At 44.8% G+C, this 115,343-nt stretch carries 107 protein-coding genes and 1 pseudogene (1 of these 108 running past the window's edge); 65 read left to right on the top strand and 43 right to left on the bottom strand.

Annotation, left to right across the window (positions count from 1 at the left end):
* Positions 1–8 precede the first annotated feature (8 nt).
* Together AB4Z50_RS09575 and AB4Z50_RS09580 are read left to right on the top strand one after the other, a co-directional pair.
* The gene (locus tag AB4Z50_RS09575) at positions 9–1,229 is read left to right on the top strand and encodes an amino acid deaminase/aldolase (protein WP_441878289.1); all 1,221 of its coding nucleotides are present in this window, start codon (positions 9–11) and stop codon (positions 1,227–1,229) included.
* Positions 1,217–2,539, top strand: coding sequence for a D-arabinono-1,4-lactone oxidase (locus tag AB4Z50_RS09580; protein ID WP_441878291.1), 1,323 nt, complete (start codon positions 1,217–1,219; stop codon positions 2,537–2,539). The genes AB4Z50_RS09575 and AB4Z50_RS09580 overlap by 13 nt, the downstream gene beginning before the upstream one ends.
* Here AB4Z50_RS09580 and AB4Z50_RS09585 read toward each other — a convergent pair.
* Positions 2,523–3,443: a LysR family transcriptional regulator gene (locus AB4Z50_RS09585; protein ID WP_441878293.1), complete on the bottom strand. Its 921-nt coding sequence runs from the start codon at positions 3,441–3,443 to the stop codon at positions 2,523–2,525. The two genes, AB4Z50_RS09580 and AB4Z50_RS09585, sit on opposite strands and share 17 nt — an antisense overlap.
* A 197-nt stretch (positions 3,444–3,640) precedes the next feature.
* On the opposite strand from AB4Z50_RS09585, the gene AB4Z50_RS09590 reads away from it, so the two are divergent.
* Complete coding sequence (locus AB4Z50_RS09590) at positions 3,641–4,384, top strand: SDR family NAD(P)-dependent oxidoreductase (protein WP_441878295.1); 744 nt, start codon at positions 3,641–3,643, stop codon at positions 4,382–4,384.
* Positions 4,385–4,411: 27 nt separating this feature from the next.
* Positions 4,412–4,525 (top strand): annotated as a pseudogene (locus AB4Z50_RS09595) (SDR family NAD(P)-dependent oxidoreductase); the annotation flags it as partial.
* A gap of 157 nt (positions 4,526–4,682) precedes the next feature.
* Here the strand turns inward: AB4Z50_RS09595 and AB4Z50_RS09600 are convergent.
* Complete coding sequence (locus AB4Z50_RS09600) at positions 4,683–5,336, bottom strand: TetR/AcrR family transcriptional regulator (protein ID WP_441878297.1); 654 nt, start codon at positions 5,334–5,336, stop codon at positions 4,683–4,685.
* 221 nt (positions 5,337–5,557) lie between these two features.
* Between AB4Z50_RS09600 and AB4Z50_RS09605 the strand changes: the two genes are divergently transcribed.
* Positions 5,558–6,352, top strand: coding sequence for an SDR family NAD(P)-dependent oxidoreductase (locus tag AB4Z50_RS09605; protein WP_441878299.1), 795 nt, complete (start codon positions 5,558–5,560; stop codon positions 6,350–6,352).
* Between the two features lie 175 nt (positions 6,353–6,527).
* Here AB4Z50_RS09605 and AB4Z50_RS09610 read toward each other — a convergent pair whose 3' ends face one another.
* The gene (locus tag AB4Z50_RS09610) at positions 6,528–7,256 is read right to left on the bottom strand and encodes a LysM peptidoglycan-binding domain-containing protein (protein WP_441878301.1); all 729 of its coding nucleotides are present in this window, start codon (positions 7,254–7,256) and stop codon (positions 6,528–6,530) included.
* A gap of 407 nt (positions 7,257–7,663) precedes the next feature.
* Here AB4Z50_RS09610 and AB4Z50_RS09615 point away from each other — a divergent pair, with 407 nt between their 5' ends.
* Together AB4Z50_RS09615 and AB4Z50_RS09620 are read left to right on the top strand one after the other, a co-directional pair.
* Positions 7,664–9,616 (top strand): ABC transporter ATP-binding protein/permease, encoded by a 1,953-nt coding sequence (locus AB4Z50_RS09615; protein ID WP_441878303.1) that lies wholly within the window; start codon positions 7,664–7,666, stop codon positions 9,614–9,616.
* A complete protein-coding gene (locus tag AB4Z50_RS09620) occupies positions 9,613–11,427 on the top strand; it encodes an ATP-binding cassette domain-containing protein (RefSeq protein ID WP_441878305.1) in 1,815 nt (604 codons plus the stop codon). The genes AB4Z50_RS09615 and AB4Z50_RS09620 overlap by 4 nt, the downstream gene beginning before the upstream one ends.
* A gap of 124 nt (positions 11,428–11,551) precedes the next feature.
* Here AB4Z50_RS09620 and AB4Z50_RS09625 read toward each other — a convergent pair whose 3' ends face one another.
* Positions 11,552–13,213, bottom strand: a complete 1,662-nt coding sequence (locus AB4Z50_RS09625; RefSeq protein WP_441878307.1) for a sensor histidine kinase — start codon at positions 13,211–13,213, stop codon at positions 11,552–11,554.
* Positions 13,214–13,220: 7 nt separating this feature from the next.
* Complete coding sequence (locus AB4Z50_RS09630; RefSeq protein ID WP_441878309.1) at positions 13,221–13,904, bottom strand: response regulator transcription factor; 684 nt, start codon at positions 13,902–13,904, stop codon at positions 13,221–13,223.
* Positions 13,905–14,132: 228 nt separating this feature from the next.
* On the opposite strand from AB4Z50_RS09630, the gene AB4Z50_RS09635 reads away from it, so the two are divergent.
* From AB4Z50_RS09635 to AB4Z50_RS09660, 6 genes are all read left to right on the top strand, one after another.
* On the top strand, positions 14,133–14,489 hold the full coding sequence (locus AB4Z50_RS09635) for a nucleotide excision repair endonuclease (protein ID WP_076266468.1): 357 nt from the start codon (positions 14,133–14,135) through the stop codon (positions 14,487–14,489).
* A 210-nt stretch (positions 14,490–14,699) separates the two neighbouring features.
* Positions 14,700–15,677, top strand: coding sequence for a ring-cleaving dioxygenase (locus AB4Z50_RS09640; protein WP_339205665.1), 978 nt, complete (start codon positions 14,700–14,702; stop codon positions 15,675–15,677).
* A 111-nt stretch (positions 15,678–15,788) separates the two neighbouring features.
* Positions 15,789–16,130, top strand: coding sequence for a zinc ribbon domain-containing protein YjdM (locus AB4Z50_RS09645; protein ID WP_054025674.1), 342 nt, complete (start codon positions 15,789–15,791; stop codon positions 16,128–16,130).
* Positions 16,131–16,339: 209 nt separating this feature from the next.
* A complete protein-coding gene (locus AB4Z50_RS09650) occupies positions 16,340–17,029 on the top strand; it encodes an N-acetylmannosamine-6-phosphate 2-epimerase (protein WP_441878312.1) in 690 nt (229 codons plus the stop codon).
* Positions 17,030–17,032: 3 nt separating this feature from the next.
* Positions 17,033–17,932 carry an ROK family protein gene (locus AB4Z50_RS09655; RefSeq protein WP_441878314.1) on the top strand — a complete coding sequence of 300 codons (900 nt, stop codon included), beginning with the start codon at positions 17,033–17,035 and terminating at the stop codon, positions 17,930–17,932.
* A 12-nt stretch (positions 17,933–17,944) separates the two neighbouring features.
* Positions 17,945–18,799, top strand: a complete 855-nt coding sequence (locus AB4Z50_RS09660; RefSeq protein ID WP_441878316.1) for a MurR/RpiR family transcriptional regulator — start codon at positions 17,945–17,947, stop codon at positions 18,797–18,799.
* 139 nt (positions 18,800–18,938) lie between these two features.
* Here AB4Z50_RS09660 and AB4Z50_RS09665 read toward each other — a convergent pair whose 3' ends face one another.
* Positions 18,939–19,562, bottom strand: coding sequence for an acetate uptake transporter (locus AB4Z50_RS09665; protein WP_430056472.1), 624 nt, complete (start codon positions 19,560–19,562; stop codon positions 18,939–18,941).
* A gap of 187 nt (positions 19,563–19,749) precedes the next feature.
* Complete coding sequence (locus AB4Z50_RS09670) at positions 19,750–20,892, bottom strand: acyltransferase (protein WP_441878318.1); 1,143 nt, start codon at positions 20,890–20,892, stop codon at positions 19,750–19,752.
* Positions 20,893–21,106: 214 nt separating this feature from the next.
* Between AB4Z50_RS09670 and AB4Z50_RS09675 the strand changes: the two genes are divergently transcribed.
* On the top strand, positions 21,107–21,466 hold the full coding sequence (locus tag AB4Z50_RS09675; protein ID WP_441878320.1) for a VOC family protein: 360 nt from the start codon (positions 21,107–21,109) through the stop codon (positions 21,464–21,466).
* A 175-nt stretch (positions 21,467–21,641) separates the two neighbouring features.
* Positions 21,642–22,235 carry a DUF1349 domain-containing protein gene (locus AB4Z50_RS09680; RefSeq protein ID WP_441878322.1) on the top strand — a complete coding sequence of 198 codons (594 nt, stop codon included), beginning with the start codon at positions 21,642–21,644 and terminating at the stop codon, positions 22,233–22,235.
* 33 nt (positions 22,236–22,268) lie between these two features.
* Here AB4Z50_RS09680 and AB4Z50_RS09685 read toward each other — a convergent pair whose 3' ends face one another.
* From AB4Z50_RS09685 to AB4Z50_RS09695, 3 genes are all read right to left on the bottom strand, one after another.
* Positions 22,269–23,198, bottom strand: a complete 930-nt coding sequence (locus tag AB4Z50_RS09685) for a metallophosphoesterase family protein (protein ID WP_441878324.1) — start codon at positions 23,196–23,198, stop codon at positions 22,269–22,271.
* A 194-nt stretch (positions 23,199–23,392) separates the two neighbouring features.
* A complete protein-coding gene (locus AB4Z50_RS09690; protein WP_441878488.1) occupies positions 23,393–24,187 on the bottom strand; it encodes an aldo/keto reductase in 795 nt (264 codons plus the stop codon).
* 47 nt (positions 24,188–24,234) lie between these two features.
* On the bottom strand, positions 24,235–25,440 hold the full coding sequence (locus tag AB4Z50_RS09695; protein ID WP_441878326.1) for an MFS transporter: 1,206 nt from the start codon (positions 25,438–25,440) through the stop codon (positions 24,235–24,237).
* A 156-nt stretch (positions 25,441–25,596) separates the two neighbouring features.
* Between AB4Z50_RS09695 and AB4Z50_RS09700 the strand changes: the two genes are divergently transcribed.
* A complete protein-coding gene (locus AB4Z50_RS09700) occupies positions 25,597–26,001 on the top strand; it encodes a winged helix-turn-helix transcriptional regulator (protein WP_339205642.1) in 405 nt (134 codons plus the stop codon).
* A 62-nt stretch (positions 26,002–26,063) separates the two neighbouring features.
* Here AB4Z50_RS09700 and pepT read toward each other — a convergent pair whose 3' ends face one another.
* Both pepT and AB4Z50_RS09710 read right to left on the bottom strand, forming a co-directional pair.
* Positions 26,064–27,296 carry a peptidase T gene (pepT, locus tag AB4Z50_RS09705; RefSeq protein WP_441878328.1) on the bottom strand — a complete coding sequence of 411 codons (1,233 nt, stop codon included), beginning with the start codon at positions 27,294–27,296 and terminating at the stop codon, positions 26,064–26,066.
* 5 nt (positions 27,297–27,301) lie between these two features.
* Positions 27,302–27,427, bottom strand: coding sequence for a hypothetical protein (locus AB4Z50_RS09710; protein ID WP_441878330.1), 126 nt, complete (start codon positions 27,425–27,427; stop codon positions 27,302–27,304).
* A gap of 40 nt (positions 27,428–27,467) precedes the next feature.
* On the opposite strand from AB4Z50_RS09710, the gene AB4Z50_RS09715 reads away from it, so the two are divergent.
* Positions 27,468–28,175, top strand: coding sequence for a DUF421 domain-containing protein (locus AB4Z50_RS09715; protein ID WP_441878332.1), 708 nt, complete (start codon positions 27,468–27,470; stop codon positions 28,173–28,175).
* Positions 28,176–28,230: 55 nt separating this feature from the next.
* On the opposite strand, the gene AB4Z50_RS09720 is transcribed toward AB4Z50_RS09715, so the two are convergent.
* Together AB4Z50_RS09720 and AB4Z50_RS09725 are read right to left on the bottom strand one after the other, a co-directional pair.
* Positions 28,231–29,754, bottom strand: a complete 1,524-nt coding sequence (locus AB4Z50_RS09720; protein ID WP_441878334.1) for a DHA2 family efflux MFS transporter permease subunit — start codon at positions 29,752–29,754, stop codon at positions 28,231–28,233.
* 1 nt (position 29,755) lies between these two features.
* Complete coding sequence (locus AB4Z50_RS09725) at positions 29,756–30,292, bottom strand: PadR family transcriptional regulator (protein ID WP_441878336.1); 537 nt, start codon at positions 30,290–30,292, stop codon at positions 29,756–29,758.
* 252 nt (positions 30,293–30,544) lie between these two features.
* Between AB4Z50_RS09725 and AB4Z50_RS09730 the strand changes: the two genes are divergently transcribed.
* Both AB4Z50_RS09730 and AB4Z50_RS09735 read left to right on the top strand, forming a co-directional pair.
* Complete coding sequence (locus AB4Z50_RS09730; RefSeq protein ID WP_441878338.1) at positions 30,545–31,144, top strand: TetR/AcrR family transcriptional regulator; 600 nt, start codon at positions 30,545–30,547, stop codon at positions 31,142–31,144.
* Positions 31,131–32,216, top strand: coding sequence for a DUF418 domain-containing protein (locus tag AB4Z50_RS09735; RefSeq protein WP_441878340.1), 1,086 nt, complete (start codon positions 31,131–31,133; stop codon positions 32,214–32,216). The genes AB4Z50_RS09730 and AB4Z50_RS09735 overlap by 14 nt, the downstream gene beginning before the upstream one ends.
* Before the next feature lie 104 nt (positions 32,217–32,320).
* On the opposite strand, the gene AB4Z50_RS09740 is transcribed toward AB4Z50_RS09735, so the two are convergent.
* The gene (locus AB4Z50_RS09740; protein ID WP_441878490.1) at positions 32,321–33,259 is read right to left on the bottom strand and encodes a DMT family transporter; all 939 of its coding nucleotides are present in this window, start codon (positions 33,257–33,259) and stop codon (positions 32,321–32,323) included.
* A gap of 216 nt (positions 33,260–33,475) precedes the next feature.
* Between AB4Z50_RS09740 and AB4Z50_RS09745 the strand changes: the two genes are divergently transcribed.
* Positions 33,476–34,351, top strand: coding sequence for a LysR family transcriptional regulator (locus AB4Z50_RS09745; RefSeq protein ID WP_441878342.1), 876 nt, complete (start codon positions 33,476–33,478; stop codon positions 34,349–34,351).
* 53 nt (positions 34,352–34,404) lie between these two features.
* On the opposite strand, the gene AB4Z50_RS09750 is transcribed toward AB4Z50_RS09745, so the two are convergent.
* Positions 34,405–34,836: an NUDIX hydrolase gene (locus AB4Z50_RS09750; RefSeq protein ID WP_441878344.1), complete on the bottom strand. Its 432-nt coding sequence runs from the start codon at positions 34,834–34,836 to the stop codon at positions 34,405–34,407.
* 182 nt (positions 34,837–35,018) lie between these two features.
* On the opposite strand from AB4Z50_RS09750, the gene AB4Z50_RS09755 reads away from it, so the two are divergent.
* On the top strand, positions 35,019–38,996 hold the full coding sequence (locus AB4Z50_RS09755; RefSeq protein ID WP_441878346.1) for an S-layer homology domain-containing protein: 3,978 nt from the start codon (positions 35,019–35,021) through the stop codon (positions 38,994–38,996).
* Between the two features lie 84 nt (positions 38,997–39,080).
* Here AB4Z50_RS09755 and AB4Z50_RS09760 read toward each other — a convergent pair whose 3' ends face one another.
* The 7 genes from AB4Z50_RS09760 to AB4Z50_RS09790 form a co-directional block, all read right to left on the bottom strand.
* Positions 39,081–40,181 carry a PRK06851 family protein gene (locus AB4Z50_RS09760; protein ID WP_441878348.1) on the bottom strand — a complete coding sequence of 367 codons (1,101 nt, stop codon included), beginning with the start codon at positions 40,179–40,181 and terminating at the stop codon, positions 39,081–39,083.
* A gap of 87 nt (positions 40,182–40,268) precedes the next feature.
* On the bottom strand, positions 40,269–41,120 hold the full coding sequence (locus AB4Z50_RS09765; protein ID WP_441878350.1) for a metallophosphoesterase: 852 nt from the start codon (positions 41,118–41,120) through the stop codon (positions 40,269–40,271).
* Between the two features lie 144 nt (positions 41,121–41,264).
* A complete protein-coding gene (locus AB4Z50_RS09770) occupies positions 41,265–42,656 on the bottom strand; it encodes a histidine kinase dimerization/phospho-acceptor domain-containing protein (protein WP_441878352.1) in 1,392 nt (463 codons plus the stop codon).
* Positions 42,649–43,296 (bottom strand): response regulator transcription factor, encoded by a 648-nt coding sequence (locus AB4Z50_RS09775; protein ID WP_339205626.1) that lies wholly within the window; start codon positions 43,294–43,296, stop codon positions 42,649–42,651. Before AB4Z50_RS09775 ends, AB4Z50_RS09770 begins: the two co-directional genes overlap by 8 nt.
* Positions 43,297–43,495: 199 nt before the next feature.
* Complete coding sequence (locus AB4Z50_RS09780) at positions 43,496–44,593, bottom strand: undecaprenyldiphospho-muramoylpentapeptide beta-N-acetylglucosaminyltransferase (RefSeq protein WP_441878354.1); 1,098 nt, start codon at positions 44,591–44,593, stop codon at positions 43,496–43,498.
* Positions 44,590–45,576 (bottom strand): SDR family NAD(P)-dependent oxidoreductase, encoded by a 987-nt coding sequence (locus AB4Z50_RS09785; RefSeq protein WP_441878356.1) that lies wholly within the window; start codon positions 45,574–45,576, stop codon positions 44,590–44,592. Before AB4Z50_RS09785 ends, AB4Z50_RS09780 begins: the two co-directional genes overlap by 4 nt.
* Positions 45,577–45,743: 167 nt before the next feature.
* The gene (locus AB4Z50_RS09790) at positions 45,744–46,487 is read right to left on the bottom strand and encodes a DUF4184 family protein (protein ID WP_441878358.1); all 744 of its coding nucleotides are present in this window, start codon (positions 46,485–46,487) and stop codon (positions 45,744–45,746) included.
* A 218-nt stretch (positions 46,488–46,705) separates the two neighbouring features.
* Between AB4Z50_RS09790 and rlmN the strand changes: the two genes are divergently transcribed.
* The 7 genes from rlmN (at position 46,706) to AB4Z50_RS09825 (ending at position 55,315) form a co-directional block, all read left to right on the top strand.
* Positions 46,706–47,809 carry a 23S rRNA (adenine(2503)-C(2))-methyltransferase RlmN gene (rlmN, locus tag AB4Z50_RS09795; RefSeq protein WP_441878360.1) on the top strand — a complete coding sequence of 368 codons (1,104 nt, stop codon included), beginning with the start codon at positions 46,706–46,708 and terminating at the stop codon, positions 47,807–47,809.
* Positions 47,810–47,992: 183 nt separating this feature from the next.
* Complete coding sequence (locus AB4Z50_RS09800; protein ID WP_441878362.1) at positions 47,993–48,829, top strand: YitT family protein; 837 nt, start codon at positions 47,993–47,995, stop codon at positions 48,827–48,829.
* A 97-nt stretch (positions 48,830–48,926) separates the two neighbouring features.
* Complete coding sequence (gene greA, locus AB4Z50_RS09805) at positions 48,927–49,403, top strand: transcription elongation factor GreA (protein ID WP_076266440.1); 477 nt, start codon at positions 48,927–48,929, stop codon at positions 49,401–49,403.
* 281 nt (positions 49,404–49,684) lie between these two features.
* Positions 49,685–50,881 carry a ParM/StbA family protein gene (locus AB4Z50_RS09810; protein WP_441878364.1) on the top strand — a complete coding sequence of 399 codons (1,197 nt, stop codon included), beginning with the start codon at positions 49,685–49,687 and terminating at the stop codon, positions 50,879–50,881.
* 52 nt (positions 50,882–50,933) lie between these two features.
* Entirely contained in the window at positions 50,934–51,305 is a 372-nt protein-coding gene (locus AB4Z50_RS09815) for a hypothetical protein (protein ID WP_441878366.1), read from the top strand.
* Between the two features lie 233 nt (positions 51,306–51,538).
* Positions 51,539–54,343, top strand: coding sequence for a hypothetical protein (locus AB4Z50_RS09820; protein WP_441878368.1), 2,805 nt, complete (start codon positions 51,539–51,541; stop codon positions 54,341–54,343).
* 24 nt (positions 54,344–54,367) lie between these two features.
* A complete protein-coding gene (locus AB4Z50_RS09825; protein WP_441878370.1) occupies positions 54,368–55,315 on the top strand; it encodes a YbjN domain-containing protein in 948 nt (315 codons plus the stop codon).
* A gap of 70 nt (positions 55,316–55,385) precedes the next feature.
* Here the strand turns inward: AB4Z50_RS09825 and AB4Z50_RS09830 are convergent, their stop codons facing one another.
* Positions 55,386–57,686 (bottom strand): helix-turn-helix domain-containing protein, encoded by a 2,301-nt coding sequence (locus AB4Z50_RS09830; protein ID WP_441878372.1) that lies wholly within the window; start codon positions 57,684–57,686, stop codon positions 55,386–55,388.
* Between the two features lie 236 nt (positions 57,687–57,922).
* Between AB4Z50_RS09830 and AB4Z50_RS09835 the strand changes: the two genes are divergently transcribed.
* Genes AB4Z50_RS09835 through AB4Z50_RS09845 form a run of 3 tightly spaced genes read left to right on the top strand, consistent with a single transcriptional unit; the run spans position 57,923 to position 61,369 of the window.
* Positions 57,923–58,885 (top strand): ABC transporter permease, encoded by a 963-nt coding sequence (locus AB4Z50_RS09835; RefSeq protein ID WP_441878374.1) that lies wholly within the window; start codon positions 57,923–57,925, stop codon positions 58,883–58,885.
* Between the two features lie 18 nt (positions 58,886–58,903).
* Positions 58,904–59,773: a carbohydrate ABC transporter permease gene (locus tag AB4Z50_RS09840; RefSeq protein WP_441878376.1), complete on the top strand. Its 870-nt coding sequence runs from the start codon at positions 58,904–58,906 to the stop codon at positions 59,771–59,773.
* Between the two features lie 54 nt (positions 59,774–59,827).
* A complete protein-coding gene (locus AB4Z50_RS09845; protein WP_441878378.1) occupies positions 59,828–61,369 on the top strand; it encodes an extracellular solute-binding protein in 1,542 nt (513 codons plus the stop codon).
* Positions 61,370–61,432: 63 nt separating this feature from the next.
* On the opposite strand, the gene AB4Z50_RS09850 is transcribed toward AB4Z50_RS09845, so the two are convergent.
* Positions 61,433–62,614, bottom strand: a complete 1,182-nt coding sequence (locus AB4Z50_RS09850) for an NAD(P)/FAD-dependent oxidoreductase (RefSeq protein ID WP_441878380.1) — start codon at positions 62,612–62,614, stop codon at positions 61,433–61,435.
* Positions 62,615–62,650: 36 nt separating this feature from the next.
* On the bottom strand, positions 62,651–63,091 hold the full coding sequence (locus AB4Z50_RS09855; RefSeq protein ID WP_054025638.1) for a DUF1641 domain-containing protein: 441 nt from the start codon (positions 63,089–63,091) through the stop codon (positions 62,651–62,653).
* 350 nt (positions 63,092–63,441) lie between these two features.
* On the opposite strand from AB4Z50_RS09855, the gene AB4Z50_RS09860 reads away from it, so the two are divergent.
* Both AB4Z50_RS09860 and AB4Z50_RS09865 read left to right on the top strand, forming a co-directional pair.
* Positions 63,442–63,765, top strand: coding sequence for an MGMT family protein (locus AB4Z50_RS09860; protein ID WP_441878383.1), 324 nt, complete (start codon positions 63,442–63,444; stop codon positions 63,763–63,765).
* Between the two features lie 133 nt (positions 63,766–63,898).
* Positions 63,899–64,360: a hypothetical protein gene (locus AB4Z50_RS09865; protein ID WP_441878385.1), complete on the top strand. Its 462-nt coding sequence runs from the start codon at positions 63,899–63,901 to the stop codon at positions 64,358–64,360.
* 187 nt (positions 64,361–64,547) lie between these two features.
* Here the strand turns inward: AB4Z50_RS09865 and AB4Z50_RS09870 are convergent, their stop codons facing one another.
* The gene (locus AB4Z50_RS09870) at positions 64,548–66,788 is read right to left on the bottom strand and encodes a GDYXXLXY domain-containing protein (protein WP_441878387.1); all 2,241 of its coding nucleotides are present in this window, start codon (positions 66,786–66,788) and stop codon (positions 64,548–64,550) included.
* A gap of 260 nt (positions 66,789–67,048) precedes the next feature.
* Between AB4Z50_RS09870 and AB4Z50_RS09875 the strand changes: the two genes are divergently transcribed.
* From AB4Z50_RS09875 to AB4Z50_RS09885, 3 genes are read left to right on the top strand one after another with little or no spacing between them, the layout of a single operon-like run.
* The gene (locus AB4Z50_RS09875; RefSeq protein WP_441878389.1) at positions 67,049–68,497 is read left to right on the top strand and encodes a DEAD/DEAH box helicase; all 1,449 of its coding nucleotides are present in this window, start codon (positions 67,049–67,051) and stop codon (positions 68,495–68,497) included.
* Between the two features lie 10 nt (positions 68,498–68,507).
* Entirely contained in the window at positions 68,508–69,083 is a 576-nt protein-coding gene (locus AB4Z50_RS09880; RefSeq protein ID WP_441878391.1) for a class I SAM-dependent methyltransferase, read from the top strand.
* Positions 69,084–69,107: 24 nt separating this feature from the next.
* A complete protein-coding gene (locus AB4Z50_RS09885) occupies positions 69,108–69,722 on the top strand; it encodes a class I SAM-dependent methyltransferase (RefSeq protein ID WP_441878393.1) in 615 nt (204 codons plus the stop codon).
* Between the two features lie 9 nt (positions 69,723–69,731).
* On the opposite strand, the gene AB4Z50_RS09890 is transcribed toward AB4Z50_RS09885, so the two are convergent.
* Both AB4Z50_RS09890 and AB4Z50_RS09895 read right to left on the bottom strand, forming a co-directional pair.
* Positions 69,732–70,418, bottom strand: coding sequence for a class I SAM-dependent methyltransferase (locus tag AB4Z50_RS09890; protein WP_441878395.1), 687 nt, complete (start codon positions 70,416–70,418; stop codon positions 69,732–69,734).
* A 108-nt stretch (positions 70,419–70,526) separates the two neighbouring features.
* Positions 70,527–71,516 (bottom strand): N-acetylglucosamine kinase, encoded by a 990-nt coding sequence (locus AB4Z50_RS09895; RefSeq protein ID WP_441878397.1) that lies wholly within the window; start codon positions 71,514–71,516, stop codon positions 70,527–70,529.
* A gap of 229 nt (positions 71,517–71,745) precedes the next feature.
* Between AB4Z50_RS09895 and AB4Z50_RS09900 the strand changes: the two genes are divergently transcribed.
* From AB4Z50_RS09900 to AB4Z50_RS09920, 5 genes are all read left to right on the top strand, one after another.
* A complete protein-coding gene (locus AB4Z50_RS09900) occupies positions 71,746–73,491 on the top strand; it encodes an ABC transporter ATP-binding protein (protein WP_339205594.1) in 1,746 nt (581 codons plus the stop codon).
* Positions 73,492–73,515: 24 nt separating this feature from the next.
* Entirely contained in the window at positions 73,516–74,190 is a 675-nt protein-coding gene (locus AB4Z50_RS09905; RefSeq protein ID WP_339205592.1) for a response regulator transcription factor, read from the top strand.
* Positions 74,187–75,248, top strand: coding sequence for a sensor histidine kinase (locus AB4Z50_RS09910; protein ID WP_441878400.1), 1,062 nt, complete (start codon positions 74,187–74,189; stop codon positions 75,246–75,248). Before AB4Z50_RS09905 ends, AB4Z50_RS09910 begins: the two co-directional genes overlap by 4 nt.
* Positions 75,249–75,387: 139 nt before the next feature.
* Positions 75,388–75,639 carry a GlsB/YeaQ/YmgE family stress response membrane protein gene (locus tag AB4Z50_RS09915; protein ID WP_076266420.1) on the top strand — a complete coding sequence of 84 codons (252 nt, stop codon included), beginning with the start codon at positions 75,388–75,390 and terminating at the stop codon, positions 75,637–75,639.
* Positions 75,640–75,915: 276 nt separating this feature from the next.
* The gene (locus AB4Z50_RS09920) at positions 75,916–76,845 is read left to right on the top strand and encodes an MBL fold metallo-hydrolase (protein WP_441878492.1); all 930 of its coding nucleotides are present in this window, start codon (positions 75,916–75,918) and stop codon (positions 76,843–76,845) included.
* 91 nt (positions 76,846–76,936) lie between these two features.
* Here AB4Z50_RS09920 and AB4Z50_RS09925 read toward each other — a convergent pair whose 3' ends face one another.
* From AB4Z50_RS09925 to AB4Z50_RS09935, 3 genes are all read right to left on the bottom strand, one after another.
* A complete protein-coding gene (locus AB4Z50_RS09925; protein WP_076266419.1) occupies positions 76,937–77,785 on the bottom strand; it encodes a carbohydrate ABC transporter permease in 849 nt (282 codons plus the stop codon).
* Positions 77,786–77,805: 20 nt separating this feature from the next.
* Positions 77,806–78,693, bottom strand: coding sequence for a carbohydrate ABC transporter permease (locus tag AB4Z50_RS09930; RefSeq protein WP_076266418.1), 888 nt, complete (start codon positions 78,691–78,693; stop codon positions 77,806–77,808).
* A gap of 97 nt (positions 78,694–78,790) precedes the next feature.
* Positions 78,791–80,038, bottom strand: a complete 1,248-nt coding sequence (locus AB4Z50_RS09935) for a sugar ABC transporter substrate-binding protein (RefSeq protein WP_441878403.1) — start codon at positions 80,036–80,038, stop codon at positions 78,791–78,793.
* Positions 80,039–80,581: 543 nt separating this feature from the next.
* Between AB4Z50_RS09935 and bglX the strand changes: the two genes are divergently transcribed.
* From bglX to AB4Z50_RS09980, 9 genes are all read left to right on the top strand, one after another.
* Positions 80,582–82,738: a beta-glucosidase BglX gene (gene bglX / locus AB4Z50_RS09940; protein WP_441878405.1), complete on the top strand. Its 2,157-nt coding sequence runs from the start codon at positions 80,582–80,584 to the stop codon at positions 82,736–82,738.
* A gap of 18 nt (positions 82,739–82,756) precedes the next feature.
* Complete coding sequence (locus AB4Z50_RS09945) at positions 82,757–86,146, top strand: GH36-type glycosyl hydrolase domain-containing protein (RefSeq protein ID WP_441878407.1); 3,390 nt, start codon at positions 82,757–82,759, stop codon at positions 86,144–86,146.
* A gap of 78 nt (positions 86,147–86,224) precedes the next feature.
* Entirely contained in the window at positions 86,225–87,208 is a 984-nt protein-coding gene (locus AB4Z50_RS09950) for a LacI family DNA-binding transcriptional regulator (RefSeq protein ID WP_441878409.1), read from the top strand.
* A 188-nt stretch (positions 87,209–87,396) separates the two neighbouring features.
* On the top strand, positions 87,397–87,843 hold the full coding sequence (locus tag AB4Z50_RS09955) for a MarR family winged helix-turn-helix transcriptional regulator (protein ID WP_441878411.1): 447 nt from the start codon (positions 87,397–87,399) through the stop codon (positions 87,841–87,843).
* A 195-nt stretch (positions 87,844–88,038) separates the two neighbouring features.
* Entirely contained in the window at positions 88,039–88,440 is a 402-nt protein-coding gene (locus AB4Z50_RS09960) for a DoxX family protein (protein WP_441878413.1), read from the top strand.
* 61 nt (positions 88,441–88,501) lie between these two features.
* Positions 88,502–89,449, top strand: a complete 948-nt coding sequence (locus tag AB4Z50_RS09965; protein ID WP_441878415.1) for a ring-cleaving dioxygenase — start codon at positions 88,502–88,504, stop codon at positions 89,447–89,449.
* A complete protein-coding gene (locus tag AB4Z50_RS09970; protein WP_441878417.1) occupies positions 89,449–90,060 on the top strand; it encodes an alpha/beta hydrolase in 612 nt (203 codons plus the stop codon). The genes AB4Z50_RS09965 and AB4Z50_RS09970 overlap by 1 nt, the downstream gene beginning before the upstream one ends.
* Positions 90,061–90,098: 38 nt before the next feature.
* Positions 90,099–90,713 (top strand): flavin reductase family protein, encoded by a 615-nt coding sequence (locus AB4Z50_RS09975; protein ID WP_441878419.1) that lies wholly within the window; start codon positions 90,099–90,101, stop codon positions 90,711–90,713.
* A gap of 5 nt (positions 90,714–90,718) precedes the next feature.
* Positions 90,719–90,844: a hypothetical protein gene (locus AB4Z50_RS09980; protein WP_441878421.1), complete on the top strand. Its 126-nt coding sequence runs from the start codon at positions 90,719–90,721 to the stop codon at positions 90,842–90,844.
* A 29-nt stretch (positions 90,845–90,873) separates the two neighbouring features.
* Here AB4Z50_RS09980 and AB4Z50_RS09985 read toward each other — a convergent pair whose 3' ends face one another.
* The 3 genes from AB4Z50_RS09985 to AB4Z50_RS09995 all read right to left on the bottom strand — a co-directional run bounded on the left by AB4Z50_RS09985 (position 90,874) and on the right by AB4Z50_RS09995 (position 93,569).
* Complete coding sequence (locus AB4Z50_RS09985; RefSeq protein ID WP_441878423.1) at positions 90,874–91,635, bottom strand: alpha/beta fold hydrolase; 762 nt, start codon at positions 91,633–91,635, stop codon at positions 90,874–90,876.
* A gap of 372 nt (positions 91,636–92,007) precedes the next feature.
* The gene (locus AB4Z50_RS09990; RefSeq protein ID WP_441878425.1) at positions 92,008–93,018 is read right to left on the bottom strand and encodes a DUF4179 domain-containing protein; all 1,011 of its coding nucleotides are present in this window, start codon (positions 93,016–93,018) and stop codon (positions 92,008–92,010) included.
* A gap of 11 nt (positions 93,019–93,029) precedes the next feature.
* On the bottom strand, positions 93,030–93,569 hold the full coding sequence (locus AB4Z50_RS09995; RefSeq protein WP_441878427.1) for a sigma-70 family RNA polymerase sigma factor: 540 nt from the start codon (positions 93,567–93,569) through the stop codon (positions 93,030–93,032).
* A 186-nt stretch (positions 93,570–93,755) separates the two neighbouring features.
* Between AB4Z50_RS09995 and AB4Z50_RS10000 the strand changes: the two genes are divergently transcribed.
* The 4 genes from AB4Z50_RS10000 (at position 93,756) to AB4Z50_RS10015 (ending at position 98,186) form a co-directional block, all read left to right on the top strand.
* Positions 93,756–94,463: a response regulator transcription factor gene (locus AB4Z50_RS10000; protein WP_441878429.1), complete on the top strand. Its 708-nt coding sequence runs from the start codon at positions 93,756–93,758 to the stop codon at positions 94,461–94,463.
* Positions 94,460–95,470, top strand: coding sequence for a sensor histidine kinase (locus AB4Z50_RS10005; RefSeq protein ID WP_441878431.1), 1,011 nt, complete (start codon positions 94,460–94,462; stop codon positions 95,468–95,470). Before AB4Z50_RS10000 ends, AB4Z50_RS10005 begins: the two co-directional genes overlap by 4 nt.
* A 93-nt stretch (positions 95,471–95,563) precedes the next feature.
* Positions 95,564–96,331 (top strand): ABC transporter ATP-binding protein, encoded by a 768-nt coding sequence (locus tag AB4Z50_RS10010; RefSeq protein WP_441878433.1) that lies wholly within the window; start codon positions 95,564–95,566, stop codon positions 96,329–96,331.
* A complete protein-coding gene (locus AB4Z50_RS10015; protein WP_441878435.1) occupies positions 96,303–98,186 on the top strand; it encodes an FtsX-like permease family protein in 1,884 nt (627 codons plus the stop codon). Before AB4Z50_RS10010 ends, AB4Z50_RS10015 begins: the two co-directional genes overlap by 29 nt.
* 58 nt (positions 98,187–98,244) lie before the next feature.
* Here AB4Z50_RS10015 and AB4Z50_RS10020 read toward each other — a convergent pair whose 3' ends face one another.
* On the bottom strand, positions 98,245–100,323 hold the full coding sequence (locus AB4Z50_RS10020) for an acyltransferase family protein (protein WP_441878437.1): 2,079 nt from the start codon (positions 100,321–100,323) through the stop codon (positions 98,245–98,247).
* Here AB4Z50_RS10020 and AB4Z50_RS10025 point away from each other — a divergent pair.
* From AB4Z50_RS10025 to AB4Z50_RS10035, 3 genes are all read left to right on the top strand, one after another.
* Entirely contained in the window at positions 100,304–100,492 is a 189-nt protein-coding gene (locus AB4Z50_RS10025; protein WP_441878439.1) for a hypothetical protein, read from the top strand. The two genes, AB4Z50_RS10020 and AB4Z50_RS10025, sit on opposite strands and share 20 nt — an antisense overlap.
* Positions 100,493–100,625: 133 nt before the next feature.
* Positions 100,626–101,867, top strand: coding sequence for a hypothetical protein (locus AB4Z50_RS10030; RefSeq protein WP_441878441.1), 1,242 nt, complete (start codon positions 100,626–100,628; stop codon positions 101,865–101,867).
* A gap of 150 nt (positions 101,868–102,017) precedes the next feature.
* Positions 102,018–102,398 (top strand): VOC family protein, encoded by a 381-nt coding sequence (locus AB4Z50_RS10035; protein ID WP_441878494.1) that lies wholly within the window; start codon positions 102,018–102,020, stop codon positions 102,396–102,398.
* A gap of 91 nt (positions 102,399–102,489) precedes the next feature.
* Here AB4Z50_RS10035 and AB4Z50_RS10040 read toward each other — a convergent pair whose 3' ends face one another.
* Entirely contained in the window at positions 102,490–103,005 is a 516-nt protein-coding gene (locus AB4Z50_RS10040) for a DUF4309 domain-containing protein (protein ID WP_441878443.1), read from the bottom strand.
* Between the two features lie 55 nt (positions 103,006–103,060).
* Here AB4Z50_RS10040 and AB4Z50_RS10045 point away from each other — a divergent pair, with 55 nt between their 5' ends.
* Positions 103,061–103,186, top strand: coding sequence for a hypothetical protein (locus AB4Z50_RS10045; protein WP_441878445.1), 126 nt, complete (start codon positions 103,061–103,063; stop codon positions 103,184–103,186).
* A 228-nt stretch (positions 103,187–103,414) separates the two neighbouring features.
* On the opposite strand, the gene AB4Z50_RS10050 is transcribed toward AB4Z50_RS10045, so the two are convergent.
* Positions 103,415–104,383 carry an MraY family glycosyltransferase gene (locus AB4Z50_RS10050; RefSeq protein ID WP_441878447.1) on the bottom strand — a complete coding sequence of 323 codons (969 nt, stop codon included), beginning with the start codon at positions 104,381–104,383 and terminating at the stop codon, positions 103,415–103,417.
* Between the two features lie 226 nt (positions 104,384–104,609).
* Between AB4Z50_RS10050 and AB4Z50_RS10055 the strand changes: the two genes are divergently transcribed.
* The 4 genes from AB4Z50_RS10055 (at position 104,610) to AB4Z50_RS10070 (ending at position 108,034) form a co-directional block, all read left to right on the top strand.
* Positions 104,610–105,515: an NAD(P)/FAD-dependent oxidoreductase gene (locus AB4Z50_RS10055; protein WP_441878449.1), complete on the top strand. Its 906-nt coding sequence runs from the start codon at positions 104,610–104,612 to the stop codon at positions 105,513–105,515.
* 193 nt (positions 105,516–105,708) lie between these two features.
* Positions 105,709–106,518: a GNAT family N-acetyltransferase gene (locus AB4Z50_RS10060; RefSeq protein WP_441878451.1), complete on the top strand. Its 810-nt coding sequence runs from the start codon at positions 105,709–105,711 to the stop codon at positions 106,516–106,518.
* Positions 106,519–106,547: 29 nt separating this feature from the next.
* Positions 106,548–107,486 carry a helix-turn-helix transcriptional regulator gene (locus AB4Z50_RS10065; protein WP_441878453.1) on the top strand — a complete coding sequence of 313 codons (939 nt, stop codon included), beginning with the start codon at positions 106,548–106,550 and terminating at the stop codon, positions 107,484–107,486.
* A gap of 65 nt (positions 107,487–107,551) precedes the next feature.
* Positions 107,552–108,034 carry a GyrI-like domain-containing protein gene (locus AB4Z50_RS10070; protein WP_441878455.1) on the top strand — a complete coding sequence of 161 codons (483 nt, stop codon included), beginning with the start codon at positions 107,552–107,554 and terminating at the stop codon, positions 108,032–108,034.
* A gap of 71 nt (positions 108,035–108,105) precedes the next feature.
* Here the strand turns inward: AB4Z50_RS10070 and AB4Z50_RS10075 are convergent, their stop codons facing one another.
* The 4 genes from AB4Z50_RS10075 to AB4Z50_RS10090 form a co-directional block, all read right to left on the bottom strand.
* Positions 108,106–108,672 (bottom strand): beta-class carbonic anhydrase, encoded by a 567-nt coding sequence (locus AB4Z50_RS10075; RefSeq protein WP_339205551.1) that lies wholly within the window; start codon positions 108,670–108,672, stop codon positions 108,106–108,108.
* Positions 108,673–108,753: 81 nt separating this feature from the next.
* On the bottom strand, positions 108,754–110,907 hold the full coding sequence (locus AB4Z50_RS10080; RefSeq protein ID WP_441878457.1) for a YhgE/Pip domain-containing protein: 2,154 nt from the start codon (positions 110,905–110,907) through the stop codon (positions 108,754–108,756).
* Positions 110,908–111,058: 151 nt separating this feature from the next.
* The gene (locus tag AB4Z50_RS10085) at positions 111,059–112,078 is read right to left on the bottom strand and encodes an LLM class flavin-dependent oxidoreductase (protein WP_441878459.1); all 1,020 of its coding nucleotides are present in this window, start codon (positions 112,076–112,078) and stop codon (positions 111,059–111,061) included.
* A 101-nt stretch (positions 112,079–112,179) separates the two neighbouring features.
* A complete protein-coding gene (locus AB4Z50_RS10090) occupies positions 112,180–112,899 on the bottom strand; it encodes a 3-ketoacyl-ACP reductase (protein ID WP_441878461.1) in 720 nt (239 codons plus the stop codon).
* Positions 112,900–113,176: 277 nt separating this feature from the next.
* On the opposite strand from AB4Z50_RS10090, the gene AB4Z50_RS10095 reads away from it, so the two are divergent.
* From AB4Z50_RS10095 to hxlB, 3 genes are all read left to right on the top strand, one after another.
* Positions 113,177–113,512, top strand: coding sequence for a winged helix-turn-helix transcriptional regulator (locus AB4Z50_RS10095; RefSeq protein WP_076266388.1), 336 nt, complete (start codon positions 113,177–113,179; stop codon positions 113,510–113,512).
* 131 nt (positions 113,513–113,643) lie between these two features.
* On the top strand, positions 113,644–114,276 hold the full coding sequence (hxlA, locus tag AB4Z50_RS10100; RefSeq protein ID WP_076266387.1) for a 3-hexulose-6-phosphate synthase: 633 nt from the start codon (positions 113,644–113,646) through the stop codon (positions 114,274–114,276).
* 8 nt (positions 114,277–114,284) lie between these two features.
* On the top strand, positions 114,285–114,842 hold the full coding sequence (gene hxlB, locus AB4Z50_RS10105; protein WP_441878464.1) for a 6-phospho-3-hexuloisomerase: 558 nt from the start codon (positions 114,285–114,287) through the stop codon (positions 114,840–114,842).
* Positions 114,843–114,906: 64 nt separating this feature from the next.
* Here hxlB and AB4Z50_RS10110 read toward each other — a convergent pair whose 3' ends face one another.
* Positions 114,907–115,343: the 3' portion of a PucR family transcriptional regulator gene (locus AB4Z50_RS10110; RefSeq protein ID WP_441878466.1), read on the bottom strand. It continues 1,234 nt past the right edge of the window; 437 of the gene's 1,671 nt are visible here — the last part of the coding sequence; its start codon lies off the right edge, out of view — the gene reads right to left on this strand; it ends in the stop codon at positions 114,907–114,909.

A 115,343-nucleotide genomic window follows, 5' to 3' on the forward strand; every position in this document is an offset into this window, starting at 1 on the left:
AAATAAACATGCATAAACAGAATGGAGAATGGCCTATCGAGCTCCCTCACTATGAGCAATATAAAAGGATTTTTGCGCAGACAGCGAAGCCTTTTGCTTATGTAAATCTTGATTTATTGGATGCGAATAGCAGAGCCATAGCGGCTGCGGCGGGTGACAAGAAAATTCGTGTCGCAAGTAAATCAATAAGGTCTGTGGAGGTTCTTCGACGTATTCTTCATTCAGACAAAGTGTATCAAGGTATCATGTGTTATACGGCAAGAGAGGCGGCTTTTCTGCTGAGGCATGGCTTTGATGATTTGCTGCTTGGTTATCCCGCTTGGGAGCCGCGCGAAATTTCAATTCTGTTAGAAGCTGCAGCTAGTGGCCGAACGGTTGTATTTATGGTTGATTCCATTCAGCATGTGGAGCATATCGAGCGGCTTGCAGCAGCCACTGGCGTACAGGCAGCGCTTTGTCTGGATATTGATATGTCTGCAAACTATCCAGGACTGCATTTTGGCATATGGAGATCACCGGTAACCACATGGGCACTGGCTAAACCGATTGTCGAACGGATTATGCAATCCAAATGGGTAAGGCTGGACGGTGTAATGGGCTACGAGGCGCAAATTGCTGGGGTAGGGGATCAAGTCTCGGGACAGTGGTTAAAAAATTCATTTATCCGCCATCTGAAGCGGCGTTCAATTCGAGAAGTAGCTGAAAGGCGTGAGGAAGTGCTGCAAGGTATTCACGCGTTAGGCGGGGAACTGCGCTTTGTAAACGCTGGAGGCACTGGGAGTATAGGCAGCTCCAAATTGGAGCGGGGAGTAACGGAAATTACCGTGGGCTCCGGTTTTTATTGTCCTACGCTGTTCGATCATTATGCTGGTTTTCAGTATTTGCCTGCTGCTGGATATGCGGTGGAAGTCGTGCGGAAGCCTAGATTAGATATGGTAACCTGCTTGGGCGGGGGTTACACCGCTTCAGGTGCTGTTAGCGCGGAAAAAGCGCCGCAGCCGCATTTGCCTGAAGGCCTATCGTTGATTTCGTTAGAAGGCGCGGGTGAGGTGCAGACGCCGCTTCGTTGTCCGAGCGGTTTGGCTCTCGAGCTGGGAGATCCAATCTTTTTCCGGCATGCGAAGGCTGGGGAATTATGTGAACGGTTTCCGAAGCTGTATGCGATAACTGGGGAAGGCATTGTTGATGAGTACTTAACCTACCGCGGAGAAGGGGAATGCTTCCTATGAAAGCGAATCGGAAAAGCTGGACAAATTGGTCGGGGTCAGTCACTGCCGCTCCTGAGCTTATTCGGCATCCGAAGACGATAGATGAAGTAGTGGCAATCGTTCGTCATGAGTGTTTGAAGAAAGGCAACTATTTGCGCGTTGTAGGGTCAGCGCACTCTTTTACGGCGGTTGCGGCTTCTGATCAGGTGCTTGTATCGCTTGACGAGCTGCAAGGAGTGGTGAGTGTAGATGCTGACGAGCAGACGGCTGTCGTCTGGGCAGGAACGAAGCTGAAGCGGTTAGGCGAGCTGTTGCATGAAGAAGGACTAGCGCAGGAAAATCTAGGCGATATAGATGTTCAGTCGATTGCAGGTGCGATTAGTACAGGAACTCACGGATCAGGGCTGCGCTTAGGAAGTATAGCTACACAGGTGATTGGCATAACGGTCGTAAACGGCTTAGGAGAAGTGCTGGAATATACGCTGCAGTCACATCCGGCTGTATTTCGAGCATTACAGGTTTCATTAGGCACATTAGGCATTATTGTTCAGGTAAAGCTCCGTTTAAGGAGCTCTTATGTACTTTCCTATGAGAGCAAACGTATGGCTTTGACGGACTGCTTGACGCAATTGCCGAATCTTGTAGAGGATAACCGGCATTTTGAGTTTTTTTGGTTTCCATATGCGGAGACTTGTCAGGTCAAACTGATGAATGAGACGGATGCGCCCATACCTACGAACAAATGGATTGAATATGTAAACGAAAAGCTAATTGAAAACACATTGTTTGGCTTACTATCAGGGCTTTGTAAGATGATCCCCACAGCAAGTGCTGCCATAAGCAGGTTAAGTGCATCAAGTGTACCCGTTGCGACGAAAGCGAATTATAGCCACCGCATATTTGCGACAGAAAGAACCGTCCGTTTTTATGAAATGGAATACAGCTTGCCGAAAGAAGCCATGACGTCGGTCATACGTGAAATGCGAGAGGCAATGGAACGTGAGCGATTCCATGTTCATTTCCCTATTGAGTGCCGGTATGTGGCGGCTGATGAAATCTGGCTTAGTCCCGCGTATGGCCGCGATTCTGCTTATATAGCAGTCCATATGTATAAAGGCATGCCGTACAAACGTTATTTTGAAGTGATGGAGCAAATCTTTCTTCGTTATGAAGGCAGACCCCACTGGGGTAAAATGCATACGCTCAAGGCTGCCAATTTAATTAAGCGTTATCCGATGTGGCAGGAATTTGCCGAAATAAGAAAGCAAATGGACCCTCATGATTTGTTCATGAGCCCTTATTTGCGAGAGTTGTTTACGACTCAAAATTAGCTTTTACATCCGCTAGATCATGTTTAAGCCGGGTAATAAAGCTCTTTGAGATCGGGGTAGAGTGATGTCCTTCAGGCTGAATAAGACCTAAATAAACAGCGCCTTGGCCTGTTAAATCAAGCTCCAAAATGACCGATTGATCCCGAATAATGGACAAATCACTCACAAAAGAGTAATCAAGGCCGATGGTTACGGCATGATGATTTAGGAGTGCCCTGCCAATCGAATTCGGGTTGTTTGTCGTAAACAAAATATCCACCGCGCCATATTTGGCTTGAAAGTCATCCATAAACCATTTCACATAATCATCATTATACAAGACGATCGTTTGCTGCATAATTTCCTCTGGCGTAATCGTTTTGTTAAGCGCCAATGGAGACTGTGTGCTTACTGCAGCAACCATCTTTACACTCATCAAGCGTTCAATGGACAGTCCGATATTTTCAACAAGGCGATTCTCAAACAAAATAATAAAACCCAAGTCGGCTCGATTATGCAGAATGTCGTCGATAATTTCCTGAGAGCCCTTCTCGAAAATCTCCATTCGTATTTGCGGATAATCCTTTTTAAAATCCATGACGGCATTCTCAATCAGAAAAGCATGGCCGGGAATGGTGGCGAATCGCAAATGGCCTTGTACAGAATTAGAATAGCCCTGCGTGGTCTCGACTAGCTCTTTGTACTTGTTAAGAACTTCATACACCTTCTTTATAATGACAATTCCTTCGGCTGTTGGTACTGCTCCTGACCGAGATCGCTTGAGGATAACAACCCCCCATTCCGATTCTAGACTTGAAATCGCTTGGCTAATAGCCGATACGGTGACATGAAGATTTTGAGCGGCAGCCGAGATTGACCCCGTTTTTACAACTTCAACAAGATACTCCAGCTTTTCGATATTCATGAATGACCTATCTCCTTTGTTTTAGTTTTTCTTAAGTATTATTCAATTTGTTTAAATTTATCTTAACTTATATCAATGATAAGATGAAATCAAGGTACAGAAACTTGTACTTATAAAGTAAGAGTGAGATTGGCGGATTGTGGACAACGTAATCGAGACCGTTATGGGCTCGAATCATAAGAAGGAGTGTTGATAACATGAGATTCCAAGATAAAGTTGTTATTGTTACAGGCGGTGCAAGCGGTATTGGCGAAGTAACCGTCCGCTTATTTGCCGAAGAAGGGGCGAAAGTGGTCATTGCGGATTTTTCTGATCATGGGCAGGGCGTTTCCGATCAGTTGAATACAGAAGGCTTTGATACCTTGTTTGTAAAAACGGACGTGTCCAACGAGGACGACGTCATTCATATGGTATCCCAGACGGTGAACAAATATGGCAAGCTGGATGTTCTGTTTGCAAACGCAGGTATAGCTAAGGACGGGCCTGCTGATCTATTAAGCTTAGATGCCTGGAATAGAACCATTGATATCAATCTAACAGGCGTATTTCTCTGTGATAAATATGCAATCAAGCAAATGCTTGCACAAGGCACAGGCGGTTCCATCGTAAATTGCGGCTCCATCCATAGCCACGTTGGCAAAGCAAATGTTACTGCGTATGCTTCTGCGAAAGGCGGCGTTAAGCTTTTGACACAGTCGCTGAGTGCGGACTATGCAACTAAAGGCATTCGAGTCAATGCAATATGCCCAGGATACATTGATACACCGCTTATCGCAGGACGGAATGAAGCGATTACGCAGCATCTTATCGATTTGCATCCGATGAAACGCCTTGGCAAACCTGAAGAAGTCGGTAAAGCCGTTTTGTTCCTTGCCAGCGATGATGCTTCATTTATAACAGGTGCCAGCCTGCTTGTTGATGGCGGCTACACAGCCGTCTAATTCGTATTTCATTAAATGGACGAGTTTAATCGCATGATGAGCATCAATGTCACCAGCGTATTTCTTGGGATGAAGCATGTGATGCCGCTTATGGCGAAGAAAGGCGGCGGGTCGGTCATCAATGTCTCCTCCGTTGCAGGTCGTTTTTCTAGCATCCGATGAATCATCTTTCTCAACGGGGGCAGAATTCATTCTCGATGGCGGGGCTACTGCGAGATAAATAAAAAAAGTAAGGGCACCCAAGCGTGGGTGCCCTTACTTTTTGTCTAGCCTTAAATAGAGAAAGGTATTATTTTAATCAACTAGCGTGCCGAAAGAATGTCTGAATTAAATTGGACACCGTCCTGTCATATAATGTTTTCGCCATCGCTTCACTTTGAATATGACCACCTAAGTAAAGGTGGATGACTCCGTGTAATGAAGCCCAAACCACATGAACAACAAGTATCGGGTCTTTTTCGGCTATCAGTTCTAGCTCTATTGCCTCAGCGATCGTGTTTATAACTTGTTGCAAAGCAGTTATCGTCGCTTTTAAACTTTCCTCTTCCGGTTTGAATTCGCTAAAAGCTCCGCCAAACATCAACATATAGTAGCTTGTATAGGATTGTCCAAAACTCCAATAAGCTTCACTCAAGTCACGAAGATATTTCTCTAGGTCTGCTTGTTTTGGCACCGAGTCAAAGGACTTGGCTAACAGCTTGCAGCCTTCCAAAAATAATTGCTTAGCTAAACCTTCTTTGTTATTAAATAAGTTGTAAATGATTTTAGTGGAACATTCCATTTTCTCAGCAACTCGCCGAACCGTAACCGCCTCTGGGCCATGTTCCTGCAAAATACTTGCAGCTGCCTCTACAACGTTTTGTCTTAAATTCTCGGTATGCTGTAGTCTCGTTTCCTGATAGGTTTTAACAGTACGGTTATCTGTGAAAGGCATATCGGAAGGATTGTTCATCTAACTTCACCCTCAGACCTTTAATTTTTTCGAGATACGATGTTTCCTGACATTCATTTTACTATTTTTAATTACATAACACCAACTAAAATGGGTGTCGCGTTAACAACAATCATGACTTTTGATCAGTAAGTTGACATTAAGCGGGTAATTAAATACAATGGTTTCATTAGGAAACAATGTTTCTATATGAAAACTTAATATCTGAGAGGGTTGAGACAATGATACAAGTACAAAACAAGTGGGCACTGGTTACAGGTGCTTCTTCGGGTATAGGAGAAGCGTTTGCTCATGAATTGGCTGCTAAAGGAAGCCATTTGATCTTAACCGCACGCTCGGAATCTAAGCTCGTTGCATTAGCTGAGAAACTAAGCAAGAAACATGGCATTCAAACGGAGGTTATCGTCTCAGACCTATCCAAAGAAGGCTCGCCCGCGAAGCTATATCAAGAATGCCTAAAACGTGGACTTAGCATAGATATATTAATTAATAATGCGGGATTTGCTAGCCATGGATGGTTTGATCAGTTGCCTAGTGGCCGAGTACATGAAGAAGTGATGCTCAACGTAGTTGCAGTTGTGGATCTTACTCATTTGTTTTTACCGGATATGCTTAAAAAACGGAGCGGTATCGTCATTAATGTAGCTTCTACTGCAGCATTTCAACCGGATCCGTATATGGCGGTGTATGGAGCGACCAAATCTTTTGTACTGTCGTTTACACAGGCACTTTGGGAAGAAAACCGCAAACGCGGTGTCCAATTTCTTGCTTTATGTCCAGGTTCAACGGAAACCCCATTCTTCAGCGTTGTAGGAGCAGAAGAGGCATCTGTCGGAAAGCGCGATACGCCAGAACATGTTGTACAAGTGGCGCTTCGCTCATTAGAGGCTGGTCGGCCTTATGCTGTTGCTGGGATCAAAAACTTCATAACAGCTCAAGCATCTCGTTTTTTAACAAGCAAACAAATGCTTCGTATTGTGGAGCGGATGCTGCGTCCGCGTGTACTTTTAAAATAAAAATGTGAAGTTCGTTATCTGTGGTGGAAGAACGGACTCCTTATGAGGCCAAGGCCTCAACTAACCTGATCATACCCCTAACGTTATATTATTGGTTTAAAGTGAAAAGGCACCCAAGCGGGTGCTCTCTCATTTTTAACAACAAAGAAGCTGGCTTATATTCACATTCTGTTAGTTATTGAAATGCATGGGGGAATTGCGTGACGATGCCAGCTGTAAATGCATCCGCCATATCCAGTGCTTGTTTCTCAATTTGATCAAAGGCTTCGATGTCAGATTCATAATTTTTGGATAATCGAAATACGGCTTCATTTTTGGTCATGCGAAGATGCTCATGCAGCATGTTCTCCAAGGCTGACTTCGGCCAATTGGGGTTGATACTGTTCATAAAGCCAGCGATTTCATCTGCATTGGCATACCATTTCTTTTCTGCTTCCGCAGCTGCTTGATTATTGCCAGCCTTCGCAGCTTTAACGAGCTGTGCAGCCAAAACAAGATGTTCTCTCATTAAACGGTCAAACTGAGAAGCTACCGTATCTCCGTAATAATATTTAAAAACGGAGGCCATGTCTGTGGGATTACGGAGGAGACGCTCGGTAACTAACGCTTCATCAGGCAAGCCTTCCGCAATACTAATAATGAGCATCCTCGTCCAAGCGACGTGTTGCTCCCAGAGCGTTCGGAAAGTTTGGTTTAATTCTACTTCGGCTTTACTTATACATGTATTACTTTGTACGTTACCCCATTTCGTTCTAAAAAATGGTTTAGGCGTTTGCCTATAGGGGATAAAATTCGTCTGCCATGTGTATGGGTTATAAGGATAAGTACCTGGATAAGCAGCATTTCTTGCAAAGAAAGAGGGTTGATGCCGTGGATCTGATATCCAAGGAATCGAATAGAACATAGGTGTTGCCTCCTTAATATAGGTATTCACCTAATAACTATACGTAAAGAAAGTAGTATGCGATTGGGCTATTGACTATATTTATCACTGTAGACCCTGCACGGATGAGGACATGGGATACTATATGCTGATTATGGCTTACAAAGTGAACGATAACCTCGTGCAATTCATTTATGTAATCGATAATAAATAAGTCGTTATAAACAGTTGAGCGTCAGCGGATAACCTATGGTGAAACATAGATTATTTGCTGACGCTCTTTTTATTGTTTCTATGCATCAAACAAAATTTGTATTGGGTTGCATATCTCATCCTATTTATTGCCGCACCGCCACCTGAATGACACATTGACCCCTTATAGTATAGAAACTGCCATCAATAATAAAGGAAAGATAGGAGAAATAAACATGTATGAAATTCATAATGTATCCAGATTATTCGGCCAGGAATATGCACTTAAAAATATATCTCTTGAAATCAAGGGTGGGCTTAACTTTATCGTAGGTGCATCAGGAAGCGGGAAAACAACCCTCCTCAAAATATTAGCTGGCTTGGACCAGGATTTTAAAGGGGAGGCTTATTACAAAAAGCAAAATCTAAAAACGCTCAGCCAAAAGGATAAGAGTGAGTATCACAATAAAAAAATCGGGATCGTATGGCAGGAATTTAATTTGATCGACGATTTATCGGTATTGGATAACATAAAAATGCCTCTCTATTTAAACGATACCATATCAGGTGAACGAATAACTCAGCTCATGAAGCAGCTTAAAATTAATGAGCTCGGAAAGCAGAAGGTCAGAAATCTATCTGGCGGTCAAAAGCAGCGGGTGGCTATAGCAAGAGAGCTTATGAAAAATCCCGAGGTCCTTATTGCGGATGAGCCCACAGCCGCGCTTGATCCGAAATCAGCCAGCGTAATTATTAATATATTGAAGCAAATCGCCAAAACGCGTACAGTCATTATCGTCACGCATGATAGCTCGATGCTTGACGATAACAGCAGTGTTTTTGAGTTTGATAAAGGTGAGCTCGTGTCGGAAACCAAAGTCGAACAAGCTAAGCCAAAACCATCTCCGATGACAGCAAAACCTGCATTATCTATGAAGCGGACCATGTCAATCTCAATGACCAATATAAAAAGTAAAATAAGCAGATACGCGGTGTTGGTTGTTGCCATATTGGTATCGACAAGCTTCCTATTCATGAATACATCAGGCCGTATACAGAACACGAGTCAAAACAGCTTTGATGCATTGTACGCTGCGATTGGCGAGGGCCTTTTTGATATTGATATTGCATCTAAATTTATAAGCGCAGGCAGTTCAAGCGAATCTGATCAAGAGCAAAAGCCGAATGTCGATGTGGATCAAGATATTGCAGGTCTTTATGAAAAATACTTAAATGATGAACGTGTGAAGCACGTGGTATTTGCTCAGGCAGTGAATAATATTACGGTAGTTTTAGATGGCAAGGAGCACAAGATTGAGGGCTCAAACAATGTCCCTGTATTCAAAAAGTTAATAGCTGGTAAAATGCCTTCGGGTGATCATAATGAAGTGGTTGTCTCAAACAGCTTGGCAGATGTTTTAGGCGTTTCCAATAATGATCTCATCGGCAAAACGATTGACCTCCGCGGGACGTTATTTAATTGGGATTCCAGAGAGCCAGTTGAAAAGCCAGTTGGTACGACTGTCAAAATTGTTGGTGTAGCGGATACAACAGCTGTGGTAGAGATGAACGGTGAGATTAAGGAGTATCCAGTAAACGACTCATTCTTTTTCAGTAAATCATCGGTTATGGAAATGCGCGAACAGGCGAACATGAAATCCAAGACGTCTAATTTCTCGATGAGAGCAAATAGCGCCGAGGACATGATTTCATTGAAAGACGAGCTGCTGGCGATGGGAATTGTGCCGAATGGCAGATTTGAACTGGTCGAAGATATGGTTCGATTAAATGCTCAGGCGAAAGAACAATCAGGCTCAGCTGTCATTGTCATTAGCATTCTGTCTCTAATCGTTTCGTTTGCCATTTCGTTCATGACAGCAGCTATGCGTAAAAGAGAATATGCGATTTTCAAAATTAACGGCTATAGGAATAGCGATTTAACAAAAATGACGTTCGTGGAATATTTGTTTGTTAGCTTAGCGGCATTTGTATTATTTGTGTTGGCCTCTCCACTCATCAACATGGCTATGAATTCAATTACTGGCTCGCCGGGTGTTTTGGAAGCAAAATCATATGCTATAGAAGCGGGTCTGATTATCCTCATTGCTTTGTTTTGCGGCTTAATAACAACGATGGTGATTGGGACTGTCAATACATTCAAATCGTTGAAGTCAGGTGACAGAGCATGATTATTTTAGAAGAGGTAACAAAAAAATATGGTGACCAAACTATTTTAAACCGTATAGGATATACGTTTCGAGATACTGGGATTACCTGTATTCTTGGCGCATCAGGCAGTGGGAAAAGTACATTATTGAACCTGCTCGCAGGGTTTGATATGAATTACAAAGGAAATATTACGGTATGCGATGAGAAAATTACAGAAATGACATCAGTAGAGCTTTGCCAATTCCGACAAAACCATATCGGGTTTATTTTTCAAAGTTACAATTTAATAAGCGGTTATACTGTTATGGAAAATATTTTACTCGCAGCTGAGTTGAATGGGAAATCAGCGCAAGAAAACCGTGATAAGGTATTTGCATTAATCAAAGAGTTAGATATCGAAACGAAGGCAGAAGAAAAAGTTGAAAATCTATCAGGGGGGCAGAAGCAACGCGTTGCGATTGCGAGAGCGCTTATAAATGATCCTCAAATATTATTCGCAGATGAGCCTACTGGAGCACTAGATCGTGAGTTAGCTAATCAAATCATGGATATCTTAAAGGAAGTGGCAAGAGATCGGTTGGTTGTTGTCATTACCCATGATAAAAAGATATGTTCGTGGGCTGATGAAGTTTTGTCTATTGAAAATGGGAAAATACAGGTTATTACATCACAAGCAATATCAGCAGAACAAACGATAGTCCAAAAGCAAATCAAAGCAAAGCATACGAGTAACCGTGCCCAGGTTTCCATTTGGAAACGTGCTTTTAAAAATTTTAGAGTGCGACTATTTCGTTATATGGCAGTTAGCTTGGTCATTGCAATAGGAATTGCGCTGTTTGTTGTCTCACTCTCATCCAGCAACATCATGAGTCAGTCTATTAGTGATTTTAAAGACAAAAACACCGCGTTCAATAATGGATACATCGCGTTAAATGAGAAACAAGATCCATTCAAACTACTAAGCCAGGATTATAGAATTGAAAATGTCTATTATCAATACGTACTCAAGGACGTAGAACTTACCCTAAGTGTAGGGATCGTTAGCTTTAAAGAGAAAATACCCATGCCAAGAGCCACTGAAAATATGTCATATGGCATAATGCCGAGATATGGGGAGAACGAGATTTCAATTACGCCAAGTGTAGGGAGAAAACTTACCGATAATATTCGTGAGCTCATTGGCCAAAAAATAACGCTAAAATATAACGGACACAGTTTCCCTCTCACAATCAGCGGTATCTATAACGCAGGTTATGATGATTTTTTCATCAGCTCCGATGTGGAGCAATCACTTTATGAGCATGAGAGAGGAGAGAAGCCATTCTCAGTTTCTTATGATGTGACAAGCTTTTCGGATATTGTGCCGGTAACAGAGGGTTTGGAAAAACAAAACATAACGACCAAAACGGCTGTGGAGCAAGTCGCTGCTCTGGAGAAAACCTTTAACAGCGTAAAGAAGCTTTTTCTTGCTGTGTCCATTCTTATTTTATCCATCGCACTTTTTATTAGCATTGTACTGCTTGCTAAACAAACAAACGCTAGATACCGTGAGATCGGAATTTTAGCAGCTCTCGGCTACAACAAGGGATGGATCAGGGGGATATTAGCAGCTGAAAACATCCTTTTAGCTAGTACATCAACGATTCTCAGTCTCGGAATGTTCTTCGTCATCAGTTATGTATATAGTCTTTTGCTAGGGGGCGGAATGATCATACAAGCCCTGCAAATTGCGATTACTGTCATTTCAACATTTATCATTATTCTTTTAATGAGTACGATTGTTAGTCAGAAACTAATTGCTGCTGAGCCGGCGGATGCTCTTCGGAAATAAAGGATTACAAAGTAATACTTAGTGATGTTAAAAGGCAATATCGTGTTGCAAACGAAAACAGCCTATACTCCTGAATGATAGGGGTTTAGACTGTTTTTTTATATTTACAGCTAATTGACCTGATTTAATTATGATCTAGAAGAGGAAGGGTCAAATAAAACGTTACACCATCCTCTTTATTAAACACGCCGTACTCACTTTCATGTCGTTGTAAAATCGCTTTTACGATTGACAAGCCGATGCCGGTTCCTCCAAGCTCACGGCTGCCTGAATGGTCGGCTCTATAGAAAGTGTCCCAAATATAAGGCAGATCCTCTTCGGGAATAGGTGTGCCCTCATTTTTAAGCGCTACCCGTACGGATGACTTTTCGGTCTTTATACGTATTTCAAGACGTCCTTGAACGGGGGTATGGCGTATAGCGTTACCAAGCAGGTTGATCAGCACTTGCTCCAGCCGCTGCCGATCTGATCGCACCCATAGTTCTTCGGCATCTAGTCCAATCAGCTGGGGACGAATGGATTTCTCATGCAAGAGTGGGGCCATTTTCGTTAGTACCGACTGAACCGTTTCATAAAGCGGGACCGTTGACCATTGCAGTGCAAACCGGCCGCTCTCTAATTGGGATAGATCCAGCAAATCGGCGACAAGACGGGCCATCCGCTCCGATTCCTCGATAATCACGGCCGTATATTTATCGCGTTTCAGTCCGTTTGCTACATTGTCTTGGAGCGCTTCTGCATAACCTTGGATTAGACTGACCGGTGTTTTTAATTCATGTGATACGCTTGCTACGAATTGCCTGCGCATGCGTTCTAGCTGCTTTTCTTTCTCGATATCATCAAGTAATTTCATATTCGCTTCCTGCAATTCGGCCATCGTTTGCTGCAGATTAAGGGCAAGGCTATTCATCGTTCCCGCGAGCTGGCCGATTTCATCCTTCCGGTTCATACGTACGAATGCTGTGAAATCGAGCTTGGCCAGACGCTTTGCTACTTTGTTCAGCTGCATCAACGGCAATGTAATGGTGCGTGAAAGGAAATAAGCAAACAGTAAAATAGGGATGGCAGCAAGCGCGTAAAAATACATATAAAATCGGCTCATAACTTGAACAGCATCGCCGACAGGCTGGAGTGTAGCCAGCGCAATCAAATACGCATCTCCACCCCTATGGTTTACTGTGTTCGGCAGCTTCACTGCGGCAAGTAGCATGTTTTCGTTATCAGCATTAAAGGATGATATTTTCGTTACGCTCACATGTCCTGTTTGGGATAGTGTGCTGAATCGGTCGCTATTTTGCAGCCAAATGCTCATGGCGTCTGACAGCCGATTACTGTAGGGATTAACATAAGTTGCAGGTACGAGGGGTTGGCTTCTAATGTTCTTATCATCCAGCGGAGGCTGGACGTAAGGCTCGGGATCGAGTTGAATCGATATATCGTAATCATTATTAAGGATGATGGAAGGCGTCACAGGTATAGCAGGAATGGCTTTGTAGCCCCCAGCATACACGTCGATTTTATTTCCTTGCTTGTACAACGTGGCTGTTACACCGTAAAAGCGTTGTTCGAAGCTGACGACCTCTTCTGGCTTGACGTTTAGATCGTAAACACCGGATGCATACTTATGATAAATGCTTTCCATCTGCTGAGATAGCTCATTCGACTTCTGCTCGATATAAAACGTTCCGAAAAATTTAGTCTGGAGCACCATCCATAAGATGATAAATAACATCAAAGCGACCAAGGTCACCCAAAATATTTTGAAATCCAATCGCTCTCTCTTCATAAATACCTCATGTTTTGTTTTGAAATTTATAACCATTGTTGCGTACGGTTTGGATGTAATCAGCCTTGTCTCCTAGTTTTTTGCGTAGACGTTTAATCTGCGTATCGACTGTACGGGCATCGCCGAAATAATCGATCCCCCATAAGCGATCAAGAAGAGTATCTCTTGTTAATACGATATTTGGATGCTGGTAGAAGAACAGCAGCAGTTCGTATTCTTTTGGCGACAATTCGAGAAGCTTGCCGTAAAGATAAACTTCATGGGCTTGTTCATTAATTTCCAAATCATGATGCTTCTTCAGTTCTGCGGCCCCATCATGAACATGCCATCGGCTTAATAAGGCTTTAATTTTTGCGATCAATACTTTGGGGCTAAATGGCTTAGTTACATAATCGTCTGCACCCAATTCGTAGCCATATAACTTATCTTCTTCCTCCGACCTAGCCGTTAGCATAACAATTATAGTCTGGGAGTGACTGCGAAGCTGCTTGCATACTTCAAAACCATCTATACCGGGCATCATAATATCAAGCACAACGAGATCAGGCGGCGTATGGCGAGCATGCTCTAACGCTTCATAGCCATTTGCTGCTTGTATGATGTGGTAGCCCTCTTCTTCCAAATAATCTGCAACAAGCTCCCGCATGCGAGGCTCATCCTCGACGATGAGTATTAAGGGCTGCTTCACCATATTGGATTCAATCTCCTCTTTAGCCCTTGTCATTGCACTGTCATAGGGGCATTATGATTCATATTGTTGAAGCTCACTAATTACCACCATTATGGAGGAAATGATCCTGTAAACGCAATGCTACCCTATATACCGGCTCATTCGCCTCTAATTTGCATTGCTAATGGTTTTCATTTGTCGTTTTATGATAGTATATAGACCTATACGCTAAGAAGGAAGTGAACCATTATGATCAACATCACGATTCCGGCGCCGGACGTAACCATAACCAAGCAGGTTAATCCACAGCTGAGCAATATTTATGGCTTTACTGATTTTCACCTGATTACAAGGGAGCATGGCGGTTTCTTTATGTTTTACAACGATAAGGACGAGCTGCTGTTTGTCGGCAAGGCACGGAAGCTAAGACCCCGTATCAAAAAACATTTTGAGGATTCCGTATCCGTCATGAAAAATCATCGCAATGAGGTTACTAAAATTGAGGTTTATGTTAATGAGGATTCGGTTGATCGCGAGATCTACGAAACATACCTTATTAATAAATTCAGAGCGAAATACAATGTAGAAAAAGTGTTCTTTAAATAAATAGATCGACAAACACAAAGCAATGAGCGCAGTCATTCGGACGAGGCTTATTGTTTTTTTTGTTTAGGGTGAGATGCCGGCTTGTTGACATCGAAAAGTAAACCTGTTATATTTATCTTAAATTAAAGATAATTAAATTAAAGATTTTTTTAGAAGATGATTTGTATTCATGAACCACGGGAAAGCTAAAATTGAATGGAGGAATATATAATGAATCAATTAAAAGGTATCCATCACGTTACGGCAATTACAAGCAGTGCAGAGCGCAACTATGACTTTTTTACAAACGTGTTAGGTATGCGATTAGTGAAAAAAACGGTGAACCAAGACGATATTCAAACGTATCACTTGTTTTTTGCAGATGATAAAGGCAATGCAGGCACTGACATGACATTTTTCGATTTTCCACATATTCCGAAGGGCGTGCATGGAACGAATGAAATTTCAAAAACTTCATTCCGAATTCCGAATGATGCGGCTTTGCAATACTGGGTAGAGCGATTCAACCGTCTAGATGTGAAGCATACCGGTATTCAAGAGATGTTTGGCAAGAAGTCACTTTCGTTTGTTGACTTTGATGACCAACACTATCAATTGATTTCGGATGAAAATAATAAAGGGATAGCTTCAGGAGTGCCTTGGGAAAAAGGACCAATCCCGTTAGAGCACGCGATTACGGGTCTAGGACCAATCTTCATTCGCATTTCTAATTTCGAGAACTTCAAAACGATGCTGGAGAAAGTGCTGTTGTTCAAAGAAATTGACCAAGACGGCTCATTCCATCTATTTGAGGTTGGTGAAGGCGGAAACGGAGCTCAAGTTATTGTGGAATACAATGCTGTGCTTCCACAAGCGCATCAAGGCTTCGGCACCGTTCACCACGTGGCATTCCGTGTAGAAGACCGCGGCGTATTGAATGAATGGATCGAGCGCCTAGAGAGCTTCAGATTGCCGTCTTCCGGCTATGTAAACCGTCACTTTTTCGAATCGTTGTACGCTAGAGTGGCTCCGCAAATTTTATTCGAATTTGCAACGGATGGTCCAGGGTTTATGGGTGATGAGCCATATGAAACGCTTGGTGAAAAATTATCGTTGCCTCCTTTCCTAGAGCCTAAGCGTGAAGAAATCGAAAAATTAGTCCGTCCAATCGATACGGTTCGCAGTACGAAGGAGTTTATTAAAGAATAATGCTTCAGAAATAGACAGAGGCAGTGGATTGATTGGACAATATCCCCTATACTTGTAAGGCAACTTCAAGGAGAACTTGAATGTATAATAAGGAATGGGGGACATGAATTTATGTCTAGTTTGCCAAATTGCCCGGAATGTAATTCTGAATACACGTATGAGGATGGCAGTCTGCTAATCTGTCCAGAATGCAGTCATGAGTGGAGCTTACAATCAGAATCCGATAACGATGAGGATAAAAGAATAATTAAAGATGCGAATGGAAATGTGCTGAACGATGGCGATTCTGTAACGGTCATTAAAGACCTTAAAGTTAAAGGCAGCTCGCTCGTTATCAAAATAGGCACAAAAGTAAAAAACATCCGTTTGATTGAAGGCGATCATGATATTGATTGCAAAATTGATAGCTTTGGCGCTATGAAATTGAAGTCGGAATTTGTTAAGAAGATTTAGTATTTGTTTTTAATTCAAGTATAGATGAGGCCCGATTAGCTCTTTAGAGCATATCGGGCCTTTTTATTGATGTTTAGGTGAAAATAATTTTCATAAATTAAATAGTGGTGAAATTAATTTACAAAATGAGGGTATTATGATATGTTGATTTTGCCTAGATGGCAGCAGCAGTCAACGAGTAAATAAAAACAGCAGCGGAGTGGAGTCCAATGAATACAAATAGAAATGTACTTGATAGGATAAGAAGAAAGCTGGTCGTTTCCTGCCAAGCCTTGCCGGATGAACCGCTTCATAGTCCATTTATTATGGGGAGAATGGCATATGCAGCTTTTTTAGGCGGTGCTTCAGGAATTCGTGCCAACAGCGTAGAGGATATTAGGGAAATTAAGCAGCAGGTAGATCTACCGATCATCGGTATTATAAAAAAGGATTATGAGGGCTCTTCCGTATTCATCACCCCTACGATGAAGGAAGTGGATGAGCTTTGCCATGAAGGCGTGGATATCATCGCAATGGATGCAACAAATCGTGTGAGGCCGGACGGATCAACGATATCGGAATTATTTCCTTTACTAAGAGATAAGTATAAAGATCAGCTCTTTATGGCGGATTGCTCGACCTATGCTGAAGCTATCGAGGCTGCAGCGCTAGGGTTTGACATTATTGGGACGACTCTTAGCGGCTATACGGAAGCAACAAAAGATAATGTTTTGCCGGATTTTCAGTTGATAGAGAAGCTCGTGAATACGATATCCGTTCCGATTATTGCGGAGGGCGGTATCTCAACACCTGAGGAACTAAAACGATTATTTGACCAAGGGATTTATTCGGCTGTAGTGGGATCTTCCATTACTAGACCGATGGAAATAACCAAAAAATTCGTAAAGGCTGTTGAATAGCCCATGGGAATGAACATTTTAGCGGCAGATATTGGCGGTACCCATACGAAGATAGGCATTTGCGATGAACGAGGCTGTATCACTCAGTTCAAGGAGTATGCAACTGAAGCTCATATGGGCGGCAAGCATCTCATGGAAAAACTGCTTTTCCAAATGGAGTCGTATCAGCATTTTGATGCTGTCGCTATTAGTACGGCCGGACAAGTGAACGCAGATGAGGGCTGCATCTTGTATGCCAATGAGAATATCCCAAGCTATACAGGCATGAAGGTCAGAGAGATCGTAGAGGATCGGTACCATAAGCCTGTGAAGGTTGAAAATGATGTGAATGCGGCTGCTTTAGGCGAGGCGTGTTTTGGAGCGGCAAAGTCGTTTAATGATTTCTTATGCTTAACGTTTGGGACGGGGATTGGCGGAGCCATCGTCATGAATCGTCAAATCTATCGTGGTGCGAGCGGCTCAGCTGCTGAATTCGGTCATATGTTTACCCGTCCATTGTCGCAAACGAATGGCGGCACGTGCAAATCATTTTATGAAACCTATGCCTCAACAACAGCCTTAATTCGAATGGCCCAAGAAGCTGATCCTGAAATTGTAGACGGAAAAGGTTTTTTTGATAAAATACAGGTAGGAAACGAACCATTACAACAAATATTGCATGCATGGACGACCGAAGTATCCGCGGGTTTGGCTTCACTCATTCATATTTTCAATCCACCTGCTATTATTGTAGGAGGCGGAGTGATGGAGCAGGATGAGCTTGTTCGAATGGTTGAGAAACAAACCAAAGCATTAATTATGGAGAGCTTTGCGGGTGTGAACATCGTAAAGGCTTCTCTTGGAAATAAAGCTGGCTTATTAGGTGCGGCATCATTATTTCTACGCGGAATGGACAGGATTTAGGGAGGTGATCGGTTGCGCACTATCAATATTTTTACAACGATTCATTCGAAATACAACAACCTGACGAATACCGAAAGGAAAGTAGCAGACTACATTCTGGAAAACTCGGAAGGTGTCGTCTACATGTCGATTACCGATCTTGCAGATCACTGTGGAGTGGGCGAGTCCAGCGTATTCCGGTTTTGCAGGTCGTTAAGCTATAAAGGGTATCAGGATTTTAAGATTGCCCTTGCACATAGCATCACCGCGGAAAACGAAATACCGCAGCTTACGGACAAGGTCCTGATGAATGATACGATGGATCAAGTGTCCTCTAAGGTGCTGTCATCCAACATAAGTGCATTGAACGAGACCTATAACTTAATCGATAACGAAAAAATGGATCAGGCGATTGAGCATTTGCTCCAAGCGGAACGGGTCATATTTTTTGGCGTAGGCTCCTCCTTAATGACGGCAATGGAAGCGAAAATCAAATTTATGCGTATCACAAACAAAACGGAATGCAGCATCGATTCGCATCTGCAGATGATGTCAGCGGCTTTAATGACGAAACGGGATGTCGCTGTCGTTATTTCTTATTCCGGTTCTACAAAGGATACGATTGAAGTAGCGAAAAGGGCCAAAGAAAGCGGTGCTACCGTCATTTCGATTACGAGGTTCGTTAAGTCGCCGCTGACCTCTTACTCTGATCTGACACTGCTATGCGGAGCGAATGAAGGACCTCTGCAGGGCGGCTCATTATCTGCGAAGATTTCACAGCTTTATTTGCTCGATGTTTTGTATGTGGAATATTTCAAGAGAACCTATGAAGATTCAATAAGGAATAAGGAAAGCACCGCTGCGTCGGTAGCTGTGAAATTGCTATAAAGCTTACGGTGAACAAAAAGAGGTAGAGTGCGATCGTTAAGCACTCTGCCTCTTTTTGATTTTCATAGAAAAAGCCGCTCTATCGCGGATCGGCACGAAGAGCGGCTGGCTTTAACATTTTATAATGATGAGATTCCGATTATGAACGAGGCTTGAAGATGCCAAAAGGCCGACCGATTGGCAGAAACACACGTCCAAAATGGGTGTTCAGTACAGCTGCGCCTGCGGCATATAGCGATAGGAGAGCAATACCCATCTCAGCATAGGCAGCTAGTGCGTGGAACACGTCTGGTGCTACTCCGAATGCATCGAAGCTCAGTCCAAGGAAAAGCAAATCAATTAGAACGAAGATGAAGAATAATACTTTATTGGTCTCCGCTGCTCCGATAGTCATCAGCAGCGAGAAAATGAGATAACCGACAAAAGCAAAACCAAGCTGCTTGCTATCTGCGATTGCAGCCAGCTCAGCGCCGAACACACCGAGCTTGATCAGCCAACTGCCAGCCATCGCCATCCAGAAGAAAGCATAAGCGCCAAAGGCGGTCATACCGAATGTATTGTTATGTTTTGCATCTTGAATAGAAGCAAAGAGCTGAGCAAAGGCGCCTAGAAAAATCGCCCATGGAATAACGAGACTTAGACCGTCAGTTAAGCCGAGCTTCTGTGAGGAAGCTACGAGCGTAACGATAGCCAGCCCAAATAAGCCGATGGCGCTTGGGTCGGCTGTTACAATTTTGACATTGGAATGATGTTCATTATGCATGTTAGAAAAGAAACCTCCAATAGTTTTCAGGGGTAAACCTGCAATAGTATAGTTGATTCTGCCGATACCAGAATTTCTAGTTTAACGGAAAAGATCTGGCGCGCATAGGGGGAAATTATTGAAAACGCCCCTTTTGCCTTGTTTCAGCAGAGGGGCGTCACATAAATGTTTTAAATTCAGACTTAGGCTACTGTCCGAGTGATTTCTGTTTGGGGATAGGTCCGAATAAAACCCAATGTCCTTTCACTTTGCCGGCCCAAGCAACGATGATCCATGAGCCAACTAAAGCCAGGAAGAAGCCTCCTGCAATCCATGCTCCGTAAACGAGCGGACTCCCATTCACATCCATCATACGGTAATATCTGAGGAACATCGGATGCAGCAAGTACATGCCAAATGACGCATGGCTGAGATGAATAAGTACCGATTTCAAATATTCCATGCGGGATGCCTTAATCCGAAGGGCAAGATGAATAAGCAGCAAACAAGCCGATGTAATATAAATTTCATTTTTAATTTGCACCAAAAAGCTATCGTTAAATAGTAGTTTTCCCTGCGCCTCACGCAAGAAGTAGATCACGTTGAGCGTACCGGAAATGGCTACTACTAGAATTAATGTGCTTCGTAAAGCAATGCTGCTGCGTTTGCGCTCCCAGAAGGCATAAAATTTCGTATAGTTGATTCCTATATAAGCCCCGATACAAAAGTACAAGCTGTATGCGAAAAAACCGCTGGTGACGTATTTGATTCCCATTTCCTTGGCGTTCAGCATATAAATCCACTGAATGAGAAGTCCGCCTGTGATCAGCCAATTGACGAGACGCGGCCATTTTCTCATCACATACCAAAGTACAGGGAAGAGCAAATAACACTGGATAATAATAAAGATAAAATACAAATGAGCATAGGTTTTTCCAATCAGCAATTTAACGAGAAAATCCCAAGTCTGAAAATAAGAGATAAACTGCTCGAAATTAATAAATCCGTATCTGAAGTAGATGATAGTGGCATAATACATAAACGAAAATAGGAGAAACGGCAGCATAATTTTAGTGATGCGTTTCTTGTAGAACATCGTAGCTGTTTGTTTGTTTAATGGTTTATCATTGTAATTGTAGAAAAGAGATATGCCGCTGATCAGAATGAAGAGAGGTACGGCGAATTTGGATAACGTATTAAACAGGACAAGAATCAAAAACAGTGTGGAGTTAGGATCGGAATTGACTACTGAAGAGGATGTCGCGTGAATCATAATGACAGCAAGTATGCCAAATGCGCGTAGGCTCTCAAGCTCAGTCAAAAGCGCCTTCTTAGCTGGCGGTTGAGACATTTATGCACCTCGTGAGTAAGTAGATAATTTAACAATATTTGTTGCTAAAATGCTGACAAGCTAGTATAGCACAAAAGTGGAAAAATATAATGTAGTAGTTTGTGGAGAAATTGTGCGCGGGCAGGGAAATTGAAAAAGGAACTTAAATTTAAATCTCGAATATTTACTGTAATCGGATAGCTAAAAATCTAATGACAGACAGGAGTTGGATACAATGATAAAAGGTTTTGGCGGTATATTTTGGAGAACCAAAAATCTTGAAATGATAACAAAATGGTACAGTGAAGTGTTGAAGCTTGAAATAGGGAATTGGAATGGGACGATGATAAAACCCGAATCCGGAAATGAGACTATCTTTTCTTTTTTTAGCGAGAATGACAGCTATTTTCCAACAGAACAACAAGTGATGTTAAATTTCCAAGTACATAATGTAGACGAGACTATTAAGCATCTTGAACATATGAATGTTCCTCTTGCAAAGAACTTAGAGGTTAGTGAATTTGGGAAATTTATTTGGATTGAAGATCCAGAAGGCCGATTGATCGAGCTTTGGGAGAAAAACGGGGAACTATAACTCAACAATCACTATGGCGAGGCTACCGGCATGAATCGGTAGCCTCGTTTAAGTAATGGGCAGTTAGAATACAACGTCGAATAAGAAAAATAGGTTAGTTACATTTCGATTTGCCTAAATAGGATACTGCTGCTAATTCAGCTAATAGATAAATTAGAATTATGGAGGAATCAAAATGGATGTAACATTTCAAAGAGATCACTTATTCTGGGTACATGAGCCTAAAGAATATACGATTACAGATGGAGAAATTGTGATTAAAACAGAAGCTGGAACAGATTTTTGGCAAAGAACCTATTATGGCTTTCAAAACAATAATGCTCCTGCTTTGTTAATGAAAACCAATGAGAAATATTTTTCGTTTTTAGTAAAAACGGAATTTGACAGTAAACAACGCTTCGACCAGTGTGGCGTAATTATCTATCAAAATAGTGATAACTGGATAAAGGCTTCTATTGAATATGAAAATGAAGAATACCAGAGATTGGGAAGTGTTGTAACGAACTTAGGATATTCTGATTGGGCAACTACGGATATTACTGCAACAAAGAAATTGATGTATTACAGACTAAGCCGGCGTGAAAGCGATTATTGTATTGAAAATTCTTATGATGGCATTCACTATAAGCAAATGCGTATTGCACACCTTTTTGAAGGAGCAGATAATATTCAGATTGGTATTTATGCTTGCAGTCCAGAAGAATCTTCATTTAATGCCGTTTTCACAGAAATGAAATTTACTGAATGCCAATGGAAAGAACATAAGTAACAAATTTTCAGTTTAATATCCTAATGGTTGCCATTAACCATTCTCAGGAAGATGTTCTGGCTGATTGACGACAACAGATCCATCATCTAGTCTCAGCCATGTTTGGAAGTCAGCTTCCCCTTCGGTCAATTGTATGATCCTTGCACCACGTGGAAAACCGTCTTTTCCATAGGTGTTATAGCCCGTAGCTCTTCCATAACATAGACGGATGCCGTGAAGCTCACCCCAGTAATCATTGATATGATCATGCCCAACGAACGTACCGCGGACATCTTTCATTTCAAGAAATGCTGTGAAAAGTCCGGAATTGATTTTTGGACTCGCTACGCCTTCATGCTTCTGCCCATAGCAGGTATGCTCGTTCCATACCTCGTTATATTCGGGCACAGGGATATGGAAAAAAGCAAGCGAGGGCAGTGGCACATCATTGTTTTGTTTCGTCAAACGAGCGGATTGCTCCTTATACCAGCCAATCTGGCTATGAGTTACCCAGGCATAGCCGCCAACGGGCTGATCGGCATACTCGCCTGAATCCAGTAAATATAATGCGGCAGCGGGGCTGCTATTATTTTTAGAATGAATTTCTAGCACATAATTTCCCGCACGATCCCCTAGGCTAGGGCCCATTTCGGTTAAGCTGAGCGGTCTTTCCTGCTGCAAGCGAATAAGCTCTTCTCTGGTGGTGCCAACCTCGGTATCATGATTGCCAAATACAGCTGCCCATGGGATATTAAATTCTTCCGCTGCTTTGACAGCATTTTTAAAGGTCTCTTGTCTATCAGTACAATGCTCACTATAAATAACGTCACCGGTAAAGATCACCAAATCCGGTGATTCTTCTTGCAGGACGTTCTTCATTAGAGAATAGGTTTGTAAATCCTCCTGCTGCCCGTTTTGCCAGTGCAGATCGGTAAATTGAACAATTTTGAATGTGCCATCTTCTCGAAAGTTTAAGTTCGCCATAGTACCCTCCACTTGAATCTCATTCGAATGATTTTCGCCAAAAATATGTAGACAATGGTTTACGCAATGGTTTACGTACATTCATTTCGATATCATTCATCATTATCCTGCAATAAGGCACGATTAAATAAGGGCTGTCCCAAACGTAGATGTATCTGCGTTTGGGACAGCCCTATTATTGTTCCGCTATGATATTAAAAATCAAAGTTGTCGGGATCTGGACCCACCCGAAGATTTTGGTTCAGAGCGTCTATTCGGGACAGCTCACTCTCAGATAGTTCAAAATCAAATACATTACTATTTTCGATGATGCGATGCTCTTTCRTTGACTTCGGAATCGTTACAATGCCATGCTGTAAATCCCAGCGCAGAATGACTTGAGCAATGGATTTGTTATGCTTTTCAGCAATCTCCTTAAGAACGGGATGATCTAACAGCTGACCTTGCATAAGCGGAGACCATGCTTCGATTTGAATGTCTTGTTGCTTGCAATAGTCGATTAACTCTTTCTGCGTTAGCTGCGGATGGAGCTCCACTTGATTGATCATCGGTTTAACGGCAGCATCTTTCATTAACGTCTCCAAATGATGAATCTGGAAGTTGCTTACGCCAATGGCTTTGACTCGGCCATCCTTGTAAAGGGTCTCCAAAGCTCTCCACGCCTCTTGGAATTTGCCTTCTACAGGCCAATGAATCAGGTACAGGTCAAGATAGTCTAAACCCAGTTTATTTAGTGTAGTTTCGTAAGCCGCCAGCGTAGATTCATATCCGAGATCAGCATTCCAAACCTTTGATGTGACAAAAAGCTCTTCTCTCGTCACGTTATACTCAGCCATAGCTTCACGAATGCCTTGTCCGACACCTGTTTCATTGCCATAAATAGCTGCAGTATCAATACTACGGTAACCATTTTTAATCGCTGCTTTGACGGACTCAACCAGCTCCGCGCCATCCTCAACTTTAAAGACGCCAAGACCAAACCAAGGCATTTGAACACCGTTGTGAAGTGTAGTTGTATCCTGTAAATTCTTTGCGATCACAGTGAAGCCCTCCTGTGTTTTGTTTCATCTTTTTTCTCTAAAGCTCTTGCCCAGCCGGTTAAAATAACAGCGCCGAGAACCATCAATCCGCCAACCCATGCCGTATGAATAAGTCCCATCGAGTCCGTAACGACACCGCCCAAATAGGCGCCAATGGCGATACCTGCGTTAAACGCAGCGATGTTGACAGCCGAAGCGACATCTACTGCCTTCGGCGCATAACGTTCAGCGAGCATCACGACATGCACTTGCAAGCCGGGTACGTTCATGAATGCAAACAGTCCCATCAAGATAATCGTAATTAAGCCAACCACTTTAAACGGTGCGGTGAAGGTAAGAACAAAGAGTATGATAGCCTGCAAAATAAACATGTAAAACAAGGCGGTAATCGGCTTCTTATTGGCAGCTTTCCCACCAATGACATTGCCGATGGCGATGGCGATGCCGTATACCAAAAGAATGGCCGCTACCGTACTTTCCTTAAATCCGGTTATATCGTGAAGCAACGGGGATAAATAAGTAAAGACAACAAACGTACCCCCGTACCCAATAGCAGTAATCGCGAATGCAAGCAGCAATCGTCCATTCGTAACCAGTTTTATCTGCTCGCGCAGCGGTGTTCGAGTTCCTTTGCGCAAATCGGAAGGAATCAACACCATATTGGCTATAAAAGCGATAACGCCAATAAGAACTATGCCAACAAAAGCAGCACGCCAGCCCATATGCTGTCCAATCCAAGTACCTAACGGTACGCCTGTAACGGTAGCTACAGTGAGTCCTGAGAACATAATTGCGATTGCGCTAGCTCTGCGGTTCTCGGGAACGAGATCGGCTGCAATGGTAGCGCCAATTGACATAAATACGCCATGAGCCAGTGCTGAGATGACGCGCGCGGTAAGTAAAATACCAACGCCGCTTGCCGATGCCGCAAGGCTGTTTCCAGCAATAAAAACAATCATGATCCAAAACAATAATGTTTTTCTCGGAATCGTAGATGTTAAAGATGTTAATATTGGAGCTCCAAAAGTAACCCCAAGAGCATACAACGTAACGGTTAGTGCCGATGTTGTAACCGATATATTCAAGTCTTCAGATATAAGCGGGAGCAGCCCTACACTGATGAACTCTGTTGTCCCAATCGCAAAGGCGCTTATGGCTAACGCTAGAAGCGCCAGGGTACTTCTTTTTTTATCTAATGCCATTTGTATAACCCCTTTTGTATAGTATTGCCGGCCGGTAAGTGCTATTATGATGGGTTTAGGCAGTAATGAACAGTACGTACTTTGAAGTGCTATAGGTACTAAAAAGTAATAAATGCATGAATAGTAGGCGATAGCTCGGTTGGGGAGGATATATCTATGATTAAGAAAAAATACAATATTTCAGTGGAAGCGACCCTCGAGGTTATTGGAGGGAAATGGAAATGCGTAATCCTTTGTCACTTAACGCATGGCAAAAAAAGAACGAGTGATCTCAAACGTATTATGCCCTCCATAACACAAAAGATGTTAACACAGCAGCTGAGAGAGCTGGAGCAAGATGGCATCGTGAATCGAATAAGCTACAATGAGGTCCCGCCGCGGGTTGAATATGAGCTCAGTGAATACGGATGGAGCTTAAAATCGATATTGGACTCCCTTTGCTCATGGGGCGAGATTCATATTATTAAAGAATACGGCAATAAGGCTGCCGTATTGGAAGACAATGGCCTAAATAATCTTGAGATGGACATCGTCGAACAGGAAGAAGATGTGCTTTGCTAAACCATCTAATAACAAACAGGCTGTCGTCATGTGGACGACAGCCTGTTTGTTTATGACGATTATTAAGCTTTTTGTTCATACAGCTTAACGATTTCAATAATCGTATTGACGGCTTGTACCATATTGTTAACCGATACATATTCAAATCGGCCATGATAATTTTCTCCGCCGGTGAAAATATTCGGAGTCGGCAATCCCATGTAGGAAAGCTGCGAGCCGTCTGTGCCGCCGCGAATCGGCTCGATTAGCGGGGTAATGCCAAGGTTGATCATCGCTTGCTCTGCGATGTCTACGACTTGGATCACCGGCTCGATTTTCTCCTTCATATTGTAGTATTGATCCTTTATTTCAAGCACAATACGTTCTTCTCCGTACTTCGCTTTCAGTTCCTCTACGATACGAGTAAGCTCCAGCTTTCTTTCTTTAAATCGGTTGCGGTCATGATCACGTATCAAATAATGAAGCTCCGTTTGCTCGACGTCGCCTTGAATGGATGACAGGTGGTAGAAGCCTTCATGGCCTTCTGTCTGCTCAGGTGTTTCATTAGCCGGCAGTTTTGCGTGGAGCTCCATCGCCATTTTTGCGGCATTGATCATTTTGCCTTTGGCCGTTCCGGGATGCACGTTTTTGCCCTTGCATATAATGACAGCGCCAGCGGCATTAAAGCTTTCGTATTGAAGCTCGCCCAGCGGACCTCCATCCATTGTATAGGCATAGACCGCATCAAAGGCTTGTACATCAAACTTATGCGGACCTCGGCCGATCTCTTCATCAGGAGTGAAGGCTACTCTTATTTTACCGTGCTTCAACTCAGGATGATTAATGAGATGAGCCATCGCCGTCATGATCTCAGTTATGCCTGCTTTATCGTCTGCACCAAGCAGTGTCGTGCCGTCTGTTGTAATCAACGTATGACCTTTATAGCCGTGCAGCTCTGGGAAGTCGTTCGGTGACATAATGATGCGCTGTGCTTCATTTAAGATAATGTCGTTCCCGTCATATTGTTCAATAATTTGCGGCTTGACGTTCGTGCCAGTAAAGTCAGTTGCTGTATCGATATGCGCAAGGAAACCGATGGTTGGGATCTCTTTATCCGTATTGGCTGGAAGGGTAGCCATGACATAGCCGTTAGCATCCATCGTAACCTCTTGCATGCCGATGGCTTTCAATTCCTCTACTAGCATATTAGCTAACGTCAGTTGTCCGGGCGTGGAAGGGCAGGTTTCGCTGCTTTCATCGGACTGTGTGTCCACCTGCGCGTAAGTGATAAATCTGTTTATAATCTCGGTTTTCATCATTCTCAGCTCCAATACAAATAGTCATATAGCAAAATACAATACAAAAGCGACGTATCTTCATCGTCACTAGAAGTGGTCTCTAATCTGTTCACTTTAAAGATGATACGCTGTTCCATGATTTTTTTCAAATCGCTTGGGTAACAATAAGAGTAGAGGTGGAATCACAGCATGCATACCTATATGGATATTTTAATACGTACGATTGTTGCTATTTTACTGCTTCTACTAGTAGCTAGAACATTGGGGAAACAGACGATTTCCAACATGACATTTCATGATTTTGTGACCGGCATTACGATAGGGGCACTTGCAGCCAATTTGGCATTCAATGAAACATTGAAATGGTCGCATATTACTTTGTCACTCGCGGTTATGACGGTTACGTCTTATCTGTTATCTGTCGTTGCCTTAAAGAGCCGTAAATTAAGAAGCTGGATTTCAGGCTCCCCAACCGTTCTCATCGAAGGCGGGAAGATTCTTGAGAATAATATGAAGAAGGTTAGATATACTTTGGATTCTTTGGATCAAGCTTTAAGAGAAAATGGGATTTTTAATATGGATGAGGTTGAATATGCAGTTCTTGAGGATAATGGAATGGTGTCTGTATTAAAAAAAGACGAGTATCAGCTTGTCACGAAAAAGGACATGAAGCTTCAATTAAACAAACAGGAGTTTCCAATTGAATTGATTATGGATGGTTCACTTTTGGAAAAAGAAATGAAAGAGAATGGGCTGACGAAGGAATGGCTGGAAAACGAACTGAGAAAAAAAGGGAAGAAAATATCTGACGTTTTCTACGCGGTAAGAGGGACAAAGAAGCAGCTCATCTTTGACTTTTATGAAGACGGTATACATAAACCTACGGATAAAGAATAAGGATGCACGCAACGGTAATTTGCATCGCAGATTACCGTTGCGTGTCTATTTACCTCTATATGTGTGTAGCGCTGGTCGTTGTTTTTTTTGTAGCTCCGAGTCTGCTTGCACCAACAAACATAGCGGTGATTAAGCCAATGCTGCCCACACAAATGCTGAGTATAAAGCCGTGATTGATCGCTGTTGCCAGCGCCTCTTGCAGAAACTTGCGTATTTGCGGGTCTAGCTGACCGCCTGCTCGCATGAGCAGTTCTGGATTGGCTAGAGTATTGATTTTGTCAGAAGGAATGCCAGCCTTATCTGCACCTGCCGTAATTAATCGATGCAAGTTGTTATTTACAATCGTCGCCATAATAGATGCACCCAATATGCCGCCAATGTTGCGCCAGAAGCCGACGATAGATGAGCTGACGCCCATATATTTAGGATCAACGTTTGCAGCAATCGAGCTCTGTGCGACACTCATTAGAGGACCGACGGCGCCAAAGCCAAGCAGAATCATAAGTACAATCATATAGCCGCTGGAAGCATGAGCGCTAACTGTAGAAAGCAGCGTAGCTACAATAATAGTCATTAGCATAGTGAACAGCATGAGTGTACGGAAGGCGAATTTGGATTGCAGGAAACCAAATAGAATAGCACCCCCGATTAACGAGGCCATCATAGGCGTCAATACGCCGTTTGAGTTGCTATTTCCTAACACCCCTACCGTAAAGCTAGGCAAATACGTAATGGCGGAGAACATAATGACGCCCTGGCAGAAGCAAAGAATACTTGTGCCCAAGACCATCTTATTTTTAAAGATGCTCAGAGGAAGGACGGGTTCAGGAGCACGCAGCTCGACAAAAATAAACAGAGCGCCAATTACAGCTGAAATCGTGAATAAGCTAATTTCCTGCCAGGAACTCCATGCGTAGGTTTTGCCGCCCCATTCGAGCGCTAGCATTAAGGAGACCGTAGTAATGATCAAAAACAAGGTTCCCAAATAATCGATTTTTGGTTTTTTCTCGGAACGTGTTTCTTTGAGCGCAATCATCAGAACAATCATGGATGCCAAACCGATGGGAATGTTGATATAGAAGTTCCATCTCCAACCAAAGTGTTCGGCAATGAAGCTGCCGAGCTGCGGGCCTGCAACGGAGGATAGGCCGAAGATCGCACCGAATACGCCAGACATTTTTGCTGCATCCTTCGGATCTTTAAATATCGTATAAATAATGGTGAAGCTGATTGGGAACAAGGCGCCGGAGCCAATCCCTTGAATGACGCGGAACCAGATGAGCTGATCAGCACTCTGAGCGATACCGCATAAGGCGGAGCCGATCAAGAACATGCCAATACCAATCATATAAAACATTTTTCTGCCGAATAGGTCGGACATTTTGCCGAAAACGAGCATCGTGCTTGTTGCTGCCAGCATGTAGGCGGTAAATACCCAGCTGACTTTATCGAAAATGTTAAAGTCCTGACTGAGCTTGTTAATGCAGGAGGCCACAATCGTATTGTCCAAAGATGCCATTAATAACCCTAGTGCCATGGCAAGAATGATGAGGTTATTGTTTGAACGTGATTTTTCCATCCTAAACCCTCTTTTCCTCTTCTAATTTATCCATACGATCCAGCCCCTCTTGGATCGCTTCCAGCTTAGCACTATATTCCTTAATTCCGATTTCAATGCATATGATATGTCCAGGCTGCATGCTGCTTTTATATAGGGCGTACTTATCGCGCAGCTGATCGAGCTGTGTCTGTGTATACTCTTGTGCCTGCTTCAACCACATAACTACCATGTCATTACCTACCAGCTGGCCGAAATAAAGCCGCATCAGGAAATCTGATTTAACCGTATCCGTTTCCATCGGGCTGTGCAGATATTCGTAAAATCTACTTTTTCCAGCCTCTGTGATGGTGAACACATTTTTATTCGGCTTGCCCTCTTGCTGCACATTTTCCTTCGTGATCAATGCCTCTTTTTCCATCCGATGCAGCATCGGATAAATCGTTCCATAGCTTGAGCTATAGAAATAAGAGAAAATATCCTCGAACAATTGTTTAATTTCATAACCGGATAATGATCGTCTCATAAGCATGCCTAAAATAACGTCCTGACTGTTCAAAGCAAATGTGCCTCCTTGTCATTTTACTTAGGATAGAATGGGAATAGGTGTAATAAATATCCATATTTATATTACGATCCATAATATATCACTCCGATATAGGTGGTGTCAATATTTAGAAATAAAACAATTGGTAAATAAAAAAGGTTTAGTAGATCATTCACTTTTCATAAAATTCTACCTAACGATAGGTTGAAAAATAATAATAAGAGTGATATGCTAAAACAAATTCAAGGTACAGGAGGAGTTGCAATGAGTAAAAGCGAGGAAACATTGGCATCCATCAAAGAAGTGAGCTATCAACTATTTGCAGAGGTGGGCATTACGAAAACGACGTATTCGATGATTGCCAAAGCGGTTGGAATAGCTAAACCCTCTATTTATTATTACTTTAAATCGAAAGAAGATCTCATAGCGGCAATTTTTGAAGACTTGTGCAGCGCGATTCAGTTCTCGACATTTTTTGAAATGGATACTTTTACAAAAGATAATTTTGAGGAGAAGCTTGTTGAGCTCGGAATCCATATGATTGATGAGCAGGCTAAGGACCCTTATTATAATCGTGTCGTACAGGAATATATGTTAATGGCAACAAGGTATCCCTTTTATCACGAGAAGCTGCTTATGATCCAAAAAGGGTATTTGTACGGCTTTGAGATGCTGATGGAGAAAGCTAAACATTTTGGACTTGTTTCAGATCAGGCGAGTGCTGCCAAAGCACATATGCTTGCCTTAGTGCTTGATAACATTGGCAACTTTATGATGCTGGTTGAACATATTGATTATAAACAGATCTGGGTAGAGGCTGTAAGCGGCGTTTTCAAAGGAAGTGATGCTAGTGGAAGCAAGTAAACGATTGATTGGGCTGGATTTTGCCCGTGCATGGGCACTGTTCGGTATGCTTATCGTAAACTTCATTGTAATTACAAATGCTGAGCATAATGGCCCCGCGTGGTTGATTACTGTTACTTCGTTATTTCAAGGACGAGCCTCGGCTTTATTCGTTTTACTTGCTGGCATAGGCATTTCGCTCATGTCTCGGAAAGCTGTTGCTAGTCACGATAAAGCAAAGATTATAGCTGTTCGCCAAATGATTTGGAAAAGATCGCTGTTCTTGTTTGTAATCGGATTACTGCTATATGTTATGGAATGGACAGGCGATATTTTACATTATTATGGTGTTTATCTGTTCATGGCAGCAGTGCTAATTACGGTAAGAGACAGGATATTGTATGGACTGGGCGCAGCTATATTAATAACAGCACAATGCCTTCAGCTTGTATTCGATACCTTTAAAGGATGGGGCGGTCCTGTACCGTTTATGCATTATGTGGATTTTTGGACGTTGGAAGGTTTTGTTCGCAATTTATTTTTTAATGGCTATCATCCTATATTTCCATGGTTTTGTTTCTTCATCATCGGACTCTTGATAGGAAGAATAGATTTTCATAACAAGGCGCTTCGAATGAAGCTGCTGATCATTGGAGCAAGTGTCACGATTACCATGGAGCTGCTGTCAAAAATGCTAACTTATTTGTTCATCCCGAGCATGGGTAGCGAAAGTGCTGAGTTTTTGTTCAGCACAGGTCCGATTCTGCCGAATGTTTTGTACATATTATCTGCATCGGGTTCGGCTATTGCCTTCTTAATTCTAAGTCTGTTCTTGACTGAAAAATACGATAAAAGCTGGTTTATAAACGTTATCGTACAAACAGGCCAGTTAACGTTGACTCATTATGTGAGCCATGTGGTAATTGGTATCGGTGTTCTCATTGCACTAAATCGACTGGAAAACCAATCGTTGATATTCGCCTCTATATACTCATTTTGTTTTTTCTTATTTAGCATTTTATGTAGTGTGCTTTGGCGTAAGAGATTTTCAAGAGGGCCGATTGAACTGCTGATGAGGAAAATTACGGGATAAAGCGGCAAGCTTATCCATCCGCATTCTTTTACAATAACGAAGTTAACGAAAACACCACTCTATCAGGAGTGGTGTTTTTGTTTTAGATTAACCTTATAGTTTGGTTAAGAGGTAGCTTTGACCGCCTGACCTTTGGGATGACGAGGAGCAGCATAAGTGCTCGGATTAGCTTTGCTCATTGCTTTTCTCTGCTGCACATTGTTTCGAACAAGCGCGAAGATGACGAGCAAGGTGCCGAAAAACTCATAAGCGCTAATGTGGTAGCCTTGAAAAGCCATAATGACGAAAGTAGTAATCGGAACGAAATTAATAAACAATATGCCATTTAGCGGCGATAATAATTTGATGCCTGCATTCCAGCATAACAAAGCAGCTAATCCAGGCAATAGAATCATAAAGGACATTTCATATTTGATTGAAAGTATCGTTTCCCAAGTGGGTACAGGCAGCACGCCAAAGGTGGATGCAAGTGTAACGATAACAAAAGATACGGCGCTGCCGAGCAAACAGGTTAACGTGGAATAGCGGAGTATGGACCACTGTTTAAACTGCGTACCGCCCATGGAGTAGATCACCCATCCAACAACTCCTGTAAAGATGAGCAGGAGCGGGAACATATGTTGACCAGCCATCATGAAGAAAGCTAACTTTCCGTTCGTAATAACGAGTAATGCGCCTACAAGGGCGATGGCTACACTCGTCAGCATATATTTTTTGGGTGCGGTTTTTTTAGTGACCCACAATACCATAATAGATATCATTGGCATAAGCACTTCCATTATGGAAGCAGCGACGGTGCCGGATTCCCCCATGAGATGCTGTCCAAGGAATACGGCCATATTGTAGACTGTAAAGGCCATTGTCCCATAAAACAACAGAGATTTACCTCTGCCCTCTAAGCGGAATGCAGATTTACCCTCTTTCACTAGCAAGAGCACGCTCAGAATGATTGCAACGACAAAATAGCGAATAAACGAGAAATAAAATGGATCAATTTGCTGTAAAGCAACGTGGGCTACAGGAAACATGGCTCCCCACGACATACTTGCAACGAGGCAAAGTATAGAGCCGATAATGACTTGTTTTTTAAGCACGAGTGGTCTCTCTCCCTAAAAGAAATTATGCCGAGTTATTGTCTATTTCCAATGATAGGGGGTTGCAAGACGATAGTAAAACGATTGAAAATAAAGTTTATCATCATTTATAATGATATCTAACATATAAGATCATCTGAAACGAATGGCAGTGGAGGGGTGCGCTTGGAATTCAAGGATTTGAAAATTTTTCAAACCGTAGCAGCACACGGGAGTATCAGCAAAGCAGCGCTCGAGCTGAATTACGTGCAATCAAATGTAACAGCAAGAATTAAACTACTGGAAAAAGAGCTGGATACGCCATTATTTTATCGCCATAAGCGCGGAATGATTTTAAATACGGAAGGCAAACGTCTGCTCGAGCATTCGAAAGAGATCTTGTCCAAAATGGAAGAAATGAAGCGTACCTTTCACAATAAAACAAATCCTTCCGGTGTCCTAGAAATCGGAATTGTGGAAACCGTTATCGCGCTTCCTCATATTTTATCGTCGTATTACAGCAAGTATCCTAATGTAGAATTATCGCTGAAAGCCGGAGTGACGGATCAGCTGCTGCAAGAAGTTCTGGATATGAAGTTGGATGGCGCTTTTGTTACCGGACCAATCAGGCATCCCTTAATCGAGCAAGTAGAGGTTATTCAAGAAAAGCTAGTGCTGGTGACCAAAGGTGATGCGTTCTCGATGGACGACATTACGACAAAACCGCTCTTGCTCTACAACAAAGGCTGCGGCTACCGCGGGAGACTGGAAAGCTGGATGAAGGTAGAAGGCATTATTCCAAAACAAATTATGGAGTTTGGCACTTTTGGGACGATTATTGGCAGTGTCGCAGCGGGGGTAGGCATAACGATTATTCCCGAATCCTCGATTGTTGATTTGGCTGCTAACGGCACCGTTTACTGTCATAGTGTACCTGAGCCATATCGTGATATTACGACGATTTTTATTCGGCGCAAGGATTCCTATTTAACGAGTACATTACAATGCTTTATTGATGAAATTATTGCTCGGACAAGCGGAGTGCAATCGAATATGATATGAAAAAAAGTCGGTGCAGGGATTACGCCTGCACCGACTTTTTTCATAGCCTTTGATTATTCGAACCACTGTCTCGGCCCTATCGTGTGGAAGCTCTCCGTCTGATCTGGATTCAAAGCATCTTGGATACGTTTATAAGTAAAGTCACTCAATGGTCTAGGCAGATCATCAATACTGCAGTACTGGCAGGCTGTAATTTCTTTATAACAAGGTTGAGGAGCTTGATTGTTTACGTTTTTGCAAATGAAAACAAAGTGGTGCATATCATGATGCGGCTCGTAGTATACACCTGTTAATCGATCTACAGTTACCTCGAGACCTGTTTCTTCTAATACTTCTCTTCTCGCAGTTTCCTGCGCAGACTCGTTTTGTTCGGATAACCCGCCGGGTATTTCCCAATTGTATTTACCATAGTTATGTTTCACCAGCAGAACACGATTTTCAGAATCAACGATAATAGCAGCCGCACCAACCGGTTTGTTTGACAATTAAAGTCCTCCTAGTTATCTGTATGAATAATGGCATTCTCTATACGGAACCATATGGAAAAAAGTTGCAGCGATATTTACAATACCTTCACCCTGAGATAATAGAGCAATGATATCTTCTTGTTATGATGAGGCAGTCATGTTTATGTGGATTGTCAAAATTGTTTACAAAGGAGATTATTATGAACTACGTCAACAAAAAGGTATTATCTATTCTGTTATCCTTGGCATTATTGCTTGGTTTGCTCGGAGCAGCCGCACCATCCCCGGTCGCTGCTGCTTCTGCGACTGAGCCGGTGACGTTACTGCCGGGAAATTCGGTTTGGAAATATTACGATAAAGGTATAARTCAAGGCACAGTATGGAGGTCTACTTACGACGATTCAGCGTGGAGCTCAGGCAGTGCCCCGCTTGGTTATAAGGATTCTGGCGCAATAATTAGTGCAGCTGGTTTTGGCGCACTGAAAACAATCGTAGATTATGGAACGAATAAAAGTAAAAAACCTCGGACGACATATTTTCGGACGAATCTGAATGTAGATAAGAACAGCATGGATCATTATGGACAGCTGCTAGCTACCTTTGCCATTGATGATGGTGCAGTGGTTTATGTAAATGGAGTAGAGGTTGTCCGTCTGGGCATGCCGATAGGTGATATTGAGTATTCTACAGCGGCATCTTCGAATGCGAGTGATCCCGTTGTTTATCCAGATGTAGACCTAACAGCACCATTAAAGGCTGCCTTAAAAGACGGTAACAATGAGCTTGCTGTTGAGGTTCATCAGCAAAGCGACGGCAGCTCCGACCTCTTTTTTGATATGAAGCTTATTGCTCTGCAAGAGGCACCGAAGGTAGAAGTAAGTAAAGTGACGGTCACTTTCAATGGTGATCCTGTCAGTTCGAAAGGATTTACATGGTACACGCCGTTTGATGCGAGTCGAGTGAGTCAAAGTGATTTGCAAGTGGTAGAAAAAACTGGTGCTGCAGCGGATTTTACGAACGCAACGGCATTTACGGGTCGTTCAACCATTGCTAATAATTCCTTGGCAGAGCTTGTTCATAAAGCGGAAGCGACGGGCTTGAAAGCAAACACGACATATTTCTTCCGTGTCGGCGATCAATCGTTGAATTTGTGGAGTGAAACAGGAACATTCCAAACCGCACCAACAGGCGGAGCGTTCTCCTTTATTGATTTAACGGATACACAAGCGAAGGAAGAGGACGAGGCGCAAACATCGGGCTCAACCATTGCTAAGGCGCTGGAAACTGTGCCAGATGCAAAGTTCGTCGTTCATAATGGCGATGTAGTTGAGAACGGAACAACCGAGCAGGAGTGGAATTGGCTGCTTGGACATTCACAACCAAGTTTGCTGAATACAACGATTGTACCTTCAGCAGGTAACCATGAAAATAAAAACTATGCGTTTTACGATCATTTTAATGTGAAGCAAGCTGAAAATTCAGCAACAGTAACAGGTGCTTATTATTCGTACGATTACAGCAATGCTCACTTTATCGTGCTGAATTCGAACGAGAACTCAACTGAGTATGCGAATTTCTCTGTAGAGCAAGTAGAATGGTTGAAGAAAGACGCGACAGCAGCGAAAGCGGCAGGCGCAGAGTGGATCATCGTTAATATTCACAAAGGTCCATATACAACTTCAAACCATGCGACGGACAGCGATATTATGGGCGCTAACGGCGTAAGAAACAAAATCGCTCCACTCATGAATGAACTAGGCATTGATTTTGTACTTCAAGGACATGACCATATCTTTGCTCGTACAAAACCAATTAAAAAGGATGGAACTGCAGAAGCGGTTGAAAAAATTACAGAAACTCTAAATGGACAAACGATTGAATATGCAGTAAAGCCTGACGGCACGATTTATATGATTCCAGCTACAGCTGGTGCGAAGGTATACTTCAAAAACCAGAAAGTACAGCTTGGCGATGCGTATTATAATCTCTTCGACAAAGCTGACGAAAATCATGCTCGCAAGTATGGCGACACGACAAGTGCTGCACGTGGAAAGGTACAGAACTTCGTTGGCGTTAACATTGACGGAGGTAAACTAACAGCAGTTGTTTATGAAATTGACCAGCAAGTAAATGCAGGTAAGCCATTCATCGTTGATCAATTCGGTATTACGAAGGAAGACAAGCCTGATTACAGCAAAGAAAAAGTAAGCAAGGTTACAGTAACCTTTAACGGCGACCCAGTAAGCTCCAAAGGTTTTGCATGGTACACTTCACTACTTCTTAAAGGCAATGACCTGCAAGTAGTAGAGAAAACGAACGAAGCGCCAGATTTCACAAAAGCAATTAATTTTGCAGGGCGTTCTACCGTTTCTTCCAACTCACCTTCTGAGCTTGTTCATAAGGCAGAAGCAACGGGCTTGAAGGCGAATACGTCGTACAATTTCCGTGTGGGTGACGCGGCACTGAACATTTGGAGTGAAGTAGGAACATTCCAAACCGCACCAGTAAATGGAGCATTCACATTCATCGACTTGGCGGATACACAAGCCAAAGAAGAAGATGAGGCGAAGCTTTCAGCTGAGACGCTGGAGAAAGCACTAGCTACAGTACCAAGCGCACAATTCGTTGTGCACAACGGTGATATTGTAGACACAGGCACAAAAGAAGAGCAGTGGAACTGGCTGCTTGGTCATTCACAAGAAAGCCTGCTTAACACAACCATTGCACCATCAGCAGGTAACCATGAAGATAAGAACAATGCATTCTACGAGCATTTTAATATCAAACAAGCAGAGAACTCTGCAACGGTAACGGGCGCATACTACTCGTACGATTACAGCAACGCACACTTTGTTGTGCTGAACTCGAATGAGACTTCGGCAAAATATGCGAACTTCTCCGAGGCGCAAGTCGAGTGGTTGAAGAAAGACGTGGAAGCAGCGAAAGCAGCAGGCTCGCAGTGGATTATTGTCAACATTCACAAAGGTCCATATACGACTTCAAACCATGCAACGGACAGCGATATTATGGGCGCTAACGGCGTAAGAAACCAAATCGCACCGATTATGGCAGAGCTCGGAATTGACTTTGTAGTACAAGGTCATGACCATATCTATGCCCGTACAAAACCGATCAAAAAAGATGGAACAGCAGCAGCAACAGAGAAGATTACTGAAACACTGAACGGTGAAAAGATTGAGTATACGGTGAATCCGGATGGTTCAATCTACATGATTCCTGCAACAGCAGGTCCGAAGGTATACTACAAGAATGTTAAACCAGCACTTGGCGAAGCTTATTACAATCTGTTCGAGCGTGCGGAAGAGAACCATGCGGCTAAACACGGCCCAGATAAGAACGACAGTACACGTCCAGTTCGTGGTCAAGTACAAAACTTCGTTGGCATCACGATCGATGGCAACAAGCTAACGGCTGTAACATATGAAATTGACCAAACCTTGAACGATGCTAAACCGTTTATCGTAGATCAATTCGGTATTGTGAAGAAAGAAAAAACAGATCCGGGACCAGGTCCAGGAACAGGTCCGGGTACAAACCCAGAAACGAATCCAGGAAAAGATCCGGGAACTAACCCAGGTACAAATCCTGGTACAGGAACTGGCGGCGGAAATGAGTCGGAAGTTGTATTGAAGGACATTGCAGGCCACTGGGCAGCATCAGCTATCAATCAAGCTGTGAAAGCTGGTTTCGTTAAGGGTTATGAAGACAGCCAGTTCCGCCCGAATAAATCAGTTAATCGTGCAGAGTTTATCACGATGCTGGCTCGTGCGCTGGATCTCTCTGACTCAGGCAAAGCTTTAAGCTTCAAGGACTCTGATAAAATACCTGCATGGGCACAATCGTTTGTCACGCAGGCTGTTGAATCAGGTATCATTAGCGGTTATGCTGATGGCACATTTGGTCCTGAGAAGGAGCTGTCTCGTGCAGATATGGTCGCTATGATTGTTCGTGCAAGTGGAATAAAAGTAAATCCAAATGCTAAGCTTTCCTTTGCGGATTCCAAATCTGTTCCAGCATGGGCAGTTCCATACGTTGCAACCGCAGTGGAGGCGGGACTTGTTAGCGGCGTTGGCCAGAACCGTTTCGCTCCTCAGCAGATTGCCACTAGAGCAGAAGCAGTAGCACTCATTATTGGTTTGCTTAACAAAACGAAATAATCATAACTTTTATTCAGAAAAGCCTGCAGGCTTCACCAATTGGTGGAGCTTTGCAGGCTTTTTATTATGAAAAATACATGTATGTTAACGAGCGGCAGTGGCCAAAATATTGCCGATTGCTTGCTTCGCTTCATTTTTGATTTGTTCAAGTTGTTCGTAATCAACAGCTTGCGTATACAATTGCTCCCGTTCATCTTGCAATGTCTTTGCTTGAGATAGCTGCTGAACCGATGTTTTGATCTGCGCAGCGTAACGGTTTTTTATTTCGGTAATGATAGCTGAATGTGCTTCATCTGTTCCAGGTGTAATGCAGCTGGCATACATATCGATCATTTCATCGCCTGCACGATCGGGAAAGTACTCGTGTGGCGCTGTACTGTCGAAAATTGCGAAGCCAAGCTCACGAACGATGACCATATCTAAGCTGTTCGGATCGAAGCCGCAATGATAAATCTCAACATCCAGTCCGCGATCGACCCCGGCTGCAGCTATTTTTTTGAGCATGGTGGATTTGCCTGAACCAGCTCTGCCTTTAACGAAATATCGTTTTAGACCATCCGTCAGATTCGGGACAAAATCGAATGAGCCCTTAGCTGTAGCAGCGCCCAAAAAACGGTGATCAACACGACTTGTTTTCTCCAGCCTGTTATCGCCATAGAATGTATCGATGTACAAAGCTGTCAGCTCATCGGCTGCTTGGAAATTCATGTTCTGAATATAGACGCTCTCCCAGTCGTCATGAATACGAAGCGCCTCAGCAAAGCCAGCATAAGCTTGATCGTACGCCTGCGTAATTTGTGTACTTAAAATCTCGATCTCTGGCTTTAGCGTTTGCAGCTCTGCTGCATCTGCGGCCTCGCCGAGATGAATGTATTGAACGGATGCTCCTAGCAAAGCGGGATCAATAAAGCGCGGCGGTGTTCCATCGACAAGACCGAGACGGAGTGCGGGAACGATGAGTCCATCTAGCGAACCATTGTCGAAGGGGGAGTGCAGCAGCCAAATGTCATAGCCACTCTGCGCGATGTCGTCAGCTATAGAACGAATGAGGTTTGATCGTTCTAAAGCAGGTCCTTCTTTCAAAATAAATAAACGCTCCAAATCTTGCAAAGACGAGTCGAACAGGCTGGTCAAGCCGCGAGCTGTGTTTCCGTTCACATAGAAGTTTTTGATGATTCCAGTCATAACCGTCACACCTTCCTAGGCTAATGTCATGCTGCATACTCCATCGTATTATTTCCATGTTGAATTGGTGCTAGTATCCAATTTCCTTTATTGTGCCTTTAACGTAAGAACGGTAAGCTCTGGCCGGCAATGAAAACGAACGGGAATCCGTGTCATTCCTATCCCGCGAGTGGTATACACTTGCAATTTGCTGCTCGGTACCTGATACAAACCGGCAGTATACTTGCTCCCGTAGGGAGGTGTATACAGTGCCCCGACTAAAGGAATACGTACTTGTCCGCCATGGCTATGGCCTGACAATTGCAGGTCGACCGGATAGCGGGCGTACTCATCAGCAAAATCCGGCTCATGCGCGAGCAGAATGGTACTGGAACCGTCTGGAATGCCTTGCAAAGCCTGATCGATATTTGGGTGTCCAACCATCGGATCATCGACCCCGGCAATATAGAGCTGCGCTGAGCCCTTTGTTAACGGGACATGCTGGTTATCGAGCACATGGAATCCAGCTTTAGATAGCCCCATCGTAACCGCTCTTCGATTGCCGAAGGCATCGTGATTGCCTAGAACGGCATATTGCCCAAATGGCGCTTGCAGCTTCGAGAGCTTCGAGAGGAAGGCTACGGCTTCCGGCATATAGGCGGTGGATTGATCGAGCAAATCTCCTGTAAAGCAAATAAGGTCTGGTTTTGCCTGCCTAACTTGCTCTGCAAGCTCAGTCAGCAGTTCAGGTTTAGAATGAAAGCCGAGATGCAGGTCACTGAAATGAACGATGCGAAAGGAGTTGAAGGAGGCAGGCAGCTTTGGGATGGCAACCTTCACCTGTTTAACCTCAATCCAATACGGCTCAACTAGGTGCGAATATACGCCGGATAAACCAGCGGTTCCCATAAGCCCCAAAGTTACATGCAAGCTCTTCTTCAAAAACGTCCGTCTACTCATAGGTGCTGAAGTTGATTGCATAATGCCTCCATTTTTCCTTGTTGATGTCTTCCAATGATGATCTGTAAGTGCAATCATAGTCCTTTTTTGTTACGCCAATGTGACAAAAAAATAAGGCACCGCAATAGGATTGTCGCAGCGCCTTTAATTCTTACTCGTATCTATAGGCAACGAGAAATAAAATGTAATTTCTTCGTTTTCAATATGAAAGCCAAACGGTGCTTCATGCTTCTGCAAAATCGTTCTCGCAATCGATAAGCCTAAGCCCGTTCCGCTAAGCTGTTTGTTGCGGGAGCTCTCCATTACGTAAAAGGGTTCCCATATCAAATCCCATTGTCGCTGCTCATCATTTTCAATCCCATTCGTGATCGAGAAAAGTAAAAAATCATCTTTATTCCGAGCAGTAATACGAATTTGTTGATTGGTTGAATATTTCATTGCATTGGAAATGAAATTGTTCAAAACCATCTCTATCTTCTGCTCATCAGCGAATATATGGTGCTGGTTTAGCAAGCTGTCATCTACAGATAGCTGAATAGCTTCCTGTTGAATGGAAAAACGATATTTTTGCAAGTTTCGATGGAGCAGCTGTTTGAAATCAAAGGTGTTCATCCGATAAAGGTCGGTTTGCAGCTTGGAGAGCTCAAGCAGCTTGCCCACCATCATCGCAATGTCATCGGTTTGCTGCTGGATAACATCAATATAGGTACCGTCGTCCATCCCGTCCTTTATTCCTGAAGAATAAGCCTTTATTAAGGATAGCGGGGTCTTCAGTTCATGCGAAATGTTGGCTATAAACTGCCGTAAATTCTCATTTTTCGCTTCCAGCTCATGATGGGCATGCTCTAATTTATCACTCATTTGATTGATGCTCTCTGCTAAGGCTTCAATTTCATCGCCCGTACGAATATGAACCTTGGTAAATGATAAGCTTGAAATGCCTTCAGCTGCATCTTGTATTTTGGCAAGCGGTCGAACGATGCTTCTTGTAAAAAGTGCTGACAGGATGATCAGCAGCAGCAGCTCGCCTGCATAAGTATAGAGGGTAAATTGATTAACGATGGTTAATGTTTCTGCCGAGTGGGATATCGATTCACCGACTACAAAAACGATCTTATCTTTTTTCATAAAGGTAACGAGAAAGCTGGATTTCAGCTTCTCTTGATTGTAAATTTTTCTGACCATTTGATATTCGTTAAGCTTCTCAAGGCTTTCATTCGTGATCCAAAACTTGCTCAACGTAATGCCTTTTTTATTTAAAAGACCTATAATTGTTTCATTTAGCGCATTCAAATTTGCTGTGACTGGTGTGTTTACAATGGTAACATCGTATTTGTTCTCAAGAGCCTCCATATTGCGCAATAACTGCTTTGTATCCATGGCATCAAGCTGCTCAGTTATAGCTGCAAGGGCATGCTTTTTTTTGTACAAAAGATATTTGGGCAAGAAAAACGAATTCATCACAATTGAGAAAATAACGACGATACAGAACACGAATAAAATGCGCCCAATCAACTTTTTGTTTAGCTTATTCATGCGGTTCTTCCAGGCTGTAGCCCATCCCTCTATGTGTTCTGATTAAATGATCACCGATCTTTGCTCTAAGCCTGCGGATATGCGTATCGACAGTTCGTTCTTCGCCAAAATAATCGAACCCCCAAATACGATCGAGCAGAGCTTTTCGTGAAACGATGATCCCTCTGTTTTCAATGAGGTACTTCATTAAATGAAACTCTTTATTCGTAGCCTGCAGGTCGGTCTCATCTCTAAAAATTTTTTGGCTATCGATATCTACTTTTATATTTCCGATCGCAATTTGATTGTCCATATGAAGCAGCTTCTTTACTCGCAAAATCAATATACGCGGGTCAAACGGTTTGCTGACATACTCATCTGCTCCAGATTGAAGGGCGATGAGCTCATCCTCGTCTTCCCCTTTTGCCGTCAGCATCAATACCTTCGTTTTGCTTTGTTTTTTGATTTCTTTGCATACCTCAATACCATTTACTTTAGGCATCATCCAATCTAATACAGCTAAATGGATGTTGTTTGAATAGAAAATGTTCAGCGCTTCCTCGCCATCCTGTGCTAGGAAGGTATGAAAGGCTTCTTTCTCAAAATAAGCTTTTAAAATCTTGAGCATAAAGGGCTCATCATCGGCAATTAATATATTCATTAAAGGCTCCTTCCCAGCAATGTAGAGAGATAGAATACGTAAGGAATATGATACCTGTTATTAGAATAAGCTGTACATCTTGTTTTTGTTTCATACCAGCGGAGCCTCAGGTCAAGCGGCTGTAAGAAAACCATAACTAAATACGACCACGACAATGAGGAAAAATAAGACAACCAAGCAAGCAGCTATTTTCATCTTATTATAAAACTGTCTCGTTGATCAGCTCTTCTCGGTTCCCGGCCACTTTAATCAGCTCCATGATTTTAGATGCACCTTCACCATTTTCAAAACTGCTCATATGCTCGGCGTATACGAATCGGTGCTCATACAGCTGCATAACCGCCTTAACAAAGCTTTGAGCGGTCATTTGCTCTTGAAGCAGCAGCTTGGCAAAGCCGGCCTGCTCAAAATATTGTGCATTCATAAACTGCCCCGTGAGGCTTCCACCTCTCGTATGCGGAATAAGAAGCATTGGCTTCTGCAGCGCAAGCAGCTCCATAATGGAGTTTGAGCCTGCACGGGAAACGACAACATCTGCTATCGCGAGTAAATCCGCAAGCTCCTTGCTGACAAATTCAAATGCTCTATAGCCAGCCATCGAGAGGGTATGATCAACCTTGCCTTTGCCGCAAATATGAACGATTTGAAAGGTGGCAAGCAGCTCATGCCTTGTTGTTTTCACCATTTGGTTAATGCTGTCTGCCCCTAGGCTGCCGCCCATAATAAGAAGAACGGGCTTCTCGGAAGTAAAGCCGCAAGCATGGAGCGCACGCTGAACGTTGTCCGACTTTAAATGTTGCTTCAAAATAGGACCTGTATATACGGCTTTTGAATCGCGATAATTTGCTCCCGTCTCCCGGAAGGCCGTACACATCGTTGATGCAAACGGATAGGAAATTTTATTAGCCAGCCCCATATTCAGATCGGGTTCATAAATAACGATTGGCACCTTGTTAAGCCTCGCTGCGAGTACAACGGGAACTGCCACGAATCCACCTTTTGAAAAAACAACATGAGGCTTTCGTTTTTTGATGAGCCGGTAAGCTTGGAAAATGCCGCGAACAACTCGGAATCCATCGATTACATTTTCCCATGCCCAATATCGTCTCAGCTTACCGGTAGAAATGGGGTGGTACGTCGCTTCTTCGTAGTCAGAAACTAGCTTTCTCTCGATACCTTGCTCTGACCCAATATAATGAACATCCCAATTTTGTTCCAAACACAGCGGGATGAGTACAAGATTGCCTGATACATGACCCGCAGTGCCTCCACCAGTCAATACGATTGTTTTTCTCATGACAAAAACCCGCCATTTTGCAGCATTTTTTTTATTTCAGGTTTGCTCATCAGTACATGATCCGAATGATAATGATCGAATTGCACGGGTGTATGACCGGCGTAAGTTTCATGTAGTCCATCGATTGGGAACGGAGGCAAAATGACATAATAGTCCTCATCCAAATGAATGGAGCTCATGCTTTCGAGTTCGGAAATCAATGATTCACACATACGCTCACCAAGGCGAGCGCCTGTCTCACGGATTGGAATGTCGGATACCGCCAGCTCCTCAATTAATACCTCAGCGAGGTCCTGTATGCGGCAGCCTTGCATTCTCATGACGTAAACCTCACCACCGCTGCTCTCATCCGTTGCTTTGAGCAGCAACGATACGGCATCTTCCAACGCTAAGAAGAAACGAGTCATTCTTTTATCCGTTAAGTTAATCTGCAATCCCTGTTCAATTTGTTGTTTAAAAATAGGCACCACGCTGCCTGTCGATCCGAGCACGTTGCCACTGCGCACACATGCAAATTTGGTCTTGCCCTCTCTTAAATTAGCATGGACGATGAGCTTCTCGCCGATGGCTTTGGTCATGCCGTAGGTGCTCGATGGATGGGAGGCCTTATCGGTTGATACGTAAATGACTTTCTCCACTCCATTTTTGATCGCGGCTTGAATGACATTTTGAGTGCCAATAACATTCGTTTTCATGGCACTGTCCGGCTGCTGCTCACAGATTGGCACATGCTTTAAGGCAGCTAAGTGATAAATATAATCCGCCTGTTGGCACGCCTGCATGAGTTCATATTTATCGCGTATATCTCCAATAATGAAGGTTAACTTGGGATGATGATGAAATTCGTGCATCATTTCGACTTGAAGCGCTTCGTTTCGGGAAAAAATACGGATTTCCTTAGGTTCTCTCTCTAACAGCCGCTTTACGAGCTCCCGCCCCCAAGACCCTGTTCCTCCGGTAACGACGATCGTTTTATTTTTCAAAGCTTGTTCCTCCCGTTTATCTGAACGATGAATAAGAACAAGCATAAAGTTTGAATGTTACACCAATATGGCAAAAATCATTTACGGCATTAGGTCATGCGATAGCGGTTCTATTTACAAAAAAAATAAGCCCTCATCAGGAGAGCTTATGCTAAATTGGGATAGACTCATTTTCTCCTATACAGACGATGAACGACGCTTGCCAGGAGAATGCCGAGCATAAACCCTGAAATCGGAGCTACAACAGCTATCCCGATATAGTTGGAGCTGGACGTGAAGATGAGCTTTAACGTTAAAGTCAGCAATGTACAAAATAAAACAATTGCCCAATATACCATTTTGTGTTTTGTGGCAGCGCCTGTATAAGCAGATTCCAATTTAGCTTTATTTATAAAGCGGTATAACAGCATTGCCTCTATAACTAGACCGACGATGGATAGCGTTCGCTGAAACCATTTGTATAGCGGTATCCCGGCAATTGATTCACGAAGAACAGGAAATGTAGTAACGAACATACCTGAATAGTGCGTGCAAGCATCGATTAAAAGATGTGAATAGAAACCAATGATGACGGAAACGAGAAACACCAGCCAGCTCTGCACCGTGTTAAATTTCCATCCATGGGCGAGGCTGTAGGCTTTACGATCCAAATTCCCAAGCGCAGGCAGGTTCTTGGCTAAGGGAACTTTTACAACATAATGAAACAAATAAGCGAGCATAATGCTCAGCGGTATCGCTTGATAGATCAACCCGCCAAAGGAATGTCCGATCGTCTGATAGGGCTCAAGCGCAATAAAATATTCAAAGTCAGGAGACATACTCCCGAGAATAAGACCAGTTAAGCTAAAATAAGCAGGCTTTGCCGCTTTTAAAGGTGCAATATATAGCGGATGAGCAAAGGTGAACGGCAATTCGGCACCTCCTAATGGGTCTATTTTAAAATAGGAAGACGGTACTTTTAAAAGAAATGTAACATATAGGCCAAGGGAGGGGCATTAACATAATAATTGGGCGCTTTCCCCCCTTGTTTTAATGAGGTAATTTTGGGACAATAATAAGCAGATTGTTTGTTTCGGCCTACTAGCTAGAATAGGGCTGCTTTTTAGCAGTTTTGAAAAGAGGATTAGTTATGACTAAAGTATCTATATATGGATTAACGTTTGATCAGCTGACAGAATGGCTGAAAGAACGAGAGTATACAAAGTTTCGGGCATCACAGGTATGGGATTGGCTTTATCGGAAGCGTGTAACGGCTTTTGAGGATATGACGGATGTGAAGCAAGAGATCATTCAGCTGCTTTCCGAGCATTTTGTCATTCAAACGCTTACCGAGCATACGAGGCAGGAATCAGCGGACGGAACGAATAAATTTTTGTTCAAGCTGCATGATGGCAATTTAATAGAGACGGTATTGATGAGACATAAATTCGGCTTATCGGTTTGTGTGACGACACAAGTGGGCTGTAATATTGGCTGCAGCTTCTGTGCGAGCGGTCTGCTTGCAAAGAGCCGTGATTTAACGGGCGGAGAGATCGTGGAGCAGATTATGAAGGTACAGCTTCATTTGGATCAGGCGCAGAAGGTCGAGCATGTCAGTCACGTCGTTGTCATGGGCATCGGCGAGCCATTCGATAATTTTGAGAACCTGACAGACTTTATCGGTGTGATCAAGAGCCAGAAGGGGCTTGCGATCGCCGCTAGACATATTACCGTATCAACGAGCGGCTTAGCGAACAAAATCGTGGAGTTCGCCGATTCGGATCTACAGGTAAACCTTGCCGTTTCCTTGCATGCACCGAATGATGAGCTTCGAACGCGAATTATGAAAATAAACCGTGCGATTCCCATTGAGAAATTGATGCAATCCATCGATTATTATTTGGAGAAAACGAATCGGAGAATTACGCTTGAATATATATTGCTGAAGGACGTTAATGACCAAAGAGAGCATGCAATAGAGCTTGCACAGCTTATTGGTCATAGAGGTAACCTCGCTAATGTAAACCTCATTCCCTACAATCCGGTGGATGAGCATAGTCAATACCAACGAACGGATCGCGAAACGGTGCGAGCTTTCTATGATACGCTTAAGAAACAGGGTATCAGCTGCAGCGTTCGCCTTGAGCATGGTACGGATATTGATGCCGCTTGCGGACAGCTGCGGAGCAAACAGATCAAAAAATCCAAAGAGCAGAAATTGGGACAAGAAAGCGCAGCAGCAGCGTCCCTCTAGAAGCGTATCATACCTTTGCAGCTGCTGCTTTTAAAAGATAATCATGTGAATAATATGAGAACACCTTCTAAAAGAGGTGTTCTTTTTATTTGTTTATCCAGCCATTTTTTCTGAATATTTACAATTTCGGATAAGATGGACATACTACGATCATATATTTTTAGATAAGAAGGGTGTATGCATATGAAGAAGAGAATAATGGATGTCATTACAATTATGGTTGGCGCACTTATTTTTGCATTAGCAATCAACTTATTTGTTATTCCGAACGAGTTTGGCGAAGGCGGGGTTACCGGGATAACGATTATTTTATATTATGTTTTCGGATGGGCACCATGGTTAATGAGCTTAATTTTCAACTCCTTCTTGCTCATTGTAGGCTACCGTTTTCTGGATAGGCAGACGGTAATTTATACGATCGCAGCGGTGCTTTTCCATTCTTTATTTCTCCATTTAACAGCAAACTGGAGTATTCAATCCGATGAATTAATCGTAAATGCGTTGTTTGGCGGCTTGTTTGGCGGAGCGGGAATTGGGCTCATTATCCGCGTTGGAGGCACGACTGCAGGAACAACGATTTTGGCACGTATTGCGAATAAGTATTTGGACTGGAACATTAGCTATGCCTTGTTGTTTTTTGACTTAATCGTCGCGTTCTCCTCTTATTTCATTATCGGTGCCGAGGCGCTGATGCTTACTATTGTCATGTTATACATCGGTACCAAGGTGATGGACTTCATCATTGAAGGGGTTAATCCGAAAAAAGCAGTCACCATTATTTCCAAGGAGCAAGGCAAAATTGCTGAGCAGGTTAATGTGGTCATGGATAGAGGAGTTACCGTTATTTATGGCCGCGGGCATTATACAAAAACGCCGCAGGAAATTTTATATATCGTCATTAGCAAGCAGGAACTGAGTCAGTTGAAAAAAATTGTGAAGGCATGCGACAAAAATGCGTTTATTACGATTCATGATGTGCGGGACGTATTTGGCGAAGGATTTATTGATATTTCAAAATGATTACAGCGATTGGTATAAAAAAGAAGGTCGTGGAATTTCGCTTATTTTCGGGATATAGAGTAAAATTAAAACAAGATAGCAGATAGGAGTTGTTTAAATGTCGAAAGACGAAGTAATTTTGACGCAAGAAGGCTTAGAGCAGCTGCAAGCTGAGCTGGATGATCTAAAATATGTGAAGCGCAAGGAATTGGCTGCGCGGATTAAACTCGCGATCAGTTATGGCGACTTAAAGGAAAACAGCGAATATCACTCAGCCAAAAATGATCAGTCCTTCATGGAAACGAGAATTCTTATTTTAGATAAAATGCTGAAGAAGGCTCGCGTGATCGAAGCGAAAACCTTAGACCTATCAAAAGTAAGCATCGGTTTAACCGTCATTTTAAACGATATCGAATTTTCTGAGAAGATCGAGTACAAAATCGTAGGTACTGAGGAAGCAGATGTTGCGGAGAACAAAATTTCCTACGAGAGTCCACTGGGCAAAGAGCTGCTTGGTCAGACGGTAGGCAGCATCATTAACGTAAGTGCTCCTATGGGTGTTATTAAATACGAGCTTCTCGAAATCAGAGCATAATTCATTATCCTATAGATCATTTCATCACAGCTAATCCGCCTGAAGCGGGTTAGCTTTTTTTGACGAAAAAGGGCAGAAACGACAGCATCGTTAAAGAACCGATCGATACAAACATATTGCGACAGAAACAGATGAGAAAAGATTAACGGGCATTGGGACTATAGCTTGATGTAAACTAATACTTTGTATGGCAAAGTATTACCATGACAGTTGCAACAAAAAAACATAATCTTTGGAAGCTGTACAAGTTTCCAAAAACCTTTTCTAGGAGGAAAGCCATTATGAACTATCATTTCTTTGTAGGTAACGATAACGGAAACAGTGAGCATGATCTTATCATTGACGGCAAGCTGGTTCAGCAGCCTAATGTAAATTGTACGGTGGACGAGCTTCCATGGAGCGAAGAGCAAACACCAGAGAGCTTTATTAAGAATTTGCAGGATCAGCTGGTCGTAACCATCGATTCGCCATCAGCAAGACCAGGGATGTACTATGTCGGGAAGTTCGCTTTAGAGAGCGGAGAAGTGTTGGACAATCTGCAAATCGGAATTGATCTGAAGAGCGATATGGATTTGCCGGTTATCAATACGCTTGCCCAAATTGCGGCGATGGCTGTTCAGAAGGCGTACGAGGAAGAGAAAAAAATACCTGCACAAATCGATGTGGAAGTAGATATGGCAACGGCGCTTCCGGTTACGCAGCACACGGATGAGACCTCTGCTAAGTTTGAGAAACGATTTACGTCTGGCTTGCACCATGTGACGGTTCATTTGGGCATGCAGCGCGTAGCTGTAAAAATCGTGTTCCCGTTTGCGAAGGTCGTTCCAGAAGCCACTCCGGTTATTTTCACGCTGCAGAAGGATACAGCAGGCGGCTGGAGAGAGGGCGAAATCTTTGGAGATTTCCTTGAATCCTATGAAGTAGATAAGAAGTTCAACGGCAGTTATTTCAAAGACAAACGCATTCTTCATGTGGATATCGGAGACGGCTCTACGGAATATCCGATTACGGAGGGTAATAAGTTTCTGCGTCAATTCGTGCATGGCAGCCATCATGGCGCCGGTTATGCGATTGAAGAAGCGCTGCAGGAGTTTAACCGACTCATTCATTTGGCGGACAGCCCGCGTCAATTTTTCAGCGATGTCATCAAAAATCCTAATCATAAATACCATGCACGTGCGCTTAAGACATTAAGAAGACCGCTTGAGAGCCAGGTTAGACAAATCGTGCAGCATGTCAAAAAACAGCTGACCAAAGCACGCAATGAAATCGATCTGATTTGCGTTTACGGCGGCGGAAGCATACTTATGCGCTCAGTACTCTACGGACAGCTGAAAGAGCTGTGTACGGAAAGAGAGATGCAGCTGCTTTATATTCCTGCTGAGTACGCAGTGCAGCTGAATGCAATGGGTCTTGATGCATTTGTGCGTGGCAAAATCTATGAGGCATTAAAAAATAAAGCGGTTCAGCCTGCATAAGCTTGTTCATCAGGTTGAGGTATAATCTAACGGATTCTGGTAGGTGAGAGGTATGAAGAAAACAAAACTGCCCGGTGAAAATATAAGCTTGAAAACCAAGAAATCAGAGGATCCCTTAATTATGCTTTGGTTGAATTCACAATCGAATCTCATGGATTCTCTTCGATATTTGGTTGAAAATGAGATCGCCGTAAACGGCGTTCGGAATTTGCAAGCTTTTGTTCCGATGGAGAGAAGTCGATTGCAAGGCTCATCGACCTTGCAGCAAGGCAGCGAAATCAGTTCTCCATTAACAGGGGAGGAACAATTGTCAGCAGCGATCGCCGAAGTTAGCGCCGCTGTCACTGCTCCCATTCCTGACCCAAAAGCTTCTCCGGTTGTAGAGGAAGAAATTGATGATGATGATATTGAAGCATGGAGTTAATGGAAAAGTGGTAATATAGAGAATTACTTAGTTATGTTATGCATGACTAAGTAATTCAAAGTATTACCTAATAATACAAAACACCACTAAGGGAGGTTTGATCATTCCTTGTGGTGTTTTTTTACGTAAAACAGTTCTTTAAGTCTAGTAACCCTAGTGTATAATAGTAATATGTTCCATTTATTTTCATCATATCCGTTTAGTATATAAGACTATATAGAGGTGGGCCGTCCATGCCTTTTTTCTCACGAAGCTCGAATCCAACCGTTGCTAAACCAAAACCAGCTCCTCCAGCGCAAAGCACTGCACCTGCGCAGCCACAGCAATCATCTCAATCACCGGCTGTAAATCCTGGGCAGCTCCTGCAATTGCAGCAGACGGCAGGCAATCAGTCTACGAGTGCACAAGTAGGCGGAGCTGCGACTGCCCCTCAGAAGTCACCTAAAGATGTGCGAAAGGATGAGCTCAAAGCAGATCGTGATGCGCAGGTCACTGTCAAACCACAGCAGCTCTTTGATGGGCTTATTCAGCAAACGAGTCAGCATATACATACGTTCTTAAATAGTGATAAACAAACAGCATCGCTAAGAGCCAGTCTGCAGGCTAAAGCCAAGACGGCGGTAGAAGCGAATATCGATCAGAATGGTGTAGCAGAGGCTCATGAGAAGGCAGATGAAAAGCTTTATGCTGCAGAACATGTAGCTGCCAAAGGCATCGTATCCGATACGTTAAAGAAATATGCGAGCGATACTGTCGTGAGCAAGCTTCCATCGAGCCAAAAGAGCCTGCTGGCGAATAAGTTCATTGAAGGCTATAACAAGACGGAGGCAAGGCCTGAGGTTCCTTTAGCTAAACAAGTGTTAGCTGCGAACGCACAGGCGACGAGGGAGGCAACTGCTGAGGCTGAACGGTTGTCTAATGTATCTCTTGCACAGATTAAAAAAGATGCTGTGGACAAGGTTAAGCAAAGTGCAGCATTTCTCGATAGCAGTGTAGACGTTGGCGATTTGGGTAAGGCAGAAGTGGAAAATCGGCATCAAATGGATAGTACGCTTGTTCAGCCAGCTGTTATTAATACGGTTTATACAAATAAGCTGTATGAACCCATCAAGGAAGCTGTCGTTATGAAGCTCGGCGTAGGACGAGGCGCTTGGCGAAGATCCAAAGAACTTAATGCTTTTCGTCAGAAGATGAAAGATGCTGCGCGAGAGCAGTCGAGAACGGATATTGACAATCAATTGGACACGAATGCACTAACATCGGGCAAAACGCAGCTCGATAAGAAGTTTACCGGCATGATGGCAAAGAAGGAAGCACATGCAACCTCCAAGGGCTCTGTCGATGCAGCTATGACCACTGAGGCAGTCAATATCACGAAAAGAGTGCTGCCTGAAGGGGATATTAAGAAGCTGCTGAAAGAAGCAGCACAAACCTCAGCATATGGCGTAGCACGTACAAACGCTACGGGTGTAAAAGTAAATGAAGCTGCTTTAGTTGGTGCTGAGAAGAAAGCGATTGAACTGCTGAAGAGCAAACAAACCGAAGCGGTGAACGCTGTTCGAAGCATTACGAAAGGCGATAAAAAGGTGCCAGGCTCGAAGCCGGATGCTGCGCAGCTTACGGCACTTGCTGAGAAAACGAAGGAGCAGGTTACGGCGGATGATATAGCCGGCAAAGCCATTAAAAAAACAGTAGAGGCTCCTACGCTAAACAAAGGGCTCTTCGTCATAGGCAAGGTGCTTGATCTTGCCGCGCCGAATATTGGCGACTCCAGCTCGTTCAGCTTTGATTTGAAAATACCCGTTCATGCTAGCGGCGTCTATGTTCTGTTCGGACTGGCAGGCTCGGTAGGCAGGGAAGATAAAGAATTAACGATGGCCGCTGAAATTACTTTCGGAGCTGGCTTCCAGTCGTTTGGTTTCGACGCCAATTTCCGTGCGGGCTTCTTCCTAGAGAGTATAGGAACGGATTCAGCCGGTGTCATGAATTTAACCTCGTACGGTATGTACAGGCAAATAAGAAACATTTCCGATAGGGCAGCGGATTATCTCTGGGGTATGGGAGGTAAGTCCGGTATGGCCGAGGTCGAAGAAGCAGAAATATGGGCAGCTATGATCGAGGAAAAAGAGCTGCAAAAAGCAGGCAATCATGTTGATATTGGCTTGACCTTTAAAGGAGAGGCTGAAGCGAATGCTGGGGTAGCCGAAATGGGAGCAGCCCTTGGCTACAAGTTCTTAGGCCGCTTTGACAAAGAAGCTCTTGAGAAACAATCGCCTAACGGATTTGGTGGAGCAACGGATCTGACGAAGCTGAAGGAAAAGGCAGCAACCCTCCGCAGAGGTATGAATGTACATGTTATGGAGGCCTCTGCCGAAGCGAAGGTGAAGCTGGGCGGCAACGACATCGGTTTTGGACTCGAAGCCGCAGGTTCCGTCATCAATAATAATTTGAGATCGCTCGAAATTACAGCTAGCGGCTCTATTCCATTCCAATTCGGTGAAGATGCGGGCGAATGGGTCAAGATTGCATCTAAAGTAGCGACACCGGTAGCAGGCTCGGCCAAAAATCTCGTTGGCCTCATTACTAGCAAAGTGAAAAAGGATAAGGACATGGTGGCGAAGGGTGCAGGATCAGCTCTGGATACTGGGACGGATCTGTTATTTGTAGTTCCGCAGTTTGAAGCAGCCGGCAAAAGCCTTGCCTCAAAAATCCAAGGCGACGAAACCGTCAATGATACGATTCGCGGTTGGCTAACAGGGGATTCAAGTGCTAGCGCGATTGAACAAGGCAACAAAATAGCGCTCGCAAGCTCGCTAGATTTGAGTATCGGGTTTAGCAAAAAGTGGGATAAAGATAATAAGTCCAAAGGCTGGGAAATTGCATTGGAAGTTACGCAAACGAAGTCATTCGAAGTGGAAGCGGGCATCGTGAATGTAGCGGTAGAGAAGTCCAAGCGGCTTGGAAAACTGCAATATGAGCAGGATGCGAGTGGATCGGGATCCATTTCAGGAGAATTGGCAGGGCACGAAATAGGTTAACATTTGCTAGGAGTGATCGTAGTCATGTCCAAACAACATAAGTATACGGGAGATACAAGCATTACTACAGAGCTGCCGATAAATTTCCATACGCTGACGGGAGAGTTAGCGCCTGCTGTCTTGCGAAAAATTAATTTTCAAAGCTTCGAGGAGTCGCTTTCTTGTCAGATGATGATCGAGGTTAGCGGCCAAACTTATCAAGATATTATGGAGAACGAGTGGTTTAACTTATTCGCCAGCATGAGGACAGGCAGCAGCGCGGTTATGGATGAGAATCAGCCCGTGGAAGTTCATGTCGCGCTAAGGCCAAGCTTGACGAAGCTGGTTGCACAGCATGGATTCGATGCAGAAGCTATATTTGACAGTGTGCGCTCAAGTACGGAGCCAACGAGCAAGCTGCTGAGCTTAAATCATGCCGAGTGCTGGCTCGCGCTGGAATTAAAGCAAAGCGTTGTTTTGCCTGAAGCATTGAAGGATGAAGGCGTCTTAAAGATGGGATTCAGGACGGCGTGGGCTGCAGAAATGGATCAAGGAAATTCAGTACCCGAAGAGCCTTCTATTGCAAATGGGGCTTTGAATGAGCATATCACATCATTTCTAACGGACAATGAACTGAAATATGAGGTGATAGACGATCAACTGTACAAGCTTATATTTACTAGTAGAGGCGAAAGCTGGGTTGGTCTCATTCGGATCGAGGAGGTTCAGGATTATTGCGCGGTTTATTCCGTCTATCCGGAGCTCGTCCCTGAGCATCAGCGCCAAGAGCTTGCCTTGTTATTATTGAACGAGAACATGGACCTGCTAAGTGGCAGCTTCGAGCTGGATGATGAGGATGGCGAGCTAAGATTCCGATCCTCCTATTATGCCGGGAAAACGTATGATTCTGAGGTATTCAGCAGAATACTCGGCAATCATCTTGAAGCGGTAGAGTCTTATTTTTCTGAAATTCGTGAAGTGCTTAAACGCTAATATCATCGATAACAAAAGGGCTGTTTGCAGGAAGGGTGTACCCTTCTCGTGCAAACAGCCTTTTTTGTGTTTATTTTGAATGCTGTTCGCGGTACTGTGCAGGTGAAATGCCATACGTTTTTTTGAAGAGCGTGAAGAAATAGGTTGTGTTCAGCACGCCGACACTCTCGCTGATGACCGCAATGGAATCATTTGTTGTCGTAAGAAGCCGCGTAGCTTCCTCCAGCCGAATCTTCTTTAAATAATCATTAAACGACAGCTGCGTATGGGTGCGGAACAGCTTGCCGAGGTAGCCGGGAGATAACTGTACGGTCTCTGCTATCGTTTCAATGCCCAAATCAGACTCATGATAATGCTTTTGCAAATAAGCGCAAACCGATTCAATCAATGTATCTGTTTTGGTCGTTTGCTTCTTGTCCATCATGAGGCCGATAAGGGTACAGAAATGACGAAGCAGCGAGTGAACTTCTTGAAGCGTTTCCTGCTTCTGCAATTGGTTAACCGTATCGTAATATTCTTTGGAATATTCCTGCATAATGGGCAACGCGCCGTCAAAATCACGCAAAAGGGCGTTCAAAAGCTGATTTGCGCTAGAGATGGCTTGATAGTAGCTCATCTCGCTCAGCTGCTTCATAAATTGATCAAGTGCTTGATTGACCTTGTCATTGTGGTTTAAACGAAGCTCCTCGCATAGCTTCTTCTCAGCTGCTGCAGGGTACACACTTGCTTGCTGCATGACCTTAACAACCATAGCTTCATGAATAATAGCCTGATGTCCGTAGAAGAAACGATACTTGGCGTATTCCTGTGCCGATTCGAAGGAACGATCAATTTCATATTTGTCATTAACCGTTTCGCCTAGGCTGAACGTAACCGTAAATTTGAAATAGTTATAGATGACTTCTTGAATTTCGCCAAGGGTTAATAAGATATGCTCGGGCACGGATGGCGAATCCAGAAACAACAAAATAGCTAGTGTTTGCTCATCTACGACGATCGTTTCGTTTTTCGCATGTTTCTGAAGCAGCTCATTCGTAATATTACTGACAGAGAAGCGGAAAAGTCCCTGTTTCGTCTGATTGTTATGCTGCGCAAAATCCGTAAATCGATCGATTTGCGCGACGATAATGACATAATTCGAGCTGGTAAAATGCTCATTAATCGCGGATTGGATCATATGTGTCGCCGATAAGTCATGCAGCGTTCCATGCAATAAATGTTGAAGATAGGTTTTCTTTAGCACCGGCAAAGACTGCTTCTGCTCCAGTTCAACCATATTGGCTTGATCAATGACGTTGGAGAAGGCCTCTGAGAGCAGTGCAAATTCATTTTGATTTTGCTCAGTGAGCGGTTTTTTGTTGCCCGTGACTTCATGCACTTTCTTAATTAGACGGCCAAGCGGATTATAGAGCTTATTTGTGGCAAAGAAAGCCGTTAATGCACCAAGCGCAATAATGACCATAGCAATCAAGCCGGTAAAGGTTCGCAATACGGAAATATCCGAAATAAGCAGTCGGTAAGGCTTAACACTGACAAAATACCAATTAAGCTGGTTTGATTTCACAAAGGTGACCAGCTGTTTCGATCCGTTCACTTTAGCCTTGAAATGTCCGGCATTCATGGACGAATTCAGAATGCGTTCGATATGGGGCATCGATGCGAAGCTTTGCATGAACTGGTTCGCATCGGTATGGGATAATACAAGCCCGTCTGCATTCATGACAAATACATCATCGTTAGCGCTGCTAATCGCTTTGATCGTATTCAAAATATACTGCTCATCCACATGGATGGTGATAGCTCCTTTGTATGCAGAGGTAAGCGCATAGTTTGGACGCAAAATCGCAGTGAGCACATGTTCCGGCTTGCTTGTGCTTGGAGCGTTTGGCATACGAAGCTGGTTTGCGAACAGCTCCATATACTGCAAGTGATTGATATCCGTAATTCGCTCCTTCTCCAAATCATTTAACACATAGGTTGTCCCCGCCGTGTTCAGATACCGCTTCGTATGATCGTTATAAATGCCAATGTATTTAATGAACGGATAAGTGGACTGGATATCCAGAAGAATATCCATCGCGTCACGATCCTGTACATAATCATGTTCTTTATTCATCAGTACGGTAATGATGCGATTATTGCTTAACAAATGGTTGCCTATCGTTTCAATTTGCTCATGAACGATGCTGGAGGTATAGCTCGTTTGCTGCAGCATGGAAATGACGTTTTTGCTAATCGTCTCTTCCGTTTTGGAAGCAAAGAAAAAGTATAAGGTGCTGCTGACAGCTAGAACAGCGAGTGCGACGAGTAGGATGTAATAAATCAACATCTTGCGGTAAACGGAATAATTAAATAATTGCTTCCATTTCATCGGGCCTGTCTCCTTACTCCGTTAATAAATGAATCGCTTACATCGTTTATTTAGAAAACTTTAAAATACATCCATCTTTAATGCAACGTTCTTTCGCTATATTAGCAAAAATTGAAGGTTTAACTGATTTTTATAGTCCCGAAAAGCCTTGATTTTAAAGGGTTTATCAAGATTTTAACTATTCAGCGGCACTTGCCGCGGCGCATACTGAAATCACCGAAAACAAACAAATCATCATGAAGGGAGATGCTGCTGTGAGCAAGGCTAAAGGTCAACGGCAAAAGCGATACACTTTTTTTACCGACATTAAGCGGAACAAGGTTTCATATTTGCTCGTCTTGCCGGCGATGCTTTACACATTCGTATACGGTTATATGACGCTGCCTTATATGGTTATCGCTTTTCAAAAGTTTAATTATACAAAGGGCATCTTCGAGAGCGACTGGGTAGGATGGAAAAACTTCGAGTTTTTCTTCAACTCAACGGCTGCTGCGATGGTCACTTGGAACACGATTAAGCTGAACTTTTTATCTATTTTATTTGGGACGATTGTCGCGCTTGCATTCTCTATTCTATTGAATGAAATTCGCTCACGCGTATTTAAGCGAGTATCGCAGTCGACGCTGTTGTTCCCGCATTTCTTATCGTGGATTATCGTCAGCTACATCGTCTACAGCTTGTTTGCAACCGAGCATGGCCTTATCAACAACATGCTGGAGACGTTTGGTTTTGATCCGCACAATTGGTATTCCGATCCTAAGCCATGGACATGGATTTTGGTCGGGCTCAGCATCTGGAAAGAGACAGGCATGTCCGCGGTCATCTATTTAGCAGCGATTACTGCAATTGATGACTCCTTGTATGAGGCTGCAAAAATCGACGGAGCCAATCGCTGGCAGCAAATTAAATCCATTACGATTCCAATGTTGATGCCGACGGTATCAATTCTAACGCTGCTTGCGATCGGCAAAATCTTTTACTCCGATTTCGGAATGATCTACGCCATTATCGGCGACAATGGGATGCTTTATTCGACAACGGATGTTATCGATACGTATACGTTCCGAACGCTTCGTACATCGGGCAATCCTGCGATCGCCATGGCTATTGGATTGTATCAATCCGTCGTTGGATTTGTGCTTGTTCTATCTGCCAACTGGATTGTGAAGAAATTCAATAAAGATAGCGCGATGTTCTAAGGAAAGGAGGGAATGTGCTTGAAAAAAATAGATGTATTTCAAATCGTTAATACGATTTTTGTATTGTTGTTCGCACTGCTTTGTACGCTTCCCATCCTGCTCGTTCTCATCGTGTCTTTCTCGGATGAGGAGTCTATCCTAAGAAAAGGCTACAGCTTTATACCGGATCACTTTTCACTAGAAGCCTACAAATCGGTATTCGGCAGTAATGATCAGCTGCTACAAAGCTATGGGGTTTCCATCGGCGTAACGGTTATTGGTACTTTAGCGGCAGTCGTCATCACAGGAATGGCCGGTTATATGCTTGCCAATCGACAGGTTCGTTACCGCAATCCAATTGCGTTGTTTTTCTTCATCACGATGCTCTTTAACGCAGGCCTTGTGCCTTGGTACATGATGAATGACCTTTTAGGATTCAAAAACAATCTGCTTGCCCTTATCGTACCGACGCTAATATTCAGTCCCTTTAATTTGTTTCTCGTTCGCAATTTCATGCAGGAGCTGCCTGAAGCTCTACTAGAGAGCGCAAGAATTGACGGAGCTAGCGATGCTTATATCGCGTTTCGCATCGTATTTCCATTATCGTTGCCCGTTCTCGCTACGGTAGCACTATTTTACGGATTAGGTTATTGGAACAATTGGTTCAACGCGATCATGCTGGTCGACAAAGAAAGCTTGTACCCTTTGCAATATTTATTGTATAAGCTGCAATCCGAGATCAATATGGTGAACCAGATGCAGGGCTTGGTCACTTCCAACATAACGATTCCAACCGAGTCATTCAAAATGGCGGTAGCTATCATAACCATTGGTCCTATCGTACTGCTTTACCCGTTCCTGCAGCGCTTTATTATCAAGGGTCTTATCGTTGGAGCAGTCAAAGGATAGATATGTCGCCTTAGGGCCATATATAATTAAAGATTCAGAGAGGGGTTAATCAAGATGAACAACAGGAAGATGCGCTTTATTCCGGCAAGCTTGGTTATTGTTATGATGCTCGTTCTTATGATGGCTTGCAGTAATGCGGGAGACAAAGCGGGTTCAAACGGCAACGCCAGTGGAAACGAAGGGGATAATGCTGAAGTATTACCGCTGAAATACGTGATTCCGGGTACAGCCAAACCTCATACCGATGATGTTGTCCAAAAAGTAAATGAAAAGCTGAAGGCTGACGGTGTTAACGTTAAGCTAGAAATAAATTTTATCCCTTGGGATGCTTGGGATCAGAAAACCAACCTAATGCTGAGCACAGGTGACGAGTTTGACATGCTGCATGTTATGGAGAACAGCTCCGTGCCTACTGGCTCCTATGTTGGGCGAGGCGCGCTTCAGCCGCTGGATGAGCTCATTGACAAGTATGGTCCAGAGCTGAAAAAAATCATTCCTGACTACGCATGGGATGCCGCAAAGATCGATGGTAAAATCTATTCCGTTCCGGCTGTATGGCGCTATGAGACCTCAGGCAGCGGTGAGATGGGCACGCTTGGCTTCCGCCAAGATTTGCTCGATAAAGTAGGCATGCCTTTCCCAAAAACGTCGGACGAGCTTATCGCAACGGCTGAGAAGATGCAGCAAGCTTCCGACAAGAAATTATATATTCAAACGGAAACGGATGTTACGCCAGTATTTTTACACCGTACGTACGATTCATGGCCATTTTTTGTAGATTACCGCGAACAAATCATTAAGGTCGATCAAGCGGGCAATATAAGCTCGTGGCTCGAGAGTGAAGAATTCAAAAAGGATGCAGAGTTTTTCCGCCAGCTGTATGAGAAAAAGCTGATTAACCCTGATATTTTGACGTATAAGAAGGAAGAGCGCGACAAAGCTATGACACTGGGCGATTTTATTTACAGCACGAACGGCGCTTTGTACTCTTCGATCGCAATTGCAAGAAATAATCCAGAAGCAAAAGTAGGTGAGGGTTATTTGGCAGAAGAGAAACCGCTGCTTCAATACTTGGCATTCGGAAATACTAATGCAGTTCCAATTACATCGAAGCACCCAGAAGCAGCTATTATGTTCTTGAACTGGCTGTACAGCAATAAGGATAATCACAACCTATTCCTATATGGGGAAGAAGGCACGCACTACAAAGCGGTAGGCGAGCGTACGGCAGAATTTATTCGTGACGCGAATGATGAATCGTATTATTTTGATTCATGGATGATCGGCAACATTAACTACATGTTGTTTGATGTGAAGACGCCGGAAGATTATTTGAAAATGCAAACGACAGAGCCATCGAATCCAGTTGAATTCTCACCTGTTCTTGGTTTCCGCCTAAATACGGAGCCGATTGCTGTTGAATATGCGAATGTGCTATCCGAAGTGAAATCGAAGATCATTCCAATTAAAATGGGCGTGGTATCCTACGATAAATACTTCCCGGCAGCTCTTCAAAGTTTAAAGGCTGCTGGTCTTGATAAGGTCGTCGCTGAATATCAGAAGCAATTTAAAGAATGGCAGGCCTTGCAGAAGTAACGTTAGCGATGGGTAAACAAAAAGAAGGAGGGCAGCTGCCCTCCTTCTTCTTGTTTGTGTATATTAGTAAGCTAGTGCGAACAAACCGTGAATATGCGACAGGTAACGAACGTTACTTGCTTCCTTCATTAGGGAAGCAGGCAAGCCCTTAAGCTGTGTCGCGTTGCCGCCGATTGTGCCCACGCCATCTTTACGGCCAAGGCTGCCCAGTGTTCCGGAGAATACAGGTACAAACTTATCCATAACGCCGCCTTTGATTTGAACCGCTAGGTTGTAGCCTACCGTTTCGCCCATTTGCCAAGCAAGCTGAGCTGTTGGAGGGTAAGGACGTTCGCTGCCTTCTGGGAATACAACTGCGCAGTCGCCAGCAAGGAATACATCAGCGTGTGAAGTCGATTGAAGCGTTGGTGTAACAAGTGAACGACCACGGTCTTCTGCAAGACCGCTGCTGCCGACAACGGGATTACCTTTAACGCCGCCAGTCCAAATGATTGTGCTGGATTCAATCGTACGACCGTCTTTAAGCGATACGGAGCTTTTTGTAGCTTCTGTAATCGCTACGCTAGTGATGAAGTTAACGCCACGTTTCTCAAGGCTTGTTACAGCACGATCGATCAATACTTTCGGGAAGATTGGCAGAACGGCAGGGCCGGCTTCTACGCAATACAGCGAAATATCATTGAAGTCGATGCCTTTGCTGCGGCAAATCTCAGGAAGTCTGTCGGCGAATTCGCCAACAAGCTCAACGCCAGTCAAGCCGCCGCCGCCAACAACGATTGTTGCGTCAGCTTTGTTGCCTGATTTTTTGTAAGCGTCAAGACGATCTTCAACATGCTTGCGGATTTTGTTAGCATCAGCAACGGATTTAAGAACAAGGCTGTTCTCTTCCAATCCTGGAATGCCGAAGTAGTTCGTTTCACTTCCAAGTGCTACAACAAGAGTGTCGTACTTTTGCACTTGTCCGCTTTCAAGAACCACTTGCTTCTCGTTAGGTTTAATTTCTTTAACCGAGTCAACGATGATGTTAACTTGTTTGTCGCCTAGAAGCTTGCTAAGCGGTAGAGCAACTGCTTGCTCAGCAATTGTGTCCCCAGCAAGTCTGTGCAGCTCAGTAATGATTTGGTGAGTTGGAAAACGGTTTACGATTGTGATGCTAGCTTCTGCTGCAGTCAAGTGTTGTCGTGCTGTTAGAGCAGTAAGAAGACCGCCATAACCGCCACCAAGAATTAGTATTTGCTTCGACATGTTCATCCTCCGTTCGTTCTATACGTATTCGGTGTATTATACTTTATCGTTTTTGCGTTCAGACAAAACACTTAGGAAAGCTTGCGCGAAACGAAGCGTTTTTTGAACTTCCGGATCTTTAAGCATTTTCAACATAGCGAATAGGCCAACAGAAGAGTTAGCCGCTTCTTGCGAGCGCTCGCCAGCTTCAATAGCTGCTGTTGCGATACCTTTTGCTTTCTCTTGAACCGGTTTAACGAATTCACCGATACCTTGAGCGAAATCGTTGATCAACACTTTGTCTGTAGCGATGTTTTGTGCAAAATCATAAGCTTTGGTCATTAGAGTAACCATTTCAGCTAATTTCGGCAGGCTGTCCACGAGTACAGTTAGAGACTCTTGAACCTCCGGCTTCATCAATTGATCAAGTACATCCAACGTTTGTTTTTCTTCGACGAGGCTAGCTGCAACCTCTTGTCCAGCAGATGGTTGTGACATAATAGAATGTCCTCCTTTACGTAAATTTGAAAGTAAGTTGTAGTCTCAATTGTGTCAGCCGCTAAAGATAAAGATGCATCCTGAAAGATTGTTACACTTTTCACATAGTTACTCGAAAAATGTTTATGCAGACGTAACAGTCTTATTTCTGCGTGAGGCAGAAGGATGTGAATGCGCGTATGACGTAATCGGATTAAACCCTTTGTTTCTATTCTACATCGTTTTCACCAAAAGTTAAAAAGAAATTTATTGCTTTCGGCAAAAAGATTTGGAATATTGCTGACATGAAGCGCAATTCAGTTATGATAATAAAAAACAATGATTAAAAACATACATAAAGGAGTTCTAATATGCAGCCCTATACGCAAAGAGTTGTATCCATCATTAAGGCGATTCCGGAAGGCACCGTAATGACGTATGGTCAAGTCGCAGAACTGGCTGGCAATCGCAGGGGGGCAAGGCAGGTTGTCCGAGTTCTGCATTCGATGAGCGGCATTTATAATCTTCCCTGGCACAGAGTTGTTAATGCAAAAGGGGAGATATCGATTCAAGAGGAGGAAGCTCGTTACATGCAGATCTTTTATTTAAAAGAGGAAGGTGTTGCAGCGAGCGAGGACGGTCGAATTGATTTGGAAAAATACCGCTACAATCCGGATAGAGAAGAAGAAAGATGACCTTACCCGGATGAAAATTATGCTTCTTCGCGGTTAAGCGGCTGCGATTAACTTTTTCTAATGAGGCCCCATTTGAAACCCCGTATCCGAACCTTTATTATGGTATAGACCATTCGGAAGGGAGAGAAAGAACATGACAACAGAAATTACACCGGGAAACGTTAGAAACTTCACAGTTTCCACCGAAATCTTTTATAACCAAAGCTTGGATATTTATTCGCAAATGATTTATATCGTACTCAGCTCAAGCACGGCGGATTCCGCATCGCTCACCTTAGACGAGGTTGCCAAAAAAGGCCGTATGACGACAAAACTTGCAATAAAAGCGATGCAAGCCTTAGTTGACGAGCAGCTAATCCCACATAAATTGTTCCGTAAAATGATCGGTGAATTCCAGGATGATCGCTTATCTTGGGCAGCCAAAGGGCTGCTCACGTATTGCAAGGAGCATAAAAACATTACATTGCCTGAACTCTTAGCACTATCAGATCAATCTGGCGAGGATGAGGTCAGCATTCGGAAGGCATTGATGGAACTGGAGAGAAACGGTTATTTAGAGGAATTTACGGAATTGAACAAATTGATGCACGGATAATCGAAAGAATATGGAAAAAAGCCATCAACGTCCTCAGCAAACGGAAGCAGCGTTGTTGGGCAAATATAAGCTAAGTAGAAGCAGATGAAATATTTCCTTCTATTTTGAAAGAAGCAGGACCTGCACAGCTGTTGCGCTGTATAGGTCCTGCTTCTTTTTTTGTTTATTGGCGGTCAATTATACAGCACTATTCTTTCGTTAATTTCTCTAGTATAGCGTCGCCTTTTGTTCCAACCATTACATACGCGAAGCGGGCATTTTGCTCCGTTTCCAGCCCAGTGCCTTCGGGTACAAAATAAGATTCTATGCCGTACTGGATGTTTCTCCAGCCGCTAGTGGAACCGTTAATAATGATTTCCTTGTCAGCTAAAGGCTCACCTTTTTTATATAAACGATCCAAGTTGTATACGCCGCCGGCACCTTGTTGAAGCACGACCTTAATACGGCTGTTGCTTGGACGTCTTTCCAGTTCCTGAGTGATGTGATCTGGCGGTACCGAAATATTGTATTGGAGCGCTACATAATCGCCTTGCAAAATGGATCGTGGATCAAGCGGCACGATGGCCAGCTTAATCGGAGTGCCGCTCGAGAGCAATATTTCGCTTACTGCGGCATGGTAACCGACATAACCGAGCTGCAGCACTACAACGATTGCAATGAGAGCGGGGCTTCTGCGCAGCAATCGGCTGAAAGAGTCCGCTTGTTCAGACACTGCTGCGCGTGTTCTATAGGCGTAAATATAAGTCGCTGCTATGATAATCACGCCAAGCAGAGCGAGTGTAATTGACTTGTGCAATAATGTCCAGAACAAGTCGTAATATTTGAACGCAAGGAAGATGAACCAGAATACGAAGCTTATTGCTGCTTCAAGGGCTTGACTGCGCCTAACAAATAAAAAGGCTGCGATCGTAACTACAATGAAATTCAATATATTAAACAGCTCATATGAGTAAGGGAAAATGTTATCCATAAAGGTTAGCCAAAATAGAAGCAGCAAAGTAAAGAACCAACCGCATTCTCTTACGTGAATCTTGAAGGCGCCTTCTCTGAGCAGATGGTGACTAGCATAAATGACTGCATTGAGCGATGTCACGATGAACACGATGAAGGAAGCCGCATTATGAACAGATCCAAATAACTGAAACAGAAGAATAGCGATATTGATATTCAGTAAGGTATAAATAAAGAAATGCGGTACCCTTCCTTGCCATTTGAACCATCCGACAAGCAGTACCGCTATGAAAAAAATAGACAAGGCTGAAGTATCAATCCAAGCGGTAGAGATAAGTCCAGCTATATATCCAATCGTAAGCACGGTGTAGCGTACAGCCGTATTTAAGCGAGTCAGCAGCAGTGTTGGAATAATAAACAGCAGTGACACTACAAATAAAATGTTTTCGGGCGGGATTTCACCAGCGGCTAATAGTACTAAGCCTACTAAGGAGATACTGCCAATCAAAACACCGATTACGGTAACGATTGTGAATGCGATTTTGCCAACAAGAGTGCTCTTATGTTCTTCTGACGGATGGGATGCTTGGTCAGCTCGTTCATTGGAGCTTGACTGATGCTTGCCCAGCTTGTTTAAGTAACGGAAGAAAAAGACGTTGGCTGTAAGTAATAAAGCGACAAAGAGGAGTCCGAATATAAAAAATAAGGTGGAATAATGCTCGGACATCAGCTCGAAATATTTAAATACAGCGAAAGCGGAAGCAGCTAACGCGTTAAGGGTAAGCATAATTTTGTCCAGGCGAACTTGGGTGAAATAATAGAATCCGAACGCAATTGCCGCAGCGCTTGCGACGTTCATCCATGCGCCATAATGTTCGTATAGATCGGAACTTGTCAAGACGAGCAAAGAAATATGAAAGGCAATAAAGCTAATATATTTAAGCGGCGCTGATGTGAGATGTTTGGCTTCTATTAATGCGAATAGAATAAGATTGATAAGCGCAAACAACCAGCCAATCAGCAAAATTTCTTGGTCGCTATGGACGATAGAATACGCGCTTGGGAAAAAGTATTGCCACAGGGTTAGATGAACGAGTATATAGGCAAGGATATAAAAAGGATTAAAGCGGGTAATGAACGCGAGCAGCAGGGCAGGAATGGACCAGACGAGAAACAGCTCATAGGTGTCCGCATGTGAATTATATATTTGATTTAGAAGGGCAACCGCCACGCCAAACGCGACACAGCCGCCGACTAGAAAAGTAACAGACAAGAAATAGTGATGCCCAAGCATTATTTTCATTTTGGAAAAAACGAAAGCTGCGCCATAGAATAACACCATGATGCCGGCAGACGCGAGAATTTTATCGGCGCGGACCAGACCGCTCCAGTTTGCAGCGAAGAAATAGATGATGGAAGCAAGCAGCAGTGAAACGCCCATTAGAAACCCAACACGCGCAACATTTAATCGAAGCATAGCACTCACAAGCCTTTCTAGTTGATCTGGCTTTTATTATAATGACCCAATCTAAAGTGAACTAGTACTCACTTTTTGTAGTACTGCCTTGTTTAGAGCGAAGCAAGCTCTTATACGATATAACCCGATTTAGCGGCTGATCTAACAAATAAATTTTGAAAGCTGGGCTGTACAAAGGTTTATGAATCAAATGGGCCGTTATTATGCTATTCTTAAGGTTACGAAAGATTTAACTACTAAAGTGCGGAAGAGGTCTATAGATGAGTGAAATAAAGTTTGCGGATTATGCGTTAAGCCAAGAAATCGTTCGAGCGTTGGAGAGCCTGTCCTACGAAACGCCAACGGAGGTGCAGCGCGAGGTTATACCGGTTGCGCTTGAGCAAAAGGATTTGGTCGTTAAATCACAGACGGGCAGCGGTAAAACAGCAGCCTACGGCATTCCATTGTGCGAGCTGGTCGATTGGAACGAAAACAAGCCTCAGGTGCTTGTGCTGACACCAACGAGGGAGCTGGCACTGCAAGTCAACGAGGACATTACCAATATCGGCCGCTTCAAGCGGATCAAATCGATGGCTGTCTACGGTAAAGCGCCTTTCCATATCCAAAGAGCCGAGCTTAAGCAAAGAACGCATATGGTCGTAGGGACGCCTGGACGCGTACATGATCATATTGAGCGTGGAACACTTCCCATCGAACGAATCAAATATTTAGTCATCGACGAAGCGGACGAAATGCTGAACATGGGCTTTATCGAGCAGGTACAAGCTATTATTGGGCAGCTGCCTACAGATCGAGTGACTATGCTGTTCTCTGCAACGTTCCCTGAGGATGTAGCTAAGCTAGCGCATAGATATATGAACACTCCTGTACAAGTAGAGATCAAGGCAGAGGGGCTTACGACTGCTACGATTGAGCACTCGGTTATTGAGGTGAAGGAAGCAGACAAGTTTAAGCTGCTCCAAGACGTGATGATCGTCGAAAATCCGGACAGCTGTATTATTTTTTGCCGGACACAGGAGAACGTGGATCAAGTGTTCAGACAAATGGCGGAGCTCGAATATCCGTGCGACCGCATCCATGGCGGCATGGAGCAGGATGAGCGTTTTGAAGTAATGAATGCGTTCCGCAGAGGGCAATTCCGTTATTTGGTTGCAACGGATGTAGCAGCACGAGGCATTGATATTACGAATATTACGCATGTCATCAACTTCGATATTCCGCTGGAGAAGGAAAGTTATGTTCATCGTACGGGCAGAACGGGACGGGCTGGCAAAACGGGTAAAGCGATCACCTTCGCAGCATCTAAGGATGCAAGGCGCCTAGCTGAAATAGAAGGCTACATCGGATTTAGCATTAACAAAGCGAAGGCGCCATCAGAAGAAGCGGTTGACCTTCGCAGAGAAGATTTTGAACAGAAGCTCAATATCGGTCCCGTTCTCAAAAAAGACAAGCGCGAGCAGCTGAACAAGCAGATTATGAAGCTTAACTTTAACGGCGGCAAGAAAAAGAAGCTTAGAGCAGTCGATTTTGTCGGAACCATTGCCAAAATAGAAGGCGTGTCCGCAGAAGATATTGGTATTATTACGATTTTGGATAATGTTACCGATGTTGAAATTTTGAATGGCAAAGGCTCGCTAGTGCTGGAGGTAATGCGAAATACGACAGTGAAGGGCAAGCAGCTGAAGGTTCGCAGAGGGAATAAGTCTTAACTAATCCTCCATGAAACAAGATAGGGAGATCATCGTGGAAAGCTTCATCTATCAGAATGTTTTGATGGTCGTGGCAGCTATCGTGCTGATTGCTTTGCTGTCCATCGTGTATGTAAGCTGGCGGAACGGCATTTCGCCTATGCCTTCCTCAGCGCCGTTGCGGCGGGTTGTAGTTGATGAGATCAGACGGCTGCAAAGCCGCGGCGTTATGGTGGAGGCGGGCTCTGGCTGGGGTACGCTCGCGCTTCAAGCGGGGAGAACCAGCAGAAACCTGCGGATCATTGGAATCGAAAATTCAGTTATCCCCATGTGGATATCTTTTATGGCTGCGAAACTCGAAAATCGGACGAATGTATCGTTCAAAAAGGGCGACTTGTACACATATTCGTACCGGGATGTGGATATGGTTGTGTGTTACCTCTATCCGAGTGCGATGCGGCGTTTAAGCCCCATTTTTCACGAGCAATTAAAGCCGGGTGCACATGTTATAAGCGTATGTTTTGCGCTGCCGAACTGGGAGCCTGAGCGTACTCTTATTTGCCGCGATATGTATCGGACGAAGGTTTATGTATACAAAGTAAAGTAAACATCATAGAAGGAGGAGCAAATGATGGAGATGGAATTGAAGGAGCAATTTGGCGGCATCGATATTTATTTATTTGATCAGCTGCTGAAGGGATCACTGACTAAGGATATGAGTATTCTTGATGCAGGCTGTGGCTCAGGGAGAAACCTGACGTATTTGCTCCGCAGCGGCTATGATGTATTTGCAATCGATCGATCAGAGACGGCTATTCAAGAGTTGCAGCGGTTAGCGGACTTGATAGCTCCTAAATGGGCGAAAGAGCAGGCACGCGTGGAGGCGGTAGAGCAGATGAGCTTCGCCGATGCCAGCTTTGATTTTATTATTAGCAGCGCGGTTCTGCATTTTGCCGACAATGAGGAGCATTTTGATCAAATGGTTAATGAGCTCTGGCGCGTGCTTAAGCCAGGCGGGAAGCTGTTCGCTAGGTTGGCCTCCTCCATTGGCATGGAGTCCCGTATGCAGCCGCTTGGTGAAGGACAATATCTGCTTCCTGACGGAAGCAGACGTTTTCTGGTTACGGAGGAAAAACTGCTTGGAATGACGGCAAAGCTGAGCGGGCATTTATTCGAGCCGCTCAAAACCGTTATCGTAGCAGACAAACGCTGCATGACTACTTGGTGTGTAGAAAAGTCAGGCTAATACATTTGATTACAAATGAAGCCACCAAATACCAGCGCATTCAGGCAGGTGGACGAGCTTGTCCCGCGCTACCCTATCTGCTAATTCATCACTAAAGAAGAAACGTGTTAATTGCTCCGCTTGTTCCACGCTGTCAAAGGCATAATCCGTTCGTATCCATTTGTGCGAGAAACCATAATCCTGCTCAAGTGCAGCGTAGTATTTTTTCAAAAAGTCAGGCGGGTTTGGCGTTTTGAAGCCAGTGCCCATCGTCTCAAAAATAATAATGGTTCCGTTACCGCGGAGCACACGTTTCATTTCGCTCATAACCTGCCGTAGGTTCTGCTCCCAGTTCGGTAGATTATCGCTGCCTAAGTAACAAATACTCCAGCCGGAAACGATTAAATCCGCGCTTTGGCTCGCAAGAGGCAGCTTGCGATGATCAGCAACCTGCGTTCTCCAATTCGTATAGCCAGCAGAACGTAATCGTTCTGCCGCTACGTGCAGCATAGGTTCATACGCATCAAGCGCAACAATCGTTTTGGCCTGATTGGCTAGTACGGAAGTCAGTCTGCCGGAGCCTGCACCAAGATCTACAATATCCAATCCTCTAATTGGTCTTATCTCTTCGATCCAATGCTGCACGCTCGGCTGCTTCGCGATTAATTCATGATAACGCGCCGCTTCCTCCTTATAAATAACATCATGGTCTGGCATCGCAATTCCTCCTCAGTAGGGTTCAAAATGATTCATCCCTAGCTTAAAGGTATACGTAACGGAAAGGTCAATAGCCATGTTTTAAACGGTTGACGTCGGATCAAACTTCTATTCGGCAGTCTCAAATGTATATTCACTTAGGTTATGGATAACGTCATCATCTATGGCAATATCCAGCTGTTTCAACGCGAGTAAAACAGAGCCGACTACCGGCGGGAATTTAGGCTGAACAACGGTGTAGCGCTTGTTGTTTCCTTGCCGAAGCTTCTCGCCCAGCTCGCGAATAAAATAAGGGCTGTTTGCAACGCTGCCTGTGAAAGTAACAGCAACCTCTTCACTATAGAAGGAGGCAGCAATCATCTCGATGCCTACCTTGATTTGATCGATGGCACGGCTGCACACGCGGATAGCGAGAGAGCTTCCACGCTCGGCAGCTTCAGTAACCGCAGGAGCGAACTTCCCAAACTGCTTGTCTCGCGCACGGCGATCATCCGCAAATCCTTTTTTGGCTACATCAGCAAGCTGCAGGACCGTTGAAACATTCCAATGAACAAGCATGGCTTCGCGAAGCTCACGGTCCGTATCATCACAATTGCCTGCCAGCATCTCATATACAGCATCATAGGCAACAAATCTCGCTGCGCTAGCTGCATAGTGGTGAAAATCATAGTTGCGAATCAGTTGTCCATCGTCCGTCATGCCTACGATAATCGAGCCTGTTCCAGCGATAACGACGATGCCTTGTTCGCCCATTAATGCGCCTCTATGAGCCGAGACCGCATCATTCACATGCCACATCGGGCAGGTAAGTCCCGGAAGCTTTGTTAATGTCTTAATCCATTCGAGGTCAGATGGCGAATCGAAGCCTGCAATACCGGCAACCAGCGCCAGCGCATGCTCAGGAGTACGGCCAGCTTGCTGCAGTGCTTGGGTTATAGCTCCTTGCACATTTTCAGCTGCCATCTCGTCTTTGTAAATAGAGGCGGAGCCTCGTTCCAAATATGAAAGCACATGTCCTCTATGACTGCACACCATGACGCGGGTATGAGTTCCGCCGCCGTCTATTCCAATAACAACCTGCTCTTCTTGCAAATGCATAGGCAGCTCTCCTATTCGTAGTGGCTTGTGCGGCGTCGAACGAACGCTTGGTCAAACTATCGCATTATTTTACCTCAATTTACCATATAGAGGAAGTGGTGGATTACAAAAAGTGAGAATGGCTTGCTTAAATGCGCAGCAACAGCCTCGTTGTTTATATTGCGTTTAAACAGGCAAGGTAAAGTAGGAACTGTAGTGGAGAGAATAGAGAGATACAGGAGTGATACTGATGAAAAATAAAAATAGCAACGTCAAGCGATTCATAGGGCTGATTATGGAGACGAATCCCCCGAAGATGATGCTGTCTATTGCGGTTATTTTGAGCGTCATTACGACGCTAGTTAGCTTGACCATACCTATATTCACGAAAAATATGGTTAATGGCTTCTCGCTGGGGTCATTGAGCACAGGACAGATTGTCTGGATGGCGGCTGCTTTTATCGCGCAGGTTGTGTCTGGAGGCGTGTCTGTTTACCTGCTGCATTACAGCGGCAATAAGATCGTCTCGTCTATCCGAGAGCGGTTATGGAGCAAGCTGCTGCGCTTGCCAGTCCCGTATTATGACAACAAATCCTCCGGTGATACGATTAGTCGGCTGACTAATGATACGGCGCTGCTGAAGGGTCTTATTACGGAGCATGTAACTGGTTTTTTCACAGGCATTTTGTCCATTATCGGTGCATTGTCGATTCTTTTCTATATGAACTGGCAGATGACACTTATCATGTTAACCGTCTTCCCTTTGGCCGCACTCATTATGGTGCCAATTGGGCGGAAAATGTACAGCATATCCAAATCCACGCAGGCGGAGAATGCAAGGTTTACATCCGTCGTAAATCGTGTGGTGTCGGAGATTCGCCTGGTCAAAGCATCCGGCTCGGAGCCTGCTGAATACGAGCAAGGACGCGTCGGCATTCAGAATTTGTTTGGTTTTGGTTTAAAGGAAGCTCGCATGCAGGCGCTCATTTCACCAATCGTCACTTTTATCATCTTATTGCTGCTGGTATGCTTAATCGGCTTTGGCGGTGTTCAAGTATCATCAGGTAAGATGACTGCGGGTGAGTTAGTCGCCTTTATTATGTACCTGTTCCAAATCATGCTGCCGATTACGCAGATCTCACAATTTTTTACGCAATTTCAGAAGGCAATGGGCGCGACGGACAGCATTATTGGTATATTAGAATCCGATGAAGAAGATCAAGATAATGGCAAGGAAGTAACTCAGATGGACCAAACCTTGCAGGTGGAAAATGTATCTTTTGCCTATAAGCCCGATGAGCCAATCCTACGTGATGTGAGCCTGACGATTGAAGCGGGCAAAGTAACGGCACTGGTTGGCCCGAGCGGGAGCGGTAAAACGACGCTGTTCTCGCTGCTGGAGAGGTTCTACGACCCGACATCCGGGGCGATTAGGCTTGGCGGAACAGACATCAGAGACGCGTCTCTGCGTTCATGGCGCAGCCAGATTGGCTACGTTTCGCAGGAGAGCCCAATTATCGCAGGCACGATCAAAGACAATTTATGCTACGGTCTGACGCATGAGGTGACGCAGCAGGAAATCGAGCAGGCTGCACGAATGGCTTATGCAGACGGCTTTATTGAAGCATTGCCTGAGAGCTATGAAACCGAAGTTGGCGAGCGCGGCATTAAGCTATCGGGTGGGCAGCGGCAGCGGATTGCCATTGCAAGGGCGCTGCTGCGTGATCCGCAAATCCTTATGCTCGACGAAGCGACGTCTAATCTCGACAGCAAGTCAGAAGAAGTGGTGCAGGACGCGCTGAAAAATCTAATGATCGGACGGACCACTGTCGTTATCGCCCATCGCTTGTCGACGGTTGTTGATGCGGATTCGATCGTTTTCCTAGAGAAAGGCGTCATTACCGGGGTAGGAACGCATGATCAATTGTATGCTAGCCATACCATGTATCGAGAATTCGCTAATGGACAGCTTCGAGTCAATAAAACGGCTTCTTAAGTAAGCAGAGAAGAGGGTGGAGAAATGGGCTATGTGCTGATTGTAGACGATGATCCGCATATTCGTGAGCTGGTTCGGGTTATTTTGGAGAAAGAGGCTTTAAGCGTGCAGGAGGCTCCGGATGGGCAATCGGCGCTTGCTCAAATGGAAGCCTCTCCGGCAGATATGGTCATATTGGATATTATGATGCCGAATATGGACGGCTGGGAGCTGTGCCGTGAGCTGCGGGAGCAGTACGATATTCCGCTGCTCATGCTGACGGCCAAGGGAGAAATGGGCGATAAGGTGCGAGGGTTCCACCTCGGAACGGACGATTATTTAGTAAAGCCGTTTGATCCCGCGGAGCTGACTGTCAGAGTTAAAGCGCTATTGAAGCGTTACCGAATCGCGGTGTCGCAGCAGGTTTCCGTAGCGGAGATCATGCTCGATCGGCAGACTTATGAAGTGAAGATTCATTCGGATTATACGACGCTTCCTCCGAAGGAATTTGAGCTGCTGTTCAAGCTCGTTAGCCATCTAGGCCGTACATTGACACGCAACCAACTGATCGAAGCGATTTGGGGTTATGATTTTGACGGCAACGAACGAACGCTGGATGTACACATCAACCGGCTGCGTGAGCGTTTTGTCGCTTGGGAGGTATCGATTAAGATCAGTACGATCCGTGGACTCGGTTATCGGCTGGAGGTACTCCAATGAATCGTAAAATGTCAAAATGGGAAGTTTCACTGCGTGTTGTAGGAGCTACGTCGATGGTATTCCTACTGAGCGGAAGTGCCTTCTCGCTGGCGTATTGGTTGACGAAGTGGTTTTACACGAGGCATGAGTTCCGCTTTCCTGAATATATAGTGCAGCTGGTGAACTGGGGACTGGGCATTTTATTTATCATTGTGCTTTTCGCTATCGTTAATTTGGTGATACGACCGAAGCAGAGGGAAGTTTGGGTTGAAATGATCGATGCGCTAAAACGAATGGCAAAGGGAGATTTCAACGTGGCCTTGGATCGCGACAAGAAATTTCATGGCCAATTCGGGGACGTTATTCAGTCCATCAACGATATGGCGCATGACCTGAAGCAGGTAGAGCTGCTTCGTCAGGAGTTTATTTCTAACGTATCGCATGAAATTCAATCACCTCTGACCTCGATACGCGGATTTGCGAGCACGCTGCAACGCGAGGACCTTAGCCCTGAGGAGCAGCGTCATTACTTGTCGATTATTGAGCAGGAAACGACGCGGTTGTCCAAAATAAGCGACAATCTGCTTAAGCTGACAACGCTCGAATCCGAGCAGCAGCAGCTGGACACGAAGCGATACAGGCTCGATGCGCAGCTTGAGAACATTGTGCTCGCTAGTGAGCCTCAGTGGCTGGACAAAGCACTTGAGCTTGAACTAGAGCTGGAGGAAGTAGAAATTGCGGCCAGTGAAGAGATGCTTAGTCAGGTTTGGGTAAACCTCTTTCATAATGCGATTAAATTTACACCTGCCAAAGGGAGCATTAAGATTGTACTGGAGCGCCTAGGCGATGAGGTCAAAGTAAAGATTACAGACACGGGTATTGGCATTTCTTCGGAGGATCAGCTCCGTATCTTTGAACGTTTCTATAAGGGTGACAAGCAGCGGACGAGAACGGCTGATGGCAGCGGATTAGGCTTGTCGATCGTCCATAAAATCGTTGAGCTCCACCACGGGAATATTCGTGTAGACAGCAGGTTGAATGATGGTTCTTCTTTTGAGGTGACGCTGCCGATTACTTAGCAGCCAGCTATTCATATAAAGTGCCTTGAAACGACAACGAGTTCTGTTCTTCCATATATTACACTCGACTGTTTTGTTTCAAAATAGCCATATGAGGTTAATCATAGCTATATCGAATGACAGAGAGGGGCAAAAAAATATGGGTTTATTATGGACATTAATCGTTGGCGGAGTAATTGGTTGGTTAGGTGGTTTGCTTGTTGGGCGCGACGTACCGGGAGGAATTATCGGTAACATCGTAGCTGGCTTCATCGGAGCTTGGTTAGGTACGCTAATTCTTGGCTCGTGGGGACCGACGATGGGCGGATTTGCTCTCATCCCGGCTATCATTGGAGCTGTTGTAGTCGTGCTGCTGTTAAGTGCAATCTTGCGAGGAACACGACGCGCGTAGTCTAATCTTTACGTAAACTTGATAAAACCGTTGTTGAAGTAGTAACGTATACTTCAATAGCGGTTTTTCTGCGTGTAGATATTGATACGGCAAGGGGAGAGGTTAAAAGGCATGCTCATATTCGTTAGTATCATTGCGGTAGTCATAGTTGTTGTGTATTTGGTCCTCCAGTATTACCCTGCTTTTGGGGCAGCACAATCAAAGGAGCGGCGGCAGCAGTTAAGCCGTTCGAACCAATATGGCCGTAAAAAATTTATAAATGCGATTCCTACAGCCATGGATACGACAACAAGCGAGAAGCTGAAGCTGCTCGTTCAATTTATGAAAGGCAATAAGATGACAAGGCCAAGCAAAGCGCTAGTTGTTGAGTCGATGAGTGAAGGATATGGTGCCGGGCAGCATCAGCCTAAGCTGACATGGTTTGGCCATTCTGCAGCTTTGCTTGCAATCGACGGGAAAACACTTCTGCTTGATCCGATGTTCGGCAAAGCGCCGTCCCCGTTTCCATTTATAGGCGGTAAAAGATTCAGCGATAAGCTGCCGTTTGAGATGGAGCAGCTTCCGATGATCGATGCGGTACTCATTTCACATGATCATTACGATCATTTGGACTATGGCTCGATCGTAAAGCTTAAGGATAAGGTGAGACGCTTTATTGTTCCGCTTGGTGTTGCGCCTCATTTGGTAAGATGGGGAGTAGATCCATCCCTTATAGAGGAGCATGATTGGTGGGATGAGTTTTCATATGAGGGGATTCAACTCGCTTGTACGCCTGCAAGACATTTCTCAGGTAGAAGTTTAACGGATCGCGATGCAACGCTTTGGTGCTCTTGGGTAATACATGGCCGGGAGGCACGCATCTTCTTCAGCGGAGATAGCGGCTATGGTCCTCACTTTAAAGAAATTGGCGACAAATACGGACCCTTCGATCTCACATTAATGGAATGTGGACAGTATGATGAGCGCTGGGCAGCTATCCATATGATGCCGGAAGAAACGGTACAGGCTCACTTGGACGTACGCGGAAAGATTATGATTCCGATACACTGGGGTGCATTCACACTTGCGATGCATGATTGGACCGACCCTGTGGAGCGAGCGGTAAAGGCAGCTAAGGAGATGAAAACACGCATTTCGACTCCGAAAATCGGAGAGACTGTACTGCTTCAAGCGGCTGAGTACCCATCCTCAGCGTGGTGGCGGTAGCTTATATATTTATAGCTGAAAAGCTTATAAAACATAGCAGGGGCTGTCTTCAAAGGTCTATACATACCTTTAGAGACAGCCCCTGCTGTTATTATTTGATGCCTGAGATCGCGTAGTTCTCGATAATATGCTTCTGGAAGAAGATAAAGATGATGATGATAGGCACAACCATAAAGGTTGATCCAGCCATTTGGAGGGCATAGTTGCCGCCGTATTGCCCTTTGAGCAATGACAGGCCAACGGAGAGAGTGTAAAGCTTCTCATCGTTCGCGATAATAAGCGGCCAAAGGAAGCTGTTCCATCCGCCAATAAAGGCTAATATGCCTTGTACCGCAAGTATCGGCTTCGAAATAGGAAGCACGATTTGCATGAACGTCCGGAATTCACTTGCACCGTCAAGACGGGTTGCTTCCAGCAGCTCATCTGGAATGGTAGCCATGAACTGACGGAACAGGAATATACCGAAGGCGCCGACAAGTCCGGGCAGAACGATACCGATCATCGTATTCGTCAGATGCATTTCATTTAGGATTAGATAGACTGGAATCATCGTCACCTGACCAGGAATCATCATCGTAGCAAGTACGATATAGAACAAGTTATTACTGCCTTTGAATTTGTACTTCGCGAAGCCGAAACCAGCCATCGCATTCAGGAATAAGCCAATAAAGGAGAAGAAAACGATAATTAGCGTATTTTTCAAATAAACGCCAAAGTTCATATTCTCAAACAAGTTCTTGAAATTTTCCGTCGTGAAGCGTTCAGGCAGTAAGGTAGGCGGGATATTCTGTATCTCGCTCTCTGGTTTAAAGGAAGAAAGGATCATCCATACGAAAGGAAGGATGACCAATACCCCGCCGACCGCGAGGCATATGCCTAGTATCCACTTGAGCGCTTTTTCGCCTTTTGAGGCGCTTGACGCTTTTGCTTGCGAACTCATCCATTACACCTCCGTTTGGATTATAGATCCGTTTCTTTATTTTGAAATCTGAATTGTACGAGCGTAATAATAATGATTGCGATGAACAGGACAAATGATCCTGCTGCCGCGTATCCGAAGTTGCTAAGCTGGAAGCCGTTCCGATAAATAAACAGGGCCACAGATGTTGTGCTGTCGAGTGGACCACCGTCGGTCATAATGAATGGCTCTTCGAAAAATTGCAGCCAACCGATCATGGTAGTGATCGATACGAAGAAGATCGCGAAGCGCAGCATTGGAATCGTGATGTAAGTCAGCTGTTTCCATGTGCTGGCACCGTCGAGCTGAGCCGCCTCGTAATAAGACTTCGGAATACCTTGAAGCGCGGCAATGAAGATGATCATATTGAGACCGATCCCTCTCCATACCGCCATCAGAATAAGCGATATTTTAGCCATGACTGGATCTTGAAGCCATGGAACCGTAGGCAGATTAATCGAATCAAGAATATAGTTGAGCAGACCGAAAGCCGGATTGTAAAGGAAACCCCATACAACAGCAACGGCAACAACGTTTGTAACTGATGGCATATAATAGACGACGCGGAAAGCTTTAAATGCACGGTTTGCGCCGAAATTAATCATGATCGCAATAGCAAGTGAACATAAGATAACAAGTGGAACACCGATGATCACGTAGAACAACGTATTAAGTATGGCTTTTACGAAAATAGGATCAGCCAGCACGTCTACATAGTTTTTGAATCCGACGAATGAAATATTGGACCAGTCAGCAAGGCCTGCCAAGTCCATGTCCGTAAAGCTTATTATTAAGGCTACAAGGATCGGCAATAACGAAAATAAGGTAAGCAAAATAAGCGTTGGAGCGATAAAGAAATACGGTGCCTTACTCTGAGAGATGCCTTTCATAAACGACCCTTCCTTTGCTATGAGCGCCTGGCTTTATCCATTTCTAATGGAACCGGCAGCGGCTCTGTTCCAGAACCGCTGCCGGCGATGGCGATCATTATTTATTCAAAATTTGTTCAGCTTTGGCGTTGAAGCTGTCAAGTTCCTTCTTAATTTCAGACTTGCCGCGGTAAATTCTCTCGAATGTCGATAGCACGTTTTGAGCAATTTCTTCCCATGGCTTGATAAGCGGCATAGGCTCCGAGCTGTTCAACTGCTCACCGATAACTTTTACATTAGGATCTTTAGTCAAAGCTTCGTTCTCCCATGCTTTTTTCGTGGATGGAAGCGAGTTTGTAAGCTCCAGCCATTTCAGCTGTGTCTCAGGCTTGCTCATGTAAGCAAGGAATTTCAAGGCTTCTTCTTTGTGCGTTGTATGTTGGAAAATAGACAAGTTAGAGCCGCCTAGAGAAGAAAGATTGTTCTCTTTCTTAGGAAGTACAGCTGTTGCCCATTTGCCTGCAAGCTCAGGTGCTTGGTCATTGATTAGTTTAATCATCCAAGGTCCGCTGATGAACATTGGCGAGATACCTTCACCCTTAAATGCAGGGATAATATCCATACCTAGATCAATCGGTGCAGAACCGTCTTTGAAGAAGCTGTTCAAATATTCAACGGCTTCCACGAATTCTGGTTGGTTGAATTGTGGTTTGTTGTTCTCGATAAGCTTCGAGCCGTTTTGACGAGCGAACATGAATAGTAGCGATTGTTCTTTAACATCAAGGCTGATGCCGTATTTGTTTTTGCCGCGAGCTTTAAGCTTTGTTGCAGCATCTTTAAGCTCATCCCATGTTTGTGGAGCTTTATCGTAGCCTACTTCTTTCAGTAGATCTGTACGGTAGTAAAGCACGCGAGTGTCGATGTACCAAGGTACGCCTACAGTTGCATCTTCGTATTTAGTTGTTGATACCGATCCTGGGTAGAAGTTTGCTTCAGCAAGTTCTGGATATTCAGTTACGTAAGGAGTGATATCCATAAGCGCTTTAGCGGATGCGAACTCAGGAATCCAAGTTGTTCCCATTTGAAGCACGTCTGGACCTTTTTTGGAAGCGACAGCCGTCAATAGCTTGTCATGTGCCGTATCCCAAGGAAGTGCTTGTACATTGACCTTAATGTTAGGGTTCTCAACCATGAATTGCTCTGCAATCTTCGGCAAGGATTTGGCTTCTTCACCCATCCCCCATACGTTGATGGTTACTTTATCGTTTGCTGCTCCTTCATTGCTGTTGTTGCTTCCGCAAGCAGTGAGGGCGCCGATAAGTAGCATAGAGCTAGCTAGTGCAGTTGCTACTGATTTCTTAAACATTAATTATTCCTCCTGTGTGAATGATTGTTATCAGTACTATGCTGTGAATCCGTGCAAGTTATGCACGCAGGCGGCTGTTGTTTGCCGTATATATAAGCCTAAGCTGGGTGTTGATGAGCAGGTAAATGTTACATTCCCTGCCGCAGCAAAAACGTTCGCCACAAGTAAATAGAAATACTATTTGATGTGGTGAAACGTTTCTATAAACAAAATATATTACCGTTTACAACTTTAGAACCAGACCTGCTTATTGATTCGAAACGTTTCGACATCATTATAGATCAAAGTTTTAACGGGTTCAAGCGTTTTTTTATTTCAGGAAAATAGTCTCATATTAATAATATAAACGTTTCTATTAAAGATGAAACAGCAATTGACGACTCTTTTTGAATTGTTTATAATCCAAATTAGGAATCAATAGAAACGTTTCGATTATTAAAAATATTGGCCATAAGACATAAGCGTGGTAAAGACAGAAGGACCTGTAAACATTAACGATAAGAACGATAAATTTGATTGGCTATTACGAGGAGGAACACGGATATGGAAAAGCAACCTGCGGCTCTTCTAAAGCTCATGACGCTTGAGGAGAAGATCGGGCAGCTGCTGCAGCTGGCGACGCCATTCTTTGAAGGCGCGGATGGACAAATTACCGGACCGATGGCTGAAATGGGCGTAACGGAAGAAACGGTTCGCAATACAGGCTCCGTGCTTGGCTTAACAGGAGCGAGGGAAGTCATTAACATACAGAAGCAGCATTTGGCGAACAACCGCTTAGGCATTCCGCTTCTAGTGATGGCGGATATCGTCCATGGCTACAAAACGATCTTTCCTGTACCGCTGGCAATCGGCTGCTCATGGGATATGGAGCTGGCGGAACAAAGTGCCGAGATCGCTGCTAAGGAAGCTGCTGCGGCAGGTGTGCACGTTACGTTCGCTCCGATGGTCGATCTCGTAAGGGACCCAAGATGGGGCCGAGTCATGGAATCGACAGGCGAGGACCCATATTTGAACAGTGAATACGCCAGAGCCTTCGTAAGAGGCTTTCAAGGAAAAGACCTTGCAAATGATATTAACCGCGTGGCAGCATGCGTGAAACACTTTGCCGCATATGGAGCTGCAGAAGGTGGACGCGACTATAACACGGTTGATCTGTCTGAGCGTCAGCTTCGCGAGTTTTATTTGCCTGCATATAAAGCGGCGCTGGATGAAGGCTGCGAAATGGTCATGACTGCATTCAATACAGTGGATGGCATTCCAGCTTCAGGTAACAAGTGGCTGATGCGTGATCTTCTTCGCGGCGAATGGGCGTTTGACGGTGTGCTGATCTCCGATTGGGGCGCAGTAAAAGAGCTGATCCCGCACGGTGTTGCAGCGGATGAGTCGGAAGCGGCAATGAAGGCGATCAAAGCCGGCGTCGATATTGAAATGATGACGACCTGTTACACGGATCATTTGCAGCGGCTTGTTGAGGAGAATGAAATCGATGTTACTTTGATCGACGAAGCTGTACTTCGCATTCTGGAGCTGAAGCAGAAACTGGGCTTGTTCGATCAACCGTATCGTGGAGCGAATGAAGAGCGTGAGCAGGAAATTGTAGGCTCAGCAGCACATCGCGAGGCTGCGCGTGAGCTTGCTCTTAAATCCTGTGTCCTCGTGAAAAATGATGGAGTTCTTCCGCTTGGACGCGAGCAGAAAATTGCGTTGATTGGTCCTTTCGCGGCTAGCGGCGATATTCTTGGACCTTGGTCTTGGCTTGGCTCCAAGGAAGAGGCGGTTCAACTGGCAGCAGGCATCGCAAGCAAAGTAGATGCATCATTGTTGTCTGTGACAGAAGGCTGCGGTATTGAAGAAGCAACGGATGAGCAGTGGCAAGTGGCATATGCTGCAGCTAAAGAAGCAGATATCGTGGTGCTTGCTTTAGGTGAGCATTCGGATATGAGCGGAGAAGCGGCTAGCCGGTCGAATATTAGATTGCCGCAGGTACAGCTTGAGCTAATCGCTAAGCTGAAACAGCTAGGCAAGCCGATGGTGACTGTCCTATTCAACGGACGACCGCTTGATCTGCACGGGGTAATTGATCAATCGGATGCCGTATTAGAGGCGTGGTTCCCAGGTACGGAAGGCGGCGCTGCCATTGCGGAATTATTGTTCGGCGAGTCGGAACCGACTGGAAGACTGTCGATGTCGTTCCCTCATTCCGTAGGCCAAGTACCGGTTTATTATAACCGGTTCAATACGGGAAGGCCGCAGGGCGCACATGATGCGCAGGTGAAATACGTATCTCAATACTTGGATGTTCCGAATGAGCCGCTGCTGCCGTTTGGTTATGGGCTTGGTTATACAACCTTTACCTACAGCGGAGCGAAGATGGCGATGGATACGATGAGTGCTTCAAAGCCATTGCATGTAAACATCACAGTAACGAATACTGGGGCTCGCGCTGGTGAGGAAACCGTACAGCTGTATGTACGCGACATGGCGGGGGATGTTGTCCGTCCGCTGCAAGAGCTAAAGGCATTCCGCAAGGTGATGCTGCAGCCAGGAGAGAGCAAAGAGGTCTCGTTTACGCTGGAGGAAAAACAGCTGCGTTATTATCATGCTGATCTGACCTTCACAAGCGACCCTGGTGACTTTGAACTGTACATTGGGCCAAACAGCCGCGATGTAGAAACGCTTAAATTCAAACTAAGCAAATAGAAAGGCAGTGAGAAGAAAATGGAAGCTATAGTGAATGCGTTGAAAGCGATGAATAAATTGCAAATAAAAGCAGGAGAGCTGACGTTTGATTTTTTAAGCAGCGGAGGCCTTGCGCAAGCTGTCAATAAAGGAACGATGCTGAATCAAGTGGTGTCGAACAATGTAGATGGTTCGCTTAACAATCTTTACTTGCGCATGCATACCGAAGAAGGGATTTCTTATGAGCCTTTGCTTGGGATTCATTCATCAAGCCGTATGTCAGCAGTGGAAGGACGTCTGCTATGGGAGGGGACTGCATTTGATGGTATCGACTATCGCGTAGTCTTCACATTAACGAACCATGGCATCTGGTTCTGGGATGTAACCGCACATTCGCAAGGAAAAGAAGCGAAGATCGACATCATTTATGGACAAGACATTGGACTCGCCGATATTGGCGCAGTGCGGTCGAACGAAGCATACATGTCGCAGTACGTTGACCATAAAGCTTTTAAAGATGAGAAGCTGGGTTATGTTCTTTGCTTCCGCCAGAATCAGCCGATGCAAGGATCATTTCCTTACATGCAGCACGGTTCACTAACAGGAGCAGCCAGCTACTCAACGGACGGATTCCAATTCTTTGGCCTTAGCTACAAAGAAACGGACGTGCCGGAAGCGCTTGGCAAGGCTGAACTAGCGAATGAGGTTTACCAATATGAATTCACTTATGCGGCGCTTCAAGCTGAGCCTGTCTTGTTGATGGATAAAGCTCGCTTTGTATTTTACGGCATGTTCAAGGCAGATCATCCATCAGCTGTGAGTGAAATAGAATTCAGCGCAGAAGTTCAGAAGGCGTGGGAAGAAGTTGAGCGTTCGAATGAGACCGACTTCGCTGCGACGGCAACACCTGTAGCTAAGTCTGAGGTTGCAAATGCGATTGGAACGCCAGTACGCACGGCATCAATGACGATGGAGGAAGTTAACGCTTATTTCCCTAACCGTCATCAGGAGGAATGGCAAGACGACAAGCTGCTGTCTTTCTTTACAGAGAGCCATGAGCATGTTGTGCTTAAAGAGAAGGAGCTGCTAGTTGAGCGTCCGCATGGTCATATTCTTATGTCTGGCGGCAATGACCGTATGACAGAGAATGTTATGACGACAACTTCCTATATGTACGGTATTTTTAACTCACAATTGCTAGTAGGCAATACCAGCTTCCACAAGTTGTTTACGAATGCACGCAATGCGCTCAATAATTTAAAGACATCTGGACAACGTATTTATGTCGAGTTGGAAGGTTCATACCGCCTTCTTACTATGCCTTCGATGTTTGAGATCGGCTTTAACTATGCTCGTTGGTTCTACAAAACAGCAGATGACACAATCATCATTACAAATTATACAACGGTTGATTCGCCTGAGGTACGCCTTCACCTTCGTTCGGTAAATGGACAGGCTTACCGCTATTTAGTTACGAATCAAGTATCCATGAATAACAATGAATACGAGCTGCCGTTCCATATGGAGCTGGAGGACGGCGTATTTACTTTCAAGGCTGACCAAGCATCCATAAGCGCTCCGATCTTCCCTAATCTGCAATATCGGATGTTCGTGAGCGGGGCAGACATGACTGCAGGAGATGAAAGCTTGCTTGTTAGCGGTACGGCATCAGGCTCAGCATCGCTTGTGGTGATGCAGCTTGGCCAAAGTGCGGAATGGACAATTACGATGCAAGGTCTCTTGCGTGGCGAGGCATTGCCACAGTCAGAGCGGAAGGCAGAGCTTGAAATCGAGCGCTACCGTGAGTTTTTCCGTCATGTGATGAATGGCTTCCGCTTATCCGCTGAGGGTACTGAAGCAGCTTCAGCTGAGCTGGATAAAGTGAATGCATTGGCGTGGTGGTACACGCACAATATGCTCGTTCACTACTCTGTGCCTCATGGTTTGGAGCAATACGGCGGTGCAGCATGGGGAACGCGCGACGTTTGCCAAGGACCGACTGAGTACTTCATGGCTATGAACAAATACGAGCAGGTTGCTGAAATCTTGAAGACCGTGTATTCCCATCAATACGAGGATGACGGAAATTGGCCGCAATGGTTCATGTTCGACAAGTATTTCCACATTCAGCAAGAAGAAAGCCATGGCGATATTATTGTTTGGCCGCTGAAGGTGCTTGGCGACTACTTGGCAGCAACAAAGGATTATAGCATTTTGCAGGAGCGTGTTCCTTATACGGTCCGTCATAAAGGCGAATTCACGACAGAATCTGCGACGCTGCTTGACCACGCGATGAAGGAAATTGCCTATATGAAGAGCCACTTCCTGCACGACACGCATTTGTCATCCTATGGCGACGGAGATTGGGACGATACGCTGCAGCCGGCTAATGCACAGCTTAAGCAATATATGGTCAGCAGCTGGACAGTGGCGCTTACGTATCAGGTAATCGCACAGTTTGGCCGCGTGCTGGAGGAAGTTGATGCGATACAGGCAGCCGAGCTTAAGGAGCTGGCATCAGCTATTCAAGCGGACTTTAATCAGTATATGCTGCAACAGGATGTCATTCCTGGCTTTGTATACATGGAGGAGCCGGGCGATGCGAAGCTGATGCTTCACCCGACTGACACAACTACAGGCATTCAATACCGCTTGCTTCCAATGACACGCAGTATGATTAGCGAATTGCTTACAGAGGAGCAAGCAGCTGAGCATTACCGTGTTATTAAAGAGCAGCTGTATTGTCCAGATGGCGTACGGCTGATGAACCGTCCTGCACAATATGCAGGCGGCGTAAGCACTAACTTTAAGCGGGCAGAGCAGGCATCTAATTTCGGTCGGGAAGTCGGCTTGCAATATGTTCATGCTCATATTCGTTATGTTGAAGCAATGGCTAAGCTAGGCAAGACGGATGAAGTATGGCAAGGTCTACTCATGATTAATCCGGTTGGATTGCGTGATGTTGTTCCTAATGCAGAGCTGCGTCAAAGCAACTCTTACTTCAGCAGCTCAGACGGTAAGTTCAACAACCGTTATGAGGCGCAGGAGCGTTTCGGTGAGCTTCGTGAAGGAACTGTACCTGTTAAGGGCGGCTGGAGAATTTATTCGAGCGGTCCCGGAATCTATATGAACCAATTGATTTCGAATGCCCTCGGTATCCGTCAGTCGGAAGGTAATCTGGTTATCGATCCGATTTTGCCAGCTAAGCTGGATGGCATGCAATTCGATTTCATGTGGAACGGCTTGCCGATTACTTTTGTTTATCGCCTTAGCGATGCAGGACAGGTAACGAAGGTCATCATTAACGGTAAGGAAGCGGAAGGGAAGCCTTCAGCTAACCGTTATCGTGTAGGTGGAGTACAAATTTCCGAAGAACAATTGAAAGCTAATCTTCATTCGGAATCGAACCGAATCGAAATATTTATGTAAGAAGCAGACTGGCGGTCTCCAAGAACCGCCAGTCTTTGTGATATAGTGAAGGAACAATGAAAGATAGGAGCGAATGCTGTGGTTAGTATTAAGGATATCGCTAAACAAGCGGGGGTCTCGATCTCGACGGTATCTTACGCGCTTAACGGCAGCCCCAAGGTGACGGATGAGACGACAGCAAGAATATTGGCTGTTGCCAAGGAATTAAACTACATCCCGAACGCTGCTGCAAGGTCGCTCAAGACGAGAGAAACAAAAATTATCGGTGTCTTTCTTACCGACTTCAGCGGCGCATTCTACGGCGATCTCTTGCAAGGAACAAAGGAGATTTTATCGGAAAAGGGCTATGATCTGATCGTGTGCAGCGGTAAGCAATCTCATCGGATGCTGCCCGAGCGAATGATCGATGGTGCGATTATACTGGACGAGACGTTTGGCAGCACAGAGCTCTTGAGCTACGCGGAGCGCGGGCATAAGCTGGTCGTGCTGGATCGTGAACTGCAGCACTCCAACATCAATCAAGTGCTGCTCGATAACAAAGCAGGGGCAAGGCTGGCAGCCGAATATTTGATCGAGCAAGGCCATCGGACACTTTATGTAGTGACTGGCCCTAGCGGCTCTTATGATTCAAGGCAGAGGCTGCAAGCTGTTACGCAAGCGGTGGAACGATCCGCTGGCGTTAAGCTGACTGTAATTGAAGGAGATTTCAATAAATCGGCTGGGGAGCAGGCTGCAGCGACAATTATAGCTGAGAACAGCGGCGCGGCTACGGCAGTGTTTTGCTTCAACGATGAGATGGCTATTGGTATGTTCAATTATTTGGCGGCGCATCATCCTGATATTCGGATCGGTGAACATATTCATATCGTTGGGTTTGATAATATGGAGCTGGCTTCTTACACTCAGCCGCGCTTATCTACAATTGATTATTCCAAGCGCAAATGGGGGGCTCTTGCTGCCGAGCAGCTGATCAAGTTGATCAGTGGCGACGAAGTGGAGCATGAACGGATTTATGTTTCTCTTATTAAAGGGAATTCGGTCAGGCCGGCCAAAGAAAGCTAAATGGAATCCATCGACGGCGGAACGGTTTGAGGTGAAATCTCAAGCCGTTCTATTTTTTGAGAAGCATGTCTGTTATCGTCTATTCAAAAAAGATTCGGCATAAGCGTTGACAACTGTTTCAAAATGTATTATCTTTAAATCAAGATAAATTAATTAAAGATAAAACGGCGCAGAGGGGAGTGATCATCATGGCAAATGAAAAACAAAATGATTCATTAGATCTCTTCATTGCGCTGTCTAGAGCGAGCCAATGGGTGAATGCCCACGCGGATCGTGATATTCGTAAAAACGGCTTGAACCGCACGGAGTTTGGAGTGCTTGAATTGCTCTACCACCGCGGACCGCAGCCATTGCAGCAAATCGGTGAGAAAGTGCTTATGAGCAGCGGCAACATTACTTATGTCGTAGATAAGCTGGAGAAGAAGCAAATGGTACGCCGGAGAGCTTCGACTACGGATAGGCGCCTCATTTATGCAGAACTAACCGATGAAGGCAAACAGTTCGTAGAGGATGTATTTCCTGCTCACGAAGACGCTATCAAGCAAGCGGTAAATGGGCTGACAACAGAAGAGAAGCAAAGTGCAAGCAAGCTGCTCAAGAAGCTAGGAAAGTTTGCTCAGGAGCACTACAAGTAGCGGGTTTAACTAGCTGTAAAGGTGTAATCACGCGCGTGAGCGATTGTTGCATATCAATGATGGCTGTTTTAAGGTAGCAGCGATCATTTATGCACGCCATATATCTTAAAATAGAGATTCTTTAAATAGTGGCAAAAGAAGAGCTGTGATGCAAGCAGTAGTTTAAACATTAAAAACAAAATGGAGGAGTTTACATTGAGTATTGCTTTGGGATTATTGGTTGTTCGTGTCGTTGTAGGTCTATTGTTCGTAGGGCATGGTGCACAAAAGCTGTTTGGCTGGTTTGGCGGTTATGGACCAAAGGGAACAGGCGGCTGGATGGAGTCGATTGGCATTAAGCCAGGGGTTGCTATGGCTGTTGCCGCTGGAATAATGGAACTAATCGGCGGCCTATTATTCGTCGCTGGTCTGCTTACACCTCTTGCTGCGGTATTGATCGTGCTTACTATGCTTGGTGCTATAGTGAAGGTGCATGGTCCTAACGGAATATGGGCAACCGCAAACGGTTATGAATATAATCTTGTTCTCGTAGCCATTGCTATAGGCATCGCATTAACAGGCGCTGGTGAATACTCCATTGATGCGCTTATTGGCTAATCAGAAGTGGGGTTAGTTACATTACTTTTCATATTCCTATAAAATAAGGAGTGTCATTACCATGACAAATCAAACAGCTGGTATTCACCATATAACCGCTTTTGTTAGAAACGCTCAGACGACGGCAGATTTTTATTCAGGCGTATTAGGTCTAAGGTTGATTAAGAAGACGATTAACTTTGATGCGCCAGAGGTTTATCATTTATATTTTGGCAATGAGATCGGAAGTCCAGGCACTATTATTACGTTTTTTCCTTGGGAGAATTCACGCAAAGGCAAAATTGGCGGAGGCCAGGTGGGTATAACCACTTATGTAGTTCCCGCAGGTGCATTCGGTTTTTGGAAAGAGCGTCTAGCTAAGCTAAATGTAGATTTTGCTCAAACATCAAGATTTGGAGAGCAGTATTTGCAATTCGAAGATCCTGATGGTTTAAAGCTTGAGATCGTGGCTAGGGAGCAAGGAGCGGACAGTAAATGGTCGTTTGGCGGCGTTCCGGCGCAGCAAGCGATCAAGGGTTTTGGCGGTGCCGTATTATATACGACGGCTTCGGCTAAAACCGCGGAGCTCCTTGTTAACGTGATGGGTCTGGAGAAAGTCGGGGAAGATGAAGGTTATGCTCGTTTTAAAGCAACAGGCGATCTGGGCAATCTAATTGACATCAATGTAGAGGATATGGAACACGGACATGGAGGAGCTGGCACCGTTCACCATATCGCTTGGCGGGCAAAAGACGACGCGGAGCACGCGCTATGGAGAAGCCACGTCGAGAGCCATGGCTTCCAGCCTACTCCGATCGTGGATCGCCAATATTTTAACGCGATCTATTTCCGTGAAGCCGGCGGCATTTTATTCGAGATTGCTACAGATCCACCGGGCTTTGCTCGTGATGAAGAGCCGGAGCATCTCGGTGAAAAGCTGATGCTGCCGGAATGGTATGAGGAGCATCGTACGCAAATTGAGCAATTATTGTCACCATTTGAAGTAAGAGTATTGGAGGAGGACAAATGATGAAACATATATTCAAACAAGGAACAGATGCAACTGCACCAGTACTGCTGCTCTTGCATGGAACGGGTGGAACCGAGCGGGATTTGCTTCCGCTTGCTGAGCTGGTCTCGCCTGCTTCGTCCGTGCTGAGTGTCAGAGGAAATGTGCTCGAGAATGGTATGCCGCGTTATTTCAGACGTCTTGCTGAAGGCGTATTTGATCTAGAGGACCTTAAATTCCGCACGCAGGAGCTTAATGATTTTCTAGATCAAGCCGCAGTAGAATATGGATTCGACCGCAATAATATCGTGGCGATCGGTTATTCCAATGGAGCTAATATCGCAGGCAGCCTATTGTTCCACTATCAAGGTACGCTTCGCGGAGCGATCTTGCATCACCCGATGGTGCCGATTCGGGATGTTGATCTGCCTGACCTAGCTGGCGTACCTTGTTTCATAGGTGCGGGCTCGAATGATCCGCTTTGCACACCTCAGGAGACGGAGGAGCTGGACCGTTTGCTGCAAGCAGCGGGGGCTCCGGTTACGGTACATTGGGAAACATTTGGACATCAGCTAACGAGTTCAGAGGTAGCTGCCGCAGCGGCTTGGTTTAACGAAACCTTTAAAGGTTAATATAAAGCAAGCATTTCGCTTATGAAGGGGAGCCCATCATGTTATCGATTGATCCAACGAGTCAAAGTGTGCAGGACAATTATAAGCTGTTGATTGGCAGTATTGTGCCAAGACCCATTGCTTTTGTCACTACACTCTCAAGCGAAGGTGTTCTGAATGCAGCTCCGTTCAGCTTCTTCAATATCGTTACCGCTAATCCGCCTATGGTTGCGGTATCTGTACAGCGCAAGCCGGGAGGTATCCAGAAGGATACCTCCCGAAATGCCATCGCCCAAGGCGAATTTGTTGTACATATTTCTGATGAGAGCTATATCGAAGCGATTAATATAACGGCAGCAGCTTTGCCTTCGGAAGAGAGTGAGGTTGCGCTTGCAGGCTTATCGGCTATCGCAAGCGACCTTGTGCGTGTGCCGGGTGTGGCTGAAGCGAGAATTCGTATGGAATGTGTACTTGATCAATCGTTATCGCTTGGCGGTACAGCGGATTCGCCAGCCTGTGATTTATTAATTGGCAGAGTTGTACGTTTCCATGTGGATGAGGCTTTGTACGAGAATGGACGTATTAACGCCGAGGCATTGAAGCCGGTGAGCCGGCTTGCTGGAAACGATTATGCGAAGCTAGGCGAGCAATTCACAATTGTACGGCCAACATAAACGTAATGTGCGATAGAAAAATGCAGCGGCAGCTGCAGACAAGAAAACGTCCGTGGCTGCTATGCAAACCAATCGCCCCGCTAACACAGCAAAAGCTGCCGATTGTTATACTCGGCAGCTTTTTTGCTTAATCGTAAGCTTCAATTTTGATTAGATAATCTCACATGTCGGAAATCGGGTATGAGCCAATAAAATCTAGTATGGTGTCATTAACCAAAACCGGATTTTCTCTAAGCATATGAGGCCTGTGACTGCCGCCCTGAACGACGAGATATCGAGATCTTTTAATCAGGGAACTCAACTGCTTTATCTTCGTTTCACCTACAAAGGGATCATTTTCACCAGTAATAAGCAAGGATGGACAACGAATGCTGCTTAGCTGCTCGCTCGTAAGCTGAGGATAGAGACGCCAGTCGTTCGCAGACTGCCGCATATGCTCTTGCCAATTTCCTCGATGAGCTTCTGCATGCCTTTCAATCATTTGATTGATGGTCGCTTGCTGCCCCTGTTCCAAAAGCCACTCTGGCTCGAATTGCTCGACACCCGTTGGATCTGCATAACCGCTAGTTCCTATCGTAGTTAAAGTAGCAACTCTTTCGGGATAATGAACAGCGCCATACAATCCAACATTCGCCCCCAAGCTGTAGCCGATCAAATGTGCACTAGAAATGCCAAGCGCGTCCATAAATTCGATCGTGTCCTCTACAAGCTGAGGCGTATTCCATTCGAGACTGCTGCACTTTGTTCGCCCATGACCTCTGAAATCAGGATAATAACAGGTATATTTGCTCTGAAAATCAAGCAATTGGCTGGCGAAGGCTAGAACTCCCCGAGAGTAGCCGCTATGCAAAAAAATGACAGGCTCACCGTTCCCCATTTTTTCATAAAAAACGTCCAAATCCTTGAATGGAATGTGGGGCATGATTGTACCGCCTCCTAAATTTCATCTCAAATCAACGGCAGCTTTTTAAACGTTAAGCTTAAACAGCTATTCTATGAATATCTCTTTTTTTGGGAGAATTAGCAAGGTGCATTGTAAGTATAAGACTAGTTTCTATATCTAATTATGCTGAATTGGTTGTTTAAAGAGAAATAGGACTAGATTCTAGTCCTATTTATAAGAATTTAACGCTCGGGAGCCGGAATGGCGGTATGCGGTGAGATATAAGACTAGTTTTTATATCTAATTGTGCTGAATTGGTTGTTTAAAGAGAAATAGGGCTAGTTTCTAGTCCTATTTCTGAGAATTTCACGCTCAGGAGCCGGAATGGTGGGATGCGTTGCCACTGCTATGCTATGGATTAATCACTATCGATTGCTCCGGTACCTCTCCTGGATTCTCAGCATGAGGGTTCTCTGAACTCTCGAAAGGAACCAAATAATATTTCTCAGCTTTCAAATCAATCGGAACGTATCGGTTATAAGAACCCTCAGCAGATATTTCCGCAGTGTTTGGCAATAGCTCCAGTCCGGATTCACTGACGATTTTAAACGCAATGTGGTTGGATTGCTCGGTCCAGTCATAATATAAAATCGTTGAAATAGGTGATACGACCATGTTTTTTAGATGAATGGATTGTCCGTTTCCAAGTGATATATCCTGATTAAATGCAATCGTTTCACTTGTTGCAGCCAATTGATTCGTTGGAACCTTTATGTCAAAGGACCAAGGATTTTCAATCAGCTTCACTTTCGAGTCGATGCTCCAGTCTAGATTATCGTATCTAATTTGGAAGGCAATCGTTTCACCGATCGGAAGCTCTGAAATTCGCAGCTCATTATAGACGGTATACATGGAATCGTGAACTTTAATGGATTGTCCAGCGGTTCCTGAAGTGAGATTCTGTCCATTCATGAGTACGGTTGGCATCGGATGCATTTGGTAATTAAATTTGACCCCCTTAGCAGGCTCAAAAGTGGAGCTAATAAGCAAACGTCCATTATCAATCAACGCTTCATCTAAGGTCCATTTCCCGTACTTATTTTCAGCAGTGGCACCAATTTCGGTTTTAAACGGAGAGTAGTCCGCGTTCTCATCTGCATTAGTTGCCATCAATCGCTCCATCAACCCTCCGACGAATGGAACATTGGCAAAAGTCACAGTCCCCGTGCTGATTGAAATACCTGCTGCCAAAATAATGGCCGCCGCAACGCCTGCATATTTCTTTCTGTTATTGGTTTTATGTTTTCTAATTGTACTCCGTACACGTCGGTCCCAGCTCTTTTTTTGGAAGCTCGTGAGCTCCTGTTCTTCATACTGGCTTACATCCAGGTTAAGATCATTTAGCTCTTTATAAATCGACACAGTCTCACTCCTTATCCTTGATTATTTTTGAGCAGATAGCTTTTCAATTTCTTGCGTCCCCTAGAAAGCTTGTTGTGCACCCAAGATTCCTTGGCATTATAGTGCTCCGCGATTTCATGGGAAGGTGTTCCCTCTAAGTAATATTTTTCGAAAATATCCCGCTCACGCGCTGATAGTTGGTCAAACAGCTCATCTACTTGGCTTGTGCCGGCTGCTTCGCTTGTTTTGAGCATGCGATCATCTATTTCGGAAACCGAAAATTGGTGATTGTGAAGCTTGATTTGTTTTCTTTGATAATCAATTGCTTTATATTTGGCAATCGCTGCAAGCCATTGTTTAAAGCCATTTTTCTCTGGATCGAAGTGCAAAATATTGTTCCATACTGAAAGCAGCACATCATCCAGACATTCCTCGTAATCCTGCTGCTGGCCATTTAAATGGCGTTTAATTATGGCAGCAAGCAGTCCTCCATATTGATGGATAATAAAAGAAATGGCTTTTTCGTTTTTGTTCTTTATGTGTTGTACAACATTGTCCTCTGTCAGTTTCAACCGTTCACCCCTCCTTGCAACAATTATTGGCGCCTACTAGGTAATACGAATAGAATTCCATTAATCTATCACATGAGAAAAAAAGTGCTAGCTTCCCGTTTCCATATCGATAATAGATCAAGCATAATAGATAGTGTTGCAATATTCTTATTTTGACATTAATGGTCCATACAAGGAGAGAGTGAGATGCACAAAATAATGATTGTAGAAGATGATCCGAAAATCGCGGAGCTTCTGCTGTCTACTATAACGAAATATGGCTATGAAGGGATACGGGTAAACGATTTTCAGCATGTAATGGAGGAGTTCCATCAAGCCACGCCGGACATGGTTCTTCTTGATGTGAATTTGCCTAGTTATGACGGCTATTACTGGTGCAGGCAAATCCGCAGCGCATCGATCTGCCCGGTGTTGTTTATATCCGCTCGCGACGGTGAAATGGATCAGATCATGGCTCTTGAAAATGGGGGAGATGACTATATCACGAAGCCGTTTCACTCTGGAATTGTGCTGGCCAAAATCCACAGCCATCTTCGACGTGCCTATGGGGAGTATGCCTCCAGATATGAGGAACGCGTTCTCGAAATCGAAGGGCTCATGCTTTATCCCGAAAGGCTGGAGCTGAAGCTAGAAGCTGCAATCATTGCGCTCACGAAAAAAGAATCCGACATCGTAGAAAGCCTCATTGAGCGATATCCACGGGTTGCCAGCCGCGAGGCTCTGCTTGAGAAGCTGTGGGATGATCAGGCTTACGTGGATGAAAATACGCTGAATGTGAACATTACCCGCGTTAGAAGAAAATTTCAAGAGCTTGGCATCGAAGATGCTTTGCTGACGGTGAGAGGTACAGGCTATCGGCTGAACGTCACATGGATGAAGGAAAGTGACAAGTGAAACTGTTTATAAGAGAACACTCTCTGCTCATTGTTGTTCAGCTTTTGCAATTGGGTATCATTTTTTCGATTTATTGGCTCGATGGCTATCACAATTTGAAGACAGCACTTTACGTTGTTTTTCTTGCTTTCTTCATCCTAGGCGGATACCTTGTGTACCACTTTCTTAGTCGGCGACATTATTACCTCCGCCTTAGTCAGCCTCTCGAATCGCTAGATGCTTCATTTCAGAAAATCGGGCAGTCGCCCATCTCGGAGGCGCTCCAGAAACTGTTGCATACCYAGTACCGTCAGTATCAGCAGCAATTATATACAGTAAAGAAGCAGCAGGAGGAGCATCTCGTTTTCATGGACCAATGGGTTCACCAAATGAAAACACCTCTTTCGGTCATTGAGCTCACTGTTCAAAATATCGATGAGCCTGAGTTTGCCAGCATTCGTGAGGAGCTGGAGAGAATGCGCTCGGGATTGCATACGGTCCTCTATATGGCTCGGCTCCGCGCGTTCGAACAGGATTTCCACGTGAAGCCCGTTGTTCTGTCACAAATCATCAGCGCTGTTGTCCATGACAACAAACGACTTTTTATTCGCAATCAGATTTATCCCGAGGTTCATATCAGTACGCCTGAATTAACGGTCGAAACGGATGAGAAATGGCTGTTTTTTATGCTCTCCCAGCTCGTCATCAATGCGATTAAATATTCTGCGAGCAAAGAGACAGAAGGGAAGAAGGTCGTGATTTCCTGCTATTTGCGCGGGAGCGAAGCTATTATTGAAGTTATCGATCGTGGGGTAGGCATTCCTGCTGCGGATATGAAGCGGGTATTTGATCCCTTTTTTACCGGGGAAAACGGACGCGGCATGCGCGAATCAACGGGTATGGGGCTCTATCTGACGAAGGAGGCTGCTGATCGTCTTGGGCATAGAATGGAGCTAACGTCAGTGGTCGATCAAGGTACGGAGGTACGTATTATTTTTGCCGCCTATCAGAAGCTTACAAGCGTGTAATAAAAGTGAAAGTCTAATCGATAGTTAGCGGCTGACCGTCCACAGTATACTGATCACACATTAACTGTTTTCCTCTTGAAAGGAGATCTAAGTATGCTGCATGTAAGACAGGTTAGTAAAATATATGAAGGTAAAATGTCCTATCGGGCTTTGACCGACATTAATTTAACGATTGATGATGGTGATTTTGTTGGGATTATGGGCCCCTCTGGAAGCGGGAAAACAACGCTGCTGAACTTAATTGCAACGATTGACGAGCCGACAACGGGAGACATATCATTTCACGGCAAAACGACCAGCAAGCTGGGCAAAAATGAGTTAGCTATATTTCGCCGCCGTGAGCTTGGATTTGTTTTTCAGGATTTCAATCTGCTTCACACCTTGACGGTTGAGGAGAATATTGTGCTGCCGCTGACATTAGATGGCAACAAGGTTAGCGAAATGAAGAAAAAAGTAAAAGCCATAGCAGAAAAGCTAGGCATTACAGAGATTATGGATAAACGCATGTATGAAATATCTGGGGGGCAGGCACAGCGAGCAGCGATAGCAAGGGCTATGATTCACTCTCCCAAGCTGCTGCTGGCAGATGAGCCGACAGGAAATCTTGACTCCAAAGCAGCGAAGGATGTTATGGAACTGCTGGAGAAAATTAACCGTGAGCAGAAAGCAACAATGATGCTGGTCACGCATGATGCGGTGGCTGCTAGTTATTGCAATCGCGTTATTTTCATTAAGGACGGCAGGTTCTATACGGAAATCCATCGGGGTGACAATCGTCAAACCTTCTTCCAAAAAATTATCGATACGCTTTCGCTGTTAGGAGGATATCATAATGACGTTTCGCCAGTTCGCATTCCGTAACGTCACTCGTAACAAACGGCTTTATGCAGGTTATTTCCTCAGCAGTCTATTTACAGTGATGGTTTTCTTTACTTTTTCTATCTTTGCATATCACCCTGTCCTTAGCGGGGAAAATATTCATTCCAGCGCTACGTTTGCGCTTTCTGTATCCAAGTGGATTATTTATGTCTTTTCCTTCTTTTTTGTTCTCTACTCCATGAGTACATTTCTACAATCGCGCAAAAGAGAATTTGGGCTGATGATCATGCAGGGCATGACCACTGTCCAGCTCCGTCTGATGATTTTTTTGGAAAATATGATTATTGGCCTATTTGCCATTATCGGCGGCATTGGTTTGGGACTTGTGTTTGCAAAGGCGATTTTGCTTGCAGGGGAAAATGTTCTTACCATAAATGAAAAGCTATCCTTTTATATTCCTTATAAGGCTATTGCCCTCACTCTGGTTTCATTTTTGATTCTATTTATTCTCATCTCTTTTTTTATTTCTACCGTACTGCGCAGCGGGCAGCTGGTTACGCTATTAAAGGCAAACAAGCAAGCGAAAAGTGAGCCAAAGTCATCCTTCCTTCTTTCCATGCTAGTACCAATCTTGATTGGAGCAAGCTACTTTCTTAGTTTACGAGCCGATGGGACCGAGGCTATTTTTCTGCTCATTCCGGTTACGATCATGGTTTGCATCGGCACCTACCTGCTGTTTACACAGCTTAGCGTTTATATCATTCGGAAGCTAAAGAGTATGGAATCGATTTTTTGGCTCAAAACGAATATGCTGCTTTTTTCCGATCTCGCCTACCGCTTGAAGGACAACGCGCGTTCGTTCTTTCTGGTCGCTATTATCTCCACTGTCTCGTTTTGTGCGATAGGCTCGCTTTATGGATTTCAATCCATCATCGGAGGAGATCATGTTAAGGGAAATCCTTATCTATTCACCTACCGGACAACGACGGATGGTGATAGCAGCGAGCAAAAGCATATGGAGCAGATTGATCGCACACTGAAAGAATCGAACATCGCAAATGAAAAAGCAATGCTTAAGCTTGGTTATTACAAGGCCTCCAATAGCGATAAAATGATTGTAGTGGTTAAGCAATCCGACTATAACCATTTGGCCGAATTAATGAAAATAGATAAGATTAAGCTTTCAGGCGGCAAAGCAGCGGTTGTCGACTTTGGGTTGTCACGAGCGGGTAAAGCAATGCTTAACGAACCATTTACGCTGGAGCCTAGTGCTGTGATTGAAGCCAATCGAGCTGTTGTATCGCCAGCGGTACATGGTTTCAGCGGCTATTTCATTGTATCGGATGAACAATTTGCAAAACTCCAGCCTCCAGTACAAGAGAGCCATTATTATGCATGGCATGGACCACTGCGGCAGAAAGAAGCCATAAAGGCAGGCGGTAAGCTTACGAATCTTATTCCCTATAGCGATAAATATGAGTTTTACGCGCTTGAATTTCAAAATTCCGTGTTAAGCGAGCGCTTTGGCCCGATACTGTTCATTGGTTTGTTTATCGGAATCGTGTTTTTTGTCTCCGCAGGCAGTTTTCTTTATTTCCGCCTGTACAGCGATTTGGATGATGATAGGCAGAAGTTCAAAGCGGTTTCGAAAATGGGCCTAAGCGACAAAGAGCTTGCAAAAATACTGAATCGACAAATTATATTGCTATTCTTTGCACCAATCGTGGTGGCATTAGTACATGGGGCTGTTGCCCTCATGACACTATCCAACATGTTTAAATACTCGCTGCTCAAGGAATCCATACTCGTGCTTGGCCTATTTTTTATCGTTCAAGTCATTTACTTCTTCATCGTTCGTTTCTTCTATATTAGGCAGGTAAAGATGGCGCTTGCCTAATTGAGCATCATAAAGAAAGAGTGCTTCGGAGGCGATTACACCTTCAAAGCACTCTTCTTTATTTGTCTAATGCTTTAATGAGCAGGTCTGCATAAAACTGTGCTCCATGCTTTTTCAAATGCACGCCATCAGCGGCAAAAAAGTCCTTTTTCCCTTTGCTTGCTGTATACCAGTCTACAATGGTCACGTTCTCCGTCTTTTTCGCTGTGGCTGCGAGCATTTTATTTACGGAATCCTGCCATTTGCGCGGGACACGCGTATTGATGAATATGATTTGACGTTCTGTGCCTAACGTGTCAAGAAGCTCATTCATCTGTTTTGTCGTAAAGGCACCGTTCGTTCCGAGCTGAATGACAACCGTATTTCCAAGCTGGTCATTTTTTTTCAAGCCCTCGATCACATCTAATGCCTGCCCAAACTGTCTTCCTATTTTTCCATCAACCACGATACCCGGAACCAGCTTCTCTAGGAATGGTTCAGCATCCAATAGGACGGAATCACCGATTGCTGTCACGCTGTTTTGATCGATAGGGGTGACAGTCGGTTTGTCTGGTACAGGCTTCTGATTTTTATTTCCCTGTGCGGGATTGCTGGTTGGTTTGTCATTAACAGTTGGTACAGGTTTTGGCTTACTGCCATCGGTACCGTTCACAATGGTATCAACTTTCGGCTGCTCAGGATCGGTGATAGACGGTTCGGTTTTATCCTTACCTGTACCCGGAGCCGTATTAGATTGACCAGGTTGTTCCGTCGCTTGCGGAGGCGTTTGTTTTTCTGGTTCAGCTGGCTTCGGCTCGATCACAGCCTCATTTTGTCCAGTCTTGCCTTGTTCACGATCTTTGCCTGGAGCAGCTTCCTCCGAAACATTCGGCTTGGCGGGCGCAACTACAGAGGTTTCATTGTTCGTGCTATCGCCGCTGGCTGACTGCAAATTCACACTGCTTGTGCAGGATACGCTCGAGAATACAATGACAAGCACGGCGAGATAACTGCTAGCTTTTTTTAATCCAATCCGCTCCGTTATTTGCAGTTTAAACAGGGAATATATTTTTCCAAGCGCACCATGCCTTATAGGCTCCTCTATAAACCGCCAAGAAAGCTCAGCAAGTACGAACGTTAGGATTACTTGAATAAGTGCTCTTACAGGATGCAGCTCCCCACTCTCGGCCGTTGGAGTCGTTAACACGATAATTGGATAATGGTATAAATAAATGCCGTAGGAACGGACGCCGATCCATGCAAGCACTTTACTTCCGATTACATTTGCGAATTTACTTGCGGGATGGGCGAGTGCAGCCACGACAACCGCAGTAGCAAGGGAGAACAGCACCATGCCTCCGCGATATAGAAAAGAATCATACTCATTGGTCTGATTAATCATAACCAAAATGATGACGAAGCCGAACGTGCCTACAGCATCCATAAGCATGCGGCTGCGTGCAGACAAGGTCGATGACAGCTTCCAACTCGGCCAAACGATAGCAAGCGCTGCCCCAATGAGAAGGGCAAAGGCTCTGGTGTCCGTCCCATAGTAAACACGGCTTGGATCAACACCCGGCTGGTAAAGGAGTACCATTGCACTGGCTGATACCGCAGCTGCCGCCAGTGTCCACAGTGCAAGTTTGCCCCGTTTTGGAGAGAAGCGGATAACGGCTAACAGCACGAGGGGCCACAATAAATAAAATTGTTCTTCCACTGCAAGCGACCATAAATGGCCGAACGGTGAAGCGGGGCCGAAGCTCTCGAAATAGGAAACCTCATGGAAAATAAGATACCAGTTGCTTATATAAAGAAGCGCTGACCCGATATCGCCTTTTAGAGACAATAACCGGCCTGTATCACTAATCAACAGCCATAATGAAACGACAGCTATCATGAGGAACATCGCAGGCAGCAATCGCCTAGCTCGGCGAATAAAAAACGTTTTGAGATCTAATTTCTTGGAAGGATGAAGCTGTTTCAGCAAAATGTCCGTGATTAAATACCCAGAGAGGACAAAAAACATAGTAACCCCGAGCAGTCCGCCCGGTACCCATTGCAAGTTCAAGTGATAAGCAATGACGGCAAGAACGGCAATGGCGCGCAAGCCATCCAGTCCCGGCATATAGCGACTACTGTTGCCGATTGGTTTAGGCATGGCGGAATCCTCCTACATGAATTTGAATGGGGAGAATTGCAGCAAGTTCGATGAGAATAAGACGGTGGAAAAAGCGATGATTACGAATAATACCGATGGTAAAAATGGTGTTCAGCCCCTCTGGATGATGAATCGTTGTAAATCAATTATATGGCGGCAGCTAAAATAATTCGTAACAGAACAGTTACAAATCGGTATCAAACTGGAAACAAAAAAAATGAAAAGTTACAGAACGAATAAATGCATGTTTCCACCAGTAAAGGGAACCGTAACCACAAGTATTTTTTTGGGAGGTTCCCTAGATGAGAATCGTAAAATTTTGGATCGCTTCGTTTCTTGCGTTGTTGTTTATGACGAGTGGAGCAGATATTGCAGCGGCACCGAATGGGGAACAAGAACAACTTCTAAGGGCTGCTTTTGTGCGAAATGGCGAGCTTTGGCTAAAGACAGGTCAAGTGGAGAAGAAGCTTGTAAGCGGACCTTTTGTGCGCAATCCCAAGTGGTCATTCGATGGAGAATGGCTTGCATATACGCAGGGAGATGCAGAGCAAGAGCTATGGGTGCTGCATTTACCAACAGGCAAGAGCAAGCTCGTCGCTGCAAATGTCGGCAAAAATTTTCAATGGGCACCGAAGAATAAGCTGCTGGCATATCAGATAAAGGATCAACTGCAATACGTTGATGCGAGCTCGCCGGACAAACCGCTTGGTTCCGCTGCAGCCATAGATAATTTCTCATGGCTGCCATATGGTAAAGGTTTTTTTGCTTCTTCACAGTCAGAGCTGCTCCCGGATGGATGGACGCCGATCCATCTTTATCAAATACCACTTCGTACAATGGACGATCCTCGCACCTATACAACCGTTCATGTGCTGCCAGCACCATCTGACGATTTTTTTGCGGTCGGCACGAGCGAGTTCAAATGGTCCGCTGATGGTCGATGGATCGCATTTCTTGCTAAGCCAACCGCGTCATTATCGGCCGATAGCAACATCCTTTGTGTGATTTCAACTGACGGCGTTGTATTTCGAACACTTGATGAGATGGTGAATAATCCCCAGTGGTTCTCATGGGCAAAGAGCGGCAGCCGGCTCGCTTACATTGCAGGGATCGGGCGCGAGGCCACCAGCAATAAACAGCTGAAGGTGCTGGAAGTAACCTCAGAGAAGGGGGCTGCGTACACGCCTAAGCATTTCGTTGATCAAGCATTTGTTTGGCAGGATTTGCAGCATATTATTGTGTCGAGAGCAGCGGAATCTAAGCCAGATGGTGATCAGCGCCGCGCAGCATTTCCTTACTTAGTGAGGGTGGAGCTGAATAATGGCGTGCAAAAACATTTGACAAAGCCCTCCCGAAAGTATGGCGCTTATAACCCGGTAGTTCTTCATTCGAAGCTCTTTTGGGTGAGGGATGATCATACTACAGCAGATGTAATCATGGCGGACATAGATGGACACCATGCAGTGGAATGGATAAAAGGTATCGACCAAGCAGATTCTTATTATGGACAATGGGACTGGTCTGAGGTGATTGCATTCTATTGAGTGCATCATAACGTATGCCGCAAAGATCAGAATATGCTCAATTGATAACCTATTCTGCATGCTATAATATAGGAGGTAATGGAGACAAGCTGGCTGAGGAACGCCCAGTTCAATTATGATAATTACTTAAACAAGGGAGTGGAACAATCAATGATTAGTAAAGTCGGTCAAATCATGCTGTATGTAGATAACCAAGATAAGGCAGTGGAATTTTGGACAGAAAAAGTAGGCTTTCAAGTCATTTCTGAAGAAAATAACGGCCAAGGGTTTCGATATATTGAAATTGCTCCTACAAAGGATTCAGAAACAACGATCATTCTACATAATAAGGAATTCGTTGCAAAAATGTCACCAGGATTAAATCTTGGTACACCATCTTTAATGTTTTTTACGGAACACTTCGAACAGCTGCATGGCGACTTGTCCAATAAAAGTGTCACTGTCGGTGACATTGTAACGATGCCTTCTGGAAGAGTATTCAACTTTGCAGATGATGAAGCAAACTACTTTGCTGTAATGGAGAAAAAGTAATATTCCCCTCCCTTTTCAGTGTATTCAGAAACGAATGCTCTATCAAACAGCGGCAGTCTTTCGAGACTGCCGCTGTTCTTGCAATGACAAGTTAATTCATGCTCTTTATTCGAACAATCCCTTCAGTTGATGCCGCGTCTTCGTACATAAAATATAAAGAATAATCTCCTGTTGTATAACTAAGGCCATATTCATCATACCCGCCATCAGAATTGCCTTCGGAATCTGGTTCTCCCAAAACCCTTTTAACCTGTTCTACGGATTCGTTTATTTTTATATCGATTACACCTATCTTATTTTCGTCCCAAATATAGAAGTAGCAGTTATCATATTTTAAATAATCAGCATTTTCAAACCCAACTTCGTCAGGCTGTCCATAGGTTTGCTCTAGTTCGCTCCGAGAGTGATTTAAATTTACTTTCAAGCCCTTAAGCTGCCCTTTTTCGGCTGTTTCTAGAAGCTCACTGTCGAGGCTAAATCGACACGCATTCCCTTTACCCGTTTCTATTTGAGGCGTTTCAGGTTCCTCGGCTTTCGCACAAGCGGAGAGGAGGAGCATCGATAGTAAAAGGCATATTCCAGTGGTTTTGCTTATCATTCTTATCATAGAAACGCCTCCATTAGTTCACTCGATATAACTATAAACGGGCCGAGTAAATGTAATGTTTCAAGAGCTTCGCGCCGTCAAGCTAGGTCAAGTGTACAAGGTGTCTGAGGACTGGCTGAGAGAGGACCCTCTTTCTATGCTGGGACAAATGAGCGGTGTTGTGAAAAGGCTTGGTGAGTGAGGTGTGGTCGTGCTTGGCCAATACAGATAGAGCTCTGTTCATGAAGCACCCGCCACCTATTTGAAATATTTGCTAACTAATCAGACTGCGTAATAGGGGGAAATGTTTCATCAATAAATTATGTTCGAGGTTTAGCAAGGCGGCGTCTAGTCTCATGAAGTCGTTGCATCTAAACAAAAATAGGGATGCTCTTAAGCAAATAAATCTGCTTGAGGGCATCCCTATTTCTTATATCTGAACAAGCAGCAAAATGATAGATGATAAACATAAGCATGTGCTGACCAAGCATAGGAACATGACGACCTGCTTATGATTGAGGCCGGCCCGCAGCAAACGATAATGCGCTTGGCTGGCATCTGCCTGATAGATCGCTTTGCCTTGCAGCATGCGTTTCACGACAACGAATATATTATCGAAGATCGGTACGCCGAGAGCGAGAATCGGGATAAACAACGACATCACGGTAGCTTGCTTAAATGCGCCGTCTAGTGCAATGACCGCCAAAATAAACCCAAGGAAGGTAGCTCCAGCATCGCCCATAAAGATTTTTGCAGGAGGTTTGTTATATCGCAGGTACGCAATGGTGACACCTACTAAAATAATAGCCATGATGGCGGAATTGGATTGTCCTTTGGCCAGTGCTACAACGAACAGCGTTACGGCAGAAATCGCCGAAAGTCCGCCAGCGAGCCCGTCCATGCCATCGGAGAAGTTAATGACCGTCGTTACGCCAAAGATCCACAAAATCGTAAGCGTAAACTGCAAAATAACGGGAAGCAGCACGTATTCTCCTGAAAGCGGATTGTAAAAGCCGGTAAATGCGATGCCAGAAGCATAAACGAGCACCGCTGCTGATATTTGGACGATAAATTTAGGAAGCGACGGAAAGTCTTTGCCTTTCGTCTTGTACCAATCATCAACTGTGCCGATGAAGAGAAGCAGTACGCCGCCTAGAAATATGGCGCCAGTTTGCAGGGAGAAATCTCTTGTGACGAGCAAATAAGTAAAGAAGAATCCGATGAAAATAACATAACTAGCAGTAAGAGGGATCGRTTCCCTATGAAGTTTTCGCTCTACATCCTTGCGGGGCTTGTCCACAAAATCAAGACGGAAAGCCAGCTTTGCAAACGGAGGAATTAAGAAATAAACGATAGCAAAGGAAACTAACAAAGAGATTGCATATAAAATAATAGTCACCACCGTTAGTTAATGAAGGAACAACAGAATTATACAATTCGTGAAGAAAATTGTCGATTGGAGATTACATAAGTGAGAAGATATTAATCTTTAGAAGCTGCCTGCAGCACGCCCTTCATTACATAATCAAGATGCATCCTTCCTGCCCAGATTGAATAAAGATAAGCGATAATTTGTTTAAACGTATCGGCTTGTTAATAGTTCAACTTATAAGGGAGCGATAGATATGATGCTGGATTGTGCCATCATCGGCGGCGGGCCTGCTGGTTTAAATGCAGCGCTCGTGCTGGGCAGATCGCGAAGAGTTGTTATTGTATTTGATCACAATAAGCCTAGAAACGCGGTAACCCATGAGTCGCATGGCTTCATCACGCGAGATGGCATTGAGCCGCGCGAGCTTCGTCGATTAGCCCATGCAGATATTGCTAGGTATCCTTCGGTTACCATTAAGCCTGACAAAGTGACGGAGGTGCAGCGAAGCGAGATGGGCTTCCATCTGATGACAAGCAGCGGTGTTATTTATCACGCTCGCACGCTTATTTTGGCTGCAGGTCTGAAGGAATCTTTGCCTGCTATCCCCGGCATACGAGATTTTTATGGCAGAAGCTTGTTCAGCTGCCCGTACTGCGATGGCTGGGAGCTGCGTGATCAACCGCTCGTCGTCATTTCGGAGGGTTCGAATATTTTCAATTTGGCGAAAACGGTGTTTAACTGGAGTCGTAATGTAGTCGTTTGTACGAATGGAATGAACAGCCTTAGCTCGCAGCAGATCGGTCAACTAGGCCAAAGAGGGATCCAAGTGACGCAGCAAAAAATTAAAGCTCTCCATGGCGAGAATGGCCGCCTTCATCGTATCGTATTTGCGAATAACACCGAGATTGAGCGCACAGGCGGCTTTGTTACGCCATCATGGGGTCAAGCAGCGCACTTCGGAGAGGCGCTCGGCTGTGCGATGACACAGGCAGGCGGCTTTGTTACGGACGATTACGGCAGAACGAGCATAAGGGGCATATATGCAGCCGGCGATTCTTCTATTATTGTACCTGCACAGCTGGTTGTCGCAGCCGGCGAAGGCAGCAAAGCTGCCATTGGGGTCAATACCGATTTATCGCATCAGGATTTTGGATTCTAGCAGCTGAAGTGAGCGTGTAGAAACGCAGCAATATCGTTATACCTATTAAGGTTTTTTTGCTAAAATAAGGATCAGTTAATAGACATCGTTGTTACATCCCTACTCATTATGGGTATTGGTGTTGGACTGAATTAATTAGACGGCTCTAATAGTATAGAGTGTGTTAATTATCAGCGAGAAAAGGAGGGATCATATGTTAGAAAAGCTGCATCCAGACGATCATGTTTTAAATCAGTTTCCATTTATGCGAGATGAGCTGCAATATAATCTGATTCATTTGATTACGGCATTGGAAGGCGCAACGAGCTTGAAGACGTCTGACGGACGGCTGCTCTTTGCAGGTTCGCCTGGGCATAACGCTTGGTTATGGCTATCGGAGGATATGACGGAAGAGCGCAGAGACATACTTATGCAGGAGCTTATCGCTTATTACGAAGGAACGGATTTGCCGGGTATATGCGGAGCTCCGTCTACGGCAGAACCGTTCGCGAAAATGTATGCGGAGGCAAACCAGCTGCAATATCATGCTTATATGTTGATGACTGCTTATTCATGCCCGAAGGTGATTAAGCCCATGAAGGTAAAAGGGAAAATGATTCAAGCAACACGCCAGCATGTAGAGCTTGTCGCTGAGTTTTTGGCTGGCTTCTCTGAGGATGCGTATGGGGCGTCGGTTATACCTGCCAGTCAGATGCCCGCTGCAGAGGGAATGGTTATGAGAGGCAATTTATATTTCTGGTCTGTTGATGAGCTGCCAGTAGCGATGGCCAACATCGCTCATCGATCTCCGCGGCACGGACGGATCAATGCGGTTTATACGCCGTCTGTCCTTCGTAGAAACGGCTATGCCAGTGCGGTTGTAGCGGGAATTTGCGAAATTTTGGAGGAAGAGAACAGGGAGCCGATGCTGTATGCGGATAATAAAAACCCTGCTGCTAACAAAGTCTATCAAAATATAGGTTTTGTCCAGAGTGGACCGATTGCTGAAATTAGATTTATGTAGATGCAAAAGCTTAGAAAGTAGGAACTGATTTGAAGATTGATCGTTTACTCGCGATGACGGTACTGCTTCTTAACCGGGGACGAATAAGCGCCAAGGAGCTGGCGGATCGTTTTGAAGTATCAACAAAAACAATTTACCGCGACATGGATACGTTAAGCCAGTCCGGCATTCCGGTATTGGCTCATCAAGGGACAACGGGCGGGTTCGAGATTATGGAGCAATATACGCTGTCTCGTCACTATCTAACATTAGCAGAAATCTCGTCGCTTATAGCAGCCGTCAAAGGCATAGGTACCGCATTAGATGATGCGACCTATGCTGGTTTGCATGAGAAGGTAAGAGCATTGCTGCACAAATCGGATAAGCTTCAGAACGATCACCTTGGAGATAGCTTGGTTTTTGATTTGAATCCTTGGGGGCAGGGACCAGCAGCGCGCGACAAGGTAAACTTGTTCAAGAAGGCGATTGAAGAGACGCGGATGGCGGAGCTCAGCTACATTAACATGAACGGCACGGAAACGGAGCGAGTGATTGAGCCGTATGCGCTCATTTTGAAGGGAAACATATGGTATTTGCAGGCTTATTGCACGCTTCGCGAGCAGTTTCGCGTATTCCGTTTATCGCGCATACAGAAGCTGAATCTATTGCTGGAGCGATTTGAACGCCGCGAGACTCCTTCGTTGGACGGTTATGCATGGGATGTAGAATGGTCGAAAAATGCCGATACCATCGTAACGCTTATTTTCCAGCCGCAGGTGCGCCACCGTGTAGGAGATGCTTTCCATCCGGATCAAGTGACTGTATTAGCGGATGGAAGCTTGCGTGTAGAAGGCAAGCATACGTTAGATGACTGGTTTTATGGGATGCTGCTAAGCTACGGCGATCAGGTTAAGGTTGAGCAGCCTCAGGCTCTCGTGGAGGAAATTATTATGCGAGCTCAAAATATTGTTAACCGTTATAAGAACTAAGACAGACAGCTGTCCAGTTTCCTGCGGTAAAATAAGATCATACCAAGGAAATGGGGAAACAGCAGATGAATGATACCATTGCAGTAAAACCAGCAGTTACGCTTATAGGGGTAACAACGCGCACGACGAATGCCCAGGAAGCGGGAGCAAACGGACTTTTGTCCAGTCTATGGGATTCTTATTTCACGAGCGGTATCTCAGAACGAGCACAGGTGAATAACGGTCATCTTATCTATGCGCTGTATACGGATTATGAAAGTGATGCTAGTGGTGCCTATACGGTGCTTATTGGGCATGAGGGTGCAGATGCACAAGTCGAGCTGCCGGATGGACTAGAGCAAGCGACGGTTCCAGAGGCTAAATTTATGGTTTTTAAAACGAAGAAGGGTCCCGTTTATGAGGTTGTAGCGCAAGCATGGGGCGAGATTTGGGCGTTTTTCGAGCATTCGTCTATTGAGCGCACTTATGGCGGCGATTACGAGCTGTATGACGGCCGGACATTTGACCCTGCGAATGCCGAAGTCGATATCTACATTGCGATAAAATAAAAAAACGGTTGTCCTATTGGCTGATTCAGCTGAAAGGACAACCGTTTTTTCTATTCTTTGCTTATGGTCAATTACTCTGCTTGATAATCCTGAACGAGAAGCTCCAGAGCGCCCGTTTCGGGGTCGAGTATAAAGCCGTGAACCGGAATGTCTTTTGGGAAGAGAGGATGCTTACGAATCAATTTGACGCTGTGCATGACGCCTTCTTCGGAACTTGCGAAGCCCCGCAAAAATTTATCCATGCGTATGCCTGAATTTTCGAGCGTTTCAATGGCAAGCGGATCGATGCCGTGATCTTGGAATTTGCTGACCATGCCTTCTGTATTGAGGTTGGTCATACCGCAGCCGTGATGGCCAATAACGAGAACCTCGCGAGCCCCAAGCTCGTACACGGCGATGAGGATACTGCGCATCGCGCTTCCGAACGGCTGAGTCAGAATGGCGCCAGCATTTTTAATAAATTTGGCATCGCCATTTTTTAAATTTAATGCTTTTGGCAGAAGCTCTACAAGTCTAGTGTCCATACAAGTAAGGACTGCAATCTTCTTATCGGGAAATTTGTCAGTCAAATAGGCTTCATATTGTTTTTCCTCAACAAATTTCTTATTAAACTCCAATATTTGCGGAACCATGGACATATAATTGCCTCCTAACCCAAGATCGTTTTTCTATTGTTTATTTTATTATTCATAGAAAAAGGGGGCTAGTCAAATGTTTTACTAGTGAATTAATCCGCTCTGCTTTGCTTTTTCCAGCATTTTGGTAGAATAGCGGTTAATCCATTTCTTCAGAGCTAGGCCAATCAGCAGTGCAGCACCAGCAAAAAGGGCAAGAGCAATTAAATCTCTGGCAACGATATCCCATAAGATACCGCCCACCGCTTCGCGCATCATGCTGATCGCGTAGGTGAAGGGCAGGAAGGGGTGAATCGCTTGAAAAAATGGCGGTGTAACTTGAATTGGGAACGTGCCGCCAGATCCTGCAAGCTGAAGCACGAGCAGAACAATAGCCATCGCCTTGCCGACATTGCCAAATACGGATACAAGCGTGTACACAATCAGCATGAACACCGCGCTCAAAATAACGCCAAACAGCACAAACCATATTTTGTCGGCGACATAAGCCTTAAGCAGCCATATATCGCCGATCGTAACAAGCAGCGACTGTACAATCGCAATCGTAAGGAAGGTCAGGTAACGCCCAAAATAGACGTGATAGCTGCGGTATGCGGTTTCTGCTGTGGAATGAACGTCCACACTAAGCAGTGAAACGAGCAGCAGCGCACCAACCCATAGAGATAGCGTTGTGAAAAATGGCGACATGGCTGAACCGTAATTCGGTATCGGATATAGGCGGTTCTCCTTCAATATAACCGGCTCAGCGAAAAAAGCACCCTCGCGTTCGGCGTCATTTTTGAGCAAATCAACAAGCTCATTTAAATTGCCTTCCTTCTCCAAGTCACGAATCCGCTGTGCGAGCCCTCTGATTTTTTGCTCTGCTGCGGGTAAGTCTTTTTGAATGTTGGCCATTTCCTTGCCGCCAAGCTCTAGTCCCTTAGCAGCGTCGCTTACGATGGATGCAGCACTCGGAATGACCTTGTTTGCTTCCGCTAATATGGACTCTGCGGTTGCAGCAGATTTTTTCGCTTTGTCCGCAGCTTGTTTGATATGCGGCAAAATTTCACTGTCATAACGGCCCAGAACGTCCGTTAAGAACGAAGAGGTTTCCTTGGATAAGGTGCCGAGACGATCGATTAGCGTTTGCGCTGGCTTCTCGCCTTTTTCGACTGCCGACCGGATTTGCTTAACAATCGTAAGCTGCTGCTGAAACCTTGTGTTCACCTGTTTTAGTCGATCAATGGTCGACACGAGTACTTTGCTTGGTGCCAAATCATTCAAGCGATCGAGCAGATTCAGCATCCCATCAATGACGATGATGGAGCTTGTGAGGCGCTGCTCTGCCAGCTCCAAGCTCTTTTTTACCACTTCAGGGTCTATATTCGTATCTTGTAATATGCCGACAAGCTCCTCCACCGAATTGGCCGTTTGCAGCAGCAGCTGCAAATCCTGCTTAATAAGCGGGCCAGCCGTGTCGAGGGCCGATTTGCTTTGGTCAAAAAAAGTACCAAGCTGCTTGGAGAAAGCTTCGCCGTCCTTGGCGAGCTGGGCAGCTTTTGGCAGCTCCGTTTGAACGGTTGCAACGATTTTTTTCGATTTTTCAATATCGGTAACCGCTAGTGCGACGGCGTCATTAATCTGAGGGAACAATGATTCCAGCTTGAATACAGTACTGCGAACCTGCTCAATCGCTGGTTTGTTCTCCTCGAGCTCAATGCCTATTTGATTGAATATACGAAAAATCGTTTCGTTAGCGGTTTTGACGAAGCTTGCGCGAACCTGCTCAATGATGCCGCTCGCACCCTTCTGGGCGATTTTTGGCGATACGGCATTGATCTTCTCATTTACCGCGTAATCGAGCTCTGCTTGTTGAAGATTGTTCGATAGCACCGTGGCCATTTTGGCAGAAAAATCTGGCGGAATGGTGATGCTGGCATAATAGTCGCCATGCTTAACGCCTTCAATGGCCTTGTTGCCCTCTACGAACACCCAGCCAATTTTTTTATTTTCCTTCAAGGAGGCTATAATTTCGTCTCCAACTTTGATGGGCGTGCCATGCAGCACAGCGCCTTCATCGTTGTTCACGACGGCTATGGCAAGTGAACTGGTCTGGCCGTATGGATCCCAAGACGCTTCAATGTTGAACCAAGCATATAAAGATGGCAAAAAAGCGAGTCCGACGATGACGATGGCAGCTGCGCTGTTCCGGAAAATACTGCGAAGATCTTTGGCGTAAATAGCGAATATAGGCCCCATGTTCTCCCACCTTCAACAATGATTTACTTAGTATTGCTGAATAGTCCAAAAACTACACCAAAGAATTGTCACTGGTTTCCATGGGTACAGGTGAGCATAGAAAAAGCAGCATCCAAAGCGTTTTACGCCTCGGATACTGCTCTTGGTTCGATTATTGTGCTACTGAGTTTTCATTAAAAATTTCAGCGAGCAGCTCATAGGAGCGAAGGCGCGCCGCTTGATCATAAATTTGGCTAACGACAATCAACTCGTCAGCGCCAGTCTGTTCAATTAAGGCGTTCAGCTTGTCCTTAACCGTTGCTTTGGTGCCGGCAATGGTGAAGCTGAGCTGCTTTTGAACGATCATTTTCTCCTGCTCGTTCCATAGGCCATCCATGCTGTCAACTGGCGGGTTCAGCTGCCCCATGCGTCCTCTTATGAGGTTCAGGAAGGCTTGCTCCTGAGAGGTAGCTAGGAATTTAGCGGCTTCATCGGAATCAGCGACAATGACGTTCAAGCCAACCATCGCATATGGCTTATCCAGCACCTCCGATGGACGGAAGTTGTCGCGATACAGCTTCAACGCAGGTAGCAGGAAATCCGGCGCAAAATGGCTGGCAAAAGCAAACGGGAGGCCGTGGTGACCAGCAAGCTGTGCACTAAAGCCGCTGGAGCCAAGCAGCCAGATCGGAACATTTAGACCCTCGCCGGGAACAGCACGTGGCAATACGCCGCGTGATTCAGCGCTCGGATGGAAGTAATGGCGCAGCTCGTTCAGCTGCTCTGGGAAATCCTCGCCGTTGCTGCCAAGTCCGCGGCGCAGCGCGCGGGCTGCCACTTGATCAGAGCCTGGCGCTCTTCCAAGCCCAAGGTCGATACGGCCTGGATACATGGATTCGAGCGTACCGAACTGCTCGGCAATGACGAGCGGTGCGTGATTCGGAAGCATAATGCCGCCAGAGCCCACGCGGATTTTTTCAGTTCCAGCAGCTACGTAGCCGATAACAACTGAAGTGGCTGAGCTTGCGATGCCGGGCATATTATGATGCTCGGCAAGCCAGAACCGATTGTAGCCCCATTTATCAGCGTGCTGGGCTAACTCAAGTGTGTTGCGGAATGAATGAGCGGGCGAGCTGCCGGTTACGATTGGTGCAAGATCTAATATCGAAAAGGGAATATTGTGTATAGACATCGTTGAATTTACCTCCCATGTGGCGCACAGCGGGATGCCGCTGTACGGATAGTTTAAAACCCCAGCGCCAGCAAGGGCGTGGGGCATTATTCTTAAGTCTATTATTGCGGGTTTGTAGTCCAGATCCCTGCGGCTTTAATAAATACGCGATCAGGCAGCTTCAATGTTGCCAGAACAAGCGCAGCCATATCCTCAGCTTGCATCATGCGATCCTCGTCACCAATTTTCAGGCCAGCGTTTGAAGCAAGCTCTGTGTTGACTGTGCTTGGCGTTAGGGCTGTTACACGAATATTGGATTTACGGACCTCTTGCATAAGCGCCTCAGTCATGCCCATGACAGCAAACTTGGAAGCACAGTAAGCGGAGCCGGTTGCAAAACCGCGTTCGCCAGCCGTAGAAGCGATATTGATGATGCTTCCGCCGCTTTGCTCCAGCATAGTTGGAAGTGCAGCGCGGGTTACATAGTAGGTTCCGAGCACATTCGTTTGGATGATGCGCTCCCACTGCTCGTGATCCATTTCAAGCAAAGTGCCGAATGTACCGATTCCTGCATTGTTAATTAGAATATCGATGGAGCCTAAGCTCTCTTTGAGCGATGCAATCGCTTGATCGACATCCGATTTAACAGAGATATCGGCGGTTGCAATAAAGACCTTAATTCCGTAAGTGCTTGTAAGCGAGTCTTTCAACGTTTCCAAGTCGGCGCTCGTACGAGCAACGATGCCAAGGTTGACGCCTTCTGCAGCTAAAGCAACAGCAATCGCTTTGCCGATGCCTTTTCCAGCGCCGGTAATGATAGCTGATCTATTTTTTAATTCCATGGTTATCTCTCCTCTATTCATTGTAGATTGCTTGATTCGTATGAAGCGGCATAGATATGATATCCTCATAACAAGGAATTTACTACGTTGTGTCTTATTATTGAGCTATATTCTAAGGATTGCAAGTACCAACTTTATATTTGAAAATAGGACAGAATGATGATGGCGCTTTCTCATAATGCCAGTTATCATGCGATTTTCTGGTGAATTAAGATGGACAGCGTAGTGATTGCATATGTAGATTTGTATAATGTTTTGACGAAAGGAGCCGCTCACATTGGGTGATCAGCATTTTAAAGAAACAGTAGAGTTGACCTTGAAAGTCATAGGCGGGAAATGGAAGCCAGTTATTCTTTGTCATTTGACTGCAGGAACGCATCGATTCGGCGAGCTGAAGCGGGAGATGCCGGCCATTACCCAAAAAATGCTCACGCAGCAGCTGCGAGAATTAGAAGATGATGCGATCATTGATCGCAAGGTGTATGTGCAGGTGCCGCCTAAGGTAGAGTACTCTTTAACAGAGTACGGTTTAACGGTAAAGGAGCTGCTGAACGTCATGTCGAAATGGGGCGAGCAGCATCAAGAAAGAACGGCTGAGCTGCACGAAAAATGACAGAAACGGCTGCTCATAGTTCCCAAATGGGTACTACGTTACATAAAAGTGCGTACTTTTTTTTTCATCCGTAACCCTCTAGAATAGGCCTTGTCAGTGAAACAAACAGAACCTATGAGGAGTGAATATAGATGAAATTGCAATTAGCGCTGGATCTTGTTGATATTCAAGGGGCTATCGAAGTTGTGAAGCAAGTCGAATCTTTTGTAGATGTAGTGGAAATTGGTACGCCAATCGTAATCAATGAAGGCTTGCATGCGGTCAAAGCGCTTAAGGAAGCTTTTCCTAACCTGACCGTACTTGCGGATTTGAAAATCATGGACGCAGGCGGCTACGAAGTGATGAAAGCTTCTGAAGCTGGCGCGGATATCGTAACGATTCTTGGTGTTGCAGAGGATGCGAGCATCAAGGGTGCCGTCGATGAAGCGAAGAAACAAGGAAAACAAATATTGGTTGATATGATTGCCGTTAAAAACTTGGCGGAGCGTGCGGCTGAAGTCGATGCACTCGGCGTTGATTATATTTGTGTTCATACGGGCTACGATCTGCAAGCGGCTGGTCAAAACTCCTTCGAGGACTTGCGCACTATTAAAGCAGTGGTCAAAAATGCGAAGGTAGCTGTGGCAGGTGGCATTAAGCTGAACACCTTGCCGGAAGTTATCGCTGCTGGTCCTGATCTTGTCATCGTAGGCGGCGGCATTACGGGACAAGCCGATATTAAAGCAGCAGCTGCCGAAATGCAGCAATTGATTAAGCAAGGTTAATTCGAATGATGCCAAAAGAGAATAATCTAGCTGATATTATGCAAGAGCTGAATCAAGCCTCGGGTCAGCTGGCAGTGGAACAATTGGAGCTGCTCTCTGAGGCTGTTGGCTCGGCAAGACGCGTATTTGTAGCAGGAGCAGGCCGCTCGGGACTGATGATGCGGGCGTTCGCGATGAGACTGATGCATCTCGGCTTGGATGTGTATGTCGTTGGTGAGACGGTTACGCGCAGCTTGAGCAAAGGTGATTTGCTTCTAATTGGCTCCGGCTCTGGCGAGACAAAATCGCTGGTGCCGATGGCGGAGAAAGCGCGAAGCTTGGAAGCCGCGGTAGGCGCATTAACCCTCTCGCCGGCATCGACGATCGGCAATTTGGCTGACATCGTCGTCAAGCTGCCTGGCGCTCCGAAGGATCAGGCAGCGAATGAAGCGGCTACGATTCAGCCGATGGGCTCATTATTTGAGCAAATGCTGCTGATTGTATGCGATGCTATTATTTTGCGATTGATGGAGAAGCAGGCGTTAAGCGGACAAGCGATGTATGGCAATCATGCGAATTTAGAATAGCTGTAGTTTAGAAGGGACTTTCTCTAGGGCGCAATGCGGCCGGGGATCGTCCCTTTTTTTATTTTTAACGACTAGGATCTATTCGTAATAGCGGCTCGATAGCGAAGGCGATACGGAAGCGAAGGCTTTCAGTGGGATCTTTGAGCTTAATGCCCATCAGCTTCTCGCATTTGTCCAATCGATAAATAACAGTATTGCGGTGCACAAAAAGCCGTTTGGACGTTTCGACGAGCTGGCATTGTGTATCGTAATACACATTCAGCGTCCGCATCAGCTCCTTTTGCTCGGTTTCGTCAATAGAAGAGAAGCGCTGAAACGTTTCCTCGTAAAACTGCTTCAGCTCATCATCGGGAATCATACGGAAGAGATAGCTGATATCCTTGGATTGATAGGACTGAACAAACCTCGTTTTTTTCATTTGGTAACCGATTTGCAGCGCTTTGACTGCCTCATTATACGACAGCCCGATATCAAGTACGTTAGTGACCGGATTGCCGACGC

It is taken from the genome of Paenibacillus sp. 2TAB26, from assembly GCF_052115145.1.
Classification (GTDB): Bacteria; Bacillota; Bacilli; order Paenibacillales; family Paenibacillaceae; genus Pristimantibacillus.

Bases quoted from the DNA above. Each gene is read 5' to 3' on its own strand.
- AB4Z50_RS09905 (WP_339205592.1), top strand. From the start codon at position 73,516: ATGGGCTATGTGCTGATTGTAGACGATGATCCGCATATTCGTGAGCTG.
- AB4Z50_RS10080 (WP_441878457.1), bottom strand. From the start codon at position 110,907: ATGGGGCCTATATTCGCTATTTACGCCAAAGATCTTCGCAGTATTTTC.
- AB4Z50_RS09630 (WP_441878309.1), bottom strand. From the start codon at position 13,904: ATGGTGAAGCAGCCCTTAATACTCATCGTCGAGGATGAGCCTCGCATG.
- AB4Z50_RS10040 (WP_441878443.1), bottom strand. From the start codon at position 103,005: ATGATAAGAATGATAAGCAAAACCACTGGAATATGCCTTTTACTATCG.
- rlmN (WP_441878360.1), top strand. From the start codon at position 46,706: ATGACTAAAGTATCTATATATGGATTAACGTTTGATCAGCTGACAGAA.
- AB4Z50_RS09900 (WP_339205594.1), top strand. From the start codon at position 71,746: ATGAAAAATAAAAATAGCAACGTCAAGCGATTCATAGGGCTGATTATG.
- AB4Z50_RS10030 (WP_441878441.1), top strand. From the start codon at position 100,626: ATGAGAATCGTAAAATTTTGGATCGCTTCGTTTCTTGCGTTGTTGTTT.
- AB4Z50_RS09655 (WP_441878314.1), top strand. From the start codon at position 17,033: ATGGGAATGAACATTTTAGCGGCAGATATTGGCGGTACCCATACGAAG.
- AB4Z50_RS09875 (WP_441878389.1), top strand. From the start codon at position 67,049: ATGAGTGAAATAAAGTTTGCGGATTATGCGTTAAGCCAAGAAATCGTT.
- AB4Z50_RS09590 (WP_441878295.1), top strand. From the start codon at position 3,641: ATGAGATTCCAAGATAAAGTTGTTATTGTTACAGGCGGTGCAAGCGGT.
- AB4Z50_RS09575 (WP_441878289.1), top strand. From the start codon at position 9: ATGCATAAACAGAATGGAGAATGGCCTATCGAGCTCCCTCACTATGAG.
- AB4Z50_RS09970 (WP_441878417.1), top strand. From the start codon at position 89,449: ATGAAACATATATTCAAACAAGGAACAGATGCAACTGCACCAGTACTG.
- AB4Z50_RS09915 (WP_076266420.1), top strand. From the start codon at position 75,388: ATGGGTTTATTATGGACATTAATCGTTGGCGGAGTAATTGGTTGGTTA.
- AB4Z50_RS09870 (WP_441878387.1), bottom strand. From the start codon at position 66,788: ATGCTTCGATTAAATGTTGCGCGTGTTGGGTTTCTAATGGGCGTTTCA.
- AB4Z50_RS09685 (WP_441878324.1), bottom strand. From the start codon at position 23,198: ATGGCGAACTTAAACTTTCGAGAAGATGGCACATTCAAAATTGTTCAA.
- AB4Z50_RS09910 (WP_441878400.1), top strand. From the start codon at position 74,187: ATGAATCGTAAAATGTCAAAATGGGAAGTTTCACTGCGTGTTGTAGGA.
- AB4Z50_RS09635 (WP_076266468.1), top strand. From the start codon at position 14,133: ATGATCAACATCACGATTCCGGCGCCGGACGTAACCATAACCAAGCAG.
- AB4Z50_RS09650 (WP_441878312.1), top strand. From the start codon at position 16,340: ATGAATACAAATAGAAATGTACTTGATAGGATAAGAAGAAAGCTGGTC.
- bglX (WP_441878405.1), top strand. From the start codon at position 80,582: ATGGAAAAGCAACCTGCGGCTCTTCTAAAGCTCATGACGCTTGAGGAG.
- AB4Z50_RS09845 (WP_441878378.1), top strand. From the start codon at position 59,828: ATGAACAACAGGAAGATGCGCTTTATTCCGGCAAGCTTGGTTATTGTT.
- AB4Z50_RS09670 (WP_441878318.1), bottom strand. From the start codon at position 20,892: ATGTCTCAACCGCCAGCTAAGAAGGCGCTTTTGACTGAGCTTGAGAGC.
- AB4Z50_RS09930 (WP_076266418.1), bottom strand. From the start codon at position 78,693: ATGAAAGGCATCTCTCAGAGTAAGGCACCGTATTTCTTTATCGCTCCA.
- AB4Z50_RS09955 (WP_441878411.1), top strand. From the start codon at position 87,397: ATGGCAAATGAAAAACAAAATGATTCATTAGATCTCTTCATTGCGCTG.
- AB4Z50_RS09895 (WP_441878397.1), bottom strand. From the start codon at position 71,516: ATGCATTTGCAAGAAGAGCAGGTTGTTATTGGAATAGACGGCGGCGGA.
- AB4Z50_RS09850 (WP_441878380.1), bottom strand. From the start codon at position 62,614: ATGTCGAAGCAAATACTAATTCTTGGTGGCGGTTATGGCGGTCTTCTT.
- AB4Z50_RS09920 (WP_441878492.1), top strand. From the start codon at position 75,916: ATGGATACGACAACAAGCGAGAAGCTGAAGCTGCTCGTTCAATTTATG.
- AB4Z50_RS09835 (WP_441878374.1), top strand. From the start codon at position 57,923: ATGAAGGGAGATGCTGCTGTGAGCAAGGCTAAAGGTCAACGGCAAAAG.
- AB4Z50_RS09810 (WP_441878364.1), top strand. From the start codon at position 49,685: ATGAACTATCATTTCTTTGTAGGTAACGATAACGGAAACAGTGAGCAT.
- greA (WP_076266440.1), top strand. From the start codon at position 48,927: ATGTCGAAAGACGAAGTAATTTTGACGCAAGAAGGCTTAGAGCAGCTG.
- AB4Z50_RS10010 (WP_441878433.1), top strand. From the start codon at position 95,564: ATGCTGCATGTAAGACAGGTTAGTAAAATATATGAAGGTAAAATGTCC.
- AB4Z50_RS09675 (WP_441878320.1), top strand. From the start codon at position 21,107: ATGATAAAAGGTTTTGGCGGTATATTTTGGAGAACCAAAAATCTTGAA.
- AB4Z50_RS09865 (WP_441878385.1), top strand. From the start codon at position 63,899: ATGACAACAGAAATTACACCGGGAAACGTTAGAAACTTCACAGTTTCC.
- AB4Z50_RS09665 (WP_430056472.1), bottom strand. From the start codon at position 19,562: ATGCATAATGAACATCATTCCAATGTCAAAATTGTAACAGCCGACCCA.
- AB4Z50_RS10035 (WP_441878494.1), top strand. From the start codon at position 102,018: ATGATTAGTAAAGTCGGTCAAATCATGCTGTATGTAGATAACCAAGAT.
- AB4Z50_RS10075 (WP_339205551.1), bottom strand. From the start codon at position 108,672: ATGTCCATGGTTCCGCAAATATTGGAGTTTAATAAGAAATTTGTTGAG.
- AB4Z50_RS09775 (WP_339205626.1), bottom strand. From the start codon at position 43,296: ATGAATATATTAATTGCCGATGATGAGCCCTTTATGCTCAAGATTTTA.
- AB4Z50_RS09625 (WP_441878307.1), bottom strand. From the start codon at position 13,213: ATGAAGAGAGAGCGATTGGATTTCAAAATATTTTGGGTGACCTTGGTC.
- AB4Z50_RS10045 (WP_441878445.1), top strand. From the start codon at position 103,061: ATGTTTCAAGAGCTTCGCGCCGTCAAGCTAGGTCAAGTGTACAAGGTG.
- AB4Z50_RS09645 (WP_054025674.1), top strand. From the start codon at position 15,789: ATGTCTAGTTTGCCAAATTGCCCGGAATGTAATTCTGAATACACGTAT.
- AB4Z50_RS09975 (WP_441878419.1), top strand. From the start codon at position 90,099: ATGTTATCGATTGATCCAACGAGTCAAAGTGTGCAGGACAATTATAAG.
- AB4Z50_RS10020 (WP_441878437.1), bottom strand. From the start codon at position 100,323: ATGCCTAAACCAATCGGCAACAGTAGTCGCTATATGCCGGGACTGGAT.
- AB4Z50_RS09925 (WP_076266419.1), bottom strand. From the start codon at position 77,785: ATGAGTTCGCAAGCAAAAGCGTCAAGCGCCTCAAAAGGCGAAAAAGCG.
- AB4Z50_RS09825 (WP_441878370.1), top strand. From the start codon at position 54,368: ATGTCCAAACAACATAAGTATACGGGAGATACAAGCATTACTACAGAG.
- AB4Z50_RS09610 (WP_441878301.1), bottom strand. From the start codon at position 7,256: ATGTTCTATTCGATTCCTTGGATATCAGATCCACGGCATCAACCCTCT.
- AB4Z50_RS09605 (WP_441878299.1), top strand. From the start codon at position 5,558: ATGATACAAGTACAAAACAAGTGGGCACTGGTTACAGGTGCTTCTTCG.
- AB4Z50_RS09830 (WP_441878372.1), bottom strand. From the start codon at position 57,686: ATGAAATGGAAGCAATTATTTAATTATTCCGTTTACCGCAAGATGTTG.
- AB4Z50_RS09945 (WP_441878407.1), top strand. From the start codon at position 82,757: ATGGAAGCTATAGTGAATGCGTTGAAAGCGATGAATAAATTGCAAATA.
- AB4Z50_RS09815 (WP_441878366.1), top strand. From the start codon at position 50,934: ATGAAGAAAACAAAACTGCCCGGTGAAAATATAAGCTTGAAAACCAAG.
- AB4Z50_RS10015 (WP_441878435.1), top strand. From the start codon at position 96,303: ATGACGTTTCGCCAGTTCGCATTCCGTAACGTCACTCGTAACAAACGG.
- AB4Z50_RS09700 (WP_339205642.1), top strand. From the start codon at position 25,597: ATGATTAAGAAAAAATACAATATTTCAGTGGAAGCGACCCTCGAGGTT.
- AB4Z50_RS09740 (WP_441878490.1), bottom strand. From the start codon at position 33,259: ATGTCGTGGGGAGCCATGTTTCCTGTAGCCCACGTTGCTTTACAGCAA.
- AB4Z50_RS10000 (WP_441878429.1), top strand. From the start codon at position 93,756: ATGCACAAAATAATGATTGTAGAAGATGATCCGAAAATCGCGGAGCTT.
- AB4Z50_RS09640 (WP_339205665.1), top strand. From the start codon at position 14,700: ATGAATCAATTAAAAGGTATCCATCACGTTACGGCAATTACAAGCAGT.
- AB4Z50_RS09720 (WP_441878334.1), bottom strand. From the start codon at position 29,754: ATGGAAAAATCACGTTCAAACAATAACCTCATCATTCTTGCCATGGCA.
- AB4Z50_RS10070 (WP_441878455.1), top strand. From the start codon at position 107,552: ATGAATGATACCATTGCAGTAAAACCAGCAGTTACGCTTATAGGGGTA.
- AB4Z50_RS09965 (WP_441878415.1), top strand. From the start codon at position 88,502: ATGACAAATCAAACAGCTGGTATTCACCATATAACCGCTTTTGTTAGA.
- AB4Z50_RS09855 (WP_054025638.1), bottom strand. From the start codon at position 63,091: ATGTCACAACCATCTGCTGGACAAGAGGTTGCAGCTAGCCTCGTCGAA.
- AB4Z50_RS09880 (WP_441878391.1), top strand. From the start codon at position 68,508: ATGAAACAAGATAGGGAGATCATCGTGGAAAGCTTCATCTATCAGAAT.
- hxlA (WP_076266387.1), top strand. From the start codon at position 113,644: ATGAAATTGCAATTAGCGCTGGATCTTGTTGATATTCAAGGGGCTATC.
- AB4Z50_RS09600 (WP_441878297.1), bottom strand. From the start codon at position 5,336: ATGAACAATCCTTCCGATATGCCTTTCACAGATAACCGTACTGTTAAA.
- AB4Z50_RS09770 (WP_441878352.1), bottom strand. From the start codon at position 42,656: ATGAATAAGCTAAACAAAAAGTTGATTGGGCGCATTTTATTCGTGTTC.
- AB4Z50_RS09620 (WP_441878305.1), top strand. From the start codon at position 9,613: ATGATTATTTTAGAAGAGGTAACAAAAAAATATGGTGACCAAACTATT.
- AB4Z50_RS09615 (WP_441878303.1), top strand. From the start codon at position 7,664: ATGTATGAAATTCATAATGTATCCAGATTATTCGGCCAGGAATATGCA.
- AB4Z50_RS09890 (WP_441878395.1), bottom strand. From the start codon at position 70,418: ATGCCAGACCATGATGTTATTTATAAGGAGGAAGCGGCGCGTTATCAT.
- AB4Z50_RS10060 (WP_441878451.1), top strand. From the start codon at position 105,709: ATGTTAGAAAAGCTGCATCCAGACGATCATGTTTTAAATCAGTTTCCA.
- AB4Z50_RS09935 (WP_441878403.1), bottom strand. From the start codon at position 80,038: ATGTTTAAGAAATCAGTAGCAACTGCACTAGCTAGCTCTATGCTACTT.
- AB4Z50_RS09780 (WP_441878354.1), bottom strand. From the start codon at position 44,593: ATGAGAAAAACAATCGTATTGACTGGTGGAGGCACTGCGGGTCATGTA.
- AB4Z50_RS10055 (WP_441878449.1), top strand. From the start codon at position 104,610: ATGATGCTGGATTGTGCCATCATCGGCGGCGGGCCTGCTGGTTTAAAT.
- pepT (WP_441878328.1), bottom strand. From the start codon at position 27,296: ATGAAAACCGAGATTATAAACAGATTTATCACTTACGCGCAGGTGGAC.
- AB4Z50_RS09715 (WP_441878332.1), top strand. From the start codon at position 27,468: ATGCATACCTATATGGATATTTTAATACGTACGATTGTTGCTATTTTA.
- AB4Z50_RS09980 (WP_441878421.1), top strand. From the start codon at position 90,719: ATGTGCGATAGAAAAATGCAGCGGCAGCTGCAGACAAGAAAACGTCCG.
- AB4Z50_RS09820 (WP_441878368.1), top strand. From the start codon at position 51,539: ATGCCTTTTTTCTCACGAAGCTCGAATCCAACCGTTGCTAAACCAAAA.
- AB4Z50_RS09580 (WP_441878291.1), top strand. From the start codon at position 1,217: ATGCTTCCTATGAAAGCGAATCGGAAAAGCTGGACAAATTGGTCGGGG.
- AB4Z50_RS09760 (WP_441878348.1), bottom strand. From the start codon at position 40,181: ATGACTGGAATCATCAAAAACTTCTATGTGAACGGAAACACAGCTCGC.
- hxlB (WP_441878464.1), top strand. From the start codon at position 114,285: ATGCCAAAAGAGAATAATCTAGCTGATATTATGCAAGAGCTGAATCAA.
- AB4Z50_RS10090 (WP_441878461.1), bottom strand. From the start codon at position 112,899: ATGGAATTAAAAAATAGATCAGCTATCATTACCGGCGCTGGAAAAGGC.
- AB4Z50_RS09695 (WP_441878326.1), bottom strand. From the start codon at position 25,440: ATGGCATTAGATAAAAAAAGAAGTACCCTGGCGCTTCTAGCGTTAGCC.
- AB4Z50_RS09985 (WP_441878423.1), bottom strand. From the start codon at position 91,635: ATGCCCCACATTCCATTCAAGGATTTGGACGTTTTTTATGAAAAAATG.
- AB4Z50_RS10085 (WP_441878459.1), bottom strand. From the start codon at position 112,078: ATGTCTATACACAATATTCCCTTTTCGATATTAGATCTTGCACCAATC.
- AB4Z50_RS09765 (WP_441878350.1), bottom strand. From the start codon at position 41,120: ATGAGTAGACGGACGTTTTTGAAGAAGAGCTTGCATGTAACTTTGGGG.
- AB4Z50_RS09800 (WP_441878362.1), top strand. From the start codon at position 47,993: ATGAAGAAGAGAATAATGGATGTCATTACAATTATGGTTGGCGCACTT.
- AB4Z50_RS09885 (WP_441878393.1), top strand. From the start codon at position 69,108: ATGGAGATGGAATTGAAGGAGCAATTTGGCGGCATCGATATTTATTTA.
- AB4Z50_RS09860 (WP_441878383.1), top strand. From the start codon at position 63,442: ATGCAGCCCTATACGCAAAGAGTTGTATCCATCATTAAGGCGATTCCG.
- AB4Z50_RS09680 (WP_441878322.1), top strand. From the start codon at position 21,642: ATGGATGTAACATTTCAAAGAGATCACTTATTCTGGGTACATGAGCCT.
- AB4Z50_RS09585 (WP_441878293.1), bottom strand. From the start codon at position 3,443: ATGAATATCGAAAAGCTGGAGTATCTTGTTGAAGTTGTAAAAACGGGG.
- AB4Z50_RS09730 (WP_441878338.1), top strand. From the start codon at position 30,545: ATGAGTAAAAGCGAGGAAACATTGGCATCCATCAAAGAAGTGAGCTAT.